Source organism: Rhodosalinus sp. 5P4 (assembly GCF_041365695.1).
Lineage (GTDB): Bacteria > Pseudomonadota > Alphaproteobacteria > Rhodobacterales > Rhodobacteraceae > Rhodosalinus.
In genome coordinates this window covers 303,707-410,922 of sequence record NZ_JBGFSJ010000004.1, presented here as the reverse complement: position 1 = coordinate 410,922, position 107,216 = coordinate 303,707, and the positions used below count along the sequence as shown (strand labels likewise).

Below are 107,216 nucleotides of genomic sequence, written 5' to 3'. Positions count from 1 at the left end.
CCGGGCACCCCGTCGGCGAAGACGAGGTTGCGCGCGCCGCGGCGCAGATCGCAATGGGGATAGGCGGCCATGGCGGCCTTCAGGGCGGCGAGATCCTGCGCCCCGGCGGCGGCGGCTTCCGCCTCGGCGATCGGATCGTCTTCGGGCGCATGGGCGGCGGGCGCCGCCGCCGGGGCCTGTGCGCGGGCGGGCGCCGGGGGCGCCGCCTCGAAACGGTTCACGGGCGTATCCTGGATCGCGTCGGTGGCGCCGAGCTCCACCTGCCATTCCAGCGCCGCGCGCGCCGCGTGCCAATCCATCCCCGAGTCCATGATGCGATAGTAGGCGTCGCGGCCGGGGGGCGCCAGCCCCGCCCGCCCGCTCAGGGGCGCGGCGCGGCGGCGCGCCGCAGCCGGTCGTTGATGGCGCGCCCGAGCCCCGTTTCCGGGACCGGCGCCACCGCGATCGGCTGCCCGCGGGCGTCGAGGGCGTGCAGATGCCCGAAGAGATTGGCCGCCGCCTCGGCCAGATCGCCCGAGGCCGAGAGCGTGAGATCGCCCGCGATCGCCCCGAACCCCAGAAGGACCTCGCCCGGCCGGCGCTCGGTCGCGTCGAGCCTGACTCCCGCGCGGGGCGCGTAGTGGGACGCAAGCTGGCCCGGTGCGCCGGGACGATCGGGCGCCGCGGCCTCCGGCGGGGCCAGGGGGCGCCCGAGCGCGGCTTCCACGGCCTCGGCGGGCACGCCTCCGGGGCGCAGGAGCGCCGGATCCCCGGCGAGGCTCACGATGGTGCTTTCCACGCCGACGGGGCAGGGGCCGCCGTCGATCACCGCCTCGATCCGCCCGCCGAGCCCGGCGAGCACATGCGCCGCCGTGGTCGGGCTGATCCGGCCCGAGGGGTTTGCGCTGGGCGCGGCGAGCGGCCCGCCGAAGGCGTGCAGCGCCGCGCGCGCCACGTCATGCGCAGGCACCCGGAGCGCGACCGTCGGCAGATCCGCGGTGACGAGCGGCGAAAGGCCGTGCCCCGGCCGCAGCGGCAGCACGAGCGTGAGCGGGCCCGGCCAGAACGCGTCGGCGAGCCGGGCGGCGTCCCGGGGCCATTCGGCGAGCTGCCGCGCCGCGGCCGCGCCGGGCAGGTGCACGATCAGCGGGTTGAAGCGGGGCCGCTCCTTCGACGCGAAGATCCGGGCCACGGCGCGGCCCTGGCGGGCGTCGGCGGCAAGCCCGTAGACCGTCTCGGTGGGAAGCGCCACGAGCCCGCCGGCGCGCCAGATCGCGGCGGCGCGCGCCAGGCCGCCCTCGTCCGGGGCAAGCAGCTCGGTGTCGAACTCGGGCATCCGTGACGCGGCGTTCCGGGTTGAGGCGCGCGCCGATTTCCGTAACGTCGCACGCGATGCGGGGATGCGGCGGCGCATACACCCGCGTCGGCCCGCTGCCAAGCCTCATCCATGGAGCGCATCATGCCCTACACCGCCCCGACCCGCGACATCGCCTTCATCCTGGAGCATGTGTCGGGCTTCGGCCGGGTGGCCGCGACGCCGCGCTTCGCCGAGGCGACGCCCGACGTGGTCAGCGCCATGCTGGGCGAGGCGGGGCGGATCTGCGAGGAGGTGGTGCACCCGCTTCAGCGCGCAGGCGACGCGACGCCCGCGCGGCTTGAAAACGGGGTCGTCCGGATGCCCCCGGGCTTCGCCGAGGGGTATCGTGCCATCGCCGAGGGCGGGTTCCTGGCGATCTCCGGGCCGCCGGAACACGGCTGCCTCGGGCTGCCCTTCGTCCTGACCAGCGCGGTGAACGAGATGATGTCGGGCGCGGCGCTCGCCACGCAGCTGACGCCGCTCATGGCGCAGGGCCAGATCGAGGCGCTCGAGCATCATGCCGAGGACTGGATCAAGGCGCTCTTCATCCCGAAACTCGCGAGCGGGGAGTGGACGGCCACGATGAACCTCTCCGAGCCGCAGGCGGGCTCGGACGTGGGCGCGCTGACCACGCGCGCCGAGCCGAGGGGCGACGGCACCTACGCCATCACCGGGCAGAAGATCTACATCACCGGCGGCGACAACGACTTCGCCGCGAACGTGAGTCACCTCGTGCTGGCACGCCTGCCCGACGGCGCGCCCGGCACGAAGGGGATCAGCCTCTTCCTCGTGCCGAAGTTCCTGCCGGATGCCGAGGGGCGCCCGGGTGTCGCGAACGATCTGCGCGTCGTCAGCCTCGAGAAGAAGCTCGGGCTGCATGGCAGCCCCACCTGCGTGATGTCCTACGAGGGCGCCACCGGCTGGCTCGTGGGAGCGCCGCACCAGGGGATGCGCTGCATGTTCACCATGATGAACAACGCCCGCGTGGGCGTCGGGATGCAGGGACTCGGTGCGGGCGAGGGCGCCTTCCAGCACGCGCTCGCCTACGCGATGGACCGCCGCCAGGGCCGGAGCCCGCTGGCCGACGGCACCGGCGCGATCGTCGATCATGCCGACGTGCGGCGCATGCTCGCCACCACGCGCGCCGATCTTTTCGCGGCGCGGGCGATCGGGCTTTCGTGCGCGGTGGCGATCGACATGGCCTCGGCCACCGGCGACGCCGCCTGGGACGCGCGGGCGGCGTTCCTGACCCCCGTCGCCAAGGCGTTCTGCACCGATGTCGGCATCGCCGCCGCCGACACCGGCATCCAGGTCCATGGCGGCATGGGCGTGATCGAGGAAGCGGGCGCGGCGCAGTACTGGCGCGACGTCCGCGTGAGCTCGATCTACGAGGGCACCAACGGCATCCAGGCCATGGACCTCGTCGGCCGCAAGCTCGCCGACGGGGGCGATGCGGCGCAGGCGCTGCTCGACGAGATCGAGGCGGAGGCCGAGCGCGCTCGGGGCCGCGCGCCCGAGATGGCCGAGGCGGTCTGGCAGGCCGCCGAGACGCTGCGCGAGACCACCGAGGCGCTGGTGTCGAACGGCGACCTGAACGACCGGTTCGGCGGCGCGTCGGCCTACCTGCGCGGGGTGGCACGCGTGCTTGGCGGCCATTTCCACCTGAAGGCGGCGCTGGCCGAGGGGCTCTCGGGGCCGCGCACGGCGCTCGCGCGGGTCTACATGGGCCGGTCGCTGCCCGAACATGCGGCCTGCCTCGGCGAGGCGCGCGAGGGCGCGGCCGACCTCTACGCGCTCGCGCCCGGGGACCTTGCCGCGTGATGGATGGCGGCGCGGGCATTCGCACACCCTGGGACACCCCGCCCGCCCCCGGTGAGGCGGTGGAGGTGGCCGAGGGCGTGCTGTGGCTGCGCCTGCCGCTGCCGATGGCGCTCGACCACGTCAATGTCTACGCGCTCGACGACGGCGACGGCTGGACACTCGTCGACACCGGCATGAGCTCGCGAAAGTCGCGCGCCATCTGGGACAGCCTGTTGTCGGGGCCGCTTCGCGGCAAGCCTGTCCGGCGCGTGGTGGTGACCCATCACCATCCCGACCACATGGGGCTTGCCGGCTGGTTCCAGTCCGTGCATGTCGCCGAGCTTCTGACCACGCGCACGGCGTGGCTTTTCGCGCGGATGCTCACCCTTGACGAGCAGGACCGCCCGCCTCCCGAAACGCTCGAATTCTGGCGCCGCGCGGGAATGGACCCCGAGATCCTGGCCGAGCGGGCCGACGAGCGCCCCTTCAACTTCGCCGACATGGTCTGGCCCATGCCGCTGGGATTCACCCGGCTGCAACAGGGCGACACGCTGGAGATGGGCGGCCGGCGCTGGGACGTGCATATCGGCCACGGCCACGCCCCGGAACACGCCACTTTCTGGAGCCGCGACGACGCGCTGGTTCTGGCGGGCGACCAGATCCTGCCCTCGATCAGCTCCAACCTCGGGGTCTACGCCACCGAGCCCGAGGCCGATCCGGTGGCGGACTGGCTGGAGTCCTGCACGCGGCTAGCCGGTCTCGCGCGTGACGACCAGCTCGCGCTGGGCGGCCACAAGCTGCCGTTCACGGGGCTGCCGCTTCGCCTCGCGCAGCTGATCGAGAACCATCGCGGCGCGCTTGCCCGGCTGGAGCGTCACATCGCCACGCCGAAAACCGCCGGAGCGTGCTTCGCGCCGCTTTTCAAGCGCAGCATCGGGCGGGCCGAATACGGTCTCGCGCTGGTCGAGGCGGTGGCCCATCTCAACCACCTCCACCGGGCGGGGCGCGCGACCCGTCACCTGAACCGCGACGGCGCCCTCGAGTTCACCGCGTGCCGTATGGCGGCGGGCCGGGAGGGGGGCGGCGACGGGGTCCCGTCGTGACGCGTGACGGGATGACACGACGCGACGAATTGGCTATGCGGAAGGCGAATCCGCGATGCAGGGAGAGAAGTGTGACATGGCTGAGCAGCACAAGCATGGCGACATGGACGTCAGCGATCACGAGAAGACCTTTGCCGGGTTCATCCGGGCGGCCGTGTGGGTTGGCGGCGTCTCCATCGGTATCCTGATCTTCCTTGCCATTTTCGCCGTCTGATCGTGGCGGCGAGGGCGGGGGCGACATCCATGCGCCGGCGCCGCTTTCTGGCCTGCCTTGTCGCGCCGGCGATCGTCGCGGGCTGCGCGCCGGCTGAACGGGTCTGGGCCCCAGACGAGGCCGTGGCGCGGGCGCGCTACGTTCATGACGGGCCCCCGGCGATCACCCTCTACACGATGATCAACAACCGCAACGGCCAGGGGGCGCATACCAGCCTCATGGTCAATGGATCGCAGCGGGTGATCTTCGATCCGGCGGGCTCGGTCACGCACGAGCTCATTCCCGAACGCAACGACGTGCTTTACGGCATCACGCCCGCCTTCGAGGATGTCTACCGCCGCGCGCACGCGCGCGAGACCTTTCATGTCGTCGTGCAGGAGGTGGAGGTGCCCGCCGCCACCGCCGAAATGGCGCTTCGCCTCGTGCAGGAACGCGGACCCGTCGCGCCGACCCGGTGCACCCGTGTCACCGCCGAGATCATTTCCTCCCTGCCCGGGTTCGAAACGGTGGAGCGCAGCTGGTTCCCGAAACGGCTGATGGAAAGCTTCGGCCGCGTGCCGGGCGTGCGCGAGGAAAAGCTCATCGAGTACGACGACCCGGACAAGGCGAAGGCCATCGCGCGTTACGGCCAGTTGCCGGACCCGAACCGCCCGGCGCATTTCCCGATGCCCACCTCGACGCAGCCCGTCGGTCAGGTCAGGTAGAGCCCCAGATAGAGCGTCGCCGCGCCGCCCAGGATCGCGACGAGCACGTTGCGCGTGACGAGGCCGAGCCCGAGCGTCGCCACCGCGGCGACAAGGCGGGCGGGATCGAGCGCGCCGCCCGTGGCCGCCGGCCAGACGACCATCGGCGCCACGAGGCCGGGCAGCACCGCCACGGCCGTGTAGCGCAGGTGCCGCAGAAGCCAGGCCGGCAACGGGCGGTCGCCCACGAGGCCCAGGAACACGAAGCGCAGCCCGAAGCTGCCTGCCCCGAGGGCGAGAATCACGAGCCAGAGCGTGGCGGGATCGAGCCCCCGATCGGTCATGGCGCGCCCTCCTGTCCCGGCTGCCGGCGGGCGAGCCAAAGCTCCACCTGCGCCCCCGTCACCATGCCGCCAAGCCCTGCCACCATGAGGCCGAGGCTGTAGGGCAGGAAGGCGAAGGCGAGGGCGAGCGCGACCGAGACACCCGCCGCGGCGACATGCGCGAAGGTGCGCAGCATCGGCGCGATCATGGCCAGAAAGGTGATCGGCACCGCGAAATCGAGCGCGAGGCCCTCGGGCAGCCCGCCGCCGGCCACCGCGCCCACCAGCGTCATGGCGTACCACATCGGGCAGATCGGCGTGACGACCCCGAAGAAATAGGCAAGCTTCGCGGTCATGCCCAGATCGGGCTCGCGCTCGAACCGGGCCACGCTCATGGCGTAGGTCTGGTCCACCAGGAAATAGGCGACGAGGGCGCGCTGCCACAGCGATGCCCGGCCCAGATGCGGGGTGAGCGAGGCGGAATACATCGCCATGCGCAGGTTCACCGCGAGCGCCGAGGCCAGCACGATGATCGTCGGCGCCTCCTCCACGAGCAGCTGGAGCGCGGTGAACTGCGCCGCGCCGGCGATCACGACGATGGAGAACGCCATCGTTTCCGTGACGGCGAGCCCGGCCTCGGTGGCGACGATGCCGAAGAGCGCGGCGAAGGGCGACACCACGAGCAGGAAGGGCAAGCCGTCGCGCACCCCTTGCAGATAGGCCCGCTTGGTGGATGATACCCGCATGACGCCGCCTTTCCCTTCTTCGGTGCGTGGCCTTACGCCCGCTCCCGGCAAGATGCAAACCGCGCCCGGGGGGACGGCATGACGCCGCCCGCCGGCGCGATTCTCGCCGGGGGCCAGGGCCGGCGCATGGGCGGGGTGGACAAGCCGCTTCTGCCGCTGGGGGGCAGCACGCTTCTCGGCCACGTCGCCGCGCGGCTCGGTCCCCAGGTCGGGGCGCTGGTCATCTGCGCGGGCGGCGACCCCGCGCGCTTCGCCGCGAGCGGGCTGCCGGTCCTGCCCGATGCGCTGCCGGGCTTCGCCGGACCGCTCGCGGGGCTGCTCGCGGCACTCGATTGGGCCGCCGGGCTGGAGGCCAGGACGGTCGTGACCGCGGCCGCCGATACCCCCTTTCTGCCGCGGGACATGGTCGCGCGGCTCAAGGCGGCCGCCGCGGCGCAGGGCACGGGCGTCGCGCTCGCGGCGAGCGACCTGCCCGGCGGACGGCGGTTGCATCCCACCTGCGCGCTCTGGCCTGTGGCGCTGCGCGAGGGGTTGCGGGAGGCCCTCGCGGCGGGCGAGCGCAAGCTCGGCCGCTGGGCCGAGGCGCAGGGCGCGGCGGAGGCGCTTTTCCCCGCCGCGCCGCGCGATCCCTTCTTCAACGTGAACACGCCCGAGGACCTGAACGCCGCCCGCGCGCTTCTCGGTGCGGGCCGGTGAGGTGGGACACGGTGCTCATGGTGGACTGGTCGGGCGGCGCCGACCGGGGCCCGCGCCCCAAGAAGGACGCGATCTGGGGGTGCGTGGTCAGCCGGGCCGGGGCCGAGCCGCCGGTCTACCTGCGCAGCCGGCCCGTCGCCGAGGCCTGGCTCACCACGCGCATCGCCGCCGAGCGTGCGGCGGGGTGGCGCGTGCTCGCCGGCTTCGACTTTCCCTTCGGATACCCGGCCGGCTTCGCGGCCGCGCTCACCGGCCGCGCCGACGCGCTTGCCGTCTGGGACTGGCTGGAGGCGCGCATCGAGGAGGGCCCCCGCACCAGCAACCGGTTCGACGTGGCCGCAGGGATCAACGCGCGGTTCCCGGGCGTCGGGCCGTTCTGGGGCAACGGGCTGCGCCGGGACATTGCGCACCTGCCTCGCAAGGGGCGCGCGCGGGCCGGTCACGGCATGGAAGAATGGCGCGCGGCGGAACGACGGGCGCGCGGCGCCTTTTCCTGCTGGCAGCTTTCCGGGGCGGGCTCGGTCGGCAGCCAGGCGCTCACCGGGCTGCCGGTGCTTGCGCGGCTGCGCCGCCGCTTCGGGGCCGCAGCCTGGCCGTTCGAGCCGGTGGCGGACGCCGACGTGGCGCTGGTGGAAATCTGGCCCTCGCTCCTGCGCGAGGCCATCGCGGCGCGCCGGGGCGCGGACGAGATCCTCGATGCCGCGCAGGTGCGGCTCATGGCGGCGGCCCTGGCGCGGCTGAAGGGCGAGCGGCTTGCCGCGATGCTCGGGGTCAGCGCGCCGGAAGAAGGCTGGATCCTCGGCCTGGGCTTCGAGCAGGAACTCGCGGCGGCGGTGCGGGCTTGCTGAGCGATGCGCCCGCGCCTAGTTTCCCGTAGCCGGAGAGAGGGTGACGGATGAATATCTCGACCGCGGCACAGGCGGCGGGTCTGCCCGTGAAGACCGTGCGCTATTACGCCGATATCGGGCTCGTGGCTCCGGCCGGGCGCAGCGCGGCGGGCTACCGGGATTACGACGATGCGGCCGTTCGCAAGCTCGCCTTCGTCCGGCGCGCGCGGGAGTTCGGGTTCTCGATCCCGGAATGCCGCGAGTTGCTCGGGCTTTACGAGGATCGCACCCGGTCCAGCGCGGACGTCAAGCGCATCGCCGAGCGGCGCCTGGCCGAGATCGAGGCCAAGCAGCGCGCCTTGCAGGAGTTGCGGAAAGAGCTTTCGTCTCTCGTGCACGCCTGCCACGGGGACGACCGGCCGGACTGCCCCATCCTCGATCATCTCGCCTGATCCGGCGCACCCGTGCCCCGGAGCGGATTTCCGGGCGCGAAGAGTTCCGTGCGTTCAGTCGAAGGTGCCGGCGACGCGGCCCAGAAGCATGAAGGCGCGCGCCGTGCGCGTGTCCGCGAAGGACTGGATCTCGGCGTCGCTGGCGCGTGCCTCGAAGGCGGCGAAACCGTGATCGAAGCGGCGCAGGAAATGATGCGCGGCGTCGCGGAAGATGGGATCCTGCTTCATCCGCGCCGCGCTGATCGCGAGAGACGAGCGGTCGTGGATCCCGCCGAGCGAGGCGATGGTGCGGCCGCGTTCGCCCTTGGCGAAGCGCCGCCAGACCTCGGGTCGGGCCATGTCGGGGGGCAAATCGTCCATGTAGATGCCGTCCTGGCTCAGCAGCGTCAGCACGTCCTGCGCCGCGGTCACGAGCTGCGATGCCTGCCGGTCGGCCAGCGCGCGGCGGAGCGCGGCGAACCCCTCCATGTCCTCGGCCGTTTCCGGGAAGTTGAGCGCGCGGATGAAGTCCTCGGTCGCGAGGGGCGGCGCAAGCGCCTCGGCCGGGGTGCCGAGCGCGAGCGTCGCCTGATCGTCCGCGGCCGGCTCTCCGGCGGGGTCGGCGGCGGCCGCGGCCGCGCCGGCGGAGCGCGAGGAGGTGAAGACGGCGAGGGCCGCGTCGGTGCGCCGCTGCAGGGCCGCGATCTCGTCGAGCTTTTTCGAAACGGACGGCTCCGCCACCGAGTGCCGGCCCTGTTCCTGCGCGAGATAGGCGCGCCGAAGCGCCTCGACGGCCGCCTGCAGTCGCTGGCTTTCCTCGCGCATGACCCGGCTCGCCCGCGCCGCGGTGGCGGCCACCCAGATCATGCCCACGGGCAGGAAGAGCGCGAGCGCGGTCATCGCGAAGCGCAGGCCGGCGGCGTCGCTGTCCCCGCCCGACGTCAGCACGAGGAAGCCGCCGGCGATCGCAAGCCACGCGATGCTTGCCGCCGCGGCCGCGATCTCGAAGCCCGAGGCGCGCGGGATCTGCGGGCGTTGGTAGAGGCCGAGGGAGGTCTGGCTCTCGTCGCGCGTCTCGGCCATGTGCGGGCCCCTCACTCCTCGGGGATCACTCGTATCGGATCTCGAGCACTTCGTAGGACTTCTCGCCCCCCGGCGTGCGCACCTCGACGCTGTCGCCTTCCTCCTTGCCGATGAGGGCGCGCGCGATCGGCGACTTGATGTTGAGAAGCCCCATCTCGACGTTGGCCTCGTGCTCGCCCACGATCCGCCAGGTCTTTTCCTCTGCGGTGTCCTCGTCCACGAGGCGCACGGTCGCGCCGAACTTGATCGGCCCCGAAAGCGTCGAGGGATCGATCACCTCGGCGCGGCCGAGCACGCCTTCGAGTTCCTTGATCCGCCCTTCGATGAAGCTCTGCTTTTCGCGGGCGGAGTGATACTCGGCGTTTTCCGACAGGTCGCCATGCTCGCGGGCCTCGGCGATCGCCTTGATGATCGCCGGGCGCTCGACCGACTTCAGGTGCTTCAGTTCGGCTTCCAGCGCGGTGTGCCCCGCGCGGGTCATCGGTACTTTTTCCATGGGCCTCTACCGGCGTTTCGTGAGCGGGCGCACCGGGAACCGGCGGCATCCGCGCGCGGATCGGGCGCGCCGCGGACGCGGTGCACAGTGGCCCGAGGGGCGGGCGATTTGCAAGGCCGGACGCGGCATGGATCGGGCTCCGCGGCGCCGCACCGCGCATTTTCCGGGGCGCGGCCGTGTTTCGCAGGCGGCGACGTCCGGTTGCGATTGACGCGCCGCGGGAGGGCGGGCTACCTGCGTGCCGGATAGTCTTTCCGACCATAGCACTCAAGCCGGGAGGGTCCGATGGCCGAGGTGACGCGCGAGACGATGGAATACGACGTGGTGATCGTCGGGGCGGGGCCCGCGGGGCTTTCGGCCGCGATCCGTCTCAAGCAGCTCGATCCCGATCTCGAGGTGGTGGTGCTCGAGAAGGGGTCCGAGGTGGGCGCGCACATCCTGTCCGGGGCGGTGCTCGACCCCTCCGGCCTCGACGCGCTGATGCCGGACTGGAAGGAGAAGGGCGCGCCGCTCAACGTGCCGGTGCGCGAGGACAACTTTTACATGCTGGGCGAGGGCGGACAGATCCGCATCCCGAACTGGCCGATGCCCGGGCTGATGAACAATCACGGCAACTACATCGTCTCCATGGGCAACGTGTGCCGCTGGATGGCGGAGCAGGCCGAGGGCCTCGGCGTCGAGATCTTTCCCGGCATGTCCTGCTCGGAACTCGTGTGGGGCGAGAACGGCGAGGTGAAGGGCGTCGTGGCCGGCGAGTTCGGGCTTCAGCCCGACGGAACGCCGGGCCCGTCCTACGAGCCCGGCATGGAACTGCACGGCAAGTACCTCTTCCTCGCAGAGGGCGTGCGCGGATCGCTGTCGAAGCAGGTGATCGGCAAGTTCGATCTTTCGGCGGGCAAGGAGCCGCAGAAATACGGGCTCGGCATGAAGGAGATCTGGGAGGTCGATCCCGAGAAGCACAACGAGGGCGAGGTCACCCATACCATGGGGTGGCCGCTCGGCCGGAACGCCGGCGGCGGAAGCTTCATCTACCACCTGGAGAACAACCAGGTCTATGTGGGCTTCGTCGTTCACCTGAACTACGCCAACCCGCATCTCTTCCCCTACATGGAGTTCCAGCGCTTCAAGCATCATCCGAAGGTGGCCGAGCTTCTGAAGGGCGGAAAGCGCGTGGCCTACGGCGCGCGGGCGATCAGCGAGGGCGGCTATCAGTCCATGCCGAAGATGGTAGCGCCGGGTGTCGCGCTGCTCGGCTGCTCGGTCGGGATGGTCAACGTGCCGCGCATCAAGGGCAACCACAACGCGATGCTGTCGGGCAAGGCGGCCGCCGAGGCGGCCCATGCCGCGCTTCAGGCGGGACGCGCGGGCGACACGCTCGACGCCTACGAGGCCGAGGTGCGGGGCGGTCCGATCGGCGAGGATCTGCGCAAGGTCCGCAACGTCAAACCGCTCTGGTCGAAATACGGGCTGATCGGCGGGCTCGGTCTTGGCGGTCTCGACATGTGGACGAACACGCTCGGCTTCTCGCTCTTCGGCACGGTGCCGCACGGCAAGACCGACGCCGAGGCGACGGAGCCCGCGTCGAAGCATGCACCCATCGATTATCCGAAGCCCGACGGCAGGATCAGCTTCGACCGGCTGACCAACGTGAGCTTCTCGATGACGAACCACGAGGAAAACCAGCCGTCGCACCTGCGCCTCGGCGATCCGGACGTCCCGGTGCAGGTGAACCTCGCCACCTATGGCGGGCCGTCGGCGCGCTACTGCCCGGCGGGCGTCTACGAGTTCGTCAAGGACGATCAGGGCAATGACAAGTTCGTGATCAACTTCCAGAACTGCGTGCACTGCAAGACCTGCGACATCAAGGATCCCAGCCAGAATATCACCTGGGTAACCCCACAGGGCGGCGACGGGCCGAATTATCCCAACATGTAGGCGGCTGGCGCGCATCCGCCGTCCCGGAGGGGTTGCGGCGGCCGCATTGCTTCGCTGCGGTGCGCACCCTAATCTTCCGTCACGAGCATCCCGCCACTCAGGAGGACGACCCGCCCGTGCCCCAGTTCAGAACGACCCTGCTCGCCGCCGCGTTAGCCGTTTCGGCGCCCCTCGCGGAGGCGGCCTCCGTGCCGTCCGGCGCCTATCTCGCGGCGCGGCAGGCGTCCTATGAGGCCGACTACCGCGCCGCGGCACGCTATTACGCGCAGGCGCTGGCGCATGATCCGGGAAACACCGACCTCCTGCGCTCTGCGACGCACGCCAATCTCGGGCTCGGCGACGTGGAGAGGGCGCTGCCGATCGCGCGCCGCCTGGCCGCGTCGGACGCGACGAACGAGATCGCCAACATGGTGCTCTTCGCGGATCGTGGCGCCAACGATCGCTACGGCGAGATCCTGACCATGCTGGAGGAAGGCCAGGGGGTCGGCATGCTGGTGGACTCGCTGGTGCGGGCATGGGCCGAGCTGGGGCAGGGCAACATGTCGGGCGCGCTCGTGGCCTTCGACGCCATGGCCGAGGAAGAGGGGCTGCGCGGTTTCGCGCTTTATCACAAGGCGCTGGCGCTGGCGTCGGTCGGCGATTTCGAGGGCGCGGACAAGGTCTATTCGGGCGAGGCGGGCGGATCCGCGCCGCTGACGCGGCGCGGGGTCATGGCGCATATCGAGGTACTGAGCCAGCTCGACCGCAACGAGGAGGCGCTCGAACTTCTGGACGAGAGCTTCGGCCCGGAGCTCGACCCGGCGCCGCGGGCGATGCGCGAGGCCCTCGCGTCGGGCGAGCGGCTGCCGTTCACGCAGGTCGGAAGCGCCCGCGACGGGCTGGCGGAGGTGTTCTTCACCATCGCCAGCGCGCTGCGCGGAGAGGCCAACGACGACTTCACGCTTCTTTACGCGCGGGTGGCGGAGCATCTGCGGCCCGACCACGTCGACGCCATCCTGATGTCGGCGGACCTGCTGGAGCGGCTGGAGCGCTACGAACTCGCCGTCGAGACGCTGAAGCGCGTGCCGCGCGATCACCCGTCCTACCACGCGGCCGAACTCGGCCGCGCGGAGGCGCTGCGCCTCGACGACAAGCCCGATGCGGCGATCGAGGTACTGGAGCAGCTGGCCGCGACGCATGGCGACCTGCCGGTGGTGCACTTCACGCTCGGCGATCTTTTCCGGGTGCTCGAACGTCACGCGGAAGCGGTCGCGGCCTATGATCGCGCGATCGCGCTTTACGACAATCCCGAAGAGGCGGACTGGTTTCTCTACTACGCGCGCGCCATCTCGCAGGAACGGCAGGATCTCTGGGAGGAGGCGGAGGCCGGGTTCCGCAAGGCGCTCGAGCTCAATCCGGGCCAGCCGCAGGTGCTGAACTATCTCGGGTATTCGCTCGTCGAGAAGCAGACCAACCTCGAGGAAGCGCTGGAGATGATCGAGCAGGCGGTCGAGGCGCGGCCCGACTCGGGCTACATCGTGGACAGCCTGGGCTGGGCGCTCTACCGGCTCGGCCGCTACGAGGAGGCGGTCGGTCACATGGAGCGCGCGGCGGAGCTCATGCCGGTGGACCCGATCGTCAACGACCATCTGGGCGACGTCTACTGGGCCGTCGGCCGCAGGATGGAGGCGCGGTTCCAGTGGCATCGCGCGCTTTCGCTGATAAAGCCCGGCGAGACGGAGGACGTCGATCCCGACCGCATCCGCCGCAAGCTCGAGGTCGGGCTCGACCAGGTGCTGAGCGAAGAGGGCGCGCCGCCCCTCGAAGTCGCCAATGACGGCGGTTGAGGCGCACGCCCCGGCCAAGATCAATCTCGCGCTTCACGTCACCGGCCGCCGGGCCGACGGCTATCACCTGCTCGATTCGCTCGTCGTCTTCGCCGACCTGGGCGACACGCTGCGCGCGGCGCCGGGCGCCACGACCTCGCTTCGCGTGACGGGCCCAATGGCCCGGGGCGTGCCCGACGGGCCGGAGAACCTCGTGTTGCGGGCCGCGGCGCTGATCGGCGTCGGCGCGGAACTCGAACTCGAGAAACACCTGCCGGCGGCCGCGGGGATCGGTGGCGGGTCCTCGGACGCGGCCGCCACGTTGCGGGCGCTGTCGCGACTGTCGGGGTGCGCGGTGCCCGGCGACGCGGCGACGCTTGGCGCCGATGTCCCGGTCTGTCTTGCCGCGCGCCCGGCCCGGATGCGCGGGATCGGCGAAACGGTTGAGCCAGTCGCGGCTCTGCCGGCGCTTGCCGCGGTGCTGGTCAATCCGGGGGTGTCGCTCTCCACGCCCGAGGTTTTCGCGCGCCTCGCGCAGCGAGAGAACCCGCCCTTGCCCACGCCGTTGCCGCGCTGGGCGGACGCGGCGGCGCTGGTGCGATGGCTTTCGGCGCAGCGCAACGACCTGGAGGCGCCCGCGCGCGCCCTCGCGCCGGTCGTCGGAGAGGTGCTCGCCGCGCTTTCGGCGTCCCCGGGCTGCGCGCTCGCGCGGATGTCGGGCTCCGGGGCGACCTGTTTCGGGCTCTTTCCCGACCGTGAGGGCGCAGAGACCGCCGCCGCCGCGCTGGCGCGGCCGGGATGGTGGGTGCGCGCCGTGACGCTCGGCGGATCTCAGTAGCGGCGGCGCACCCGCGTCCGGAGCGCCACGGGCCGGTTCCTCTGCCGCTCGCGCAGGAACACGAAAAGCCCGGCCCCCACGATGAGCGCGATGCCCGTCCAGACCGGCCCCGAGGGCCATTCGGCGAACACGAACCAGCCCCAGAGCACCGCAAGCGGCAGCGCCACGTATTCAAAGGGCGCCACGGTCGCCACGTCCGCGGCCCGGTAGGCCGCCGAGAGCGAATAGCCGATCACCGTCGCGTTCGCGCCGAGCGCGAGGAACAGCCAGAGATCGCGCCCCTGCGGCCAGACCCATTCCCGCAGGAGGAAGACGAGGCTCTCGTTCTCGACCCCTTCGGCGAACCGCCCGTCGCCCGCGACGATGTAGAATCCCGCGGCCACCACGAGAAAGGTGCCCTGGATATAGACCGCCATCGCCGACGCCTTCGCCGTCGCGCCGAGCTTTCGCGTCAGAAGCTGCATCAGCGCGTAGGTCAGCGCGGCGACGACCGGCAGCAGCAGCACCGCCCGCGGAACGTCGAGCGTGCCTTGCCAGGGCCGGAGCATCACCAGCACGCCCGCGAAGCCGGCCACCACCGCGCCGATCCGCCAAGGCCCCACCTTCTCTCCCAGAAGCGGGATGGACAGCAGCGTGATGAAAAGCGGCGCGGCGAAGAAGAGCGCCGTCGCCTCGGCGAGGGGCAGAACGGCCAGCGCGGCGAAATAGGTCATGTTCGCCGTGACCACCAGCAGCCCGCGCGCGAGGTGCAGCCCCGGGCGGTCGGGCCGCAGGATGCGCCAGCCGCCCTCGATCTGCACGAGCGCGAGGCTGAAGGGTATCGCGATGGCCGAGCGCACGAACACCATCTGGTGCAAGGGGTAGCCGCCCGAGAGCAGCTTGATCAGCATGTCGTTGGCCGAGATCGCCAGCATGCCCGCGAGGATGAAGCCGATCCCCCTGGCGGCGTCGTTCATCGGCAAGGGCGCGCTGGGCAAGGTCACGGGCGTGGCTCCTTCCCCTCCAGCGCCTAGCAGCGCGCGCCGCGCGCCGCTAGCCTGTCCGCGACATCGAGCGCACGGGCGCAGGCCCTTGTGCCCGGCACGCTGCGGGCTACTGTGCCGCTGACGAGGGAGGCGGAATGCCGGCAATTCTGGAAATCGAGGATCTGCGAAAGACCTACGGGGGCGGGCTCGAGGCCCTGAAAGGCGTGTCGCTCAGCGTCGAGGAGGGCGAGATCCTCGCGCTGCTGGGGCCCAACGGCGCGGGCAAGACCACGCTCATCTCGGCGCTCTGCGGCATCACCATGCCCACCGGCGGGCGGGCACGCGTCGCCGGGCACGACATCCTAGAGGATTTCCGCGCGGCGCGGGCGCTGATCGGGCTCGTGCCGCAGGAGGTCGCGCTCGAGCCCTTCATGAAGGTGCGCCATACAGTGGAGTTCTCCCGCGGGCTCTTTGGCCTGCCGCGGGACGACGCGCTGGTCGAGCGGGTGCTGCGGAACCTGTCGCTCTGGGACAAGCGCGACGCGCAGACCCGGGAGCTGTCGGGCGGTATGAAGCGGCGCGTGCTGATCGCGAAGGCGCTGGCCCACGAGCCGCGGCTTCTTTTCCTCGACGAGCCGACCGCCGGGGTCGACGTGGAACTGCGCCGGGGGATGTGGGAAACCGTCGACCAGCTCAAGGCGGATGGCGTGACGATGATCCTGACCACCCACTACATCGAGGAGGCGGAAGCCATCGCCGACCGCGTGGGCGTCATAAACGGGGGCGAGTTGCTGCTGGTCGAGGAGACGGGGCGCCTGATGGAGCGGCTGGGGCGCAAGGAACTCCTGATCGAACTGCACGAGCCGGTGGACGCGGTGCCCGAGGCGCTGTCGCGCTACGGCCTCGAACGCGTCGATGACGGGGCGCGGCTGGTCTACAGCTACGACCGCTCGGCCGAGCGCACGGGCATCACCCAGCTTCTGAATGACGTGCAGAAGGCGGGGCTCGTTCTTCGCGATCTGTCCACGCGGCAGTCGAGCCTCGAGGAGATCTTCGTCGATCTCGTCCATGGCAAGGACGGGTCGGAGGCCCGGCCATGAACTGGGGCGCCGTGGCGGCGATCTACCGGTACGAGATGGCGCGGTTCTTCCGCACGCTCCTGCAGAGCTTCATCTCGCCCGTGATCTCCACGTCGCTCTATTTCGTCGTGTTCGGCGCGGCGATCGGCTCGCGCATCCAGGAGGTGGAGGGCGTGAGCTACGGCGCCTTCATCGTGCCGGGCCTCGTCATGCTGACGGTGATGACCCAGGCGATCTCGAACGCGAGCTTCGCGATCTATTTCCCGAAATTCATCGGCACGGTCTACGAGCTGCTCTCGGCGCCGATCAGCTTCCTCGAGATCGTGATCGGCTATGTCGGTGCGGCGGCGACGAAATCGCTCTTCATCGGGGTGATCATCCTCGTCACGGCGAGCTTCTTCGTCGAGGTCCGCGTGAGCCATCCGCTGGCGATGGCCGCGTTCCTTGTGCTGACCTGCGTGAGCTTCTCGCTCATGGGGTTCATCATCGGCATCTGGGCGAAGAATTTCGAGCAGCTCCAGCTCGTGCCGCTGCTGATCGTCACGCCGCTCGTGTTCCTGGGCGGGTCGTTCTATTCGATCTCCATGCTGCCGGCGGCGTGGCAGACCGTGGCGCTCTTCAACCCGGTCGTCTACCTCATCTCGGGGTTCCGCTGGTCGTTCTACGGTCTTGCCGACGTGCCGGTGGGCATCAGCCTTCTGGCCATCGCGGGCTTTCTCGCGCTTTGCCTCGGGGCGATCTGGTGGATCTTCCGGACAGGGTGGCGCATCCGCTCCTGACCCGCGCCGGAGAGGCGCCGCCGCCCGCGCGCAGGGCGCCGCGTTCTTTTCCGCCCCGCCTTGTTTGTCGTGCCCGGCCAATCTACATCCGGCAGCATGGAAATACACCTGCCCTTTCTCTCGCGCCGCCCGACGGTGGCGGTGGTCCGGCTGACCGGCATGATCGGGACGGGCGGGCGTTCCAGCCTCAACGACAACGCGGTGGCGCCGGCGATCGAGCGCGCCTTCTCGCGGGGCAAGCCGGCCGCCGTGGCGCTCGAGATCAACTCGCCGGGGGGGTCTCCCACGCAATCCTCGCTCATCGGGGCGCGCATCCGCCGTCTGGCCGATGAAAAGAAGATACCCGTCTACGCCTTCGTCGAGGACGTGGCGGCCTCGGGGGGCTACTGGATCGCCTGCGCGGCCGACGAGATCTGGGCCGACACCGGCTCTGTCGTGGGCTCCATCGGCGTCATCTCGGCCAGTTTCGGCGCCCACGTCTTCCTTGCGCGGCAGGGGCTGGAGCGGCGGGTGCATACCGCCGGCAACTCCAAGACCCTGCTCGACCCGTTCGAGCCCGAGAAGCCCGAGGATGTCGAGCGGCTGCGCCGCATCCTCGACCAGATGCACGGCGCCTTCATCGGACATGTGAAAAGCCGCCGGGGCGACAGGCTTGCCGACGATCCGGACATCTACACCGGGGAGATCTGGCTGGGCGCGGCGGCGCAGGAAAAGGGTTTGGTGGACGGCATCGGCCATCTCGAACCGAAGATGCAGGAAATCTTCGGCGACAAGGTTCGCTTCCGCCGCTACGGCCTGCGCCGCGGCATCCTTCAGCGGCTTGGCGCACAGGTCCTTTCCGACGGCATCGCGGTGCTGGAAGAGCGCGCAGCCTATGCGCGCCTTGGCCTCTGGCCGTGATCCTCAAGGTCGTCCTTCTCTTTTTGGTGGGCATGGGGGTGCTGGCCATGTTCGGCCGCCTGCGTTTTCCGGGCCAGCGCGCGCTCCGCTCGGCGCGCTGCCCCGACTGCGGGCGCTACCGGATCGGAAAGGGGCCCTGCCCCTGCGGCAGGGAAAGGGGCTGAGGGATGACGGTCTGGCTGCTCGCGGGCCTCGGGCTCGTCATCCTGCTGCTGGCCGGCGATGCTCTGGTGAAAGGCGCGGTCAATCTGTCCCTGCGCCTCGGCGTGCCGGCGCTGATCGTGGGGCTGACCATCGTGGCCTTCGGAACCTCCGCGCCGGAGTTGCTGATCTCGGTCAGCGCGGTGCTGGAGAATGTGCCCGGCCTTGCGCTCGGCAACGTCGTGGGCTCCAACACGGCGAACATTCTGCTGGTGCTCGGGGTGCCGGCCCTGCTTTCGACCATGAGCACGGGCGCGTGCGAGATGCGCAAGAGCTACCTGTTCATGCTGGCGGCCACGGGCCTCTTCATGGTGCTGGCCTTCACCGGGATCTTTACCTGGTGGTCGGGCCTGATCCTGCTCGCCGCGCTCGCGCTGGTTCTTGCGGACGCGTTCCGGGACGCCCGCGCACACAGGTCCGCCACGCTGGACGTGGCCGAAGCGCTGGAAGATGTCGAGGGCGCGGACCCGGACATGCCGTGGTGGAAGATCGGCGTCTTTCTCGCGCTGGGCCTCGCCGGATTGCCGCTCGGCGCGGATATTCTCGTCGACAACGCCTCCGCGCTCGCGCGGATCTACGGGGTGCCCGACACGGTGATCGGGCTGACGCTCGTGGCGCTCGGCACCTCGCTGCCGGAGCTTGCGACCACCGTGATGGCGGCGCTGCGCCAGCAGGCCGACGTGGCGCTCGGCAACGTCATCGGCTCCAACATGTTCAACCTGCTCGCGATCATAGGGATCGCCGCGCTCGTGGGGGACATTCCCGTCGACGCCGAGATCCTGCGCTTCGACATCTGGGTGATGCTGGGCGCGTCCCTGCTGCTGCTTCCGGTCGTGTTCCTCGGCCGGGATCTGACGCGGATCTGGGGTGTCGGCTTGACCGCGGGCTATGTCGCCTATGTGGTCGTGCTGCTGAGCTAGGGAGGCACGCGGCATGTCACGGGCACTGGTCACGGGCGCGGGAAAGCGGCTTGGACGCGCGATGGCGCTTTATCTGGCCGGCCGTGGCTACGACGTCGCGGTGCATTACGCCAGTTCGCGTGAGGACGCGCTGTCCGCCGTCGCCGAGATCGAGGCCCTGGGGCGTCGGGGCGTGGCGCTCCGGGCCGATCTCCTGAACGAGGTGGAGGTCACGCCGCTGGTCGATGCCGCGGCCGAAGCGCTGGGCGGGCCGCTCACCTGCCTCGTGAACAACGCCTCCATCTTCGAGCATGACCGGATCGAGACCGCGACGCGCGAAAGCTGGGACCGGCATTTCGAAAGCAACCTGCGCGCGCCCTTCGTGCTGACCCAGGCGCTCGCGCGGCAGGTGCCCGAGCCGCTGATCGACGCGCGGGGAGAGCCGGTGGCGCAGGGCCTCGTCATCAACATGATCGACCAGCGCGTGCGCAAGCTTACGCCCGAGTTCATGACCTACACGCTGGCCAAGGCCGGGCTGTGGGCGTTCACCCAGACCGCGGCGCAGGGCCTCGCGCCCCGTCTTCGCGTCAACGCGATCGGGCCGGGGCCGACGCTCTGCGGGGCGCGGCAGACCGAAAGCCATTTCGCGCGCCAGCGCGCCGCAACGGTGCTCGGCCGCGGGGCGGATTCCGCGGGCATCACCGCGGCGCTGGGGTATTTCCTCGATGCCGAAGCGGTGACCGGCCAGCTGATCTGCGTGGATGGCGGCCAGCACCTCGCCTGGCAGACGCCGGACGTGCTGGGCGTCGAGTGACCGCCGTGCGGCCGGAAGGCGCGCGAGTTGTGCACCGGTCACAGGATCTTCAAGAAAGATTTACAAATTTGTGTGCGATTTCATCGTCTTGGCGAGGTGGTGAAAAATGTGTAATGAAGTCAAGGTTTTGCAGGAGCGCCTAAAAATTGGGCAAAGCGGCGAAGCTACCCGAACCAAACGAAAATCCTTGTCTGCCCAAAACTTGCCCGCAGCTTTATCCACAGAAACCGTGGATTTGTTTGCCCTTGCCATGACGGTCGCGAGATTGCAGCCGGACCGGGGGAATCGTATCTCTGCGCCATGAGCGACCGCGCCGAAACCGACGCCTCCGGAAACGTGACCGGGCACGCCTGCATCCAGGGCTATCTGAAGACACTCGACAGTTCGCCGGGCGTCTATCGCATGCTCGATGCGGAAAGCCGGGTGCTTTATGTCGGCAAGGCGCGCAACCTCAAGGCGCGGGTGTCGAACTACGCCCGCCCGTCGGGGCACAGCCCCCGCATCGCGCGGATGATCCGCGAAACCGCCTCGATGATGTTCCTGACGACGCGGACCGAGACCGAGGCGCTGCTGCTCGAGCAGAACCTCATCAAGCAGCTCAAGCCGCGCTACAACGTGCTTCTGCGCGACGACAAGAGCTTTCCCAACATCCTCGTGGCCAAGGACCACCCGTTCCCGCAGATCAGGAAGCACAGGGGCGCCAAGACGGAGAAGGGCGCCTATTACGGCCCCTTCGCGAGCGCCGGCGCGGTCAATCGCACGCTGAACCAGCTTCAGAAGGTGTTCCAGCTGCGCAACTGCTCGGATTCGGTGTTCGAAAGCCGGACCCGGCCCTGCCTGCTCTATCAGATCAAGCGCTGCTCGGGACCGTGCGTCGGGCTGATCTCGCAGGAGGATTACGCCGCGAGCGTGCGCGACGCCGAGCGCTTCCTGTCGGGACGATCCACCACGATACAGGAGACGCTCGCGGCCGAGATGGCCGAGGCGGCAGACAAGATGGAATTCGAGCGCGCCGCCGCCCTGCGTGACCGCATCCGCGCACTGACGCAGGTCCAGGGCGTGCAGGGCATCAACCCGCGCGGCGTGGCGGAGGCGGACGTGATCGCGCTGCACATGGAGGGCGGTCAGGCCTGTGTGCAGGTGTTCTTCATCCGCGCCAACCAGAACTGGGGCAACCGCGATTTCTACCCGCGGGTCGGCGCGGACGTCTCCGAGGCCGAGGTGATGGAGGCGTTCCTCGGCCAGTTCTACGACAACAAGGAGCCGCCGCGGCTGCTGCTGCTGTCGCATCCCATCGAGAACGCGGATCTCATGCAGGAGGCGCTTTCGGGCAAGCGCGGCCGAAAGACGGAAATCCTCGTGCCGCAGCGCGGAGAGAAGGCCGAACTCGTGGCCGGGGCGGCGCGCAACGCCCGGGAAAGCCTCGGGCGCCGCATGGCCGAGACCGCGACGCAGGCGAAGCTTCTGAAGGGCCTCGCCGAGGCGCTGGAGCTCGAGCAGCCGCCGCGTCGGATCGAGGTCTACGACAACTCGCACATCATGGGCACGAACGCCGTGGGCGCGATGGTCGTGGCCGGCGCAGAAGGGTTCGAGAAGGGCCAGTACCGCAAGTTCAACATCAGGGGCGAGGACGTGGCGCCGGGCGACGATTTCGCCATGATGAAGGAAGTGCTCACCCGCCGCTTCAAGCGCCTTCTGAAGGAGGATCCCGACCGGCGATCGGGCGCCTGGCCCGACCTTCTGCTGATCGACGGCGGCGCCGGCCAGGTGAGCGCCGTGCAGGGCATTCTCGAAGAGCTGGGCGTGCCCGACATCCCGGTCGTGGGGGTAGCCAAGGGCGTGGACCGCGACGCCGGCAAGGAAGAGTTCCACCGCCCCGGCGCACGTCCCTTCGCGCTGCGCCACAACGATCCGGTGCTCTATTTCGTCCAGCGGCTCAGGGACGAGGCGCACCGCTTCGCCATCGGCAGCCACCGCGCGAAGCGGGCGAAGACGGTGGCGGCCAACCCGCTCGACGAGGTGCCGGGCGTGGGCGCGGCGCGCAAACGTGCCCTGCTGGAGCATTTCGGATCGGCCAAGGCGGTGACGCGGGCGGATCTCGCCGACCTGAAGGCGGTGGAGGGGATTTCGGGCGCGCTCGCCGAGAGGATCTACGCCCATTTCCACGAGGGCAGCTGAGCGCGAATTTTCGATCGAAAATTCGCGCGGCCGGGCCGGCGTTGCTAGGAATTTTCGGTCGAAAATTCCTCTTCAGGCCCAGACGCACTCGGCCGCCGCGCGAATGGCGCGGATGTGTTCTCCGTAAGGTGCGGGGTCTTGCGCCGAGCCGCCCTTGAAAACCGCCGAGCCCGCCACGAGCACGTCGGCGCCGGCCTCCGCGACGCGGGGCGCGGTCGCCGCGTCCACGCCTCCGTCCACCTCGAGGTGGATGGGGCGATCGCCGATCATCCGCCGGAGCGCCGCGATCTTGGGAAGCTGGCTTTCGATGAAGCTCTGCCCGCCGAAGCCCGGGTTCACCGTCATCACGCAAACGAGCTCCACCAGGTCGAGCACTTCCGCCACGGCCTCGGCCGGCGTGCCGGGATTGAGCGCGACGCCCGGCTTCACGCCCGCCGCCCGGATCGCCTGCAACGTGCGGTGCAGGTGCGGTCCCGCCTCGACGTGGGCGGTCAGGATGTCCGCGCCCGCCTCGGCGAAGGCGCCGATCAGCGGATCGACCGGCGCGATCATCAGGTGCACGTCCATCACGGTGGAGATGTGCGGGCGCAGCGCCTTGCACATGGCCGGGCCGAAGGTGATGTTCGGCACGAAATGGCCGTCCATCACGTCCACATGGACCCAGTCTGCGCCCTGCGCCTCGACGGCGCGGCACTCCGCGCCGAAATCGGCGAAATCGGCGGCGAGGATGGAGGGGGCGATCTTCACGGCGGGCATGGGACACTCCTTTGCGGCTGGCGCCGATATAGGGCCGGGCGTGCCCGCTGTCAGCCCGTCTTGAAGGGCGCCATGCCCTCGCGGGCGAGCTGGTCGGCGCGCTCGTTCTCGGGGTGGCCGGCATGGCCCTTCACCCATTCCCACGTCACGTCGTGGCGCGCCTGCGCGGCGTCGAGCCTTTGCCAGAGCTCGGCGTTCTTCACCGGCTTCTTCGACGCGGTCTTCCAGCCGTTGCGTTTCCAGCCGTGGATCCAGCCGGTCACCCCGTTCTTCACATAGGCGCTGTCGGTGACGACCGTGATCGCGGAGGCGCGGCCCAGCGCCTCCAGCGCCGCGATGGCGGCCATCAGTTCCATGCGGTTGTTGGTGGTGGCGGGCTCGCCGCCCTTGAGCTCGCGTTCCTTCAGGACCGACTCGCCCTCGACGGCCTGCAGGAGCGCGCCCCAACCGCCGGGGCCCGGATTGCCCGAACAGGCGCCGTCGGTGAAGGCGTAGAGCTTGGCCATGCGGGGCGGCTTAGCCGCGCCGGGCGGGGGCCACAAGGGCCGCGAAGGTCACCCAGTCGGCCATCGCGCCGTCCAGCCCCTTGTCGCGGCCGCGCCGGCGGGCGACGATCTCGAAGCCGGCCTCGGCCAGTAGTGTCTCGAGTTCGGCTTCGGTGTAGTAGGTGTAAAGCCGCCCCAGCCGGTCGCGGGTGGCGCCGGTGCCCGTCTTGCCCCCGATATGGAAGCGGCCGCGTGGCTTCAGCGCGCGGCGGATCGCGGCGAGATGGCGGGGCATGGCCTCCCGCGGGGCATGCAGCAGGCTGAAATTGGCCCAGATCCCGTCATACGTCGCTGTGCCGCCGATCTCCTCGAAGCTTGCCTGCCAGGCGGTGACGCCGGGCTGCGCGGCGGCAAGGCGCACCATCTCGGCGGAGGCGTCGGTCGCATCCACGGCAAGGCCGGCCTCGGCCATCGCCGCCGCCGCGATCCCCGGCCCGCAGCCGAGATCGAGCACGCGGCCGCCCCTGGGCAGAGCCGCGATGAAGGCCAGCAGATCCGGATCGTCGCGCAGCCCGGCCGTCACCTTCGCGTAACGGCCGGCTTCGGCGTCATAGACGGACACGGTCTCCCGGTCGGAGGTCACGCGAACACCCCCACGGCCAGGCAGATCACGACGATCGCCGTCAGGAGCAGGCGCAGCGGCATCCACCAGCCCGGGGCGAGGCCCTGCCGGGCGAAAAGCCAGTCGAGGCCGAGAAGGCCGACGAACCCCGCGATCAGGCTGATGCCCGCATGGGTCGGACCGCCCCCCGTCATGAAAAAGGCCCAGAGCGCAGGGATGACCGAGAGCGCGTAGCCGGTCGCCGCCACCGCGCCGTCGGCCTTCGTGGCGAAGCCCCAGAGCACCCCGGACATGAAGGACAGGATGATCGCGCCGTAGAACAGCAGCACGTAGGGCCCGACGAAGCGGGGGCCCAGGGCTTCAACGCCCCAGGCCTGAAGCGCGGGGTCGAGCATGGTGAGCGCGCCCCAGACGAAGGGGATCAGCCCCGCGAGGCCGAGGGTAAGGGCAGCTGTGGGAATCCGGGTCATCGCGCCGTGCCCGCCACCTTGTCCTGCATCCGCCCGGCGGCGGGGGCGGATGCGCCAAGGGCGCTCCGGCCAAGGGCATCGCGCCGGAGACGCGCCACCGGAGCGCGCCCGCGGATCGGGGTGTCGGCGAAAGATGCGTGCCCCGCCAAACGTCGGCCGTCGCGCCGGCGGCGATCTTCTGCGGCGATGTCGAAGAGGGTACGGCCCCGGTGCAGCAGCGCCCGCTGCGCCCTGGCGCCGAAATGCTCCTGCATCAGGCCGGTTCCCTCAGCACGCGCGGCACCTTGAAATTGACGTTCTCCTGCGCCGTCTCGACCTGCTCCACCGTCACGTCGTACCGGTCGCGGAAAGCGTCGATGACTTCTTCCACCAGCTCCTCGGGAGCCGAGGCGCCGGCGGTGACGCCGATGCTGGAGATACCGTCGAGCGCGCGCCAGTCGATGTCGCGCGCGCGCTGTACGAGCTGGGCGTAGGGGCAGCCCGCGTTGCGTCCGACCTCGACCAGGCGCTGCGAGTTCGACGAGTTGGGCGCGCCCACCACGAGCATCGCGTCGGCGCGCGGGGCCATCGCCTTCACCGCCTCCTGCCGGTTGGTGGTGGCGTAGCAGATGTCCTCCTTGTGGGGGCCCAAGATGGCGGGGAAGCGGGCCTTCAGCGCGGCCACGATGCCCGCCGTGTCGTCCACCGAAAGGGTCGTCTGGGTGACGAAGGCAAGCCTCTCGGGGTCGCGGACTTCGACCCGCGCCACGTCCTCCACCGTCTCGACGAGGAGGACCTCGCCTTCGGGAAGCTGGCCCATGGTGCCCACCGTCTCGGGGTGGCCGGCGTGGCCGATCATGATCATCTGAAGACCGTTCTCGTGATGCCGCTCGGCCTCGATGTGCACCTTCGAGACCAGCGGGCAGGTCGCGTCCACGAAAAGCATCTCGCGCCGCGCGGCCTCCGCCGGCACGGCTTTCGGAACCCCGTGGGCGGAAAAGATCACCGGCCGGTCGTCGGGGCACTCGTCGAGCTCTTCCACGAAGACCGCGCCCTTGGCGCGCAACCCGTCGACGACGAACCGGTTGTGGACGATCTCATGGCGGACGTAGACGGGCGCGCCCCATCTCTCGAGCGCCAGTTCCACGATCTGGATCGCACGGTCCACGCCCGCGCAGAAGCCGCGCGGCGCGGCGAGGTAGAGGGTGAGGGCGGGTTTGGTCATCGCGGCCTCCGGGATCATGCTCAAGACCTAGACTCCAGCGGGCAGCGCGTCCAGAGACCGGCACCCCGCGCGTTCGTGAATTGACAGCCTTGCAGGGCGACGGCATCCGGAACTGGTGTGCGCATATCCGGACGGAGACCCCCGAATGATGCCCATCGCCCTCATGGCCGCGCTGCTTCTTGCGGGACCGGCCCTCGCGGAAGGGATGCTTCCCTACGAGGAACCGTCGCGGGTCGCGAACGGAGAGGAGATCTACGGAACCCATTGCGCGGCCTGCCACGGCGCGGCGCTGGAGGGCGCGCCCGACTGGCGCGCGCCGGGCGCCGACGGCCTGATGCCCGCGCCCCCGCATGACGCCTCGGGCCACACCTGGCATCATGCCGACGCGCTTCTGGTGGATATCGTCACGCGCGGGACGGAGGCGGTCGTCGGCGGCGACTATCGCTCCGGCATGATCGGCTTCGGCGAGGTGCTGACGAAGGACGAGATCCTGGACGTCCTTGCCTTCATAAAGAGCACGTGGCCCGAAGAGATCGTCGAGATCCACAACGACGTGAACCGCCGCGCCGCCATCTTCAGGGACTGACCGCGCCCGTGGCCCAGGCCAGCGCGGCGTAACGGCCGGTCTTGGCGGCGGTGACGAGGACGAGGAACAGCCAGGGCGGCGTGCGCATGATCCCCGCCACCACGGTGAAGGCGTCGCCGAAGGGCGCCCAGCTCAGAAGCAGAGTCCACACGCCCCAGCGGGCGTACCAGCGCTGGGCGCGGTCCAGGTCGGCCTCGCGGACCGGGAACCAGCGACGGTGCCGGAAATGCTCGATCCAGATGCCCATCACGTAATTGACGACGGCGCCGAGCGTGTTGCCCAGCGAGGCGACCACCACGAGCAGCCAGGGCGGCGAGACGCCTCCCGCCTGCAGGCCCACGAACAGGATCTCGGACTGGAACGGAAGGATGGTCGCCGCCCCGAAGGCGACGACGAAAAGGCTGGCGAGCGCTGAGATCTCGGCCCACATGGCGCGATCGGGCGGGGTGCGTTCAGTCCCCGGTCGCCACGCGGATGTCGCGGTCTGCCGGCTGCTCGCGCGGCGGGCGGCCGATCACGTCCTTGAGATCCTCGAGCTCGATGAAGTTGTCGGCCTGCCGCCGCAGCTCGTCCGCGACCATGGGGGGCTGGCTGCGCAGGGTGGAGACGACCGACACCCGGACGCCTTGCCGCTGAAGGCTTTCGACGAGCGGGCGGAAATCGCCGTCGCCGGAGAAGATCACGATGTGATCGATCCGGGGGGCGAGTTCCATCGCGTCGACGGCCAGCTCGATGTCCATGTTCCCCTTCACCTTGCGGCGGCCCTGCGCGTCCGTGAACTCCTTCGCCGGCTTCGTGACCATGGTGAAGCCGTTGTATTGCAGCCAGTCGACCAGCGGGCGGACCGGCGAATACTCCTCGGTGTCCAGGATCGCGGTGTAATAGAACGCGCGCAGAAGCTTGCCCCGGCGCATGAACTCGTGCCGCAGAAGCTTGAAATCGATGTCGAAGCCGAGCGCCCGCGTGGCCGCGTAGAGGTTCGAGCCGTCGATGAACAGCGCAAGCCGTTCGTCCTTGTAAAACATCCGGGATCCTTCCAATTGTCGTGGCCGGTGGCGCGCGTGCGACGGCGCTGCCGGGGAAAACGTCGTTCCAGCAATAATTCACGAGGATAGCTTATCGGCCCCGAACCTCAAGAGACCCGGAGCAGCGCGCGTGGCGGCATCGGGACCGCGCTGATCGCGCTCGGCGCGAACGTGCCGCGCCCGGGGCGCACGCTGCGCGAGACGCTGGAAGCGGCGCTGTCCGACCTTGCCGCGGGCGGGGCCCCGGTGCGCGCGGTCAGCCGCTTCTACCGGACGCCGTGCTTTCCCGCGGGCGCGGGGCCCGATTACGTCAACGCCGCCGCGGTTCTGGAATGGGACGGCCCGCCGCGCGGGCTGCTGGATCTGCTGCACGCGGTGGAGCGCGCGCACGGGCGCGAGCGCGTCCGGCGGTGGGGGCGGAGGACGCTGGACCTCGATCTTCTCGCGCTGGGCGACGCGGTCCTGCCCGACCGCGCCACGTTCGAGGCCTGGCGCGCCCTGCCGCCCGTGGCACAGTCCGAGGAGGCGCCGGGGGAACTGATTCTTCCACATCCCAGGATGCATGAGCGCGCCTTCGTGCTGGTGCCGCTCGCCGAGGTGGCGCCGGGCTGGGTGCATCCGGTGCTCGGCGCGGACGTGGCGCAGCTTTGCCGCGCCTTGCCGGACGACCTGCGCGGCGAGGTCGTGCCGCTCTGATTCGCCGCTTGCGTTTTTCCTGCGTGGGCGCTAGACATTCGGCTTTGCTCCCGCACCTGATGAATTGGAGTGCCCATGGCCCGCGTGACCGTCGAAGACTGCGTCGACAAGGTTCCCAATCGGTTCGAACTTGTCATGCTCGCCGCGCATCGCGCCCGCGAGATCTCGGCCGGCGCGCCACTCAGCGTCGAACGCGACAACGACAAGAACCCGGTGGTGGCGTTGCGCGAGATCGCCGACGAAACCCAATCCGCAGACGCGCTGCGCGAGCGGCTGATCGAGTCGAACCAGACCCAGATCGAGGTGGACGAGCCCGAAGAGGATTCCATGTCGCTTCTGATGGGCGGCGGCTCGGAAGCCGACAAGCCGGCAGAGGATGAAATGCCCGACGAGACGCTTCTGCGCCAGCTTCTCGAGGCACAGAGACAGGGCTGACACTGGAACTCGAGACCGAAACGCGTATCGGCGGGGCGGAAGACCTCGCCGCGCGCATCAAGAGCTACAACCCCCGCAGCAACGCGGGCCTGATCGGCCAGGCGTTCGAGTATGGTCGTGCCATGCACGAAGGCCAGTTCCGCCATTCCGGAGAGCCTTACTGGAGCCATCCCGTGGCGGTGGCCCATATCCTCGCCGAGCAGCGGCTCGACGACGCCACCATCGTCACCGCGCTTCTCCACGACACGATCGAGGACACGAAATCCACCTACTCCGAGGTCGCGACGCGGTTCGGCGACGAGGTGGCGATGCTCGTGGACGGGGTGACGAAGCTTACCAACCTGCAACTCAGCTCCTCCGAGACGCGGCAGGCGGAAAATTTCCGCAAGCTCTTCATGGCGATGTCCAAGGATCTCCGGGTGATCCTCGTGAAGCTGGCCGATCGCCTGCACAACATGCGCACCATCAAGGCCATGCGCCCCGACAAGCAGGCGCAGAAGGCGCGCGAGACGATGGACATCTACGCGCCCCTCGCCGGGCGCATGGGCATGCAGTGGATGCGCGAGGAGCTCGAGGATCTCGCTTTCCGGGTGCTCAACCCCGAGGGGCGCGCCTCGATCATGCGCCGTTTCATCACGCTTCAGAAGGAAGCGGGCGACGTGATCGAGCGGATCACGGGCGACATGCGCTACGAGCTGAAGGCCGCCGGCATCGAGGCCGAGGTGTTCGGCCGTGCCAAGAAGCCCTACGCGATCTGGCGCAAGATGCAGGAGAAGGAGCTCGCCTTCTCCCGGCTTTCCGATATCTACGGTTTCCGGGTCATCACGCGATCCGAGATGGACTGCTACCGCGCGCTGGGCGCGATCCACCAGCGCTGGCGCGCCGTGCCGGGCCGGTTCAAGGACTATATCAGCCAGCCCAAGTCGAACGGCTACCGCTCCATCCACACCACGGTGTCCGGGCGCGACGGCAAGCGCGTCGAGGTGCAGATCCGCACGCAGACCATGCACGACGTCGCCGAGACGGGCGTGGCCGCGCACTGGTCCTACAAGGACGGGGTGCGCGCCGAGAACCCGTTCGCGGTCGATCCGGCCAAGTGGATCTCGCAACTGACGGAGCAGTTTGACGCCGAGGAAGACCATCACGAGTTCCTCGAGGCGGTGAAGCTCGAGATGTACTCGGACCAGGTGTTCTGCTTCACGCCCAAGGGCGACGTGGTGAAGCTGCCGCGGGGCGCGACGCCCATCGACTTCGCCTTCGCGATCCATACGCGGATCGGCAGTTCCTGCGTCGGCGCCAAGATCGACGGGCTGCGCGTGCCGCTCTGGACGCGTATCAAGAACGGTCAGTCAGTGGAGGTCATCACCGCTGAGGGCCAGACGCCGCAGCCGTCCTGGCTGGAGATCGCGATTACCGGCAAGGCCAAGTCGGCGATCCGACGCGCCCTGCGCGAGCAGGACCGCGAACGCTTCGTGCGCCTCGGCCGCGAACTGGTGCGCGCAGCCTTCGAGAACGTGGGCAAGAAGGCCACGGACAAGGCGCTCGACACCGCCGCCAAGCGGCTGCGCCTGCCCGACCGGCACGAGATCCTGGCACGCATGGGCTCGGCCGAGCTGACCGCGCAGGAGGTGGTGCGGGCGGTCTACCCCGATCTCGCGCCGAAGGACGTCGCCCAGATCGACACTTCGCGCGCCGTGATCGGCCTCGATCCCGGCCAGAATTTCGAGCGCGCGCCGTGCTGCCAGCCGTTGCCGGGCGAGCGGATCGTGGGCATCACCTGGCGCGGGCGGGGGGTGGTGGTCCACGCGATCGATTGCGGGGTCCTCGCCCAGTTCGAGGACCAGCCCGCGCGCTGGATGGACCTGCACTGGCAGGCCGGAAGCCACCCGCCCGTCTACACGGTGACGCTCGACGTCACCATCGGCAACGACGCCGGCGTTCTGGGACGTATTTGCACATTGATCGGAGAGCAGAAGGCCAATATCTCGGATCTCGAATTCGTCGACAGGAAACCCGATTTCTATCGCCTGCTGATCGACGTGGACCTGCGCGACGCCGAGCATCTGCATTCGATCGCCTCGGCGCTGGAAGCCGAGAGCGACGTGGCCGCGGTCGAGCGGTTTCGCGACCTCTCCCGTTCCTCGCAGGAGCCGCGCGCGAGCTGAAGGAACGCCCCCGTGGTCTTCAAGCGCCGCGACAGACGCACCTGGTGGACGGTCATGGCCACCGCGCTTTGGCCCAAGGGGGGCTGGGGGCGTGCTTTCCGTTACGTCAAGTATCGGATGCGACGCCTGCCGGGCACGCCGGAAAGTATCGGGCGGGGCATCTGGGCGGGCGTCTTCGTGACCTTCACGCCGTTTTACGGGCTTCATTTCTTCATCGCCATGGCGATGGCCTGGATGATGCGCGGCAACGTCATCGCCTCGCTGTTCGGAACGTTCTTCGGCAATCCGCTCACCTATGTCCCGATCGGGGTCATCTCCCTGAAGACCGGTCACCTCCTCATGGGGACCACCTTCGACGAGAAGGACGGCCGGTCGCTGCTCGACAAGTTCATGGGGGCGGGGGGCGATCTGCGCGACAATCTCTGGGCCTGGCTCACCGGCGCGCCGCAGGACTGGCGCGGGCTGGCGGTCTTCTACGACGACGTGTTCCTGCCCTACACGATCGGCGGGATCATTCCCGGGATCATCGCCGCCACGGCCATGTATTTCCTGTCCGTGCCCGTGATCCGCGCCTATCAGAAACGCCGTGCCGCCAAGGTCATGGAGCGGCTGGAAAAGAAGTTGCATCGCGCTTCTTCTGCCGGGGCTGACGAACGCTCCGGCACGCAGTAGGCGGACGCGCGACCAAAAGGAGGACCGCATGGCCCAACCCGATCTCAGGCTCGGCGTGAACATCGACCATGTGGCGACGGTGCGGAACGCCCGCGGCGGCGCCTTTCCCGACCCGCTGCGCGCGGCGAGGCTGGCCGAGGAGGCCGGCGCCGACGGCATCACCGCGCATCTGCGCGAAGATCGCCGCCATATCACCGATGCCGATATCGAGGGGCTGATGGGCGCGCTGAGCGTGCCGCTCAACTTCGAGATGGCCGCCACCGACGAGATGCAGGCGATCGCGCTGCGCCACGGGCCGCATGCCGTCTGCATCGTGCCCGAGAAGCGCGAGGAAAGGACGACCGAGGGCGGGCTCGAGGTCGCGCGGGAGGAAAACCGGCTGGCCCATTTCATCGCCCCCCTGCGCGAGGCGGGCTGCCGGGTGTCGATCTTCATCGCCGCCGAGCGCGCGCAGGTCGAGGCCGCGCACCGGATCGGGGCGCAGGTGATCGAGCTGCACACCGGCGCCTATTGCGACGCCCATGCCGAGGGGCGCTTCGCCGACCGCGACGCCGAGCTTGCCCGGCTGGCCGAGATGGCCGCCTTCGCGTATGGCCTGGGGCTCGAGGTGCATGCCGGCCACGGGCTCACCTACGACACGGTGGGTCCCGTCGCCGCGCTTCTCGAGGTCCGGGAACTCAACATCGGGCATTTCCTCATCGGCGAAGCGATCTTTCGCGGGCTCCGGGGCGCGATCGAGGAGATGCGCCGGATCATGGATCACGCCCGCACCGACGCGGCATGACGCCCGCCCCCATCCTTCTGCGCCGCTGGGCGGCGGCGCTTGTCGCGGCGCTGGTGGCCCTCGTGGCGCTGTGGCACCTCGAATCCGCCCGCTTCGGCATCGGGATCGACCGCTTCCACGTGGGCGAGACGCCCGTGACGCGCTACGCCGCTCCGGGCGCGGGGGGTCCCCTCGTCGTCATCGCCCATGGTTTCGCGGGCTCGCGGCAGATGATGCAGGCCTACGCGCTGCCGCTGGCGCGGGCGGGCTATCGCGTCTGGGTCTTCGACTTCGAGGGGCACGGGCGCAACCCGGTGCCGATGTCGGGCGACGTGGACAGCATCGACGGCACCACGCAGCGGCTGGTCGACCAGACGCTGCGCGTCGTGGGCGAAGGCCGCGCGCGCGAAGGCTGGGACGGGGACGTGGCGCTTCTGGGCCATTCCATGGCGACCGACATCATCATCCGCGCCGCGCTTCGCGAACCGGGCCTCGGGCCGGTCGTCGCCATATCGGCGTTCAGCCAGGCGGTGACCCCGGAGGCGCCCGAGCGGCTCCTGATGATTTCCGGCCAGTGGGAGCCCGGCCTGCGCGACTTCGCGCGCGACGCGCTGCGCATGGTCGATCCCGCGGCCCGCGAGGGGGAGACGGCGCGCGCCGGCGACGTCGTCCGCCGCGCGGCCATGGCGCCGCTCGCCGAACATGTCGCCGTGCTCTACAGCAAGGCGGGGCGGGAGGAGGCGCTGGCGTGGCTCGATGCCGCCTACGGGCGCGAGAGCGCCGTCGCCGTGCCCCGCACGGGGCCGTGGCTGCTGGCGCTTCTGGCATCGGTGGTGACGCTGGCCTGGCCGCTTTCCCATCTGCTGCCCGACAGGCGCGTTCCGCGCGCCCCTCTTCCGGCGCGCCGCTTCGCGATCGCGGTGACGGCCCCGGCGCTGCTCGCGCCGCTCATCTCCGTGCCGATAGACGTGAACGCGCTGCCAGTGCTGGTGGCCGACTACCTCGCCGTGCATCTCCTGGTCTTCGGGGGCGTGCAGCTCGCGCTTCTGCGCTGGTTCGGCGTGCCGCTCGGCCGGGTCTCGCCGGTCGCCACACTGGCGCTGCTCGTCTGGGGGCTCGGCGTGTTCGGCTTCGTGCTCGACCGCTACGGCGCGAATTTCTGGCCGACGGCAGAGCGCGGGTGGATCATCCTCGCCCTCGCGGCGGGCGCGGTGCCCTTCATGCTGGCCGACGCGCTGATCACGATGGGCGGGCGCGCGCCGCGAGGGCAGCGGATCGCGGCGCGGCTCGCCTTCTTCCTGTCGCTGGGCCTCGCCGTGGCGCTCGATTTCGAGCGGCTTTTCTTCCTCGCGCTCATCGCCCCGGTGATCGTGCTCTTCTACGTCGTCTACGGGCTGATGGGACGCTGGGCGGCGCGCACCGGCGGCGCCGCGGCGGCCGGCCTCGCCCTGGGCCTCATCCTCGCCTGGGCGCTCGGCGTGAGCTTTCCGCTCTTCGCGGAAGGGGGGGCTGGCGGATGATCCTCGGCGTCGGCACCGATCTTGCCAACATCGAGCGCATCGCGCGCACGCTCGAGCGGTTCGGCGACCGGTTCCGCAACCGCGTCTTCACCGAGGAGGAGCAGCGCAAGTCCGAGCGACGGCGCGACACGGTTGGTACCTACGCGAAGCGCTGGGCGGCGAAGGAGGCGTGCTCCAAGGCGCTGGGCACCGGGCTGCGCATGGGCATCGCCTGGAAGGACATGCATGTGAGCAACCTCCGCACCGGCCAGCCGATCATGCACGTCACCGGCTGGGCGGCGGAGCGCCTCGCGGAGATGACGCCGCAGGGCCATGTCGCGGTCATCCATGTCACGCTGACCGACGATCATCCCTGGGCGCAGGCCTTCGTGGTGATCGAGGCGCTTCCGGAGCCCTGAAGCTGGACACCGGGTGCGGATCTCTGGCCTGTTGATGGCGTCGCCTCCAGGAAAGGAGCTTCTTCCCATGTCCGACACCGTCCGCCGGGTGCGGCGCACGTTCCGCGACCTCGGACTCGCGCTGCTCAATGCGACGCTGATCCTGATCGCGGTCTGCCTGTTTTTCGGGATGCGCCTCGCGACGACGCTCGAGGATGTTCAGAATGGCTTCGCCGCCGCGCTGTCGGAGGCCGCGTCCGAGCTTTCTCCGCTCGGCCGGGGCGCGGAGGCGCTGGCCGCGGAGGTTGCCGCGCTCCGGTCCGATATCGCGAGCCTGAGGGCGGAGGCGGCCGGCCTGACGGGCGACGACGCGCGGCGACTCGAGGCGCGCCTGGAGAAGGCCGAGGCCAGCCTGGCCGAAATGCAGGCGGCCGCGCTCGGCCTCGGCACCGTGGCGGCGGATCTGGCCGCGGATCCGGGCGCGGCGCTCGACCGCGCCGTCGACCGCGCGGTCGCCGCCGCGGCGGCAGAGGCGACGGCCGCCCTCTCCGCGCTGCGCGGCCGCGCGCCGCAGGACGGCTGAGCGCAGGGCGTCTGCCTTGACACCCCCTGCGCCCGCGCCCATGAAGCGCCGGCAACACACAGCCGGAGGCATCCCATGGCGGAGGCGAAAAAAGGCAGCGCGGTCGTCGAGACCGTCAAGACGATCGTCTACGCCCTCCTGATCGCCGGCGTGTTCCGCACGGTCTTCTTTCAGCCCTTCTGGATACCCTCGCCCTCGATGAAGGAAACGCTCCTCGTGGGCGATTTCCTCTTCGTCAACAAGATGTCCTACGGCTATTCCTATGCCTCCTGCCCGTCGATCCGGATCGGGGCCATCGGGCTCGACATCGACGCCGAGGATTTCTGCGGATGGCTTCAGGGCGGCGAGGGCCGCTTCCTCGGAAGCGAGCCGGTGCGCGGCGACGTGGCGGTGTTCCGCCACCCCGGCAACGGGCGCGATTTCATCAAGCGCGTGGTCGGCCTGCCCGGAGACCGCATCCGGATGGTGGACGGGGTGCTGCACATCAACGGCGACCCAGTGGAGCTCGAACCCGCGGGCACCTTCACCGAGATCATGGAGCCCCAGGGCCCGCAGGGCATCCGCCCGCGCTGCGCCAACGCGCCGGTGGGCGACGGCGCGGTGTGCGAGAAGGAGCGCTTCGTCGAGACGCTGCCCAACGGCGAGACGCACACGGTGCTCAACATCGGCCGGCAGGCCGCGGACAAAACGCCCGTCTACACGGTCCCGGAAGGGCACTACTTCATGATGGGCGACAATCGCGACAACTCCTCCGACAGCCGCGTGCCGGGACAGGTGGGCGGCGTGGGCTTCGTGCCGCACGCCAACCTGATCGGCCGCGCCGACCGGATCATGTTCTCGTCGGCGGGGCGGTCGATGCTGTTCTTCTGGACGTGGCGCGGCGACCGGTTCTTCAAGGGGATCGATTGAAGCTTTCGGCGGACATCCGGGCCTTCGAGGCGCGCATCGGACACGCCTTCGCGCGGCCCGCGCTTCTGGCCGAGGCGCTGACCCATGCCTCGCGGTCGGGCCCGACGCGCCCCGACAACCAGCGGCTGGAATTCCTCGGCGACCGGGTGCTGGGCCTCGTGATGGCCGAGGCGTTGCTCGAAGCCGATCACGAGGCTGCCGAAGGGCAGCTCGCCCCGCGCTACAACGCGCTCGTCCGCAAGGAAACCTGCGCCGACGTGGCGCGCGAGGTGGGCCTTGGCGACGTCCTGAGGCTGGGCCGGTCCGAGATGATCTCGGGCGGGCGGCGCAAGCAGGCGCTCTTGGGCGACGCGATGGAGGCGGTGATCGCCGCGGTCTATCTCGACGCCGGCTACGCCGCTGCGCGCGCGCTCGTGCTGCGCCTCTGGGGCCCGCGCGTGGGCGGGGTCGAGGCGGATGCCCGCGACGCCAAGACCGCGCTTCAGGAATGGGCGCAGGCGCGGGCGCTGCCTCCGCCGAGCTATGTCGAGACAGGGCGCACCGGACCGGACCACGCGCCGGTATTCACCATAGAGGCGCGGCTGGCCGATGGCCGCGCGCAGGCGGCGCAAGCCGGCAGCAAGCGACAGGCCGAGCAGGAGGCCGCGCGCCGTCTGCTGGCGGAGGTGACAGGCGAATGACCGAAAACCCCACTCGCGCGGGCTTCGTCGCCCTGATCGGAGAGCCCAATGCGGGCAAGTCCACGCTCACCAACCGGATGGTGGGCGCGAAGGTCTCGATCGTGACCCACAAGGTGCAGACGACGCGGGCGCGCGTCCGCGGCGTGGCGATCGAGGGGCCCGCGCAGATCGTTTTCGTGGACACGCCCGGCCTCTTCCAGCCGCGGCGCCGGCTCGACCGGGCAATGGTCGCGGCCGCGTGGGGCGGGGCGGCGGACGCCGACATCGTCGTGCTGCTCGTCGAGGCGCATCGCGGCGTCACCCCGGGGGTCGAGGAGATCCTCGAGCGCCTGCGCGAGATCGCCGGCGGACGGCCCGTGGCGCTCGCCATCAACAAGATCGACCGGGTGGCGTCGGAGCGGCTTCTCGCGCTCGCCCGCGATCTCAACGACCGGTTCGACTTCGCGCGCACCTTCATGATCTCGGCCGAGAAGGGCCATGGCGTGGAGGATCTGCGCCGCTGGCTCGCCGAGGAACTGCCCGAGGGGCCGTGGCTCTACCCGGAAGACCAGATCGCGGACCTGCCGTTGCGCATCATCGCGGCCGAGACGACGCGCGAGAAGGCGACGCTGCGGCTGCATCAGGAACTGCCCTACCAGCTGACCGTCGAGACGGAGAGCTGGGACGAGCGCAAGGACGGCTCCGCGCGGATCGAGCAGGTGATCTACGTCGCGCGCGACGGGCACAAGGGCATCGTGCTCGGCCACAAGGGCGAAACGATCAAGGCGATCTCGAAGGCGGCGCGGGAAGAGCTCGAGGAATTCCTCGGCCGCAAGGTGCATCTCTTCGTGCAGGTGCGCGTCCGCGAGAACTGGCAGGAAGAGGCCGAGCGCTACGACCAGATGGGTCTCGATTTCCGCGACGGCGGCTAGGAGCGGCCGATCCAGCGCCAGATGAGCCAGCCGGCGGCGCCCAGCATGGCCAGATTGGCTGCGAGCTGGAGGACGGGCCATGGCCCGCCGAGACCCAGAACGACGGCGGCGAGGTTGACGGCAGCACCGGCGATCAGGATCGCCTTGACGACGAAGGGCACGGAACTGGACATGACGAAGCTTCCCTTTCGTTCCGCAAGCTATACGCGCGGCGCGCGGCGGCAAGGGTGCGCCGGGGTTGCGGGGCGATGCGCATGGAACGGCTGACCGCGCGCTTCTGGGTGGAGGCCTACCTGCGGCGTCTGACGCTCGCCGGGGTGCCGGCCTATGTCACGGCGCGCGGTGACCCCCAGGCGGGCGCGGTTCTGGTGAAGCTCGCCACGCTCGACGGGCGTGCGCGGGTCTTCTCGCGCTTCTCCGACCCGATGGCGGGAACGCGGCGCTGGGAGGTTCTGGCCGAGGGGCCGGAGCCGGAGGTGGACGCCGCCGTCGCGCGCCAGCGTGCCGTCGATCCCGATCTCTGGGTGATAGAGGTCGAGGATCGCGCGGGCCGGCACCTGCTGGACGAGCCGGGGCTCGACGGCTGAGGATGGACAGCGCCGCCCCCGCGGGGCAGGGTTGCGGCATGGAATGGCGTGACGAAGGGCTTCTGCTGGCGGTGCGTCCGCACGGCGAAAGCGCGGCGATCATCGAGGTCTTCACCGAGGCGCATGGCCGCCACGCCGGCGTCGTGCGCGGCGGCACCTCGCGCCGCGTCGCGCCGATCCTGCAGCCCGGCGCGCAGCTCGACCTCGCGTGGCGCGCCCGGCTGGAAGAGCATATCGGCAGCTTCACGGTGGAGCCCGTGCGCTCCCGCGCGGCGACCGCGCTTGGCGACAGGCGGGCGCTCGCCGGTCTTTCCGCGGTCACGGCGCTGCTGGCCTTCTGCCTGCCCGAGCGCGCCCCGCACCCCGCTCTCTATCGCCGCAGCGTCGCGTTGATGGACCTTCTGCCCGAGGCGGAGCTCTGGCCGCTCGCCTACCTGCGCTGGGAGCTTGCGCTGCTCGAGGAGATGGGATTCGGCCTCGACCTGTCGGCCTGCGCCGTGACGGGCGCGACCGAGGGGCTCGCCTACGTCTCCCCGCGCACGGGTCGGGCGGTGACGCGCGCGGCGGCCGGAGACTGGGCGGATCGCCTTCTGCCGCTGCCGCCCTGCCTCGTCGGCGCGGGCGAGGCGGAGGAGGACGAGATCGCGCAGGCGCTCGGCACCACGGGGCATTTCCTGCATCACCATCTCGCGCCGCAGCTCGGAGACCGGCCGCTGCCGCAGGCGCGTCAGCGCTACGTCGACCTGCTGGCCCGCGAAAGCGCGCGGGCATGAGCGGCGCGCGCCCCGGCGAGGTGGCGCTCGGCTTCGAGCCCGGCGCGGAACCCGAGGCAGGGCTCTGCTTCATCGGGCGCATCCGGTCCGACTGGCGCGCGGGCGACTGTCCGCGCAACATGCGTCAGGCGCGGGAGAGAGGCGGCGGCAACGCAAGGATCGAACTTGACGCACCTTACCGCGCGGGGCTGCGCGGGCTCGCCGAGGATCAATGGATCTGGCTTCTGGCATGGTTCGGGGCCAAGCGGCGCGACCTCATCGTGCAGGCGCCGGCCCATGCCGACGGGCCGCGCGGCACCTTCGCGCTTCGCTCGCCGGTGCGGCCGAATCCGGTGACGATGCAGCTGGTGCGGATCGTGTCGCTGGACATGGACACGGGCGTGCTGAAGATCGACGCGACCGACGCCTTCGACGGGACACCCGTGCTCGATATCAAGCCGTGGCTGCCCGGTATCGACCGGCCCGAGGGTGCCGGACCACAATGATCCTGCGCGCCGGCGCCGGTTCGCCGTGGCGCCGCGCGCGGCGGCGTGGTTCACTGCAGCCGATGCGTTCCGCCATACCCCTGGCGGGCGCGCGGCTGGAGGGAGGCAGGAGATGGATCGAAACACCTATATCACGCGGGCCGAGGATCAGCTCGACTGGCTCGATGGCCGGATCGACGAGCTGAAGGAGAAGGCCGAGAAGGACCAGGCGGAGGCCCGCGAAGACTACGAGCGCCGGGTCGCCGCCTTGCAGGAACGCGCGGACGAGGCGCGCGCCACGCTCGACCGGATGCGGGCGGCCGGCGATGGCGCGTGGGACGAGCTGAAGGCTGGGTTCGAGAGCGCGTGGAAGGACATCTCCTCGGCCGTGGAGCGCGCCGACGGCAGGTCGGGGTCGTGAAACATGCAAAGGCCGCCGGCCCGGACGGGGCGGCGGCCCTTGCGATGACCCTTGAAGGGGCCGTGCGGGGGCTCAGCCGAGCAGCCGCCGCGCGATGACCTGCGCCTGGATCTCCGCGGCGCCCTCGAAGATGTTGAGGATGCGCGCGTCGCACAGGATGCGGCTGATCCCGTATTCCAGCGCGAAGCCGTTCCCGCCGTGGATCTGGAGCCCGTTGTCGGCCGCGGCCCATGCAACGCGCGCGCCCAGAAGCTTGGCCATGCCGGCCTCGAGGTCGCAGCGCCGCTCCTCGTCCTTCTCGAAGGCCGAGAAATAGGTGAGCTGGCGCGCCACCATGATCTCCACCGCCATCATGGCGAGCTTGCCGGAGACGCGCGGGAAGGCGATGAGCGGCTTGCCGAACTGCTTGCGATCCTGCGCGTAGCGCATCGCCACGTCGAGCGCGGACTGCGCCACGCCAACGGCGCGCGCGGCGGTCTGGATGCGCGCGCTCTCGAAGGTCTGCATGAGCTGCTTGAAGCCCTTGCCCTCCTTGCCGCCGAGCAGGTTCTCTCCCTTCACGCGGAAGCCGTCGAAGCCGAGTTCATACTCCTTCATGCCGCGGTAGCCCAGAACCTCGATCTCGCCGCCGGTCATGCCGTCGGTCGGGAACGGATTCTCGTCGGTGCCGGGCGTCTTCTCGGCCAGGAACATGGACAGGCCGCGGTGGTCTGTGCTCTCGGGATCGGTGCGCGCGAGCAGCGTCATGACATGGGTGCGCGTGGCGTGGGTGATCCACGTCTTGTTGCCCGTGACCAGGTAGTCGCCGTTTTCATCCTTGACCGCCCGGGTGCGCAGCGCGCCGAGGTCCGAGCCCGTGTTGGGTTCGGTGAAGACGGCCGTCGGTAAAACCTCGCCCGAGGCGAGCCCCGGAAGCCATCTTTCCTTCTGCTCGGCGGTGCCGCCGCAGATGATGAGTTCGGCCGCGATTTCCGACCGGGTGCCGAGGGAGCCCACCCCGATATAGCCGCGCGAGAGCTCTTCGGAGACGACGCACATGGAGGCCTTCGACATGCCCAGCCCGCCATATTCCTCGGGGATCGTGAGGCCGAACACGCCCATCTCGGCAAGCTCGCGGATCGTCTCCATGGGGATGAGCTCATCCTTGAGGTGCCAGTCATGCGCGTATGGCTCGATCTTGTCCACGGCGTAGCGGCGGAACTGCTCGCGGATCATCTCGAGCTCTTCGTCGAGACCCGTGGCGCCCACGGTCGCCTCTGCGGCGCGCTCCTGCATGAGCTCCACGAGGCGCGTGCGCGCGGCCTGGGTGTTGCCCTCCCGGGTGAGCGTCAGGACCTCGGGCGCCATCAGCGCGCGCATGTCCTCCTGCGAGAGGCCGATGTCCTGAAGCCGCAGGATCTCGCCCTGGCTCATGGGGATGCCGCCCTGGATCTGCCAGAGGTATTCGCCGAAGGCGATCTGCAGGATCAGCTGCTCGGTCTCGCCGAAGCGGCCTTCGGCGTCCAGCTTCTCGGCCCAGGCCTGCATCTGGCGCAGCGATTCGACGTAAGTCGCCAGCCATGCGAGGCCGTGCGCGGCAGTCTGGTGCAGCTCCACCAGCGTGCCCGACACGCGGCCGTCTTCCGTCACCTCGGCGCGCAGCCGCTCGGTGGCCGTTTTCAGGATCGTCTCGGCCGGGGCCACGGCCGCGGCCGTCAGTCCGAGGAGACCGGGGAGGATAACTTGCGGTGCGGCGGTCAGGTCCTGTCCGTCATGGGCCATGATTCACATCCTTGTCCTGCGTTGCGGTGTCCTAGTGGTTTTGCAGGCGCAGCGCAATAAAAATGCCCGTACCTGCGGCCTTTCGACCGATTGTTGCGCCCCCGTTTCGCTGCGGCGCAGTGTCACGGGGCCGTCCCGGCGGCACGCGCCAGACCCCGCGCCGTGCGTTGATGGGGTTCGAGCTAATCCATCTGCCCACGAAAGCCATACGGCCGGTGCCAGCGGCACAGGACGGGCATGGAAAGCGCCGGACCGATGCCGCGCCCCGAAGGCATGGCGCCCTACCCGCGTGGCGGGGGGACGGCAGCACACGACGAAGGCGCCTTGCCCGGGGGCAGGGCGTCGCGCGGTTCAGCCGAGGGCCGCCGCCTTCACGTCCTCGTCGATGTAGGGAACATACTTCTCGAAATTGTCCGCGAACATCTGCACGAGCTTGCGGGCCTGCACATCGTAGGCGTCCGGATCGTCCCAGGTGCGCCGCGGGTCGAGCAGCACTTCGGCCACGCCGGGAACATCGACCGGCACGTCGAAGCCGAAATTCGGATCCTTGCGGAACTCCGCCTCCGACAGCGACCCGTCGAGCGCCGCCGAAAGCAGCGCGCGGGTCGCCTTGATCGGCATGCGTGATCCGGTGCCATAGGCGCCGCCCGTCCAGCCGGTGTTGACGAGCCAGCAGGTCGCGCCGTGCTTGGCGATCTTCTCGCGCAGGAGGTTGCCGTAGACCTCGGGGCGGCGCGGCATGAAGGGCGCGCCGAAACAGGTGGAGAAGGTGGGTTCCGGCTCGGTCACGCCGCGCTCGGTGCCCGCGACCTTGGAGGTGAAGCCCGACAGGAAGTGATACATCGCCTGCGCGGGCGAGAGTCGCGCGATGGGCGGGAGCACGCCGAAGGCGTCGCAGGTGAGCATGATGACGTTCTTGGGATGCCCGCCAAGCGCCGTGTCCGAGGCGTTGGAAATGTAGTCCAGCGGGTAGGCGCAGCGCATGTTCGCGGTCAGGCTGTCGTCGTCGAAATCGAGTTCGAGCGTTTCGGGATCGAACACCATGTTCTCGATCACGGTGCCGAACTTGCGCGTGGTGGCGTAGATCTCGGGCTCGGCCTCGGGCGACAGGTTGATGGTCTTGGCGTAGCACCCGCCCTCGAAGTTGAAGGTGCCGCGGTCGGACCAGCCATGCTCGTCGTCGCCGATGAGCACACGCTCGGGGTCGGCCGAGAGCGTGGTCTTGCCGGTGCCCGAGAGCCCGAAGAAGACCGCCGTGTCCACCGGGTTGCCCGGCGCGTGATTGGCCGAGCAGTGCATCGGCATGATGCCCTTCTCGGGAAGGATGTAGTTGAGCAGCGTGAAGACGGATTTCTTGTTCTCGCCGGCATATTCCGTGCCGCCGATCAGGATGATCTTCTTCTCGAAATTCATCGCGATCACCGTGTCCGAGCGGCAGCCGTGACGCTCGGGATCGGCGCGGAAGGAGGGCGCGTTGATCACCGTGCAGTCCGCGGTGAACCGGTCGAGCGCCGCGCGCTCGGGCCGGCGCAGCAGGTGGCGGATGAAAAGCCCGTGCCATGCGAGTTCGGTGATCACGCGAACGTCGATGGAGTAGGCCGGGTCGGCGCCGCCGACGAGGTCCTGCACGAAGAGGTCGCGCCCTTCGAGATGCGCCAGCATGTCGGCGTGAAGCGCGTCGAAGCCCTCGGGCGACATCTCGGCGTTGTTGTCCCACCAGATGTGGTCGGCCACGTCCGGCGTGCGGACCACGTGCTTGTCACGGGGCGAACGGCCGGTGAACTTGCCCGTGGTCACCAGAAGCGCGCCGCCCCGGCCGAGCGTACCCTCGCCGCGCTTGAGCGCCTCTTCGACCAGCGCCGGCTCGGTAAGGTTGTAATGGACAGTGCCGGCCTTCGCGATGCCCTGGTCCTCGAGGCGGAAGTTCGGGTTCACCCGTCCGATGGTCATCTTGGCTCGCTCCTTTTCGCCGCGATACCGGCGCCGCAATCTCCGTTACCGGGCCCACGCGCCCGGCCGGGGAGGGCTGCCCGGCACCGCTGGTGTCGCGTCCTTAGCACGCGCCCGCAAGAGGTGAACAGGGAACCCGGTTCAGTTAGCGCAACCACGCGGGTGGTTAGCGCAATCATCGCCGGCGAATGTCGCGGCGTTGTCCACGGAATGCCGCAATTCAGCCGCCGCTAACCAAATTGTGGCGCAATCGCCTCGTAGTCTCGAGCCGAATCGCTGTGTGGGATTGATCGAAACGCGGAGGAAGCTCATGGTCATGGAAAAACTCGAAGAGCACAAGAGCAGCACAAGGACAGCTGGCATGTCGAAGATCGCACTGGTCGATGACGACCGGAACATTCTCACGTCGGTCGCCATGACGCTGGAGGCGGAGGGTTTCGAGGTCGAGACCTACAACGACGGCCAGTCGGCGCTGGAGGCGTTCAACCGCCGGATGCCCGATATGGCGGTCCTCGACATCAAGATGCCGCGCATGGACGGGATGGATCTGCTTCAGCGGCTTCGCCAGAAGTCGTCGATGCCGGTCATCTTCCTGACCTCGAAGGACGACGAGATCGACGAGGTGCTCGGCCTGCGCATGGGCGCGGACGATTACGTAAAGAAACCCTTCTCGCAGCGGCTGCTGGTCGAGCGGATCCGCGCGCTTCTGCGCCGGCAGGACGCGGTGGCCGGCGACGTGCTGGGCACCACCGAAGAGACCAAGGTCATGGTGCGCGGCAACCTCACGATGGACCCGCTGCGCCACGCCGTGACGTGGAAGGGCAACGACGTGTCGCTCACCGTGACCGAGTTCCTGCTGCTGCAGGCGCTCGCCCAGCGGCCCGGCTTCGTCAAGAGCCGCGACCAGCTCATGGACGTGGCCTACGACGATCAGGTCTATGTGGATGACCGCACGATCGACAGCCACATCAAGCGGCTTCGCAAGAAGATGCGCGGGGTGGATACCGAGTTCTCGGCGATCGAGACGCTCTACGGGATCGGCTACCGCTACAACGAAGAATAACGGATGGCTCTGGCGGAGGGCACGGGCTTGGGGCAGGCCCCGAAAAGGCGCGACGCCGATCTCGTCCTGGGCGAGGACTGGGTCGCGCCCGACGGTACGCTCCGCGATACCCCGCGCGAGCGGCGCGGGCTCCTGTCGTTGCGCCGATCTCCGCTGACCAGGAAGATCATCGTCTTCAACCTGATCGCCCTGAACATCCTCGTCGCGGGCATCCTGTATCTCAATTCCTCCCGTGACAGTCTCGCGCTGCAGAGGGCCGCGGGGCTCGTCGGCGAGGTGGAGCTCGTGGCCGATGTGTTCGAGGCGCAGCTCGGCGCGGATGGGCCGACCTCGCTCGGCGGCGAGGAAGGGCTCGCCCCCCCTCGGACGCTGGACGGGCTCGACCTGCGCCGCGGGGTGGAGGTTTTCGTCTTCGATGAGGCCGGGACCCCGATCGCGCACCGCGAGGGGCAAACCGGGTCGGAACCCCTGCGGCTGCTCCGCGAGGAAGCGGCGCGCACCGTTCTCTCGGACACGCTGTCCCGGCTCTGGGACATGCTGGAGGGGGCCGCGAACCTCGTCGGCGACGCGCCGGTAGTCTCGGTCGAGGCCCAGCTTGGCCCGGCGGTGACTGCGGCGCTTTCGGGACGGACGGTCGTGGAGACGGCGACGGGCACGACCGGCGGCAGCGTCATCACCGTTGCGACCCCCGTGATGCTGGACGGGCGCGCCGTGGGCGTCGTCGCCATGGCGAGCGCGGCCGGCGAGATCGACCAGATGGTGCGCGCGGAGCGCGAGCGCGTGTTGCAGATGTTCGTCGTGGCGATCCTCGTCTCCATCGGCCTGAGCCTCGTGCTGGCGTCGACCATCGCCAACCCGCTCCACGAGCTTGCTGCCGCCGCCGAGATCGGCGACCGGCGGGAACATGGGCGCATGGGCGGGCCGGGCCGCGTGCGCATCCCCGACCTCACCGCGCGCCCCGACGAGATCGGCCGCCTGTCCGGCGCGCTTCGGGGCATGGTCAACGCGCTTTACGAACGGATCGACGCCAACGAGCAATTCGCCGCGGACGTGGCGCACGAGATCAAGAACCCGCTCGCGAGCCTGCGTTCGGCGGTGGGAACGCTGCGCGTGGCCAGCCGCGAGGATCACCGCCAGAAGCTCCTGGACGTGATCGACCATGACGTGCGGCGGCTCGACCGGCTGGTGAGCGACATCTCCAACGCGTCGCGGCTGGACAGCGAGCTTGTGAAGGAAGAGGAAGAGGCCTTCGATCTCTGCAAGATGCTCGACAACCTGGGCCAGTACCTCGGCCAGGAGGCGCGCGCCAAGAACATCGACTTCATCCTCGACCTGCCCGACGAGAAGATCATCGTGCACGGGCTCGAGGCGCGGCTCGCGCAGGTCTTCGTGAACCTCATCACCAACGCCATCAGCTTCTGCCAAGAGGGTGACGCGATCCGGATGTGGGCGCGCCGCCGCGACAACCGCGTGCTCGTGGTGGTGGAGGATACCGGCCCCGGCATCCCGGCCGGCGCCGAGAAAATGATCTTCAAGCGCTTCTACTCGGAGCGGCCCGGGGACGATTTCGGCAACAACTCCGGCCTGGGCCTCGCCATCTCCGAGCAGATCGTGGTTGCCCATGGCGGCGTGATCTGGGCCGAGAACATCCGTCCCACGGAGGCCGACCCGACTTCGGAGCCGCTGGGCGCGCGCTTCGTGGTCGGCCTGCCGATCTGAGCCGTGCCCGACGCCGCCCGCCCTTCCCAAATCGCGGGCGAGGCGTCGCCCGACCCCCGTCCGGAGGAAACGGTGCTGCACGCGGCCTGCATCGCCCTTCAGGGCCGCGCTGCCCTGGTCCTCGGGCGTTCGGGGGCGGGAAAGTCGCGGCTCGCGCTGGAATGCCTCGCGCGGGGTGCGCTGCTTGTGGCGGACGATCGCGTCGTGGTGCGCCGCGCCGGCCCGCATATCGTGGCGGACGCGCCCCCCGCGCTGCGCGGCCTGGTGGAGGCGCGGGGCGTCGGCCTTCTGCACGCGCGGGCGGCCGGGCCCACGCTGCTCGGCCTGCTGGTGGATCTCGACCGCACCGAGACCGCGCGGCTGCCGCCCCTGCGCCGGCGGGATCTTCTTGGCGTGTCCCTGCCGGTGGTTCACAATTCCGAGGCGGGCCATTTTCCGGCCGCGATACTGCAATACCTGACCTGCGGTCGCTTCGCGTGAGGCATATGCCCGTAACAGAGGACATGGAAACCACGTCGATCCCGCGGCAGCGCGTGGTGCTGGTGACCGGGCCCGCTGGCGCGGGCCGCACCACCGCGATCAACGCGCTCGAGGATCTGGGCTACGAGGCGATCGACAACCTGCCGCTCGGATTGCTGCCGCGTCTCTTGTCGGGGCCGCCGCCGCGCCGGCCACTCGCCCTTGGCATCGATGCGCGCAACCGCGATTTCTCGGTCGCGGCCATGCTCGAACTGGCGGACTGGCTTGCCGGGCTGGACGGTGTCGCGGGCGACCTGCTTTATCTCGATTGTCGGCCGGACGTGCTGCTGCGCCGCTACTCGGAGACCCGGCGCCGCCATCCGCTCGCCCCCGCGGAGACGCCGCAGGACGGCATCGCGCGCGAGATCGACCTTCTCGCGCCGGTGCGCGCGCGCGCCGACATCCTCATCGACAGTTCCGAACTTACCCCGCACGAACTTCGCGCGGAGATCCGGCATTGGTGCGCCCCGGAGAACGGCGGGACGCTCGCGGTTTCGGTGCAGTCCTTCTCCTACAAGCGGGGGCTCCCGCCCGGGGCGGATCTTCTTTTCGACTGCCGCTTCCTGGTCAATCCGCACTGGCAGCCGGAGTTGCGCCACCGTGACGGAACCGATCCGGAGGTGGCCGCGCATGTGCGCGCCGATGCGCGATACGCGGCCTTCTTCGGCCGCCTCTGGGACCTGCTCGGCCTCCTTCTCCCGGCCTACGGGGAGGAGGGCAAGGCGCATGTCACCGTCGCCTTCGGCTGCACCGGCGGGCGGCACCGATCCGTCGCGGCGGCCGAGGACATGGCCGCTGCCCTTGCAGAGGCCGGCTGGCCGGTGTCAATAAGGCATCGCGAACTGGAGCGGCAGGACGATCCCGCCGCCGGGCCCGCACCGGAGGGAGCGCCAGCGGCGTGAAACACCCCGTGATCGGCATCGTGATCGTCGCCCATGGCGGGCTTGCGCGGGAATACCTCGCCGCCGTCGAGCACGTGGTGGGTGCGCAGAAAGGCATCCGTGCCATTTCCATCGAGGCCGACCATGACCGCGACGCCAAGCAGCGCGAGATCTGCGCCGCGGCCGACGCGGTGGACGAGGGCGGAGGCGTCGTGATCGTGACCGACATGTTCGGCGGCTCGCCCTCCAATCTGTCGCTGCGCGCCAGCGCGCCGGCCGACCGGCGCATTCTCTACGGCGCCAACCTGCCGATGCTGATCAAGCTGTCCAAGTCGCGCCATCTCGGCCTCGCGGAGGCGGTGCGGGACGCGCTCGAGGCGGGGCGGAAGTATATTGACAGCCAGAACATTTCCCTTGACTAGGCCCAGCCATGCCGAGCGATTGCACCACCCGTGTCCTGAAGATCGTCAACGAGAAGGGGCTGCACGCGCGCGCCTCCGCCAAGCTCGTCGAGGTGGTCGAGGGCTTCGACGCGACGGCGGAGATCAGCCGCGACGGGCACATGGCATCGGGGGACTCGATCATGGGGCTTTTGATGTTGGCAGCCTCCAGGGGAACCTCTATTCAGGTTCAGACGTCCGGACCCGATGCCGTCGCGCTGGCGGACGCGCTGGAGGCTCTGGTGGCCGACCGTTTCGGCGAGGACATGTGAACCGGCAGGGCGAGGGAGGTCCGGCAGTTTGGTTGACAGCTCGCAGCACCGTCCCGTGCTGATGCACAACCGTCCCGATGTCGTGCGGGGGCAGGGCGACGGGTCCAACCTGTCCGACCGCCCCTATGACCGGCGGCGGCTGAGCTATGCCAACACCTTCACCAATCCCCTCCAGGTCCGGACCATCCAGGCGATGGAGTTGCTGACGGGCAAGATGAAGCTTCTGCGCCTCATCCGGACATTCGAGGCGATGGGCGTGCCCTGCGGCCAGGCCTTCTGGAAACAGGCGCTCGACACGATGGGGATCGAGCTCGAGACGCCGCCGGAGGAGATCGCGCGCATTCCCCGGGAGGGGCCGCTCGTCATCACCGCGAACCACCCTCACGGGCTGGTGGACGGCATGGTCCTCGCCGAACTGGTGGGGCGCCGCCGCACCGACTACAAGATTCTCACGCGCTCGCTGCTGACCGGCGTGGGCGAGATCGAGCATTTCATGATCCCGGTGCCCTTCGCCCATGAGGAGGGCGCGCTTCAGCAGAACCTGGAGATGCGCAAACGCGCGATGGCGCATCTGAAGGACGGCGGCGCGATCGTGCTCTTCCCGTCGGGTGTCGTTGCGGCGTCCCGAACCCTGTTCGGCCCGGCCGTCGAGGCGGAGTGGAACCCTTTCACCGCGAAGATGATCCAGCGCTCGGGCGCCCGGGTGCTGCCGGTGTATTTCCCCGGACAGAACTCGCGGTGGTACCAGATGGCCAACCGCATCTCGGCGACGCTGCGGCAGGGGCTGCTTCTGCACGAGGTCGTGCACGCGCTGAACCGTCCGCAAGCGCCCAGGGTGGGCGAGGTGATCGAGCGGGACGAAATCCAGCGCTGGGCCGACAATCCGCGCGGCTTCGTGGCATGGCTGCGCGAGCGCACGCTGTCGGTCGGGCACACCGGAAGCGCGCGGCCGCCCGGGGTCGGGTCCGCCCCGCTGACGCGCCCGGGCACGGCGAACAGCCGCTGAGAAGCGATCAGCGCGTGGGCACCGGCGTCTCGCCGCGGTAGTCGTAGAAGCCGCGCTGCGTCTTGCGGCCCAGCCACCCGGCCTCGACGTATTTCGTGAGCAGCGGGCAGGGCCGGTATTTCGTGTCGGCCAGGCCCTCGTGCAGCACGTTCATGATTGCAAGGCAGGTATCGAGCCCGATGAAGTCGGCCAGCTCGAGCGGCCCCATCGGGTGGTTCGCGCCGAGCTTCATGGACTGGTCGATCGATTCGACGCTGCCGACGCCCTCGTAAAGCGTGTAGACGGCCTCGTTGATCATCGGCATGAGAATGCGGTTGACGATGAAGGCGGGGAAATCCTCCGCCGAGGCCGCGGTCTTGCCAAGCCGGTCGACAACCGTCTTGCAGGCCTTGAACGTCTCCTCGTCGGTGGCGATCCCGCGAATGAGCTCGACAAGCTGCATCACCGGAACCGGGTTCATGAAGTGGAAGCCCATGAACTTCTCCGGCCGGTCGGTGCGGCTGGCGAGCCGGGTGATCGAGATCGAGGAGGTGTTCGAGGTCAGGATCGTTTCCGGCTTGAGATGCGCGTGCAGCGTGTCGAAGATCTTCTGCTTGACCTCCTCGCGCTCTGTCGCGGCCTCGATCACGAGGTCCGTCTGGCCGAGTTCGGTGAGTTCGAGGGTGGGCCGGATCCGGGCGAGCGCGGCGGTCTTCTCCTCGTCGGTGATCTTCCCGCGGGAGACCTGACGCGACAGGTTCCTGTCGATCAGCGCGAGCGCGTCGTCCAGCGCCTCCTGGCTGACATCGTTCAGGAGCACGTCGTACCCGGCGAGCGCCATGACATGCGCGATCCCGTTGCCCATCTGCCCGGCGCCCACGATGCCGACGCTCGCGATTTCCATGCTCACCGCTCCTCTGATCCGGTTCGTGCCGCGCGCCGTCCCGCCGCAGGGCTTTCTGTTGTGCGTGACCATAGGGGCAGCGGGGCCGCTTTGCCAAGTCCGCGCGGGATTCGAAAAGTTTCGGCGAATTGGGCGTTTAGCCGATTGTCAACGGTGCGCCGCGACTCTGCCTGCCGGGTGAGAAGAAAAGTGGTGGGTGTGATGACCTACGCAATGCCGGGCCGCGCAGGGCTCGATTACGCTCCGTATCGTTACGGAAGCTCCAAACTCCTGTTTCGCGGGCCCCGCCGGCCGCCGCCGGACGACTACGTCGCCTGCCTCGGCGGCACGGAGACCTTCGGCAAGTTCGTGCTCCGGCCCTTCCCGGACCTTCTGGAAGAGCCGCTCGGCAAGACCTGTCTCAATTTCGGCGTCGTCAACGCGGGCGTCGACGCCTTCGCGAACGACGCCGCGGTGCTGGAGGCGGCGGCGGGCGCGCGGCTCGCCGTGGTGCAGGTGATGGGCGCGCAAAGCCTCAGCAACCGCTTCTACAGCGTGCATCCGCGCCGGAACGACCGTTTCGTGCGCGTATCGGACCTGATGCGGTCGATCTTCCCGGAGGTGGACTTCACGGAGTTCCATTTCACCGGGCACATGCTGTCGACCGTTGCCGCGCGCTGCCCGAAACGGTTTGCCACCCTCCGCGAAGAGATGCGGACGGCATGGCTTGCAAGGATGCGCACGCTAATCGAGCGGATCGGGGCGCCTGTCGTGCTTCTGTGGTTCGCGGAGCATTCGCCTGACACCTTTCCGATCCGGACGGTGGAGGTCCGCGCGCCGGAACCGCTCTTCGTGACGCGCGCGATGGTCGAAGCCCTGCGGCCCGCCGTCGCCACCGTGGTGGAGGTCGCGGCGAGCGAAGCCGCCCGCGCCGACGGCACGGAGGGCATGGTGTTCCGCGACGTGGAGGCCCCGGCGGCGCGGGGGCTGCCCGGGCCGCGCGCCCACGCCGAGGCCGCCGAGGCGCTGGCGCCGGTCCTGCGCGGGCTGCTGGATCGCTGAAACGAAAAGGCCCGCCACTGCGGGCGGGCCTTCGCGTTCCGTCCGGCTCCGCCGGTCAGCCGAGCTTTTCGGTGAGTTCCGGCAGCGCCTCGAACAGGTCCGCGACGAGGCCGTAGTCGGCGACCTGGAAGATCGGCGCTTCCTCGTCCTTGTTGATGGCGACGATGACCTTCGAGTCCTTCATGCCCGCGAGGTGCTGGATCGCCCCCGAGATGCCCACGGCGATGTAGAGCTCGGGCGCGACCACCTTGCCGGTCTGCCCGACCTGCCAGTCGTTCGGGGCAAAGCCCGAGTCCACCGCGGCGCGGCTTGCGCCCACCGCCGCGTTGAGCCTGTCGGCAAGCTTCTCGATGAGGGCGAAATCCTCCTGGCTGCCAACGCCGCGACCGCCGGAGACGACGACGCCGGCCGAGGTCAGTTCGGGGCGGTCGCTTTCCGCCACCTTGTCCTCGACCCATTCCGACAGCGCCGGATCGGCCGCGGCGCCGATGGTCTCGACGGGCGCGGAGTTGCCGGCGCCGGCGGCGTCGAAGGTCGAGGTCCGGACGGACAGGACCTTCTTCGCATCGGAGGACTTCACCGTCTGGATCGCGTTTCCGGCGTAGATCGGGCGCTCGAACGTGTCGCCGTCCACCACCTTCGTGATGTCGGTGATGACCATGACGTCAAGCAGCGCCGCGATGCGGGGCAGGATGTTCTTGGCGTCGGTGGTCGCGGGGGCCACGACGTGGTCGTAGTCCTTCGCCAGCTCCGCCACGAGCGCGGCGACCGGCTCGGCCAGGCGGTGGCCGTAAAGCGCGTCCTCGGCGCAGAGCACCTTGGCGACGCCGTCGATCTTCGCCGCCTCGGCCGCGGCGTCCGCCGCGCTCGCGCCGCAGGCCAGGATCGTCACCTCGCCCAGCTCCTTCGCGGCGGTCGCCGCCTTCGCGGTGGCGTCGAACGCGAGCGCCCCGTCGTTGATCTCGGCAATCAGCAGAACCGCCATCACACCACCCCCGCTTCCTTGAGTTTCGACACGAGCTCGTCGACCGAGCCCACCATCTCGCCGGCCTTGCGCGTCTCGGGCTCGCTGGTCTTGATGACCTCGAGCCGTGGCGCGACGTCCACGCCGTAATCCGCGGCCGTCTTCTCCTCGAGCGGCTTCTTCTTCGCCTTCATGATGTTGGGAAGCGAGGCATAGCGCGGCTCGTTGAGGCGCAGGTCGGTGGAGATGATGGTCGGCAGCTTGACCTTCAGGGTCTGAAGGCCACCGTCCACCTCACGGGTGACGACCGCGTGGTCGCCCTCGATCCCGACCTCGTTGGCGTACATCGCCTGGCTCCAGCCCAGAAGCGCGGCCAGCATCTGCCCGGTGGCGTTCATGTCGTTGTCGATCGCCTGCTTGCCGCAGAGCACGAGGCCCGGCTGCTCTTCCTCCACGACCCTGGCCAGAAGCTTGGCCACGGCGAGCGGCTCGATATCCTGGTGCACGTCGTCCGCGGCGACGATCAGGATGGCGCGGTCGGCGCCCATGGCGAGCGCGGTGCGCAGCGTCTCCTGCGCCTGCTTCACGCCGATCGACACGGCGATCACCTCTTCGGCCTTGCCGGCCTCCTTGAGGCGGATCGCCTCTTCCACCGCGATCTCGTCGAACGGGTTCATGGACATCTTGACGTTGGCGAGATCGACGCCGCTGCCGTCCGCCTTGACGCGGACCTTGACGTTGTAGTCGATCACGCGCTTCACCGGCACGAGTACCTTCATCCGCGTGGTTCTCCCTATCGTTTCGGCGCCGACGACGACGGCGCGGTGCACGTTCCCTGAGGGTGATATATTTTCGTTCTGGCGGGAAACAGGGCAAAATCGTCACGCCGGCGTCGAAGAACGTCGCGTTTTTCATTTCGCGGGACCTCACGCGGTCCGGCGACCGGGTGCGGCGCTGCCGCTCCGCCCCATGGCCGCCGGATGCCCGGGGCCGCGCCGCGGGCGGCGCCGTCACGGCGGCACTGCCGGAACATCCGCTTTTCCGGGCGCGCCGGGCCGGCCGGATCGAGGCGCCGTCCGGACGGCACTTTCCGGGCCCGGAAACCTGCCTTCCGGCGGCGCGCGATCCGGACCGCAGGTGCGGCACTCTGTCACGCCGGCCGAACGGCCCGGGACAGCGTGCGGCCCGAAGCCCGCAACGCGGGGTCATCTTGGCCGCGGTCAGGTCGCGATGGCGTCTCCGGGCCCGGGGAGGGCGGGCGCCCGTCGGCGCTCGCCGTCAGCGGTTCGCCCCGGGAACCCACAGGACGTCGGCGCGCCCGTCGTCGTTGGCGATCCGGGCCGCGACGAAGAACCAGTCCGACAGGCGGTTGAGGTATGTCACCGCCGCGGGGTTCACCTGCTCCATCGTGGCAAGTTCCACCGAAAGCCGCTCTGCCCGGCGCGCGACCGTGCGGCACAGGTGCAGATGCGCCGCGAGCGCGGAGCCCCCCGGCAGCACGAAGCTGCGCAGCGGCTCCAGCTTCTCGTTCATCGCATCGATCTCGGCCTCGAGGCGCTGCGTCTGGGCATCGACCATGCGCAGGCGCGGGTATTCGGCCTCGTGATCGCGGTCCATGTCGGGGCAGCAGAGATCCGCGCCAAGATCGAAAAGGTCGTTCTGGATGCGCGACAGCGCCGCGTCCACCTCGCCCTCGGCGTGAAGCCGGGCCAGCCCGACCACGGCGTTCAACTCGTCCGCGGTGCCATAGGTGTCCACACGCGGCGCGTGCTTGGCCACCCGCGCGCCGTCGCCCAGCGCGGTTTCCCCGGCGTCGCCCGTCTTCGTGTAGATCTTGTTGAGAACGACCATGCGCTCAGCCTCCCGTTCCGCGTAGCCAGATGAAGAGAAGAATCGCCAGAACCGCGACGAACTGCACCCCGACGCGCCAGCGCATCAGCCGGTTCGAGTGCTTGCGGTTGAACTCGCCGCCTTTCGCGAAGCCGCCGACCCCGGTGGCGAGGATCACGACCACCGCGAGAAGCAGCAGCAGGATCACGATGAAAAGCGGATCACTTGCCATGGCGGCGGTCCTTTCACTGGCGTTGCGGGCCACATAGCGGAGTGCCGCGCAAAAGCGAACCTCGAATCAGGGCTTTCCTAGCCCTTCGCAAGCAGCCGATCCAGCGCACGGGTCGGCAGCGCGCGCCGGAGCGCGGCCGCGATGTGGGTGGGGGTCGTCACATGGTAGCGGGGCGCGGGCTTCGGGCTCTCCAGCGCATGGATCAGCTTCCTCGTCACTGCCGAGGGCGGCAGTTCGAAGCGGTCGGGCCCCCGCGCCTGGTAGAGGCGCTTGAGCAGGGTCGCGCGGTACTGCGCCGCCCTCGGCGAGGCTTCCCAGTCCACCCAGCGCTCGAAATGGGGAATCGCGTTCTGGCGGATGCGGGAGGTCACGGGTCCCGGCTCGATCAGCACGACATGGATACCCGTGCCGCGCATCTCGATGCGCAACGTGTCCGTCAGCCCTTCCAGCGCGAACTTGGTGGCGTTGTAGGCGCCGCGCCAGGGCGCGACGACGAGCCCGAGCACCGAGGAGCACTGCACGATCCGGCCGTGCCCCTGCGCCCGCATGGCGGGGATCACCCGCCGCGTCAGCTCGTGCCAGCCGAAGAAGTTCGCCTCGAAGACGGCGCGCAGCGCGTCGGTGGGCAGATCCTCCACCGCGCCGGGCATGGCGTGCGCCCCGTTGTTGAAAAGCGCGTCGAGCCGGCCGCCCGTGGCGTCGAGCACCGCATCCAGTGCGGCGGCGATCGACCCGGTGTCCGTGTAGTCGAGCTGCACGGTCTCGAGCCCTTCCTCGGCGAGGCGCGTGCAATCGCGCTGCTGCCGGCAGGCCGCGAAGACGCGCCAGCCGCGCGCCGCGAGGGCGTGCGCCGCATCGTATCCGATGCCCGACGAGCAGCCGGTGATCAGGATGGTTCGCGCGCTCATGGCCCCGAGGCGTAGGCTGCGCGCGGGGCGCGCGCAAGCGGATCAGGCGTCGGTCTTCTCGAGAAGCGCGGCCGCCATCCAGCCGACCCGCCCCGTCGTCTCCACGCGCAGCTTCACCCAGCCTTCGCCGGGATCGCTCAGAACCTCGACCCGTTCGCCGCGCGACAGCCGCGCGAGCACGCTGTAGGACGTGCCGGGGCCGTTGCGCATGTTGACCGCTGCGCCCGCGACCCTGCGCATGTCTGCTGGCGGTGCGGCCAGCGGCGCCGGCCCGGCAGGCCCCGCCGATGTGACCGGAAGCACCGGGTCGGAAAAGAGCGAGGCGCCCGCGACGGCCCCGGGCGTTTCCGCCCGCGCCGGCGCCGCGGCCTCCTCGGGCGCCGGATCGCGGGCCGCTGCCAGGGTGACGCCGAAGGCGTCGTTCCCAAGCGCGGCGGTTTCCACCGCCCCGTCCCCATCCTGCGCGATCTCGACGGACGCCGCTGGTGGCGAAACGGCACGCGCGACATCCTGGCCGGGCTCTCGCGCCGGGGCCTGAAGCGTGCCTTCGCGCGGCGCGTAGTCGCTCCCGCCGCTCAACTCGTAGAAAGCCCACCCCAGCATGGCGAAGGTGAGCAGCATGAACCGCCGCATGGCGACACCCCCCGAACCCTTGTTACCCCTTACGTCGCGCTTGGCAGCAAATTGACGCAGCAAAAACGTTAACAGATTCCCTAACGTCAACGGAGTCCAAAAAACGGGCTTTCGGCATCGCCGGCGCGGCTACGCTTTGACCGGGCCTCCCGGCGCCGCTATCACCGCCGCATGAACGATCATCCCGAAGATCCCGGCGCGCCCGCGCCCCTGTCGGCGGAGCCCCTGCGGCGCGCGCTGGGCGAGCGTTACCTGACCTACGCGCTCTCGACGATCATGCACCGCGCCCTGCCGGACGCGCGCGACGGGTTGAAGCCCGTGCACCGGCGGATCCTCTACGCCATGCGCGAGCTGCGGCTGGCGCCAGGCGGGGGCTTCCGCAAGTCGGCGAAGATTTCCGGCGACGTGATGGGCAACTACCACCCCCACGGCGACGCGGCGATCTATGACGCGATGGCGCGCCTCGCCCAGCCCTTCGCCATGCGCTATCCGCTCGTGGACGGGCAGGGCAATTTCGGCTCGATCGACGGCGACAACCCCGCCGCCCCGCGCTACACCGAGGCGCGCATGACCGTCTTCGCCGAGGCGCTGCTCGACGGTCTGGGCGAGGACGCGGTCGATTTCCGCGACAACTACGACGGCACGTTGCAGGAACCGGTGGTGCTGCCCGCCGCCTTCCCCAACCTGCTGGCCAACGGCGCCTCCGGCATCGCGGTGGGCATGGCCACCAACATCCCGCCCCACAACCTCTCGGAGCTGATCGACGCCTGCCTTCACCTGATCAAGGCGCCCGACGCGCGGGACGACACCCTGCTGAACCACATTCCCGGCCCCGACTTTCCGACCGGCGGCGTGATCGTGGAGCCCGCGGAGAGCATCGCGCAGGCCTACCGCACCGGCCGCGGCGGGTTCCGTCTGCGCGCCCGGTGGCAGAAGGAGGATCTCGGCCGCGGGCAGTGGCAGATCGTCGTCACCGAGATCCCCTACCAGGTTCCGAAATCGAAACTGATCGAGAAGATCGCGGAGCTTATCCAGACCCGGAAGGTCCCGCCGCTCGCCGATATCCGGGACGAGAGCGCCGAGGACGTGCGCGTTGTGCTCGAGCCGCGCTCGCGCAACGTGGACCCCGAGGTGCTGATGGGCCTGCTGTTCCGCAGCTCGGACCTCGAGACCCGCGTTCCGCTCAACATGAACGTGCTCGTGGACGGCCTGACCCCGAAGGTGTGCTCGCTCAAGGAGGTGCTGCGCGCCTTCCTCGATCACCGCCGCGACGTGCTGGTCCGGCGCTCGCGCCACCGGCTGGCCAGGATCGACCACCGGCTCGAAGTGCTGGAAGGGTTCCTTCTGGCCTTCCTGAACCTCGATCGCGTGATCGAGATCATCCGCTACGACGACGCGCCCAAGGCGGCGATGATGTACGAGGACTGGTCGCGCGCGCATCAGGCGACGCTGACGCGGGCGGCATCGGAGGCGGAGTATCGCTCTCCGCTGGCCGGGGTGGACCGCGCCACGCTCGAGGCGGTGCCCGACCCGGACGCGCCGCCCGATGAAGAGACGCCGAAGCGCTTCCCCGACCGGGAGCTGTCGGACGTACAGGCCGAGGCGATCCTCAACATGCGGCTGCGCAGCCTCCGCCGGCTCGAAGAGATGGAGCTGACGGCAGAGCGCGACCGGCTGATGGAGGAGCGCGCGGCGCTCGAGGACCTGCTCGAGGACGAGGGCGTGCAATGGGCGCGCATCGCCGAGGAGTTGCGCGAGACGAAGAAGCGTTTCGGCCGGGAATGGCCGGGCGGGGCGCGGCGCACCGGCTTCGCCGAGGCGACCGAGGCCGGGGACGTGCCGATCGAGGCGATGATCGAGCGTGAACCGATCACGGTCGTCTGCTCGCAAATGGGCTGGATCCGCGCGCTTTCGGGTCACGTGGACCTCAACCGCGAGCTCAAGTTCAAGGACGGGGACGGCCCGCGCTTCATCTTCCACGCCGAGACGACGGACCGCCTTCTGCTCTTCGGCTCGAACGGGCGGTTCTACACGCTGTCGGCGGCGGGCCTGCCGGGCGGGCGCGGCATGGGAGAGCCCGTGCGCCTGATGGTCGATCTGCCCAACGAGGCCGAAATCGTGTCGCTGATGATCCATCGCCCGGGTGCGCGGCTGCTGGTCGCCTCTTCGGCCGGGGACGGGTTCCTCGTGCCGGAGGACGAGGTGCTCGCCCAGACGCGCGCCGGCAAGCAGGTGCTCAACGTGCGCGGCCCGGCGACGGCGCGGGTCTGTGCGCGGGTCGCGGGAGACGCGGTCGCGGTGGTGGGCGACAATCGCAAGATGCTCGTCTTCGACATCGAGGAGCTGCCCGAGATGACGCGCGGCAAGGGCGTGCGCCTTCAGAAATACAAGGACGGCGGCCTGTCGGACGCGACGACCTTCGCGCGCGAGGCGGGGCTTTCGTGGCACGATCCGGCGGGTCGAACCCGGACCGAGACCGATCTCGCCGAGTGGACCGCGAAGCGTGCCTCGGCCGGTCGCATGGCGCCCCGGGGTTTTCCGCGCGACAATCGCTTCAACTGACCGGTCGCCTCGACGGGCCGGCCGCGCGTCCGCCTTGCGTCGCGCCCACCGGGCCGGAGGGAGCCCGGACGCGTCGCCGCGCCGCGGGGCCTTTTCGCCCGGCCAACGATGTCAGGCGAGCGGCTCCGCCTCGAGCCAGACGCCGCCTTCCGGCCGGAGGGTCAGGATCATGACCGGGCGCGGATCGCGGCCCGCGACCGGCGTGAAGCGGAACCGCGCGAGCAGCGTGGCGAGGATGATCACCGCCTCCTGAATGGCGAAGCTCGCCCCGATGCAGATGCGCGGGCCGTCGCCGAAGGGCAGGTAGCTGAAACGCCGGATCGCCTTGCGATCGGCGAAACGCTCGGGCCGGAAGGCGTCCGGCGCCTCCCAGAGAAGGCGGTGACGGTGGAGCGCGTAGGCCGGGATCATCACCGTGTCGCCCGGGCGGATCTCGCGGCCGCAAAGCCGATCCTCGACCTGCGCGGTGCGCGAGAACACCGCCGCGGGCGGGTAGAGGCGCAGCGCCTCCTCGCAGATCTGGCGGATGTAGGGCAGCCGCTCCACATCCGCGGCGCCGGCGGCGCGCGCACCCAGAACCGCGGCCGCCTCTTCCTGAGCGCGCGCCTGCACGCGCCTGTCGAAGGCGCAGAGATAGAGCGACCATGCAAGGGTCAGCGCCGTCGTCTCGTGGCCCGCCACGATGAAGGTCAGCAGGTTGTCGCGCAGCTCGGCGTCGGACATGCGCCGCCCGGTCTCGGCATCCTCTCCGGCGCGGAGCAGGTCGAGAAGATCGGGCGTCGATGACGGCCCGCGAGCCTCCCGCGCGGCGACGACCCGGTCGGCCATCGCCTTCATGTCGCGCGTCGCCGGGTCGAAGGCCACGCGCCCGGGCCGGGGCACCCAGTCCGGGGCGCCGATCACGTCGAGAAAGGAGATCTTCCCGGATTCGGTGACGTAGGCGTCGATGGCGGCGTGCACGGCCGCGCGGTCGAAGCCCTCGCCATCGGCGAAGGTCACCGTCGAGATCACGTCGAAGGTGGCCGCCACCATCTCGTCGTAGACGTTGACGGCGCGCCGCCCGGCCGCGGCGCCGATCCGGTGGGTGGCGCGCTCCGCCGCCTCGGTCATCACGGGGGCGAGGCTCGTCACGTTGCGGTGCGAGAAGGCCGGCGCCGCCGCGCGGCGCTGCCAGCGCCAGTGCGCGCCTTCCGCGATGAAGAGGCTCTCTCCGATGGCGGGGCGCAGCAGGCTCTTGGTCACGTCCGATTTCGGGTAGTCGTCCAGCCGCTCGACCAGGACGCGGCGCAGCGCGCCCGGGTCCATGACCATGTGCCAGCGCGTGCCGGTCTTGCCCGACACGACGGGCTGCCGCGTGGCGACCTCGGGGATGATCTCCACGATGTTGCGCCGCGCGGCCGCGAGGCTCGCGAAAAGGCCGAGCGGCCGTGTGCCGAGGGCGACGCGGACGGGTAGTTCGCTCGATGTGGAGGTCGGACCGGTCACGCGCATCTCCCCTCGACTGCTCCTGCGATATAGGCGCCGCGCCGCGGCGGGCAAAACGGCCGGACAATTGCATGCCCGGGCGCGCTGGGCTATCCGGGGGCCGTCCCCGTGCCGGAGTGCCCGCATGCCCAGACGTTCCGCCATTCTCGCCCTGCTCGGCCTTGTCGCCGCCTGCGGCACCACGGCCGATCTCGCCGAGCCGCCGGTTCCGCTGGGCGATTTCCGTCTCGGCCACAGCGTGGTCCTGGCGCGCGAGCCGGTGATCGGTCCGGCCTCGCGCGAGGCCACGCGGCAAGAGTGGGAAGCCGCGCTCGACGCCGCCATCGAGGAGCGGTTCGGCCGCTACGAAGGCGACAGCTTCTACCATTTCGGGGTGAGCGTGGACGGCTACGTCCTGGCGCTTCCCGGCGTGCCCATCCTCTTCTCGCCCAATTCGGCGCTGATCGTCAGCGTGACCGTCTGGGACGACGCGACCGGAACGAAGCTGAACGAGGAGCCCTTCCGGGTCACGGTCACCGAGTCTCCGACTGGCGAGTCGCTCCTGCTCGGCTCGGGGCTCAGCAACAGCAAGCAGGAGCAGCTGCGCAACCTGTCGGTGTCCGCGGCCAAGCAGCTCGAGCGGGAGCTTGTGCGCCGGCATCGCGAGGAGGGCTGGTTCGGCGGCCCGGAGCCTTCGGATGCCGCGCCCGGGACCACGTCCGGCGCCGCGGCGCAGGTCGCCGACGGCTAGACGCGCCGGGCCAATCAGGCGCTTGATTTTCCCGGGCGCAGACAATAGACGAGCGCGCGATGCTAACCCGGGTCGGCTCAGACCCCCCAACCGCGAGGCGCCTCAGGAAGATGGCAAAAGAGAAGTTTGAGCGGTCGAAGCCGCACGTGAACATCGGCACGATCGGTCATGTCGACCACGGCAAGACGACGTTGACGGCGGCGATCACGAAGTATTTCGGGGATTTCCGGGCGTATGACCAGATCGACGGCGCGCCCGAGGAGAAGGCGCGGGGGATCACGATCTCGACGGCGCATGTGGAGTACGAGACGGAGAACCGTCACTATGCGCATGTGGATTGCCCGGGCCACGCGGACTACGTGAAGAACATGATCACGGGCGCGGCGCAGATGGACGGCGCGATCCTGGTGGTGAACGCGGCCGACGGCCCGATGCCGCAGACGCGCGAGCACATTCTGCTGGGCCGCCAGGTGGGCATCCCGGCGATGGTGGTGTTCCTGAACAAGGTCGACCAGGTGGACGACGAGGAGCTTCTGGAGCTCGTCGAGATGGAGGTTCGCGAGCTTCTGTCGGCCTACGACTTCCCGGGCGACGACGTTCCGATCATCGCGGGCAGCGCGCTGGCGGCGATGGAGGGGCGCGACCCCGAGATCGGCGAAGAGAAGATCCGCGAGCTGATGGCGGCGGTCGACGACTTCATCCCGACGCCCGAGCGTGCGGTGGACCAGCCGTTCCTGATGCCGATCGAGGACGTGTTCTCGATCTCGGGCCGTGGCACGGTGGTGACGGGGCGCGTGGAGCGCGGCGTGATCAAAGTGGGCGACGAGATCGAGATCGTCGGGATCAAGCCGACGCGGAAGACGACCTGCACGGGCGTGGAGATGTTCCGCAAGCTTCTGGACCGTGGCGAGGCGGGCGACAACATCGGCGCGCTTCTGCGCGGCGTGGACCGCGACGACGTGGAGCGCGGCCAGGTGCTGTGCAAGCCCGGCTCGGTGACGCCGCACACGAAGTTCGAGGCGGAGGCCTACATCCTGACGAAGGACGAGGGCGGCCGTCACACGCCGTTCTTCGCGAACTACCGCCCGCAGTTCTACTTCCGCACGACGGACGTGACCGGGACGGTGAAGTTGCCCGAGGGCACCGAGATGGTGATGCCGGGCGACAATGTGAGCTTCGAGGTGGAACTGATCGCGCCGATCGCCATGGAGGAGCGCCTGCGCTTCGCCATCCGCGAAGGCGGCCGCACCGTGGGCTCCGGCGTCGTCTCCAAGATCATCGAGTAACGCGAACAGGGTCGACGTGGGCCGGGAAAGACGCCCGGTCCCGAGCTCGTGAAACCCCCGTCCTTGCGGCGGGGGTTTCGTCGTTCGAGGGGCCGGATCCGCCGCGCGGCCGATGCGCGCGCGGCGAATGTTGCTGCGAAAGCCGGTCCGATGCTGCGGCCTCAGCTCGCATCGCGCAGCCGAGCCCGGATGAAACGCCGGATCTCGCCCGCGTTGTCCGCGCTCGAAATCTGGCCGAGGATCCGCAGCGTGTCCGAATGGGACAGCACCGAAAGATCGGCGCCGGCGGGGGCGTGACGCTCGATCTGGCGAAGCTGCGCGCTGCTGGGGGCCATCGCCGAGGCCGCGGTCGCGGCGGTTGCGAGGGCGAGGGCGGCGATTGCGAAAATACGGGTCATGGGTCTTTCCTTTCGTCGTTCGGTGTTTGCCCGCTCCGGGGCTTTCAGGGGTTCCGCCGGGGCGTGTCCGCCGCCGACGCCCCGCAATCTGCGCCATCCCGGCGCGCCGGGGAAATCACGCCTCCATCGCTTCCCGGGCACGGGGATTTGGGCTTGACGTGATCCCCCGGGCTCCAGTGTGCGCAACGGTATGCCGGCGCTGCCGGCAGGACCCTGTGCGGCGGGGGCCGGCGCTTTCACGAGCTGGTCACGGGGCCGGGCGGCGCGCGTGAGCCCGGGCGCGATCGCACGGCGTTCAAAGAAACGTGCTGGGCGTTTTGTTTCAGCCGGTTCGCGCCGGCGCGAGCCTCGCGCGGCGCCAGGCTCCGGACGGGGTGAGGGGCATGTCATCGCTGCGCCGCGCCGCCCCCCTCCGGTCGCAAGAGCCGGCCCCCTGCGGCGCCGGGCGCCGGAGCTGACGCGATACGGGCGATTCCCGCTTGCATCGCGGGGGCTGCGCGCATAGAGGATGACCCCGGCCGGAGGGGTATAGCTCAGTTGGTAGAGCGACGGTCTCCAAAACCGTAGGTCGCGGGTTCGAGCCCTGCTGCCCCTGCCATTCCTTCGGGTGGGCACACCGCCCTTGCAGGCCGCCGCCGCACCCCGTATATCCCCCGCGTCCGAGGAAAGAGGTCCGCGCGCCATGGCCAACCCGTTGCAGTTCATCCAGCAGACCCGCGCCGAGATCGCAAAGGTGGTCTGGCCGACGCGCCGCGAGGTGGTCCTGACCACGATCATGGTCTTCATCATGGCGACGCTGACGGCGATCTTCTTCGGGCTCGTGGATCTTGCGATCCGAAGCGGGCTGACGGCGCTTCTGGGCATGTTCAACTGACATGCCGGGCGTGCCGGACATGGCGCGCCCGGCCCTTGCAACTTCGCGCCGCGAGGGGTAGGAGGCACGTCAACCTCCGGAAATTGGCGCGCGGCGATTCGTGTTGCGCGCCGCTTTTGTTTTCCGGAAGGACACGGTCAGAAGGCCGGATCATACTGTGAATTCCCGGCCTTGCCGGGTCGTGACAAGGGCTGAGGCAGCATGGCGAAACGCTGGTATTCGGTGAGCGTTCTTTCCAATTTCGAGAAGAAGATCGCCGAGCAGATCAAGACAGCCGCCACCGAGGCCGGTCTCGAGGACGAGATCGAGGAAGTGCTCGTTCCGACCGAGGAAGTGATCGAGGTGCGGCGCGGCAAGAAGGTGACGGCGGAGCGCCGCTTCATGCCGGGCTACGTGCTCGTCCGCATGGAGATGTCGGACAAGGGGTATCACCTGATCAACTCGATCAACCGCGTCACTGGCTTTCTGGGGCCGCAAGGCCGTCCGATGCCCATGCGCGACGCCGAGGTCAACGCGATCCTGAACCGCGTTCAGGAGGGCGAAGAGGCGCCGCGCACCCTCATCCACTACGAGGTGGGCGAGAAGGTGAAGGTGAACGACGGCCCGTTCGAGGATTTCGACGGCATGGTCGAGGAAGTGGACGAGTCGAACCAGCGCCTGAAGGTGATGGTGTCGATCTTCGGCCGGGAAACCCCGGTCGATCTGGAATTCACTCAGGTCACCAAACAGGGCTGAGTGCGAACCGTGGGAGGTTCGGGCGCCGCGGCGACCCGGCCGGACCACACGACGCGAAAGCCCGGCCGGCGCGCCGGTCCGGGTGTTGGAAAGGAGAGAGGGCCAGATGGCCAAGAAACTCGCAGGCAAGATGAAGCTTCAAGTGCCTGCCGGGCAGGCGAATCCGTCGCCGCCGGTCGGTCCCGCGCTGGGTCAGCGCGGCATCAACATCATGGAGTTCTGCAAGGCGTTCAACGCCAAGACGCAGGACATGGAGCAAGGTGCGCCTTGCCCCACCCTTATCACGTACTATCAGGACAAGTCCTTCACCATCGAGATCAAGACGCCGCCGGCGTCCTACTATCTCAAGAAGGCCGCGAAGGTGAAATCCGGCTCCGCGACCCCGGGTCGCGGCACCGCCGGCACGGTCAGCGCGGCCCAGGTCAAGGAAATCGCCGAGGCCAAGATGAAGGACCTCAACGCGAACACCATCGAGGACGCGATGCAGATCATCCTCGGCAGCGCCCGCTCCATGGGCATCGAGGTGAAGTGATGGCGAAGCTTGGTAAACGCACCCGCGCCGCCCGCGAAGCTCTCGCCGGCAAGGAAGATGTCGCGGTCGAGGAGGCTCTCGCGCTCGTCAAGGCGAACGCTTCGGCCAAGTTCGACGAGACGGTCGAGGTCGCGATGAACCTCGGCGTCGATCCCCGCCACGCCGACCAGATGGTGCGCGGCGTCGTCAGCCTGCCCAACGGCACGGGCAAGGAAACCCGCGTCGCGGTGTTCGCGCGCGGCGCGAAGGCGGACGAGGCCAAGGAGGCCGGCGCCGACATCGTGGGCGCGGAGGATCTGATGGAGACGATCCAGGGTGGCGCGATCGATTTCGACCGCTGCATCGCGACGCCGGACATGATGCCCGTGGTCGGCCGGCTGGGCAAGATCCTCGGCCCGCGCAACCTTATGCCGAACCCGAAGGTGGGCACGGTGACGATGGACGTGGCGCAGGCGGTCAAGGACGCCAAGGGCGGCCAGGTGCAATTCAAGGCCGAGAAGGCCGGTGTGGTTCATGCGGGCATCGGCAAGGCCTCCTTCGACGACGGCCAGCTTGCCGAGAACCTGCGCGCTTTCGTGGACGCGGTGGCCAAGGCGAAGCCGGCGGGTGCCAAGGGCACCTACATCAAGAAGATTTCCCTCAGCTCCACTATGGGGCCGGGGATCTCCGTCGATGTGGGCTCCGCCATGAGCGGGCCGGCGGCCGCAGCCGCGGAATAAGGAATTCGGCGTGCCTTCGGGCGCGCCGGGTGGCGGGGCCGGCCGGGCCCCGTCCTGTCCGAGACGGAGGGCAGGGGAAACCCGTTAAGTCCTTCCCGAGATGGGGAACGAGACGAGATTTCCGGGTGGGCAGACCCCCCCTCGGGCGATCGAGGCCTCGGGACCCTGACACGGACCCGAAGGCCGTCTTCCGGGCGCTTGTCCGGGCGGCGGTGCAACAGAGCCGGAGGGGGGATCCCCTCCAAACTTGGAGTGAAACTGTGGATAGAGCCCAGAAAGAGAAAGTGGTCGAGGAACTCGGCCAGATCTTCGAAAGCTCTGGCGTCGTGGTGGTTGCCCACTACGAGGGTCTCACGGTTGCCGAGATGCAGGATCTTCGTGCCCGCGCCCGCGCGGGTCAGAGTTCCGTGCGCGTCGCCAAGAACAGGCTCGCCAAGATCGCCCTCGAGGGGAAGCCGTGCGCAGGCATTGCGGACCTTCTTACGGGCATGACCGTGCTCACCTACTCCGAAGACCCCGTGGCAGCCGCCAAGGTGGTCGAGGACTTCGCCAAGGGCAACAAGAAGCTCGAGGTCCTTGGCGGGGCGATGGGAGAGACGGTTCTGGACCGGGCCGGTGTGGAGGCCGTGTCGAAAATGCCGTCGCGCGAGGAACTCATCGCGCAGATCGTCGGCTGTATCGGCGCACCCGCTTCCAACATCGCCGGTGCGATCGGCGCGCCTGCTTCCAACATCGCGAGCATCCTTTCGACCATCGAAGAGAAGGCCGAAGCCGCGTAAGGCAACCCGAAAAACCCTTGTCGTGGCGGATGCCCGACGCTGGACACACATTGATACGGAAAGAGTCACGAAATGGCTGATCTGAAAAAACTCGCCGAAGAGATCGTTAACCTCACGCTTCTCGAGGCACAGGAACTCAAGCAAATCCTCAAGGACGAGTACGACATCGAGCCCGCCGCCGGCGGCGCGGTGATGATGGCTCCGGCCGGGGGCGGCGACGCCGGCGGTGCGGCCGAGGAGGAGCAGACCGAGTTCGACGTCATCCTGAAGTCGCCCGGCGCGTCCAAGATCAACGTGATCAAGGAAGTGCGCGCGATCACCGGTCTCGGCCTCAAGGAGGCCAAGGAGCTGGTGGAAGCCGGTGGCAAGGCCGTCAAGGAGCAGGTCTCCAAGGACGAGGCCGAGGAGATCAAGAAGAAGCTCGAAGAGGCCGGCGCCGAGATCGAGCTCAAGTAACAGGACGCCCGCTCCGCATGGGGCGCGCATCTCTGAAGGCTGGGCCCGGGAAACCGGGCCCGGCCGAACCTGTCTCGGCAAGGCCCGGTCCGCGGGCCTTTCCAAGGCGAGGTTCAGGCGATCGGGAGGCCCCGCGGTGGGACGGGGGCCGGGAATGGATCGCGATCACGCCGTCTCGGTTGGGCGCGGGCCTGTGGCCCCGGCAGCGAACGCGCCCGGTGAGAAACGAAAGGTGGCACGGCTCATGGCTCAATCCTTCCTCGGCCAGAAACGACTGCGCAAGTACTATGGCAAGATCCGCGAAGTGCTGGAGATGCCGAACCTCATCGAGGTTCAGAAGAGTTCCTACGACCTGTTCCTGAACTCCGGCGACGGACCGTCGCCACAGGAGGGCGAAGGCCTGATGGGCGTCTTCCAGTCGGTCTTCCCGATCAAGGACTTCAACGAGACCGCGGTGCTGGAATTCGTCAGCTACGATCTCGAGCGGCCGAAATACGACGTGGAGGAATGCCAGCAGCGCGACATGACCTATGCCGCGCCGCTCAAGGTCACGCTGCGCCTGATCGTGTTCGACATGGACGAGGACACCGGCGCGAAGTCGGTGAAGGACATCAAGGAGCAGGACGTGTTCATGGGCGACATGCCGCTCATGACCCATAACGGCACCTTCGTCGTCAACGGCACCGAGCGGGTCATCGTGTCCCAGATGCACCGCAGCCCCGGCGTGTTCTTCGACCACGACAAGGGCAAGACGCATTCCTCCGGCAAGCTTCTCTTCGCCTGCCGCATCATTCCATACCGCGGCTCCTGGCTGGATTTCGAGTTCGACGCCAAGGACATCGTCTACGCCCGCATCGACCGTCGCCGGAAACTGCCGGTGACGACCCTGCTCTATGCCCTCGGCATGGATCAGGAGGCCATCATGAAGGCCTATTACGACACGGTCAGCTACACGCTGCGCAAGGGCGAGGGCTGGGAGACGAAGTTCTTCCCCGAGCGCGTGCGCGGCACGCGGCCCTCGCATGATCTCGTGGATGCCGCGACCGGCGAGGTGATCGCCGAGGCCGGCAAGAAGGTCACGCCGCGGGCGGTCAAGCAGCTCATCGACGAGGGCAAGGTCACCGATCTGCTCGTGCCGTTCGAGCAGATCCTGGGCAAGTTCGTGGCCGAGGACATCATCGACGAGGAAACCGGCGCCATCCACGTCGAGGCGGGCGACGAGCTCACCTGGGAGACGGACAAGGACGGCACCGTCACGGGCGGCACGCTGAAGACGCTTTTGGACGCGGGCATCACCGAGATCCCGGTTCTCGACATCGATGGCGTGAACGTGGGGCCCTACATCCGCAACACCATGGCGATGGACAAGAACATGAACCGCGATACCGCGCTCATGGACATCTATCGCGTCATGCGCCCGGGAGAGCCGCCCACGGTCGAGGCCGCGAGCGCGCTTTTCGACACGCTGTTCTTCGATGCGGAGCGTTACGACCTCTCGGCCGTCGGGCGCGTGAAAATGAACATGCGTCTCGATCTCGAAAAGCCGGACACCCAGCGCACGCTCGACCGCGAAGACATCGTGGCCTGCGTGAAGGCGCTGATGGAACTGCGCGACGGCAAGGGCGAGATCGACGACATCGACCACCTCGGCAACCGCCGGGTGCGCTCGGTCGGCGAGCTGATGGAGAACCAGTACCGCGTCGGTCTTCTGCGCATGGAGCGCGCGATCAAGGAGCGCATGTCCTCGGTCGAGATCGACACGGTCATGCCGCAGGACCTGATCAACGCGAAGCCCGCCGCGGCCGCGGTGCGCGAATTCTTCGGCTCCTCGCAGCTCTCCCAGTTCATGGACCAGACCAACCCGCTTTCCGAGGTGACGCACAAGCGCCGCCTCTCGGCGCTTGGGCCCGGCGGCCTCACGCGTGAGCGCGCGGGCTTCGAGGTGCGCGACGTGCATCCCACGCATTACGGCCGGATGTGCCCGATCGAGACGCCGGAAGGCCCGAACATCGGCCTCATCAACTCGCTGGCGACCTTCGCGCGGGTGAACAAGTACGGCTTCATCGAGACGCCCTACCGCAAGGTGCACGAGGGCCAGGTCTCCGAGGATGTGGTCTACATGTCCGCCACCGAGGAGATGCGCCACACCATCGCGCAGGCCAACGCGAAGCTGGACGAGGGCGGCCGGTTCGTGAACGACCTGGTGTCCACGCGGCAGGCGGGCGACTACACGCTCGCGCCGAACGAGAGCGTGGATCTCATCGACGTGTCGCCCAAGCAGCTCGTCTCGGTCGCGGCCTCGCTGATCCCGTTCCTCGAGAACGACGACGCCAACCGCGCGCTGATGGGCTCGAACATGCAGCGTCAGGCCCTGCCGCTTCTGCAGGCCGAGGCGCCGCTGGTGGGCACCGGAATCGAGGAGATCGTGGCGCGCGACTCGGGCGCCTCGATCATGGCGCGCCGGTCCGGGATCATCGACCAGGTGGACGCGGAGCGGATCGTGGTCCGCGCCACGGACGACCTCGAGCCCGGCGACCCGGGCGTCGACATCTACCGGATGCGCAAGTTCCAGCGTTCGAACCAGAACAGCTGCATCAACCAGCGTCCGCTGGTGAAGGTGGGTGACCGGGTCACGAAGAACGAGGTGATCGCCGACGGCCCGTCCACCGACATGGGCGAACTCGCGCTCGGGAAGAACGTGGTCGTCGCCTTCATGCCGTGGAACGGCTACAACTACGAGGATTCGATCCTGATCTCCGAGCGCATCGCGCGCGACGACGTGTTCACCTCGATCCACATCGAGGAGTTCGAGGTCGCCGCCCGCGACACCAAGCTCGGCCCCGAGGAGATCACCCGCGACATCCCCAACGTGGGCGAGGAGGCGCTGCGCAACCTCGACGAGGCGGGCATCGTCTACATCGGCGCCGACGTGGAACCGGGCGACATCCTCGTGGGCAAGATCACGCCCAAGGGTGAAAGCCCGATGACGCCGGAGGAGAAGCTCCTGCGCGCGATCTTCGGCGAAAAGGCGTCGGACGTGCGCGACACCTCGCTGCGGGTGAAGCCGGGCGACTACGGCACCGTGGTGGAGGTGCGCGTCTTCAACCGTCACGGCGTGGAGAAGGACGAGCGCGCGCTCCAGATCGAGCGCGAGGAGATCGAGAGCCTCGCCCGCGACCGGGACGACGAACTCGCGATCCTCGACCGCAACATCTACGCGCGTCTGAAGTCGATGATCCTCGGCAAGACGGCCGTGAAGGGTCCGAAAGGCGTGAAGGCCAACTCCGAGATCACCGAGGAGCTGCTCGAGGGCCTGTCGCGCGGGCAGTGGTGGCAACTCGCCCTCAAGGACGAGGAGGACGCCAAGATCGTCGAGGCGCTGCATGAGCAGTACGAGGCGCAGAAGCGCCAGCTCGACGCGCGCTTCGAGGACAAGGTCGAGAAGGTCCGCCGCGGCGACGACCTGCCGCCGGGCGTGATGAAGATGGTCAAGGTCTTCGTCGCGGTGAAGCGCAAGCTGCAGCCCGGCGACAAGATGGCCGGCCGCCACGGCAACAAGGGCGTCATCTCGAAGGTGGTCCCGATGGAGGACATGCCGTTCCTCGAGGACGGCACGCCGGTGGATGTCGTGCTCAACCCGCTCGGCGTTCCCAGCCGGATGAACGTGGGCCAGATCCTCGAGACGCACATGGGATGGGCCGCGCGCGGCCTCGGGCTCAGGATCGACGACGCGCTTCAGGACTACCGCCGCACCGGCGACCTGACGCCGGTGCGCGAGGCTCTGCGCCTGGCCTATGGCGACGACGTCTACGAGGAGGGTATCGCCGGGATGGACGAGGAGCGCGTCGTCGAGGCGGCCTCGACCGTCACCCGCGGCGTGCCGATCGCGACGCCCGTCTTCGACGGCGCCAAGGAACCCGACGTGAACGACGCGCTCGTGCGGGCGGGCTTCAGCGAAAGCGGCCAGTCCGTCCTCTTCGACGGGCGCACCGGCGAGCAGTTCGCGCGGCCGGTGACGGTGGGGGTCAAGTACCTGCTCAAGCTGCACCATCTCGTGGACGACAAGATCCACGCGCGCTCGACCGGGCCCTACAGCCTCGTGACCCAGCAGCCGCTGGGCGGCAAGGCGCAGTTCGGCGGCCAGCGGTTCGGCGAGATGGAGGTCTGGGCGCTGGAAGCCTACGGCGCGGCCTACACCCTGCAGGAGATGCTGACGGTGAAGTCCGACGACGTGGCAGGCCGTACGAAGGTCTACGAGTCGATCGTCAAGGGCGAGGATAACTTCGAGGCCGGTGTGCCGGAATCCTTCAACGTGCTGGTGAAGGAAGTCCGGGGCCTCGGGCTCAACATGGAACTCCTGGACGCGGAGGAAGACGAGGAATGACGGCCCGAAGCGCCTTGGAAGGCGCTTGGAAAGGCGCTTCGAAGCGCCTTTCCGCCCGCTCCAACTTCCCCGCAGGATTTGAGGTCACGACATGAACCAGGAACTGACGAACAACCCGTTCAACCCGCTCACCCCGCCCAAGGTCTTCGACGAGATCCGCGTCTCGCTGGCGAGCCCGGAACGGATCCTCTCGTGGTCCTACGGCGAGATCAAGAAGCCCGAGACCATCAACTACCGGACGTTCAAGCCCGAGCGGGACGGCCTGTTCTGCGCGCGCATCTTCGGCCCGATCAAGGATTACGAGTGCCTCTGCGGCAAGTACAAGCGCATGAAGTACCGCGGCGTCGTCTGCGAGAAATGCGGCGTCGAGGTCACCTTGCAGAAGGTCCGGCGCGAGCGCATGGGCCACATCGAACTGGCCGCGCCCGTCGCGCATATCTGGTTCCTGAAGTCGCTGCCCTCGCGCATCGGCCTGATGCTCGACATGACGCTCCGTGACCTGGAGCGGATCCTCTACTTCGAGAACTACGTCGTCACAGAGCCGGGCCTCACCGATCTCTCCTACGGTCAGCTCATGACCGAGGAAGAGTTCATGGACGCGCAGGACCAGTACGGCATGGACGCCTTCACCGCCAATATCGGCGCCGAGGCGATCCGCGAGATGCTGGCCGCGATCGACCTCGAATCCGAGGCCGAGCACCTGCGCGCCGACCTGGCCGAGGCCACGGGCGAGCTCAAGCCCAAGAAGATCATCAAACGTCTCAAGGTCGTCGAGAGCTTCCTCGAGTCGGGCAACCGTCCCGAATGGATGGTGATGACGGTCATCCCGGTCATCCCGCCGGAGCTGCGCCCGCTGGTGCCGCTCGATGGCGGCCGGTTCGCCACGTCGGACCTCAACGATCTCTATCGCCGGGTCATCAACCGCAACAACCGCCTGAAGCGGCTGATCGAGCTGCGCGCGCCCGACATCATCGTGCGCAACGAAAAGCGCATGCTCCAGGAATCCGTGGACGCGCTTTTCGACAACGGCCGCCGCGGCCGTGTCATCACCGGCGCGAACAAGCGGCCGCTGAAGTCGCTCTCGGACATGCTGAAGGGCAAGCAGGGCCGCTTCCGTCAGAACCTGCTGGGCAAGCGGGTCGACTTCTCCGGCCGCTCGGTCATCGTGACCGGCCCGGAGCTCAAGCTGCACCAGTGCGGGCTGCCCAAGAAGATGGCGCTCGAGCTTTTCAAGCCGTTCATCTACTCGCGGCTGGAGGCGAAGGGCCTGAGTTCGACCGTGAAGCAGGCCAAGAAGCTCGTCGAGAAGGCGCGGCCGGAGGTCTGGGACATCCTCGACGAGGTCATCCGGGAACATCCTGTCCTCCTCAACCGTGCGCCGACGCTGCACCGCCTCGGCATCCAGGCTTTCGAGCCCGTGCTGATCGAGGGCAAGGCGATCCAGCTTCACCCGCTGGTCTGCGCGGCCTTCAACGCCGATTTCGACGGCGACCAGATGGCCGTGCACGTGCCGTTGTCGCTCGAGGCGCAACTCGAGGCGCGCGTGCTCATGATGAGCACCAACAACGTGCTGTCGCCTGCGAACGGCGCGCCGATCATCGTGCCCTCGCAGGACATGATCCTGGGCCTCTACTACATCACGCTGGGGCGTGAGGGCATGAAGGGCGAGGGCATGGTCTTCGCCCACCCCGACGAGGTGCAGTTCGCGCTCGATACCGGCTCGGTCCACATGCACGCCAAGATCAAGTGCCGGATCAAGCAGATCGACGAGGAAGGCAGCGAGGTCTGGCAGCTTCACGACACGACCCCTGGTCGCGTCCGCCTCGGCCAGCTGATGCCGCTCAACGCGAAGGCGCCCTTCGAACTCGTGAACCGGCTGCTCCGCAAGAAGGAGGTGCAGCAGGTCATCGACACCGTCTACCGGTACTGCGGCCAGAAGGAGTCGGTCATCTTCTGCGACCAGATCATGACGCTCGGCTTCCGCGAGGCGTTCCGCGCGGGCATCTCCTTCGGCAAGGACGACATGGTCATCCCCGAGCAGAAGTGGTCCATCGTCGAGGACACGCGCGAGCAGGTGAAGGACTTCGAACAGCAGTACATGGACGGCCTGATCACCCAGGGCGAGAAGTACAACAAGGTCGTGGACGCCTGGTCGAAGTGCAACGACCGCGTGACCGAGGCGATGATGTCCGCGATCTCGGCCAACCAGCGAGACGAGAACGGTGCCGAGGTCGAGCCCAACAGCGTCTACATGATGGCGCATTCGGGCGCGCGGGGCTCGGTCACGCAGATGAAGCAGCTCGGCGGCATGCGCGGCCTGATGGCCAAGCCGAACGGCGACATCATCGAGACACCGATCATCTCGAACTTCAAGGAAGGCCTCACCGTGCTGGAGTACTTCAAATCCACCCACGGCGCGCGGAAGGGCCTCAGCGACACCGCGCTCAAGACGGCGAACTCGGGTTACCTGACCCGCCGTCTCGTGGACGTCGCGCAGGACTGCATCGTTCGGATGACGGATTGCGGCACGGATCTGTCGATCCTCGCGGAGCCGGCGGTGAACGACGGCGAGGTAGTCGCCTCGCTCGGCGAGCGCGTCCTCGGCCGGGTGGCCGCGGCGGACATCGTCGTGCCCGGCGGCGAAGAGGTCATCACCCGCGCGGGCGAGCTCATCGACGAGCGGCAGGCGGACCGGATCGACGAAGAGGGCGTGGCCAGCGCCCGCATCCGCAGCCCGCTGACCTGCGAGGCCGAAGAGGGCGTCTGCGCCATGTGCTACGGCCGCGACCTCGCGCGCGGTACGATGGTCAACGCCGGCGAGGCGGTGGGCATCATCGCGGCGCAGTCGATCGGCGAGCCGGGCACGCAGCTGACGATGCGGACCTTCCACATCGGCGGCGTGGCGACCGGCGGCCAGCAGTCCTTCCAGGAGGCGAGCCAGGGCGGCACCATCGCCTTCGAGAACGCCTCCACGCTGGAGAACGCCTCGGGGGAAATCCTCGTGATGGGCCGCAACATGAAGCTGCTGATCCGCGACGAGCAGGGCGAGGAGCGGGCGAGCTTCAAGCTGGGCTACGGCACGAAGCTCTTCGTCGAGGAAGGCCAGAAGGTGGAGCGGGGCGCGAAGCTATTCGAGTGGGATCCCTACACCCTGCCGATCATCGCCGAGAAGGACGGTATCGCCAAGCACCACGACCTCGTGAACGGCATCGCCGTGCGCGAGGAGACGGACGAGGCCACCGGCATGACGCAGAAGATCGTCACCGACTGGCGCGCCGCTCCGAAGGGCAACGACCTCAAGCCCGAGATCATCCTCGTGGACGAGGCCGGCGAGCCCGTGCGCAACGACCAGGGCAACCCGGTCACCTATCCGATGTCGGTGGATGCGATCCTGTCCTGCGAGGACGGCCAGAAGATCCAGGCCGGCGACGTGGTCGCGCGGATCCCCCGCGAGGGCGCGAAGACGAAGGACATCACCGGCGGTCTGCCGCGCGTGGCCGAACTCTTCGAGGCGCGGCGGCCCAAGGATCACGCCATCATCGCCGAGATCGACGGCTATGTCCGGTTCGGGCGCGACTACAAGAACAAGCGCCGGATCACCATCGAGCCCGCGGACGAGAATCTCGAACCCGTGGAATACATGGTTCCCAAGGGCAAGCACGTCCCGGTGCAGGAGGGCGACTTCATCCAGAAGGGCGATTACATCATGGACGGCAATCCCGCGCCGCATGACATCCTCGCCATTCTCGGGGTGGAGGCGCTGGCCAACTACATGGTGGACGAGGTGCAGGACGTTTATCGCCTGCAGGGCGTGAAGATCAACGACAAGCACATCGAGGTGATCGTCCGCCAGATGCTGCAGAAATGGGAGATCCTCGATTCCGGCGAGACCACGCTTCTCAAGGGAGAGCACGTCGACAAGGCCGAGTTCGAGGCCGCGAACGAGAAGGCGATCAGGAAGGGAGGGCGCCCGGCCCAGGGCGAACCGATCCTTCTGGGGATCACCAAGGCGTCGCTGCAGACGCGCAGCTTCATCTCTGCCGCCTCCTTCCAGGAGACGACACGGGTCCTGACCGAGGCATCGGTGCAGGGCAAGCGCGACAAGCTCGTGGGGCTCAAGGAGAACGTCATCGTCGGGCGCCTGATCCCGGCGGGCACCGGCGGGGCCACGCAGCGCGTGCGCAGGGTCGCGCAGGAGCGCGACAACATCGTGATCGAGGCGCGCCGGGAAGAGGCGGAAGCCGCCGCGGCGCTGGCCGCGCCGGCTGAGGACGTCTTCGGCGACGAGACCGGCAGCGACGCGTCGGAGACGCCCGAGAGCCGCGAGGAGTGATTGCGTCCGGCCAAGACCGGGCGCCGCACTGAGGACAGGAAGAAGGCCCCCGCCCCGGCGGGGGCCTTTTTCGTTCTTCCGGATCTTCGACCTTGCCGCAGCCGGTCGCCGCGCGGGCCTTCGCGCTTGCCGGGGGCGTTTCCGGAGGCCTCGGGGCGGCGATGGCGAGGTGGCCGGCCTTCGGCTGCGGGACGACGGCGAGGTCTCGACGCCCCGGCCGCGCGGCGCTACCGCTGGTCCGATGCGTCCGGAAACAGCGGGAGTGCCGCCGGCCATGCCAGTGCTTACCGACAACGCGCGCGGCGCGCTTCTGATGATGGCTTCGATGGCCTCGTTCACCATCAACGACACGTTCGTGAAGGTGGTGGGCGACGAACTGCCGCTCATGCAGATCCTGTTCCTGCGGGGGCTCGCGACGACGACCCTGATCGGCCTGCTGGCCTGGCGCTTGAGGCGGATCGAGCTGCGGCTTTCCGGTCGCGACGGGGCGCTCGTCTTGCTGCGTACCGGCTGCGAGGTGGGGGCGGCCTATTTCTTCCTGACCGCGCTCATCAACATGCCGCTCGCCAACGTCACGGCGATCCTGCAGGTGCTGCCCCTGACCGTCGCCCTCGGGGGGGCGCTGGTCTTCGGGGAGCGTATCGGCTGGCGGCGGCTCACCGCCATTCTCGTGGGCTTCGCTGGCATGCTGCTCATCGTCCGGCCGGGGCCGGAGGGGTTCAACCTTCACGCCGGCTACGCGCTGGTCGCGGTGGCGATGGTCACGGTGCGGGATCTGGCCACGCGGCGGATGTCCTCGGCGGTGCCCTCGCTGACGGTGACCCTTGCCGCCGCCGCCGGCGTGACCCTTTTCGCCGCGCTCGCGGGGCTGGGTCAGGGCTGGACCCCGGTGACAGGGCGGCAGGCCGGCCTGATCGGTGCCTCGGCGGTCTTCATCATGGGGGGCTATCTTTGCAGCGTGCTCGTGATGCGGGTGGGCGAGGTGGCCGTCGTCGCGCCCTTCCGCTACACCGGGCTGCTCTGGGCGCTGGTGCTGGGCTGGGCCGTCTTCGGCGACTGGCCGGCGCCGCTGACGCTGCTCGGCGCGGCGATCATCGCGGCGACGGGCATCTACACGATGCTCCGCGAGGCGCGCCTGGCGCGGCGGGCCCGCCCCGTCGTTCCGCCTAGCCGCTAGCGCCGTGCTCCCCGGCGAAGGCCCGCCGGATGGCATCCGCGTCGAGGGCGAAGCGCGCGCGGAACGTCTCTTCCTCGGCAGCCGAAAGGGGGCGCAGATCCGCGGGCCAGGGCACCCCCGCGCGCGAGTCGTTGAAGCGACCGAGGCCTCGCACGAACATCGCCGGCTCGGGAAAGCAGATCGCCGGCATGAAGCGATGGATGCGGTGGTGGGCGAAGTTCATGATCGTCCGAGTATCGCCGCCGCGCACCGACATGCCGAGCGCCGCGGTGTAATAGGGCCTGAACAGCGCTGCGGCGCGGATGCCCCCGGGGCCGAACGCCGCGTGGTAGCCGCTCGCGAAGTCGATGGCGACCGAGCGGTGCGCCGCGAGCAGGTCCCGGCATTCGGCCGCGGCCGATTTGAACTTCTCCACGAAATCGACGGCGACGGCATCGTCGTCGTCGAAGCGAAACTGCAGACAGGGCCGGTCCGGCTGCCGCCGCGCCGCCTGCAGCAGATCCTTCATCGCCGCGCGGTGGCGCCGGGGCGGCTCGAGCCGGAGCTGCGCCTGCGGCAGGTCCTTCAGCGCCGCGCGCAGGCGCGCGAGATGGGGCGCGGGCAGGCTGTCGCCCGCGACGACCACGAGATCGAAGGCCGGATCGGTCTGGGCGCGCAGCGACGGCAGCGCCACGGTTTCGAAGAGGCGGAAACGCTCTTCCATCCGGTCCGGCGCGTAGAGATAGTCGAGCCGTGCGCGCAGGTTGTCGTGCTCGACCTGGAAGCCGCCGATCGCGGGGTAGGAAAAGCGGCAGAGCCCGATCGCCTGCATGTCGGTATCGCGTCCCTTCGCCGCCCGGGTCCGTTTCAGTGCGCCAGAGTGGCAGCGCCCGGGCGCGGGGACAAGCGGCGGCGGGGTGCTGTTGACAACCCCTGCGACTCCCCGTATACGCCCGGCATCTCGGCACAGGGGTCTTCCCCGCCGCCGGCATCAGGACTCATGTGGCCACGATCCGGGCGCGTTCGCCCCGATCCTCTGGAAACCCACCGCGTCGGCCTCGGCAGAGGAGGCTGAATGCGGTTTTTGCGTTTTGAGCGGGCGAGGCGCGCGCCGGACACGGAACTCGCGCGGGGACGCCCGCGCATTGATGAAGACACGGAGACGGGGAAAAGACCCATATGCCTACGATCCAGCAGCTGATCCGCAAGCCGCGGCAGCCCAAAGTGAAGCGCTCCAAGTCGATGCACCTGGAGCAGTGCCCGCAGAAGCGGGGGGTTTGCACGCGCGTCTACACCACCACGCCGAAGAAGCCGAACTCGGCGATGCGGAAGGTGGCGAAGGTGCGCCTGACGAACGGCTACGAGGTGATCAGCTACATCCCGGGCGAGAGCCACAACCTGCAGGAGCACTCGGTGGTCCTGATCCGTGGTGGCCGTGTCAAGGACCTTCCCGGTGTGCGCTACCACATCCTGCGCGGCGTGCTCGACACGCAAGGCGTCAAGGACCGCAAGCAGCGCCGTTCGAAATACGGCGCGAAGCGCCCGAAGTAAGAGGATTAAAGGATGTCCCGTCGTCACAGAGCGGAAAAGCGCGAAATCCTTCCCGACGCCAAGTATGGCGACCGGGTTCTGACGAAGTTCATGAACAACCTGATGATCGACGGCAAGAAGTCGGTCGCGGAACGGATCGTCTACAACGCGCTGGACCGTGTCGAGAGCAAGGTGAAGCGCGCGCCGGTGGAAATCTTCCACGAGGCGATCGAGAACATCAAGCCGTCGGTCGAGGTCCGCTCGCGCCGCGTGGGCGGTGCGACCTATCAGGTGCCGGTCGAGGTGCGCCCCGAGCGCCGCGAGGCGCTGGCGCTTCGCTGGCTGATCGACGCCTGCCGCAAGCGCAACGAGCACACGATGGAAGAGCGTCTCGCCAGCGAGCTGCTCGACGCCGTGAATTCCCGCGGCACCGCGGTGAAGAAGCGCGAAGACACCCACAAGATGGCGGAGGCCAACAAAGCCTTCAGCCATTACCGCTGGTAACCCCTGTCGCAGAGGCTCCATTCCATGGCACGCGAATACTCCCTCGACCGCTACCGCAACTTCGGCATCATGGCGCACATCGATGCCGGCAAGACCACGACGACGGAGCGGATTCTCTACTACACCGGCAAGTCCCACAAGATCGGCGAGGTGCATGACGGCGCCGCGACGATGGACTGGATGGAGCAGGAGCAGGAGCGCGGGATCACCATCACCTCGGCGGCGACGACCACCTTCTGGTTCCGCACCGAGGACGGCAAGAACCCGACCGGCATCTACGGCGACACGCCCAAGGAAGCGTCGTTCCGCTTCAACATTATCGACACGCCCGGACACGTGGACTTCACCATCGAGGTGGAGCGCTCGCTCGCCGTGCTCGACGGCGCGGTGGCCGTGCTCGACGCCAATGCCGGGGTGGAGCCGCAGACCGAAACGGTCTGGCGCCAGGCCGATCGCTACAAGGTGCCGCGCATCGTGTTCGTCAACAAGATGGACAAGATCGGCGCCGACTTCTTCAACTGCGTGCACATGATCAAGGACCGCACGGGCGCCCTGCCCGCGCCGATCCAGATGCCGATCGGGGCCGAGGACAAGCTCGAGGGCATCGTCGATCTGGTCACCATGAAGGAATGGGTCTGGAAGGGCGAGGACCTCGGCGCCAGCTGGGTCATCCAGGACATCCGCGACGACCTCAAGGACAAGGCCGAGGAGATGCGCGCCGAACTCGTCGAGATCGCCGTGGAGCAGGACGACGACGCGATGGAGAAGTATCTCGAGGGCGAGGAGCCGGATCTTCCGACCCTGCGCAGCCTCATCCGCAAGGGCACGCTCAACATGTCCTTCGTGCCGGTGCTCGCGGGCTCCGCCTTCAAGAACAAGGGCGTCCAGCCGTTGCTCAACGCGGTGATCGACTACCTGCCCGGCCCGCTCGACGTGCCGCCCTACATGGGCTTCGCCCCGGACGACGAGACCGAGACGCGCAACATGGAGCGCCGCCCGGGCGACGACCAGCCCTTCGCCGGGCTCGCGTTCAAGATCATGAACGACCCGTTCGTGGGCTCGCTGACCTTCACCCGCATCTACTCGGGCCTGCTCGAGAAGGGCGGCAGCGTGCTGAACTCCACCAAGGGCCGTCGCGAGCGCATCGGGCGCATGATGATGATGCACTCGAACTCCCGCGAGGAGATCGACTGGGCGGGGTCGGGCGACATCATCGCGCTGGCCGGCCTGAAGGAGACCACGACCGGCGACACGCTCTGCGATGCATCGAAGCCCGTCGTGCTGGAGACGATGACCTTCCCCGATCCGGTGATCGAGATCGCGGTCGAGCCCAAGACCAAGGCCGACCAGGAGAAGATGTCGGCCGGTCTGCAGCGCCTCGCGGCGGAGGACCCGTCCTTCCGCGTGGAGACCGATCTGGAATCGGGCCAGACGATCATGAAGGGCATGGGCGAACTTCACCTCGACATCCTGGTCGACCGGCTGAAGCGCGAGTTCAAGGTCGAGGCCAATATCGGTGCGCCGCAGGTGGCCTACCGCGAGACGATCAGCCAGAAGATCGAGCACACCTACACGCACAAGAAGCAGACCGGTGGCTCGGGTCAGTTCGCCGAGGTGAAGCTGGAGATCACGCCGACCGAGGCCGGCGAGGGCTACAGCTTCGAGTCGCGGATCGTCGGCGGCACGGTGCCGAAGGAATACATCCCCGGCGTCGAGAAGGGCATCCAGTCGGTGATGGACTCCGGTCCGCTCGCGGGCTTCCCGGTGATCGACTTCAAGGTCGCGCTGGTGGACGGCAAGTTCCACGACGTGGATTCGAGCGTTCTCGCCTTCGAGATCGCCTCGCGGATGTGCATGCGCGAGGGCCTGCGCAAGGCCGGTGCGAAACTGCTCGAGCCGATCATGAGGGTCGAGGTGGTGACGCCGGAAGAGTACACCGGCAACATCATCGGCGACCTCACCTCGCGGCGTGGCCAGGTGCAGGGCCAGGCGCCTCGCGGCAATGCCATCGTGATCGACTCCTTCGTGCCGCTGGCAAACATGTTCGGCTACATCAACAACCTGCGCTCGATGTCCTCGGGCCGGGCGCAGTTCACGATGCAGTTCGACCACTACGAGCCGGTGCCGCAGAACATCTCCGACGAGATCCAGTCGAAATACGCTTAACCCAATGATCCGCGGGCGCGCCCCGGTTGCGCCCGCGTCGAAAGGAACAGGAGGCCGAGATGGCAAAAGAGAAGTTTGAGCGGTCGAAGCCGCACGTGAACATCGGCACGATCGGTCATGTCGACCACGGCAAGACGACGTTGACGGCGGCGATCACGAAGTATTTCGGGGATTTCCGGGCGTATGACCAGATCGACGGCGCGCCCGAGGAGAAGGCGCGGGGGATCACGATCTCGACGGCGCATGTGGAGTACGAGACGGAGAACCGTCACTATGCGCATGTGGATTGCCCGGGCCACGCGGACTACGTGAAGAACATGATCACGGGCGCGGCGCAGATGGACGGCGCGATCCTGGTGGTGAACGCGGCCGACGGCCCGATGCCGCAGACGCGCGAGCACATTCTGCTGGGCCGCCAGGTGGGCATCCCGGCGATGGTGGTGTTCCTGAACAAGGTCGACCAGGTGGACGACGAGGAGCTTCTGGAGCTCGTCGAGATGGAGGTTCGCGAGCTTCTGTCGGCCTACGACTTCCCGGGCGACGACGTTCCGATCATCGCGGGCAGCGCGCTGGCGGCGATGGAGGGGCGCGACCCCGAGATCGGCGAAGAGAAGATCCGCGAGCTGATGGCGGCGGTCGACGACTTCATCCCGACGCCCGAGCGTGCGGTGGACCAGCCGTTCCTGATGCCGATCGAGGACGTGTTCTCGATCTCGGGCCGTGGCACGGTGGTGACGGGGCGCGTGGAGCGCGGCGTGATCAACGTGGGCGACGAGATCGAGATCGTCGGGATCAAGCCGACGCGGAAGACGACCTGCACGGGCGTGGAGATGTTCCGCAAGCTTCTGGACCGTGGCGAGGCGGGCGACAACATCGGCGCGCTTCTGCGCGGCGTGGACCGCGACGACGTGGAGCGCGGCCAGGTGCTGTGCAAGCCCGGCTCGGTGACGCCGCACACGAAGTTCGAGGCGGAGGCCTACATCCTGACGAAGGACGAGGGCGGCCGTCACACGCCGTTCTTCGCGAACTACCGCCCGCAGTTCTACTTCCGCACGACGGACGTGACCGGGACGGTGAAGTTGCCCGAGGGCACCGAGATGGTGATGCCGGGCGACAATGTGAGCTTCGAGGTGGAACTGATCGCGCCGATCGCCATGGAGGAGCGCCTGCGCTTCGCCATCCGCGAAGGCGGCCGCACCGTGGGCTCCGGCGTCGTCTCCAAGATCATCGAGTAACGCGAACAGGGTCGACGTGGGCCAGGAAAGATGCCCGGTCCACCTCTCAACCTCGAAAGGCAAGACAAATGGCAGTCACAAGCCAGAATATCCGGATCCGGCTCAAGGCCTTCGACTACCGCGTGCTGGACGCCAGCACGCAGGAGATCGTGAACACGGCCAAGCGCACGGGCGCCGAGGTGCGCGGTCCCATTCCGCTGCCCAACAAGATCGAGAAGTTCACCGTCCTGCGGGGCCCGCACGTCAACAAGAAGTCGCGCGACCAGTTCGAAATCCGCACGCACAAGCGGCTCCTGGACATCGTGGATCCGACGCCTCAGACGGTGGACGCGCTGATGAAGCTCGACCTCGCCGCCGGCGTGGATGTCGAGATCAAGGTGTAAGGGGGGCTGGACGATGCGCTCTGGAGTGATCGCAAGGAAGGTCGGGATGACCCGGCTCTTCATGGAAGACGGGCGGCAGGTGCCGGTCACCGTCCTGCAACTGGACAAGTTGCAGGTGGTGGCGCAGCGCACGCCCGAAACGCACGGGTATTCGGCGGTGCAGCTCGGCGCCGGGATGGCCAAGGCCAAGCGGGTGAGCCAGCCGATGCGCGGCCATTTCGCGAAGGCCAGCGTGGAACCCAAGCGGAAGGTCGCGGAGTTCCGCGTCGCGCCCGAGAACATGATCGGCGTCGGTGAGGAAATCACCGCCGACCATTATTTCGAGGGCCAGTTCGTGGACGTGTCGGGCACCTCGATCGGCAAGGGGTTCGCGGGCGCGATGAAGCGGCACAATTTCGGCGGCCTGCGGGCCAGCCACGGGGTGTCGATCTCGCATCGCTCCCACGGCTCGACCGGCCAGTGCCAGGATCCCGGCCGCGTGTTCAAGGGCAAGAAGATGGCCGGCCACATGGGCGCGGCGCGCGTGACCACGCAGAACCTGCAGGTCGTGCGCACCGACGCGGAGCGCGGTGTCATCATGCTCAAGGGCGCGGTGCCGGGTCCGAAGGGCGGCTGGGTGACGGTGCGCGACGCCGTCAAGAAGGCGATGCCGGAGAACGTTATCCTGCCCGCGGCGCTCAAGTCCGCCGCCGACGAGGCGAAGCGCCAGGCCGAGGAAGCCGCCGCGCAGGCCGCCGCCGAGGAGGAGGAGGCCCGCCGCGCCGCCGAGGAGGCCGCAGCCGCCGAGCAGGAAGCCGCGCTCAAGGAGGCCGAGGCCGACATCGAGGCCGAGAAGAAGGACAGCGACGAATGAAACTCGACGTGATCACGCTGGACGGCGGCACGGCCGGCTCGGTCGATCTGGGCGAGGACGTCTTCGGACTGGAGCCGCGTGCGGACCTTCTGCACCGTGTGGTGCGCTGGCAGCGCAACAAGGCGATGGCCGGCACCCACAAGGTGAAGACGCGCTCCGAGACCAGCTACTCGACCAAGAAGATCTATCGCCAGAAGGGCACCGGCGGTGCCCGTCACGGCGACCGCAACGCGCCGATCTTCCGCAAGGGCGGTATCTACAAGGGGCCGACGCCGCGCAGCCACGCGCATGAACTTCCCAAGAAGGTCCGCAAGCTCGGCCTGAAGCACGCGCTTTCCGCGAAGGCGCGCGAAGGCGCCCTGATCGTCATCGACGAGGCGAAGTCGTCGGGCAAGACGGCAGAGCTTGCACGCGCGGTGAAGAACCTCGGCTGGAAGCGCGCCCTGGTGATCGACGGGCCGCAGGTGGACGAGGGCTTCGAGCGCGCCGCCCGCAACGTCGAAGGGCTCGACGTGCTACCGTCGGTCGGGGCGAACGTCTATGACATCCTCAAGCGCGACACGCTCGTGATCACGCGCGCGGGGGTCGAAGCACTGGAGGCGCGGCTGAAATGAGCGCGAAACCCGAACATTACGACGTGATCCGCAAGCCGGTCATCACCGAGAAGTCCACCATGGCGTCGGAAGCGAACGCCGTGGTCTTCGAGGTGGCCATCGACAGCTCGAAGCCGCAGATCCGGGAAGCGGTCGAGCAGCTTTTCGGCGTGAAGGTGCGGGCCGTGAACACGACCATCACCAAGGGCAAGGCCAAGCGTTTCCGCGGCCGCCCCGGCCGCCGCAGCGATGTCAAGAAGGCGTATGTGACCCTCGAGGAGGGGAACACTATCGACGTCACGACCGGCCTCTGATAATGAGCGCCGACTCAGGCGGGGCCCCGGGACGACCGGGGCCCCGGCTTTTTCACCGGGGACCCGAGGGGCCCTTCACTCCAGGCCCGATACGGGCCGCAAAACCAAAGGCGGGGCGCGAACCCCGCCGCTGACAACGGAAGACAGAAAGCATGGCACTCAAGTCGTACAAGCCGACGACGCCGGGCCAGCGCGGGCTGGTGCTGATCGACCGTTCGGAACTTTGGAAAGGTCGTCCCGTCAAGGCGCTCACCGAGGGTCTGACGAAGAAGGGCGGCCGGAACAACACCGGACGCATCACCGCGCGGCGCCGCGGCGGAGGCGCGAAGCGTCTCTATCGCATCGTCGATTTCAAGCGCACGAAGCACGACGTCACGGCGGTCGTCGTCCGGATCGAATACGATCCCAACCGGACCGCCTTCATCGCGCTCATCCAGTACGAGGACGGCGAACAGGCCTACATCCTCGCGCCCCAGCGCCTCGGCGTCGGCGACAAGATCGTCGCGGGCCGGAAGGTCGACGTGAAGCCCGGCAACGCCATGCCGTTCGCGGGCATGCCGATCGGCACGATCGTGCACAACATCGAGCTCAAGCCGGGCAAGGGCGGGCAGATCGCGCGTGCCGCGGGCACCTACGCACAGTTCGTGGGCCGCGACGGCGGGTATGCCCAGATCCGCCTGTCGTCGGGCGAGCTGCGCCTCGTTCGGCAGGAGTGCATGGCCACCATCGGTGCCGTGTCGAACCCCGATAACTCGAACCAGAACATCGGCAAGGCCGGCCGGACGCGGCACATGGGCAAGCGCCCCTCGGTGCGTGGCGTGGTCATGAACCCGATCGACCACCCGCATGGCGGGGGCGAAGGCCGCACCTCGGGTGGCCGTCACCCCGTCACGCCCTGGGGCAAGCCCACGAAGGGCCGCCGCACCCGGGACACCAACAAGGCGTCGCAGAAGCTCATCCTGCGCTCGCGCCACGCACGCAAGAAGGGCCGTTAAGCCATGGCACGTTCCGTTTGGAAGGGCCCCTTCGTCGACAGCTACGTCCTGAAGAAGGCCGAAGCGTCGCGCGAGTCGGGCCGCAACGAAGTCATCAAGATCTGGTCGCGCCGATCGACCATCCTGCCCCAGTTCGTGGGGCTTACCTTCGGGGTCTACAACGGGCACAAGCACGTGCCGGTGTCGGTCAGCGAGGACATGATCGGCCAGAAGTTCGGCGAGTACTCGCCGACGCGGACCTATTACGGTCACGCGGCCGACAAGAAATCGAAGCGGAAGTAAAGCGATGGGCAAGGAAAAGAACCCCCGCCGCGTGGCCGACAACGAGGCAATGGCGAAACTGCGGATGCTGCGCACCAGCCCGCAGAAGCTGAACCTCGTTGCGGCGATGATCCGCGGCAAGAAGGTCGATCGCGCGTTGAACGATCTCACCTTCTCCAACAAGCGCATCGCGCAGGACGTGAAGAAGTGCCTTCAGTCCGCGATCGCGAACGCCGAGAACAACCACAACCTGGACGTCGACGAGCTTGTCGTCGCCGAGGCCTGGGTGGGCAAGAACCTCGTGCTGAAGCGGGGTCGTCCGCGGGCGCGTGGCCGGTTCGGCAGGATCGTCAAGCCCTTCTCCGAGCTCACCATCAAGGTTCGCCAGATCGAGGAGCAAGTCTAATGGGGAACAAGACGAACCCGATCGGCATGCGCGTCCAGGTCAATCGGACCTGGGACAGCCGCTGGTATGCCGACACCAAGGATTACGGCGACCTGCTTCTCGAGGACATCAAGATCCGCGAGTTCATTCGCGAGGAGGCCAAGCAGGCCGGCGTATCGCGGATCGTGATCGAGCGTCCGCACCGCAAGTGCCGCGTGACGATCCATTCTGCGCGGCCCGGCGTGATCATCGGGAAGAAGGGCGCCGACATCGAGGCGCTGCGCCAGAAGCTCGCCCGCATGACGGACTCGGAACTGCACCTCAACATCGTCGAGGTCCGCAAGCCCGAGCTCGACGCGCAGCTCGTGGGCGAGAGCATCGCCCAGCAGCTCGAGCGCCGGGTCAGCTTCCGCCGCGCGATGAAGCGCGCGGTGCAGAACGCGATGCGCATGGGCGCCCTCGGGATCCGCGTCAACGTCGCCGGCCGCCTCGGCGGGGCCGAGATCGCGCGGACCGAATGGTATCGCGAGGGCCGCGTGCCGCTGCATACCCTGCGTGCGGACATCGATTACGCCAATGTCGAGGCCAGCACGCCCTACGGGATCATCGGGATCAAGGTCTGGATCTTCAAGGGCGAGATCATGGAGCACGACCCCCAGGCTCGCGAGCGCCGTGCCCAGGAGTTGCAGGAAGGTCCTGCGCCCCGTGGCGCCGGTCGCCGCTGAGGAGGACTGAAAGATGCTGCAACCCAAGCGCACGAAATTCCGCAAACAGCACAAGGGCCGCATTCACGGCGAGGCGAAGGGCGGATCCGACCTCAATTTCGGGACCTACGGCCTGAAGGCCGCGCAGCCCGAGCGCATCACCGCGCGCCAGATCGAGGCCGCGCGCCGTGCCATGACGCGCCACATGAAGCGCCAGGGCCGCGTCTGGATCCGGATCTTCCCCGATGTGCCTGTCAGTTCGAAGCCGACCGAGGTCCGCATGGGCAAGGGCAAGGGTTCGGTGGATTACTGGGCGGCCCGCGTGAAGCCCGGACGCATCATGTTCGAGATTGACGGCGTCGGTGAGGATGTGGCAAAGGAAGCGCTCCGACTCGCCGCGATGAAGCTGCCGATCAAGACGCGCATCATTGTCCGCGAGGACTGGTGAGATTTTCCGGACCCCCGGCGCCCGGTCGGGGGTCCGGCGTTTTGTTGGAAAAGCGCGAAGCGGGTCTTCGCGACTTCTGATGGAAGGACGATAGGCGATGGACGCCAAGGAACTGAGAGACAAGACGCCGGACCAGCTGCGCGAGCAACTGGTCGGCCTGAAGAAGGAAGCGTTCAACCTGCGCTTCCAGCAGGCCACCGGCCAGCTCGAGAGCACGGCGCGCATGCGTGTCGTGCGCCGCGACGTGGCTCGGGTGAAGACGATCCTGAACGAAAAGGCCGCGCAAGCGGCCGCCGAGTGAGGAGAGCGAGATGCCCAAGCGTATTCTTCAAGGCACCGTGACCTCCACGGCGAATGCACAAACCGTCACCGTCGCGGTGGAACGGCGCTTCAAGCACCCGGTGCTTCAGAAGACCGTCAAGAAGTCCAAGAAGTACCGTGCTCATGACGAGAACGGCGCCTTCAAGGTTGGCGACGCGGTGCGCATCATCGAGTGCGCGCCCAAGTCCAAGACGAAACGCTGGGAGGTGATCGCCCAGTAGGGACGACCACACCCGGTTTGATCGAAACCCTGGGGAGATAGGGCAGGGCCCTCCCCAAAGGTCGGGAGAAACCACATGATCCAGATGCAGACCAATCTGGATGTCGCTGACAACTCCGGCGCGCGCCGGGTGCAGTGCATCAAGGTCCTCGGCGGGTCGAAGCGCAAATATGCCAGCGTGGGCGACATCATCGTCGTCTCCGTCAAGGAGGCGATCCCGCGCGGCCGCGTCAAGAAGGGCGACGTGCGCAAGGCCGTCGTCGTGCGCACCGCCAAGGAAGTGCGCCGCGAAGACGGGACCGCGATCCGGTTCGACGGCAACGCCGCCGTGATCCTCAACAACAACCTCGAGCCCGTCGGCACCCGTATCTTCGGGCCGGTGGTGCGCGAGCTGCGCGCGAAGAACTTCATGAAGATCATCTCGCTCGCCCCGGAGGTGCTCTGATGGCTGCAAAGCTCAAGAAAGGTGACAAGGTCGTCGTGCTGGCCGGCAAGGACAAGGGCCGCACCGGCACCATCGCGTCCGTGAGCCCCAAGGCCGGCAAGGCCGTGGTGGACGGGATCAACATGGCCGTGCGCCACACCGCCCAATCCGCCCGAAGCCAGGGCGGCCGCGTTCCGAAGGCGCTGCCGATCGACCTGTCGAACCTCGCCATCGTGGACAAGAACGGCAAGGCCACCCGCGTCGGCTTCCGTTTCGAGGACGGCAAGAAGGTTCGCTACGCCAAGACCACGGGAGACGTGATCGATGCTTGACGCCACCACCTACACCCCGCGTCTTCGCGAACTCTACGACGGCACGATCAAGGCGGCGCTGAAGGAAGAGTTCGGCTACAAGAACGACATGCAGATCCCGCGCCTCGACAAGATCGTGCTCAACATCGGGTGCGGAGCGGAGGCCGTCCGCGACAGCAAGAAGGCGAAGTCGGCGCAGGAAGACCTGTCCGCCATCGCCGGTCAGCGCGCGGTCATCACCAAGGCGAAAAAATCGATCGCCGGTTTCCGGGTGCGCGAGGACATGCCGCTCGGCGCCAAGGTGACGCTCCGCGGCGCGCGGATGTACGAATTCCTCGACCGCCTGGTCACCATCGCTCTTCCGCGGGTCCGCGACTTCCGCGGCGTGTCCGGCACGTCCTTCGATGGGCGGGGAAACTACGCGATGGGCCTGAAGGAGCACATCGTCTTCCCCGAAATCGACTACGACAAGGTCGACGAGGTCTGGGGAATGGACATCGTAATCGCCAGCACCGCGAAGACCGACGCGGAAGCCAAGGCGCTGTTGAAGCATTTCAACATGCCCTTCACCAGCTGAGCGCCGGAGGAGACACGACATGGCCAAGAAAGCAATGATCGAGCGCGAGAAGAAGCGCCAGCGGATGGTGGAGCAGTATGCCGCCAAGCGCGCGGCACTCAAGGACGTCGCGAACGACGAGTCGAAGCCGATGGAAGAGCGTTTCAAGGCGCGTCTGAAGCTTGCCAAGCTTCCGCGCAACAGCTCGCCCACGCGGCTGCACAACCGCTGCCAGCTCACCGGCCGGCCGCACGCCTATTACCGGAAGCTCAAGGTGAGCCGGATCGCCCTGCGCGAGCTCGGCTCGACCGGGCAGGCCCCGGGCCTCGTGAAGTCGAGCTGGTGAGGGAGGTCGAGAGATGAACGATCCTATCGGCGATATGCTCACCCGCATCCGCAACGCGCAGATGCGCGGAAAATCCGTGGTCGTCACGCCGGCCTCCAAGCTGCGCGCTTGGGTGCTCGATGTCCTGGCCGCGGAAGGCTACATCCGCGGCTACGAGAAGGGGACCGACGCGCGTGGCCATCCGACGCTGGAAATCGCGCTGAAGTATTTCGACGGCACCCCCGTGATCCGCGAGCTCAAGCGCGTTTCGAAGCCGGGCCGCCGGGTGTACCTGGGCGTAAAGGACCTTCCGGAGGTTCGCCAGGGCCTCGGCGTGTCGATCGTGTCGACCCCGAAGGGCGTGATGTCGGACGCCGCCGCGCGCTCGGCGAATGTGGGCGGCGAAGTTCTCTGCACCGTATTCTGAGGAGAAAGGCATGTCTCGTATCGGAAAACAGCCGGTCGCCGTTCCCTCGGGCGTGACCGCGACGATCAGCGGTCAGACCGTCGAGGTGAAGGGGCCCAAGGGCACCCGCAGCTGGACGGCCACCGACGACGTGACGATCGCGCAGGAGGATGGGCAGATCACCGTCAGCCCGCGTGGTCAGTCCAAGCGCGCGCGCCAGCAATGGGGCATGAGCCGCACCAACATCGCGAACCTCGTGAAGGGTGTGAGCGACGGCTTCAAGAAGGAGCTCGAGATCCGGGGCGTCGGCTACCGCGCTCAGGCGCAGGGCGACACCCTGAAGCTCAATCTCGGCCTCAGCCACGATGTCGATTTCCCGGTGCCGGAGGGCGTCACGGTCACGACGCCGAAGCCGACCGAGATCGTGATCGAGGGCTTCAATGAACAGCTCGTCGGCCAGGTCGCGGCGAACATCCGCGACTGGCGGCGGCCCGAGCCCTACAAGGGCAAGGGGATCCGCTACAAGGGCGAGTATATCTTCCAGAAGGAAGGCAAGAAGAAGTAAGGACGCGCAGAAATGGCTAACAGCAAACGGCAACTGTTCCAGAAGCGCCGCCTGCGCGTCCGGAACAAGGTCAAGAAGATGAACTCGGGGCGCCCGCGCCTCTCGGTGCATCGCTCGAACAAGAACATCCACGTCCAGCTCATCGACGACGTGGCGGGGCGCACGCTCGCCTCCGCCTCGTCGCTCGAGGCGACGCTCGGCGTGGTGGGCAAGAACAACACGGAGGCTGCCGCGAAGATCGGCGCCGCGATCGCCGAGCGTGCCAAGGCGGCCGGTGTGGACCAGTGCTACTTCGACCGTGGCGGTTTCCTGTTTCACGGTGGCATCAAGGCTCTGGCGGACGCGGCCCGCGAGGGCGGCCTGAAGTTCTGAGGAGACGGATATGGCTAGAGAACCCCATGGCGGCCGCGGCCGCCGCGAGCGCGACGAAGCGCCGGAATTCGCCGATCGTCTCGTGGCGATCAACCGGGTGTCCAAGACGGTGAAGGGCGGCAAGCGTTTCGGCTTCGCGGCACTCGTCGTGGTGGGCGACCAGAAAGGCCGCGTGGGCTTCGGCAAGGGCAAGGCCAAGGAGGTCCCCGAAGCCATCCGCAAGGCCACGGAGCAGGCGAAGCGTCGGCTCATCCGCGTGCCGCTGCGCGAGGGCCGGACGCTGCATCACGACCAGGAAGGCCGTTGGGGCGCGGGCAAGATCGTCACGCGCACCGCGCCGCAGGGCACGGGCATCATCGCGGGCGGGCCCGTCCGCGCGGTGTTCGAGATGCTCGGCGTTCAGGACGTGGTCGCGAAGTCGAACGGCTCGCAGAACCCCTACAACATGATCCGCGCCACCCTGGACGCGCTGCAAAAGCAGCAGAGCCCGCGCCTCGTGGCCCAGCGTCGCGGCAAGAAGGTGGCCGACATCCTCCACAAGGAGGATCAGCCGAAGGCCGAGGCCGGCGAGACCGCCGAGGCGTAAGGAGAGTATCGCATGGCCAAGACCATTGTCGTGAAGCAGGTGGGCTCGCCCATCCGCCGTCCCGCCAGCCAGCGTCAGACGCTGGTCGGCCTCGGACTGAACAAGATGCACCGGACACGGGAACTCGAAGACACGCCCTCCGTGCGCGGCATGATCGCCAAGATCCCGCATCTCGTGGAGATCGTGGAAGAGCGCGGCTGAGGCCGGGTTCGGACAAGGCCCGTCCCGGGCCTTGTCCAGGCGTTTTCCAAAACGCCTGCTCGCGCCGAAACAGGCCGGGCCCTCTGAAACAGCTGATGCCGTGTCCCTCCCGCCGCGCTTCGGGGAGGTGTTCCGGCCAAGGAGAAGCGACATGAAACTGAACGAACTGCGCGATAATCCCGGCGCTCTGCACAACAAGAAGCGCGTCGGGCGCGGCCCGGGCTCGGGCAAGGGCAAGACCGCCGGCCGCGGCATCAAGGGCCAGAAATCCCGCTCCGGCGTGGCCGTCAAGGGCTTCGAGGGCGGGCAGATGCCGATCTACCAGCGCCTGCCGAAGCGTGGCTTCACCGCGCCCAACCGCAAGCGCTTCGCCGTGGTCAACCTGGGCGCGATCCAGCAATTCGTCGATGCGGGCAAGATCGACGCCGGACAGCCGGTGACCGAGGACGCGCTCGTCGCGTCCGGCCTCGTACGGCGCAAGCTCGACGGCGTCCGCGTGCTGGCCAAGGGTGACCTGACCGCCAGGCTCGAGCTTCAGGTGACGGGTGCCTCGCGCTCCGCGGTCGCCGCCGTGGAAGGCGCGGGCGGGTCGGTCACGCTGCAGGCACCCGCCGCGACCGAATAACGGGTTGTGGCGCCTCGCGGCGCCCATTACATAACCCGAAGTTTTCCGTACCGCCGCCCGAGCTGGAAAACGCTTTGGGCGGCGGTGCCCTGACATGGGGATCCGCATGGTTTCCGCCGCCGAACAGATGGCCGCCAATACCAGCTGGGGCGCCCTGGCCAAGGCCACCGAACTCCGCCAGCGCATCTTTTTCACGCTCGGTCTGCTGATCGTCTATCGTCTCGGCACCTATATCCCGGTGCCGGGCATCGACGGGCAGGCGCTGCGCGACTTCATGGAGCAGGCCTCCACCGGCATCGGCGGCATGCTGTCGATGTTCACCGGCGGCGCGCTCGGGCGCATGGGGATCTTCGCACTCGGGATCATGCCCTACATCTCGGCCTCGATCATCGTTCAGCTGCTGGCCTCGATGGTGCCGAAGCTCGAGCAGCTCAAGAAAGAGGGCGAGCAGGGCCGCAAGAAGATCAACCAGTACACCCGCTACGGCACGGTGTTCCTGGCCACCCTGCAGGCCTACGGCCTGGCCGTCAGCCTCGAGGCGGGGGATCTGGTCACCGACCCGGGATGGTTCTTCCGGGCCGCCTGCGTCATCACGCTGGTGGGCGGCACCATGTTCCTGATGTGGCTGGGCGAGCAGATCACCGCGCGCGGCGTGGGCAACGGCATCTCGCTCATCATCTTCGTGGGCATCATCGCCGAGGTTCCGGCGGCGCTGGCGCAGTTCTTCGCCTCGGGCCGGTCGGGCGCGATCAGCCCCGCCGTGATCGTGGGCGTGATCCTCATGGTGGTGGCGACCATCACCTTCGTGGTCTTCATGGAGCGCGCTTTGCGCAAGATCGCGATCCAGTATCCGCGCCGCCAGGTCGGCATGAAGATGACCGAGGCGCAGACCAGCCACCTTCCGGTGAAGGTCAACCCGTCGGGCGTGATCCCCGCGATCTTCGCGAGTTCGCTGCTTCTGCTGCCGACGACGATCAGCACCTTCTCGGGCCAGCAATCCGGGCCGGTGATGTCGACGATCATGGCCTATTTCGGCCCCGGACAGCCGCTCTACCTCGCCTTTTTCGGCGCGATGATCATCTTCTTCGCGTATTTCTACACCTTCAACGTCTCGTTCAAGCCGGACGACGTGGCCGACAACCTCAAGAACCAAGGCGGCTTCGTGCCCGGTATCCGGCCCGGAAAGAAGACGTCCGAATATCTCGAATACGTCGTCAATCGCGTGCTTGTGGTCGGCTCGGGCTACCTCGCCCTGGTGTGTCTCCTGCCCGAGGTCATTCGCGGGCAGCTGGCCATACCCTTCTACTTCGGCGGCACGTCGGTGCTCATCGTGGTGTCGGTGTCCATGGACACCGTCCAGCAGATTCAGAGCCACCTGCTCGCGCACCAGTACGAGGGGCTGATCCAGAAGTCGCAGCTGCGGGGACGCGGCAAGAAGAAACCCGGAAAGAAGGCGCCAGCGAGACGATGAACATCATACTTCTCGGACCACCCGGAGCAGGCAAGGGCACACAGGCGCGCCATCTCGTGGAGACCCGCGGCATGGTGCAGCTCTCGACCGGTGACATGCTCCGCGAGGCGCGCAGTTCCGGGACGGAGATGGGGCGCCGGGTCGCAGAGGTGATGGACCGCGGCGAACTGGTCACCGACGAGATCGTGATCGGGCTCATCCGGGAAAAGCTGGAGGGGACCGAGGCGCCGGGGTTCATCTTCGACGGGTTCCCGCGCACCCTCGCGCAGGCCGACGCGCTCGGGGATTTGCTCGAGGAGACGGGGCAAGGCCTCGACGCGGTCATCGAGATGCAGGTGGACGACGAGGCGCTGATCGAGCGCATCACGGCGCGCTCCACCTGTGCCTCCTGCGGCGAAGTCTACAACGACATCAGCAAGCCGATCCCGGAGGACGGAAAATGCGCCGTCTGCGGCGGAACGGAGTTCAAGCGGCGCGCCGACGACAACGAGGACAGCCTGCGCCAGCGACTGATGGAATACTACAAGAAGACCTCGCCGCTCATCGGCTACTACTATGCCAAGGACCTCCTGCACCGCATCGACGGTCTGGGCGACATCGCCGAGGTCCAGGCCGAGATCGCCGATGTCCTGGGCCGCGCCGGGGCGGGGGTTGACCCTCGGTCCGAAGTCTCTTAACCGAACGCTCTCGACCGAGAATCATTTTGCATGCCGGGTGTCGTCCCGGCTGTTTGCAACGATCACCTCTTCGCGTCGGCCCGTCGGCAAAAGCCGCGGGCCGAGTGCTGTGAAAAAAGGTTCTGGAGTTACGGAACCGCAACGAAAGGACGGACACGTGGCACGTATCGCCGGCGTCAATATCCCCACCCACAAACGGGTCCCGATCGCTCTCACCTACATCCACGGTATCGGCCCGAGCGCCGCCAAGTCGATCTGCGAAGCGACCAGCATCGACGAGAGCCGGCGCGTGAACGAGCTTTCCGATTCGGAACTGGTGGCGATCCGCGAGCACATCGACACCAACTTCACCGTGGAAGGCGATCTGCGCCGCGAGGTGCAGATGAACATCAAGCGGCTGATGGATCTCGGCTGCTACCGCGGCCTGCGGCATCGCCGCAACCTGCCCGTGCGCGGTCAGCGCACCCACACCAACGCGCGCACCCGCAAGGGGCCCGCGAAGCCGATCGCCGGCAAGAAGAAGTAAGGGAGGGCAGGACAGATGGCACGCGATACCCGCCGCACAGGCAAGCGCAAGGTCTCCAAGAACATCGCCACCGGCGTGGCGCATGTGAACTCTTCTTTCAACAACACCAAGATCCTGATCTCGGACGTGCAGGGCAACGCGATCGCGTGGTCCTCGGCCGGCACGATGGGTTTCAAGGGCTCGCGCAAGTCCACGCCCTATGCCGCACAGATGGCTGCCGAAGATGCGGGCCGCAAGGCGCAGGAGCACGGCATGCGCACCCTCGAGGTGGAAGTGCAGGGCCCCGGCTCCGGCCGTGAATCGGCGCTGCGCGCGCTGGCCGCGATCGGCTTCAACATCACGTCCATCCGCGACGTGACGCCCATCGCGCACAACGGCTGCCGCCCGCCGAAGCGCCGCCGCGTCTGAGGGATCGCCGCTTTTTCGCGGGGCCGCGCGCATCAGTCGTGCGGCCTCGCCACGTCATTTTAACCTCGGGCGTTCGGGCCTTCGGACATGGGGCCCGGACAGGAATTGAGGAGAACCGCATGATCCACAAGAACTGGGCCGAGCTGATCAAACCCCCCCAGCTGGAGATCAAGCCAGGCAACGATCCCGCCCGGCAGGCCGTGGTGGTCGCAGAGCCGCTGGAGCGTGGCTTCGGCCTCACGCTCGGAAACGCACTGCGCCGGGTTCTGATGTCGTCGCTTCAGGGCGCGGCGATCACCTCCGTGCAGATCGACAACGTCCTGCACGAGTTTTCCTCGGTCGCGGGCGTGCGCGAGGACGTGACCGACATCGTTCTCAACCTGAAGGGCGTCGCGCTGCGCATGGAGGTCGAGGGGCCGAAGCGGCTGACGATCGAGGCCAAGGGCCCCGGCGTCGTCACCGCAGGCGACATCGTGGACAGCGCCGGGATCGAGGTGCTCAACAAGGATCACGTGATCTGCCACCTCGACAGCGGTGGCGGCGTCTACATGGAACTGACCGTCAACACCGGAAAGGGCTACGTGCCGGCGGACCGGAACAAGCCCGAGGACGCGCCGATCGGCCTCATTCCGATCGACGCGATCTACTCGCCGGTCAAGAAGGTCGCCTATGACGTGCAGCCCACGCGCGAAGGGCAGGTGCTGGACTACGACAAGCTGACGCTGAAGCTGGAAACGGACGGCTCGGTCACCCCCGAGGACGCCGTGGCCTACGCCGCGCGCATCATCCAGGACCAGCTGTCGATCTTCGTCAACTTCGACGAGCCCGAATCCGCCGGCCGCGAATCCGACGAGGAGGGGCTGGAGTTCAACCCGCTCCTGCTCAAGAAGGTCGACGAACTCGAGCTGTCCGTGCGCTCCGCCAACTGCCTCAAGAACGACAACATCGTCTATATCGGCGACCTGATCCAGAAGACCGAGGCCGAGATGCTGCGCACGCCGAACTTCGGCCGCAAGTCGCTCAACGAGATCAAGGAAGTGCTCTCGGGCATGGGCCTGCATCTCGGGATGGACGTCGACGACTGGCCGCCCGACAACATCGAGGAACTCGCCAAGAAGTTCGAGGAGTCGTTCTGAGGTCCGCAGGCGCCCGCCGCCCGCCGGCCCGGACAAGGGCAATCCCGCCCCAAGGTGAGGGCCCCGTACGCATGGGGCCCCGGACAAAGCACAAAGCGAAAGGACCGAACCGATGCGTCACGCGAGAGGCTACCGCCGCCTGAACCGCACCCACGAGCACCGCAAGGCGCTCTGGGCGAACATGGCGGGCTCGCTCATCGAGCATGAACAGATCAAGACCACGCTGCCCAAGGCCAAGGAGCTGAAGCGCGTGGCCGACAAGCTCATCACGCTGGCCAAGCGCGGCGACCTTCATGCCCGCCGCCAGGCCGCCGCACGGCTGAAGCAGGAGGCGCTCGTCGCCAAGCTCTTCGACGTGCTCGGCCCCCGCTACCAGGAGCGGCAGGGCGGGTATGTCCGCGTTCTGAAGGCGGGCTTCCGCTACGGCGACATGGCGCCGATGGCGATCGTCGAACTCGTCGACCGCGATCCCGACGCCAAGGGCGCGGCCGACCGCGCCCGCCTCGCCGCCGAAGAGGCCGTCGAGGACTGAGCCCGGACGATGCCGCGGCCTCGCCGGGTGGCGGGGCCGCTTGCATCGGGCCGGAAGCGCGCGCATATCGAGGGCGTGACGCCCCGACCGACCATATCCACAGCATTTTCCGCCCCGGCGCGCCCCGTTCCGGCTCGTAATCGGGATGCAGGCCGGGTCTCGGGCCGTCCCGCGCGGTGTCGCGCCGCCGCGCGGAAACCCGGGCGCCCGGCATCGCGCCGGTGCTTCGGGGCCTGACCGGCATGGGTGACCTCTTCGACAGTTCTCCCGGGTCCGACGCCGGGACGGGGGAAAACACGGCCGGTGGGACTGGTGCGGGCCGGCCCCTTGCCGACCGGATGCGGCCCGCCCGCCTTTCGGAGGTGATCGGGCAGGACCAGATCCTTGGCCCCGAGGCGCCGCTCGGCGCGATGCTGAAGGCGGCAAGCCTGTCGTCCCTGGTCCTCTGGGGGCCGCCCGGCGTCGGCAAGACCACCATCGCCCGGCTTCTGGCCTCCGAGACCGATCTGGAATTCGTGCAGATCAGCGCGATCTTCACCGGGGTGGCGGAGCTCAGGAAGGTTTTCGAGGCCGCGAAGGCGCGCGGGCGCCGCACGCTTCTGTTCGTCGACGAGATCCACCGCTTCAACAAGGCGCAGCAGGACAGCTTTCTGCCGCACATGGAGGACGGCACCATCCTGCTGGTCGGCGCGACGACCGAGAATCCGAGCTTCGAGCTCAACGCCGCGCTTCTGTCGCGCGCGCAGGTTCTGGTGCTAGAACGGCTTTCGCTCGCCGACCTGGAGCGCCTCGCGCAACGCGCGGAGACGGTGCTCGGCCGCGCGCTGCCGCTCGACGGGCCCGCACGCGAGGCGCTGCTCGAGATGGCCGACGGCGACGGGCGCGCCGCCCTCAACCTCATCGAACAGGTGATGGCGTGGAAGGTCGAGGGCAAGCTCGACGCGCAGGCGCTCGCCGACCGGCTCGCCCGGCGGGCCGCGCAATACGACAAGTCGGGCGAGGCGCATTACAACCTGATCTCGGCGCTGCACAAGTCGGTACGCGGGTCAGATCCCGACGCAGCGCTCTACTGGCTCGCGCGGATGCTCGAGGGCGGCGAGGACCCGCGCTACCTCGCGCGGCGGATCACGCGGATGGCCGTGGAGGACATCGGCCTCGCCGATCCGCAGGCCCAGGCGGTCTGCCTGCAGGGGTGGGAGACCTACGAGCGCCTCGGCAGCCCCGAGGGCGAGCTGGCGCTTGCGCAGGCCGTGCTCTATCTCGCCCTCGCGCCCAAGTCGAATGCGGCCTACAGCGCCTACAAGGCCGCGCGGCGCGCCGCGAAGTCCACCGGCTCGGCGCCCCCGCCCAAGCACATCCTGAACGCGCCCACGAAGCTCATGCGCGAGCAGGGCTACGGGGCGGGCTACGCCTACGACCACGATGCCGAGGATGCCTTTTCGGGCCAGGACTACTTCCCCGACGAGATGGAGCGGGAGGCGTTCTACGCCCCCGTGGAGCGCGGCTTCGAACGCGAGCTCGGCAAGCGGCTCGACTGGTTCGAGCGGCTGCGTGCCAGGCGCGCGGGCGAGGCGTGAGCGCGCGCGAGGCCGCCCGCCGCGGGCGCTTGACAAGGGCGGGACGCCGCGCGACAGACCGCCCATGATGCTGACGCTGATGCAGGTCGCGCTTGGCGGCGCGGTGGGGGCCGCGGCGCGGTATCTTACCGTCCTCGCTGCGATGCGGTTGTTCGGCACGGGCTTTCCCTGGGGCACGCTCGCGGTGAATGTCCTGGGGTCGTTTTTCATGGGGGTCCTCGTCATCGTGCTCGCCAACCTCCCGGCCACCCGCATCGCGCCCTTCGTCGTGACGGGCGTGCTTGGCGGCTTCACGACCTTCTCGGCATTTTCGCTCGACGCGCTGACGCTCTGGGAACGGGGCGAGACGGGCACGGCGCTGGCCTATGTCGCGGGGTCGGTCACGCTGTCGCTCGGCGCGATCGTCGCCGGGGCATGGGCCGCGCGGGGGGTGCTCGCGTGAGCGGCGTTCAGCATATCACCGTCGCGCCCGGCGATGCCGACCAGCGCGTCGACCGGTGGCTTCGCCGGCATTTCCCGCAGGTCACGCAGGGCCGCATCGAGAAGATGTGCCGCAAGGGCGAACTGCGTGTCGACGGCGGCCGTGTGAAGGCGGCCACCCGCCTCGCCGCCGGGCAGAGCGTGCGGGTCCCGCCGCTGCCCGACCCCGGTGCGCCGCCACCCGCGCCCGCGCCCGAGATATCCCAGGCGGACGCGCGCATGATCCGCGAGGCGGTGATCTGGCGCGACTCGCATATCCTCGCGCTCAACAAGCCGCCGGGCCTTGCGGTGCAGGGCGGCAGCGGGCAGCGCCGCCACGTCGACGCGCTGGCCGAGGCGCTGCGCTTCGACGCGGACGAGGCACCGCGCCTCGTCCACCGGCTGGACCGGGACACCTCGGGGGTGCTGCTGATGGCGCGCAGCCGCGCGGTGGCCGCGGGACTGACCGCGGCGTTCCGTGCCCGCGAGGCGCGCAAGATCTACTGGGCGGCGGTGGCGGGCGTGCCGCAGCCGCGCATGGGCACGATTTCCTACGGGCTCGTGAAGGCGCCGGGGCACGGCGCGAAGGGTGAGGGCGAGAAGATGCGCTGCGTGCATCCCGGCGACATCGACGCCACGCCCGGCGCGAAGCGCGCCACGACGGATTACGCCGTGATCGAGGCGCTCGGCAAACGCGCGGCCTGGGTGGCGCTCGTCCCTGTCACGGGGCGGACGCACCAGCTTCGGGCGCACATGGCGGAACTCGGCCACCCGATCGTGGGTGACGGCAAGTATGGCGGCGGCGGGCAGGAGAACCTGGGCGACGGCTGGGGCGCGCAGCTCGGCGGCGAGGTCAGCCGCAAGCTGCACCTGCACGCGCGCTCCATCGCGCTCACCCATCCGGTGACGGGCGCGCGTCTCTCCATCACGGCGCCGCTTCCCGAACACATGCGCCGCACCTGGTCGATGCTGGGCTGGTCCGAAGCGGACGCGCCCCCCGACCCCTTCGAGGAGACGGCATGACCGCCCCGCTTCGCCTCGTGGTCTTCGACGTGGACGGCACGCTGGTGGACAGCCAGGCGGGCATCCTCGCCGCGATGGACGCGGCCTTCGGCCGGGCGGCGCTGCCCGTCCCGCCGCGTGAGGAGGTGCTGGGCATCGTCGGGCTGTCGCTGGAGGTGGCGATGGCGCGGCTCGTGCCCGACCTTTCGGCGCAGGATCATGCGCGCCTCGCGGGCTGGTACCGCGAGGCCTATGCGGGTCAGCGCGCGCGAGAGGACGTGGCGATGACCTCGCCGCTTTACCCGGGCGCGCGCGAGGCTCTTCAGGCGCTGCACGGCGAGCCCGCCACGCTTCTCGGGGTGGCGACGGGGAAGTCGGCGCGCGGGCTCGACGTGCTCTTCGGGGCCCATCGCCTCGCGCCCTTCTTCGTCACGCGGCAGGTGGCCGATCACCACCCCTCGAAGCCGCATCCGTCGATGCTGCGCGCCGCGCTCGACGAAACGGGTGTCGCGCCGCGCGACGCGGTCATGGTGGGCGACACGGAATACGACATGGAGATGGCGCGCGCCGCGGGCGTGCGGGCGATCGGCGTGGGCTGGGGCTACCACGCCCCGGTGCGTCTTCGTGCCGCGGATCACGTGGTGGGCCGTTTCTCCGAGCTGCCCCGCGCCATTTCCGCGCTTTGGGAGGCGGCATGACGGGTTGGGCGGCGAAGCGATTCTGGACGCGGGCCGAGGCGGTCGCGACCGACGCGGGCTACGAGGTGACGCTGGATGGCCGGCCCGTGCGGACGCCGGCCAAGGCGCCGCTCGTGCTGCCCAACGCGGCGCTGGCCGAGGCGATGGCCGAGGAGTGGGAGGCGCAGTCCGACGTCATAAATCCGCGCGCGATGCCCGTGACGCGCGCCGCCAATTCCGCGATAGACCGGGTGGTGCCGCACCGCGCCGAGGTCGTCGCGATGCTTTGCGAGTATGGCGCCACCGATCTTCTGTGTTATCGCGCCGACACGCCCGAGGAACTGGCGAGACGGCAGGCCGAGGGCTGGGATCCGATGCTCGACTGGGCGCGCGCCCGCCTCGGCGCGCCGCTTTCCGCCGCGACCGGCGTGATGCACGTCGCCCAACCCGAAGCGAGCCTCGCCGCGCTGCGCGGCGAGGTGAAGCGCCACGACGCGTTCGAGCTGGTGGCGCTGCATGATCTGGTTACGATCTCCGGATCGCTGGTCCTCGGCCTTGCCGCCTCGGCCAGAGAGGTGACGCCGGAACGGGTCTGGGCGCTCTCGCGCATCGACGAAACCTGGCAGCAGGAACGATGGGGCGAGGATGCCGAAGCCGCCGCGGCGGCGGACGCCAGGCGCGCCCAGCTTCTGGAAGCGCATCGTTTTCTCGAGCTTGCCCGCGCCGGTTGAGCCGGTGCCCCGAAAAGAGGCGGACCGGATGCCGACTTCGGCGTCCATCGTTCAGAAGTTCTGACGTTTGCCTTGACCTTCGTTGATGAATCCGACCAAACTCGTTGCCATTGAAAGGGGGGCAGCCTCTTTCAGCAAAGGAAACCCGGCCGTTGTGAGCCGGACGACCCGCACAACAGGGCGGACTTATCAGAAGAGGTAAATATGCAGAAATCCGTATTTCTCGGCGCGCTGACCGTTGCCGGCCTTGCAGCCGGGGCTTCGGCCGCCGCCACGCTGGACGACGTCAAGGCGCGCGGCACGCTGAACTGCGGTGTGACCACGGGCCTCGCGGGGTTTGCCGCGCCGGACGCGAACGGCGAGTGGGAAGGCTTCGACGTGGCCGTGTGCCGCGCTGTTGCGGCCGCCGTGCTCGGCGATCCGACCGCGGTCGAATTCGTGCCGACGACCGGCAAGACCCGCTTCACCGCGCTCGCCTCTGGCGAGATCGACATGCTGGCGCGCAATACCACCTGGACCTTCACGCGCGACGTGGATCTCAAGTTCGAGTTCGCCGGCATCAACTACTATGACGGTCAGGGCTTCATCGTTCCGCGGGCGCTTGGCGTTTCCTCTGCCATGGAACTCGACGGGGCGACGGTCTGCATCCAGACCGGCACCACGACCGAGCTCAATCTTGCCGACTTCTTCCGCAAGAACAACATGAACTACGAGCCGGTGCCGATCGAGACCAACGCCGAGGCGCTTCAGCAGTACAATGCCGGCGCCTGCGACGCCTACACGACCGATGCGTCGGGCCTGGCCGCGTCGCGCGCAACCTTCGAGAATCCGGGCGATCACGTCATCCTGCCCGAGATCATCTCGAAAGAGCCGCTCGGCCCGCTCGTGCGCCACGGCGACAACCAGTGGGGCGAGATCGTGCGCTGGACGCTCAACGCGCTCATCGCCGCGGAAGAGTACGGCGTGACCTCGGCCAACATCGAGGAGTTGTCGAACGGAACCGACAGCCCCGAGATCAACCGCATGCTCGGCACCGAGGGCAACCTCGGCGAGATGTTCGGGCTCGACGCGGACTGGGCCAAGCGCGCCATCATGGCCGAGGGCAATTACGGCGAGATCTTCGCGAAGAACATCGGCGAAAACACCCCGATCGGCCTCGCGCGAGGGCTGAACGCGCAGTGGACCGAGGGCGGACTGCTTTACGCCCCCCCGTTCCGCTAAGTCGAACCTGAAGGACGCGGGGGCAAACCCCGCGTCCTTCCCCTCTTGACGCCACGTTTCGAAAAACTTGCCGGATCGCAGGAGCGGGCGAACCCCGCCGACGGGTCGAGTCCGGCGCAGCAGGGAAATCCGGATGGCCACAGTGACCGACCCGCCGCGGGAGTCGTTCCGTCTGTCGATGCTGCTGAACGACACGCGGTATCGTTCCTACACGTTCCAGTTCATCGCGCTGCTGCTTCTGATCGCGTTCATGTCCTGGCTGGGCATGAACCTCGTTCGGAACCTCGCCCTTCTCGGCCAGGACATCTCCTTCGAGTTCCTGGGCCAGCCTGCGGGCTACGACATCAACCAGCGCCCGATTCCCTATGAAAACCAGGACAGCCACATGCGCGCCTCGTTCGTCGGGGTGCTCAACACGCTGATCGTGGCCTTCCTCGGATGCCTTACCGCGACGCTTATCGGCGTGACCGCCGGCGTGGCGCGGCTGTCGAAGAACTGGCTCGTGGCGCAGCTGATGTCGATCTACGTCGAGATCTTCCGCAACGTGCCGGTGCTGATCTGGATCCTGATCATCTTCTTCGTGATGACGGCGGCGCTGCCGGCGCCGAGTGCCTACAGGGGCGAGGATCCGCAGGCATCCATGCTGTTCGATGCCTTCGCCTTCACGAACCGCGGCATTTACGTGCCCAAGCCGATCCTGGAACCGGGATCGACGGCCGTGCTGGCCGTCTTGCTCGCCTCGATCGCCGGCGTGTTCTACTACCGCCGCTACGCGACGAAGCTGCTTTACGATACCGGGAAGCTTCTGCCGATGTTGTGGCCGTCGCTGGCGATCCTCGTTCTGCCGACGCTCCTGGCCTATTTCCTGCTCGGCCGGCCGATCACGCTGGAGAATCCCGAGCTTCGCGGCTTCAACTTCCAGGGCGGGATCCAGGTCCGCGGATCCCTGATCGCGCTGTGGCTCGCGCTCGCCGTCTACACCGGCGCCTTCATCGCCGAGAACGTGCGCGCCGGCATCCAGGCGGTCAGCGGCGGCCAGACCGAGGCCGCTGCGGCGCTCGGCCTGCGCCCGAAGCGCATCATGGGGCTCGTGGTGCTGCCGCAGGCGCTTCGCATCATCATCCCGCCGCTCATTTCGCAGTATCTCAACCTCACCAAGAACAGTTCGCTCGCCATCGCGGTGGGCTACATGGACATCACCGGCACGCTGGGCGGCATCACGCTGAACCAGACCGGGCGGGCGATCGAGTCGATCCTTCTGCTGATGCTGTTCTACCTCCTCATCTCGCTCGGCATCTCGGCGGTGATGAACGTCTACAACAACGCCGTGAAGCTGAAGGAGCGCTGAGATGTCGGACACGCACGCTCAGACCGCGCAGCTCGCCTTCGTCCGCAAGGAGCCGATCCCGGCCGCGCCGCCCCCCATCGCCGAGGCTGGGCTGGTGAAATGGGTGCGGGAGAACCTGTTCTCCTCGATCCCGAACAGCATCGTCACGCTGCTGTCGCTCTACGTCATCTACTGGCTGCTGTCGGCGACGATCCCGTGGATGTTCAACGGCGTCTGGACCGCATCGAGCCTGAGGGAGTGCCGCGAGATCCTCGCCGGGGAATCCGGGGCCTGCTGGGCGGTGCTGCGCGAGCGCTGGCCGCAACTCATCTATGGCTTCACCTACCCGTCGAGCGAGTACTGGCGTCCGAACCTCGCGCTGCTGCTGCTCTTCGGGGCGCTGGCGCCCGTGCTCTTCCCGAAGGCGCCCCGCCAGTTGCTGGTCCTGACCGCGATCTATCCTTTCCTCAGCTATTGGCTCATCTGGGGTGGCTCGGTCTGGGTGCCGGTCACCGCGGCGGCGGGCCTCTTCGTCGGATACCTCGTGTTCCAGCGTTTCGTGACCGCAAGTTTCGCGGCCGGGTTCTTCGGCGCAATCGCCGCGGCGGTGGCGTTCTGGCTGATCGTCGGCAACTTCGTGACGCCGGTGCTTGCGAGCACGCTCGGCATCGAGCTACTGGCCGTGCCGTCGCGCGACATGGGCGGGTTCATGCTGAACCTCATCCTGGGCACGGTCTGCGTGTCGCTCTCGGTTCCCATCGGGATCGCGCTCGCGCTCGGGCGGCAATCCTCAATGCCGATCATCAAGTGGATCTGCGTGGTGTTCATCGAGTTCATCCGCGGTGTGCCGCTCATCACGCTTCTGTTCGTGGCGAACGTGGTTCTGGCCTATTTCCTGCCGCCCAACACGACGTTCGACCTGATCCTGCGCGTGATCATCATGATCACCATGTTCGCCTCGGCCTACATCGCCGAGGTGATCCGCGGCGGCCTCGCCGCGCTGCCCAAGGGGCAGTACGAGGCCGCCGACGCGCTCGGGCTCGACTATCCGCAAGCCATGCGCCTCATCATCCTGCCGCAGGCGCTGAAGATCTCGATCCCGGGAATCGTCAACGTCGCGGTCGGACTTTTCAAGGACACCACGCTCGTCTCGGTGATCTCGATGTTCGACCTCGTGGGGATGATCCGCGGCCCGATCCTCGCCTCGACCGACTGGAACGGCGTCTACTGGGAGCTTTTCGGCTTCGCCGCGGCGCTGTTCTTCGTCGTCTGCTTCGGCATCTCGAAATACTCGCAGTGGCTGGAGCGTCAGCTGCAGACCGACCGTCGATAAGGGACCAGACCCGATGACCGATCTTTCCCAGCCCCATCCCGAAAACCTGTCCGGCGTCGACGCCTCGCAGTTGGCGGTGTCGGACGAGATCGCTGTCGAGATCAGCAAGATGAACAAGTGGTTCGGCCAGTTCCACGTGCTGCGCGACATCGACCTCACCGTCTATCGCGGCGAACGCATCGTCGTCTGCGGGCCCTCCGGCTCCGGCAAGTCCACGCTGATCCGCTGCATCAACGCGCTGGAGGAGCATCAGGCCGGGCGCATCGTCGTGGACGGGACGGAACTGTCCTCGAACGTGAAGAACATCGACAAGATCCGGTCCGAGGTCGGGATGGTGTTCCAGCACTTCAACCTGTTCCCGCATCTCACGATCCTCGAGAACTGCACCCTCGCGCCGATCTGGGTGCGCAAGATCCCGAAGCGCGAGGCCGAGGAAACGGCGATGCACTTCCTCACCAAGGTGAAGATCCCCGAACAGGCCGACAAGTATCCCGGCCAGCTTTCGGGCGGGCAGCAGCAGCGCGTGGCGATCGCGCGCTCGCTCTGCATGCGGCCGCGGATCATGCTCTTCGACGAGCCGACCTCCGCGCTCGATCCCGAGATGATCAAGGAGGTGCTCGACACCATGATCGAGCTCGCCGAGGAGGGGATGACGATGCTTTGCGTCACCCACGAGATGGGCTTCGCGCGCCAGGTGGCCAACCGCGTGATCTTCATGGACGAAGGCCAGATCGTGGAGCAGAACGAGCCCGAAGAATTCTTCCTGAACCCCCAGAACGAGCGGACCAAGCTCTTCCTGAGCCAGATCCTCGGCCACTGAAAGCCCGCCGCGGGACTATTCCAGGTCCCGCGGAACCACGAAATCGACCGCGCCCGCGGTTCCGAAGGCGGCATTTTCCCAGTCGTCCGTGTCGAGGTCGGCCACCAGCGTGGCCGCCGTCGGATAATCGCCGAAGCGCGGGTGGTCGGGCGGCAGGGCAACGATGCGACGGGCGAACTCGGCCATGCCGGGATTGTGCCCGATGATCGCGACGACACGGCGATGCGCGGTTCGCAGCGTCTCCAGAATGTCCCGCGCCTCGGCATGATAAAGCGCGGGAACATACGTCACCGGCGCGTCCAGCCCGAGCCGTGCAAAGGTCTCCCGGGTGCGAACGGCGTCGGAACAAAGCACCTCGTCGGGGAGATAGCCCCGTTCCCGCAGCCAGCGACCGATGAGCGGCGCTGACCGGCGCCCGCGGTCGTTGAGCGGCCGGGCGTGATCGGCGAGCGCGGCATCGCCCCAGCTCGACTTGGCGTGACGGATCAGGATCAGGCGGCGGGTCATCGGGCGGGGCCTTTCACGTCATGACCGCGGGGGCGGAGGCGCGGCCGGCTCACGCCCGACGCGCTGCGCGGGCCGGATCAGCGTGCCCGCGCCGTGCTGCGTGTAAAGTTCCAGCAGGCAGGCATTGGGCGCCCGACCGTCGAGGATCACCACCCCGCGAACCCCCCCGTCTATTGCGGCGAGCGCCGTCTCGGTCTTGGGGATCATGCCGCCGGCGATGACCCCGGTCTGGATCATGCCACGGATCGCCTCCGCGGAAAGTTCGCTCAGCACCTCGCCCTCGGCATCCTTCACGCCCTCGATGTCGGTCAGCAGCAGCAGGCGGTCGGCCTCCAGCGCCGCCGCGATGGCGCCGGCCGCCGTGTCGCCGTTGACGTTGAAGGTCTCGCCGCCGCGCCCCGCGCCGAGCGGCGCGATCACCGGTATGATCCCCTTGTCGAAGAGATCGCGCAGGAAAGAGGCGTTCACCTGGGCCGGGGTGCCGACGAAACCGAGGCTCGCGTCGGCCTGGTCGCAGACCATCAGCGACGCGTCCTTGCCCGAAAGCCCCACGGCCTTTCCGCCCTGGCTGCATATCGCCTGGACGATGCGCTTGTTCACGAGCCCGGAGAGCACCATCTCGACCACCTCGACGGTGGGCTTGTCGGTCACGCGCTTGCCGGCGACGAATTCCGAGACGATGCCCAGCTTCTCGAGCATCGCGTTGATCATCGGCCCGCCGCCATGGACGACGACCGGGTTGACGCCGACCATGCGCATCAGAACGACATCGCGCGCGAAGCTTTCCATCGCCTCGTCATCGCCCATGGCATTCCCGCCAAGCTTGATGACGACCACCGCACCGTCGTACCGCTGAAGCATCGGCAGCGCCTGGTTCAGCGTGCGCGCGGTGGCGATCCAGTCGCTGGTCATTTCCCTTTGCGTCATGGGCGGACCTCCTCCCGCCGCGTTATCCTCGCGCCCGCCGCCGGGCGCAAGGCCCCTAGGCCAGTCCCGCCACGACCGCGCGGAGCGTCGCGAGCCCCTCGCCGGTCTCGGAGGATGTGAGCAGGATCTCGGGAAACGCCGCCGGGTGCCGGGCCAGCGATTGGCGCACCTGCGCCAGAACGCGTTCGCGGTCCTTCGGCTTGATCTTGTCGGCCTTGGTGAGCACGGCCTCGAACGTGACCGCCGCGCCGTCGAGAAGGCTCATGATCTCCTCGTCCACGGGTTTCACGCCATGGCGGGCGTCGATCAGCACGAAGGCGCGGCGCAGGCTCGCCCGACCGGCGAGATACGTCTTGAGCAGGCTCTGCCAGCGCGCGACGATCTTGACCGGCGCCTCGGCGTAGCCGTAGCCCGGAAGATCCACGAGGTAGTGGCCGTCGCCGAGGGTGAAGTAGTTGATCTCTTGCGTGCGGCCGGGCGTGTTGGAGGCCCGCGCCAGCCCCTTGCGGTTCGTGAGCGCGTTGATGAGCGACGATTTTCCCACGTTCGAGCGACCGGCGAAACAGATCTCCACCCGGTCGTCCGGCGGCAGCCCATCCATCGCGACGACACCTTTCAGGAACTCGATCGGCCCCGCGAAGAGCTTGCGGCCGCGTTCCGCCGCGTCGGGCTCGGGCGCGTCGGCGAGGGGGAAGGGCAGGGCGGTCAAAGCGGCGCCACGCGGTCGCTCGGCCCGACGGCGCCGCCCCTGAGAACCTCGGCGCGGACGCTGAAATCGCGGTGGCCCCAGCTGTCCAGCGCGCCCAGCGTGTCGGCGTCGCGCCGGCCGGTCTCCG

Annotated in this window: 124 protein-coding genes and 1 tRNA gene (2 of these 125 running past the window's edge); 93 read left to right on the top strand and 32 right to left on the bottom strand. The window is 68.5% G+C overall.

Translation table 11 applies throughout. The annotated features are described in order from the left end of the window. Both AB6A69_RS09970 and AB6A69_RS09965 read right to left on the bottom strand, forming a co-directional pair. On the bottom strand, window positions 1-311 hold the beginning of the coding sequence (locus tag AB6A69_RS09970) for a uracil-DNA glycosylase (protein ID WP_371060632.1). Its footprint begins 469 nt before the window's first position; 311 of the gene's 780 nt are visible here — the first part of the coding sequence; it begins with the start codon at window positions 309-311; the stop codon falls past the left edge of the window. Window positions 312-361: 50 nt separating this feature from the next. After that, window positions 362-1,315 (bottom strand): L-threonylcarbamoyladenylate synthase, encoded by a 954-nt coding sequence (locus AB6A69_RS09965; RefSeq protein WP_371060631.1) that lies wholly within the window; start codon window positions 1,313-1,315, stop codon window positions 362-364. A gap of 123 nt (window positions 1,316-1,438) precedes the next feature. Between AB6A69_RS09965 and AB6A69_RS09960 the strand changes: the two genes are divergently transcribed. The 4 genes from AB6A69_RS09960 (at window position 1,439) to AB6A69_RS09945 (ending at window position 5,157) form a co-directional block, all read left to right on the top strand. Further along, complete coding sequence (locus AB6A69_RS09960) at window positions 1,439-3,157, top strand: acyl-CoA dehydrogenase (RefSeq protein WP_371060630.1); 1,719 nt, start codon at window positions 1,439-1,441, stop codon at window positions 3,155-3,157. After that, window positions 3,157-4,239 carry an MBL fold metallo-hydrolase gene (locus AB6A69_RS09955; protein WP_371060712.1) on the top strand — a complete coding sequence of 361 codons (1,083 nt, stop codon included), beginning with the start codon at window positions 3,157-3,159 and terminating at the stop codon, window positions 4,237-4,239. Before AB6A69_RS09960 ends, AB6A69_RS09955 begins: the two co-directional genes overlap by 1 nt. A 76-nt stretch (window positions 4,240-4,315) precedes the next feature. After that, complete coding sequence (locus AB6A69_RS09950) at window positions 4,316-4,453, top strand: aa3-type cytochrome c oxidase subunit IV (protein WP_371039083.1); 138 nt, start codon at window positions 4,316-4,318, stop codon at window positions 4,451-4,453. A 29-nt stretch (window positions 4,454-4,482) separates the two neighbouring features. Then, the gene (locus AB6A69_RS09945) at window positions 4,483-5,157 is read left to right on the top strand and encodes a hypothetical protein (protein ID WP_371060629.1); all 675 of its coding nucleotides are present in this window, start codon (window positions 4,483-4,485) and stop codon (window positions 5,155-5,157) included. On the opposite strand, the gene AB6A69_RS09940 is transcribed toward AB6A69_RS09945, so the two are convergent. Beyond that, entirely contained in the window at window positions 5,145-5,480 is a 336-nt protein-coding gene (locus AB6A69_RS09940; RefSeq protein WP_371060628.1) for an AzlD domain-containing protein, read from the bottom strand. The genes AB6A69_RS09945 and AB6A69_RS09940 overlap by 13 nt on opposite strands. After that, entirely contained in the window at window positions 5,477-6,205 is a 729-nt protein-coding gene (locus AB6A69_RS09935) for an AzlC family ABC transporter permease (RefSeq protein ID WP_371039080.1), read from the bottom strand. Before AB6A69_RS09935 ends, AB6A69_RS09940 begins: the two co-directional genes overlap by 4 nt. Before the next feature lie 78 nt (window positions 6,206-6,283). Here AB6A69_RS09935 and mobA point away from each other — a divergent pair, with 78 nt between their 5' ends. The 3 genes from mobA to cueR are packed head-to-tail and all read left to right on the top strand — an operon-like array spanning window position 6,284 to window position 8,180. Then, window positions 6,284-6,901, top strand: a complete 618-nt coding sequence (gene mobA / locus AB6A69_RS09930) for a molybdenum cofactor guanylyltransferase MobA (RefSeq protein ID WP_371060627.1) — start codon at window positions 6,284-6,286, stop codon at window positions 6,899-6,901. After that, window positions 6,898-7,749 carry a molybdopterin guanine dinucleotide synthesis gene (locus AB6A69_RS09925; protein ID WP_371060626.1) on the top strand — a complete coding sequence of 284 codons (852 nt, stop codon included), beginning with the start codon at window positions 6,898-6,900 and terminating at the stop codon, window positions 7,747-7,749. Before mobA ends, AB6A69_RS09925 begins: the two co-directional genes overlap by 4 nt. Before the next feature lie 47 nt (window positions 7,750-7,796). Then, on the top strand, window positions 7,797-8,180 hold the full coding sequence (cueR, locus tag AB6A69_RS09920; RefSeq protein ID WP_371039077.1) for a Cu(I)-responsive transcriptional regulator: 384 nt from the start codon (window positions 7,797-7,799) through the stop codon (window positions 8,178-8,180). A 54-nt stretch (window positions 8,181-8,234) separates the two neighbouring features. Here the strand turns inward: cueR and AB6A69_RS09915 are convergent, their stop codons facing one another. Then, window positions 8,235-9,242, bottom strand: a complete 1,008-nt coding sequence (locus tag AB6A69_RS09915) for a hypothetical protein (RefSeq protein WP_371060625.1) — start codon at window positions 9,240-9,242, stop codon at window positions 8,235-8,237. A gap of 25 nt (window positions 9,243-9,267) precedes the next feature. Next, a complete protein-coding gene (gene greA / locus AB6A69_RS09910) occupies window positions 9,268-9,738 on the bottom strand; it encodes a transcription elongation factor GreA (RefSeq protein ID WP_371060624.1) in 471 nt (156 codons plus the stop codon). Between the two features lie 285 nt (window positions 9,739-10,023). Here greA and AB6A69_RS09905 point away from each other — a divergent pair, with 285 nt between their 5' ends. The 3 genes from AB6A69_RS09905 (at window position 10,024) to AB6A69_RS09895 (ending at window position 14,316) form a co-directional block, all read left to right on the top strand. Further along, window positions 10,024-11,673, top strand: a complete 1,650-nt coding sequence (locus AB6A69_RS09905; protein WP_371060623.1) for a 4Fe-4S dicluster domain-containing protein — start codon at window positions 10,024-10,026, stop codon at window positions 11,671-11,673. 116 nt (window positions 11,674-11,789) lie between these two features. Continuing rightward, window positions 11,790-13,499 (top strand): tetratricopeptide repeat protein, encoded by a 1,710-nt coding sequence (locus tag AB6A69_RS09900; protein ID WP_371056175.1) that lies wholly within the window; start codon window positions 11,790-11,792, stop codon window positions 13,497-13,499. After that, on the top strand, window positions 13,486-14,316 hold the full coding sequence (locus tag AB6A69_RS09895) for a 4-(cytidine 5'-diphospho)-2-C-methyl-D-erythritol kinase (protein ID WP_371060622.1): 831 nt from the start codon (window positions 13,486-13,488) through the stop codon (window positions 14,314-14,316). Before AB6A69_RS09900 ends, AB6A69_RS09895 begins: the two co-directional genes overlap by 14 nt. Here AB6A69_RS09895 and AB6A69_RS09890 read toward each other — a convergent pair. Further along, a complete protein-coding gene (locus AB6A69_RS09890) occupies window positions 14,310-15,272 on the bottom strand; it encodes a DMT family transporter (protein ID WP_371056215.1) in 963 nt (320 codons plus the stop codon). The two genes, AB6A69_RS09895 and AB6A69_RS09890, sit on opposite strands and share 7 nt — an antisense overlap. Before the next feature lie 164 nt (window positions 15,273-15,436). Here AB6A69_RS09890 and AB6A69_RS09885 point away from each other — a divergent pair, with 164 nt between their 5' ends. From AB6A69_RS09885 to uvrC, 6 genes are all read left to right on the top strand, one after another. Then, complete coding sequence (locus tag AB6A69_RS09885; protein ID WP_371039071.1) at window positions 15,437-16,381, top strand: ABC transporter ATP-binding protein; 945 nt, start codon at window positions 15,437-15,439, stop codon at window positions 16,379-16,381. Beyond that, entirely contained in the window at window positions 16,378-17,139 is a 762-nt protein-coding gene (locus tag AB6A69_RS09880) for an ABC transporter permease (protein WP_371039070.1), read from the top strand. The genes AB6A69_RS09885 and AB6A69_RS09880 overlap by 4 nt, the downstream gene beginning before the upstream one ends. Before the next feature lie 96 nt (window positions 17,140-17,235). Continuing rightward, a complete protein-coding gene (locus AB6A69_RS09875) occupies window positions 17,236-18,039 on the top strand; it encodes a S49 family peptidase (RefSeq protein WP_371060621.1) in 804 nt (267 codons plus the stop codon). 167 nt (window positions 18,040-18,206) lie between these two features. Then, complete coding sequence (locus AB6A69_RS09870; RefSeq protein WP_371060620.1) at window positions 18,207-19,160, top strand: calcium/sodium antiporter; 954 nt, start codon at window positions 18,207-18,209, stop codon at window positions 19,158-19,160. Window positions 19,161-19,173: 13 nt separating this feature from the next. Beyond that, complete coding sequence (locus AB6A69_RS09865) at window positions 19,174-19,953, top strand: SDR family oxidoreductase (protein WP_371060619.1); 780 nt, start codon at window positions 19,174-19,176, stop codon at window positions 19,951-19,953. A 300-nt stretch (window positions 19,954-20,253) separates the two neighbouring features. Continuing rightward, the gene (gene uvrC, locus AB6A69_RS09860) at window positions 20,254-22,131 is read left to right on the top strand and encodes an excinuclease ABC subunit UvrC (RefSeq protein WP_371060618.1); all 1,878 of its coding nucleotides are present in this window, start codon (window positions 20,254-20,256) and stop codon (window positions 22,129-22,131) included. A 72-nt stretch (window positions 22,132-22,203) separates the two neighbouring features. Here the strand turns inward: uvrC and rpe are convergent, their stop codons facing one another. Genes rpe through ispH form a run of 6 tightly spaced genes read right to left on the bottom strand, consistent with a single transcriptional unit; the run spans window position 22,204 to window position 25,668 of the window. Further along, the gene (rpe, locus tag AB6A69_RS09855; protein ID WP_371060617.1) at window positions 22,204-22,887 is read right to left on the bottom strand and encodes a ribulose-phosphate 3-epimerase; all 684 of its coding nucleotides are present in this window, start codon (window positions 22,885-22,887) and stop codon (window positions 22,204-22,206) included. 50 nt (window positions 22,888-22,937) lie between these two features. After that, window positions 22,938-23,393 carry a ribonuclease HI gene (gene rnhA, locus AB6A69_RS09850; protein ID WP_371039064.1) on the bottom strand — a complete coding sequence of 152 codons (456 nt, stop codon included), beginning with the start codon at window positions 23,391-23,393 and terminating at the stop codon, window positions 22,938-22,940. A 10-nt stretch (window positions 23,394-23,403) separates the two neighbouring features. Continuing rightward, a complete protein-coding gene (locus tag AB6A69_RS09845; protein WP_371060616.1) occupies window positions 23,404-24,015 on the bottom strand; it encodes a class I SAM-dependent methyltransferase in 612 nt (203 codons plus the stop codon). Continuing rightward, window positions 24,012-24,464 (bottom strand): DUF3429 domain-containing protein, encoded by a 453-nt coding sequence (locus tag AB6A69_RS09840; protein WP_371060615.1) that lies wholly within the window; start codon window positions 24,462-24,464, stop codon window positions 24,012-24,014. The genes AB6A69_RS09845 and AB6A69_RS09840 overlap by 4 nt, the downstream gene beginning before the upstream one ends. Further along, a complete protein-coding gene (locus tag AB6A69_RS09835) occupies window positions 24,461-24,718 on the bottom strand; it encodes a hypothetical protein (RefSeq protein ID WP_371060614.1) in 258 nt (85 codons plus the stop codon). Before AB6A69_RS09835 ends, AB6A69_RS09840 begins: the two co-directional genes overlap by 4 nt. Continuing rightward, window positions 24,718-25,668 carry a 4-hydroxy-3-methylbut-2-enyl diphosphate reductase gene (ispH, locus tag AB6A69_RS09830; protein ID WP_371039060.1) on the bottom strand — a complete coding sequence of 317 codons (951 nt, stop codon included), beginning with the start codon at window positions 25,666-25,668 and terminating at the stop codon, window positions 24,718-24,720. The genes AB6A69_RS09835 and ispH overlap by 1 nt, the downstream gene beginning before the upstream one ends. Window positions 25,669-25,813: 145 nt before the next feature. On the opposite strand from ispH, the gene AB6A69_RS09825 reads away from it, so the two are divergent. Continuing rightward, window positions 25,814-26,254: a cytochrome c gene (locus tag AB6A69_RS09825; protein WP_371060613.1), complete on the top strand. Its 441-nt coding sequence runs from the start codon at window positions 25,814-25,816 to the stop codon at window positions 26,252-26,254. Here AB6A69_RS09825 and AB6A69_RS09820 read toward each other — a convergent pair. Together AB6A69_RS09820 and AB6A69_RS09815 are read right to left on the bottom strand one after the other, a co-directional pair. Beyond that, a complete protein-coding gene (locus AB6A69_RS09820; RefSeq protein WP_371060612.1) occupies window positions 26,244-26,684 on the bottom strand; it encodes a YqaA family protein in 441 nt (146 codons plus the stop codon). The genes AB6A69_RS09825 and AB6A69_RS09820 overlap by 11 nt on opposite strands. A gap of 22 nt (window positions 26,685-26,706) precedes the next feature. Next, window positions 26,707-27,279 carry an NYN domain-containing protein gene (locus AB6A69_RS09815; protein WP_371039057.1) on the bottom strand — a complete coding sequence of 191 codons (573 nt, stop codon included), beginning with the start codon at window positions 27,277-27,279 and terminating at the stop codon, window positions 26,707-26,709. Between the two features lie 93 nt (window positions 27,280-27,372). On the opposite strand from AB6A69_RS09815, the gene folK reads away from it, so the two are divergent. The 11 genes from folK (at window position 27,373) to era (ending at window position 36,990) form a co-directional block, all read left to right on the top strand. After that, window positions 27,373-27,975: a 2-amino-4-hydroxy-6-hydroxymethyldihydropteridine diphosphokinase gene (folK, locus tag AB6A69_RS09810; protein ID WP_371060711.1), complete on the top strand. Its 603-nt coding sequence runs from the start codon at window positions 27,373-27,375 to the stop codon at window positions 27,973-27,975. A 75-nt stretch (window positions 27,976-28,050) separates the two neighbouring features. Next, window positions 28,051-28,410 (top strand): DNA-directed RNA polymerase subunit omega, encoded by a 360-nt coding sequence (gene rpoZ, locus AB6A69_RS09805; protein ID WP_371039056.1) that lies wholly within the window; start codon window positions 28,051-28,053, stop codon window positions 28,408-28,410. 26 nt (window positions 28,411-28,436) lie between these two features. Continuing rightward, a complete protein-coding gene (locus AB6A69_RS09800) occupies window positions 28,437-30,575 on the top strand; it encodes a bifunctional (p)ppGpp synthetase/guanosine-3',5'-bis(diphosphate) 3'-pyrophosphohydrolase (RefSeq protein ID WP_371060710.1) in 2,139 nt (712 codons plus the stop codon). A gap of 12 nt (window positions 30,576-30,587) precedes the next feature. After that, window positions 30,588-31,247, top strand: a complete 660-nt coding sequence (locus AB6A69_RS09795) for a DUF2062 domain-containing protein (RefSeq protein WP_371060611.1) — start codon at window positions 30,588-30,590, stop codon at window positions 31,245-31,247. 28 nt (window positions 31,248-31,275) lie between these two features. Next, entirely contained in the window at window positions 31,276-32,031 is a 756-nt protein-coding gene (locus AB6A69_RS09790; RefSeq protein ID WP_371060610.1) for a pyridoxine 5'-phosphate synthase, read from the top strand. Continuing rightward, window positions 32,028-33,530 carry an alpha/beta hydrolase gene (locus AB6A69_RS09785; protein WP_371060609.1) on the top strand — a complete coding sequence of 501 codons (1,503 nt, stop codon included), beginning with the start codon at window positions 32,028-32,030 and terminating at the stop codon, window positions 33,528-33,530. Before AB6A69_RS09790 ends, AB6A69_RS09785 begins: the two co-directional genes overlap by 4 nt. Beyond that, complete coding sequence (acpS, locus tag AB6A69_RS09780) at window positions 33,527-33,928, top strand: holo-ACP synthase (protein WP_371039052.1); 402 nt, start codon at window positions 33,527-33,529, stop codon at window positions 33,926-33,928. The genes AB6A69_RS09785 and acpS overlap by 4 nt, the downstream gene beginning before the upstream one ends. Window positions 33,929-33,995: 67 nt before the next feature. Further along, window positions 33,996-34,490 carry a hypothetical protein gene (locus tag AB6A69_RS09775; RefSeq protein WP_371060608.1) on the top strand — a complete coding sequence of 165 codons (495 nt, stop codon included), beginning with the start codon at window positions 33,996-33,998 and terminating at the stop codon, window positions 34,488-34,490. A 75-nt stretch (window positions 34,491-34,565) separates the two neighbouring features. Continuing rightward, window positions 34,566-35,399 carry a signal peptidase I gene (gene lepB, locus AB6A69_RS09770; protein WP_371060607.1) on the top strand — a complete coding sequence of 278 codons (834 nt, stop codon included), beginning with the start codon at window positions 34,566-34,568 and terminating at the stop codon, window positions 35,397-35,399. Next, the gene (gene rnc, locus AB6A69_RS09765) at window positions 35,396-36,079 is read left to right on the top strand and encodes a ribonuclease III (RefSeq protein WP_371039049.1); all 684 of its coding nucleotides are present in this window, start codon (window positions 35,396-35,398) and stop codon (window positions 36,077-36,079) included. The genes lepB and rnc overlap by 4 nt, the downstream gene beginning before the upstream one ends. Continuing rightward, entirely contained in the window at window positions 36,076-36,990 is a 915-nt protein-coding gene (gene era, locus AB6A69_RS09760) for a GTPase Era (protein WP_371039048.1), read from the top strand. The genes rnc and era overlap by 4 nt, the downstream gene beginning before the upstream one ends. Here the strand turns inward: era and AB6A69_RS09755 are convergent. After that, the gene (locus AB6A69_RS09755) at window positions 36,987-37,163 is read right to left on the bottom strand and encodes a hypothetical protein (protein WP_371060606.1); all 177 of its coding nucleotides are present in this window, start codon (window positions 37,161-37,163) and stop codon (window positions 36,987-36,989) included. The two genes, era and AB6A69_RS09755, sit on opposite strands and share 4 nt — an antisense overlap. An 81-nt stretch (window positions 37,164-37,244) precedes the next feature. Here AB6A69_RS09755 and AB6A69_RS09750 point away from each other — a divergent pair, with 81 nt between their 5' ends. The 4 genes from AB6A69_RS09750 (at window position 37,245) to AB6A69_RS09735 (ending at window position 39,235) form a co-directional block, all read left to right on the top strand. Continuing rightward, complete coding sequence (locus AB6A69_RS09750; protein ID WP_371056157.1) at window positions 37,245-37,577, top strand: DUF1491 family protein; 333 nt, start codon at window positions 37,245-37,247, stop codon at window positions 37,575-37,577. A gap of 38 nt (window positions 37,578-37,615) precedes the next feature. Beyond that, a complete protein-coding gene (recO, locus tag AB6A69_RS09745) occupies window positions 37,616-38,350 on the top strand; it encodes a DNA repair protein RecO (protein WP_371056156.1) in 735 nt (244 codons plus the stop codon). Continuing rightward, a complete protein-coding gene (locus AB6A69_RS09740; protein ID WP_371039045.1) occupies window positions 38,347-38,835 on the top strand; it encodes an SAM-dependent methyltransferase in 489 nt (162 codons plus the stop codon). The genes recO and AB6A69_RS09740 overlap by 4 nt, the downstream gene beginning before the upstream one ends. A gap of 112 nt (window positions 38,836-38,947) precedes the next feature. Then, window positions 38,948-39,235 carry a hypothetical protein gene (locus AB6A69_RS09735; RefSeq protein ID WP_371039044.1) on the top strand — a complete coding sequence of 96 codons (288 nt, stop codon included), beginning with the start codon at window positions 38,948-38,950 and terminating at the stop codon, window positions 39,233-39,235. Window positions 39,236-39,307: 72 nt separating this feature from the next. On the opposite strand, the gene AB6A69_RS09730 is transcribed toward AB6A69_RS09735, so the two are convergent. Both AB6A69_RS09730 and AB6A69_RS09725 read right to left on the bottom strand, forming a co-directional pair. Continuing rightward, window positions 39,308-40,996 carry an acyl-CoA dehydrogenase family protein gene (locus tag AB6A69_RS09730; protein WP_371060605.1) on the bottom strand — a complete coding sequence of 563 codons (1,689 nt, stop codon included), beginning with the start codon at window positions 40,994-40,996 and terminating at the stop codon, window positions 39,308-39,310. Between the two features lie 351 nt (window positions 40,997-41,347). After that, the gene (locus AB6A69_RS09725; protein ID WP_371060604.1) at window positions 41,348-42,946 is read right to left on the bottom strand and encodes a phosphoenolpyruvate carboxykinase; all 1,599 of its coding nucleotides are present in this window, start codon (window positions 42,944-42,946) and stop codon (window positions 41,348-41,350) included. Window positions 42,947-43,307: 361 nt separating this feature from the next. Here AB6A69_RS09725 and AB6A69_RS09720 point away from each other — a divergent pair, with 361 nt between their 5' ends. The 7 genes from AB6A69_RS09720 (at window position 43,308) to AB6A69_RS09690 (ending at window position 48,846) form a co-directional block, all read left to right on the top strand. Then, window positions 43,308-44,009 (top strand): response regulator transcription factor, encoded by a 702-nt coding sequence (locus AB6A69_RS09720; RefSeq protein WP_371039041.1) that lies wholly within the window; start codon window positions 43,308-43,310, stop codon window positions 44,007-44,009. Between the two features lie 3 nt (window positions 44,010-44,012). Further along, window positions 44,013-45,728 (top strand): sensor N-terminal transmembrane domain-containing protein, encoded by a 1,716-nt coding sequence (locus AB6A69_RS09715; RefSeq protein ID WP_371060603.1) that lies wholly within the window; start codon window positions 44,013-44,015, stop codon window positions 45,726-45,728. Between the two features lie 72 nt (window positions 45,729-45,800). After that, window positions 45,801-46,208: an HPr kinase/phosphorylase gene (locus tag AB6A69_RS09710; RefSeq protein ID WP_371060602.1), complete on the top strand. Its 408-nt coding sequence runs from the start codon at window positions 45,801-45,803 to the stop codon at window positions 46,206-46,208. A 23-nt stretch (window positions 46,209-46,231) separates the two neighbouring features. Then, window positions 46,232-47,149, top strand: a complete 918-nt coding sequence (gene rapZ / locus AB6A69_RS09705; RefSeq protein ID WP_371060601.1) for an RNase adapter RapZ — start codon at window positions 46,232-46,234, stop codon at window positions 47,147-47,149. A gap of 8 nt (window positions 47,150-47,157) precedes the next feature. Next, entirely contained in the window at window positions 47,158-47,550 is a 393-nt protein-coding gene (locus AB6A69_RS09700; protein ID WP_371039127.1) for a PTS sugar transporter subunit IIA, read from the top strand. Between the two features lie 8 nt (window positions 47,551-47,558). Further along, window positions 47,559-47,840: an HPr family phosphocarrier protein gene (locus tag AB6A69_RS09695; RefSeq protein ID WP_371039037.1), complete on the top strand. Its 282-nt coding sequence runs from the start codon at window positions 47,559-47,561 to the stop codon at window positions 47,838-47,840. Between the two features lie 61 nt (window positions 47,841-47,901). Continuing rightward, window positions 47,902-48,846: a lysophospholipid acyltransferase family protein gene (locus tag AB6A69_RS09690; RefSeq protein ID WP_371060709.1), complete on the top strand. Its 945-nt coding sequence runs from the start codon at window positions 47,902-47,904 to the stop codon at window positions 48,844-48,846. Window positions 48,847-48,853: 7 nt separating this feature from the next. Here the strand turns inward: AB6A69_RS09690 and AB6A69_RS09685 are convergent, their stop codons facing one another. Next, a complete protein-coding gene (locus tag AB6A69_RS09685; protein ID WP_371039036.1) occupies window positions 48,854-49,729 on the bottom strand; it encodes a 3-hydroxybutyryl-CoA dehydrogenase in 876 nt (291 codons plus the stop codon). Window positions 49,730-49,930: 201 nt separating this feature from the next. Between AB6A69_RS09685 and AB6A69_RS09680 the strand changes: the two genes are divergently transcribed. Further along, window positions 49,931-50,770: a DUF6473 family protein gene (locus AB6A69_RS09680; RefSeq protein WP_371060600.1), complete on the top strand. Its 840-nt coding sequence runs from the start codon at window positions 49,931-49,933 to the stop codon at window positions 50,768-50,770. Between the two features lie 55 nt (window positions 50,771-50,825). Here the strand turns inward: AB6A69_RS09680 and AB6A69_RS09675 are convergent, their stop codons facing one another. The 6 genes from AB6A69_RS09675 to AB6A69_RS09650 all read right to left on the bottom strand — a co-directional run bounded on the left by AB6A69_RS09675 (window position 50,826) and on the right by AB6A69_RS09650 (window position 55,325). Then, window positions 50,826-51,755 carry an electron transfer flavoprotein subunit alpha/FixB family protein gene (locus AB6A69_RS09675; protein WP_371056149.1) on the bottom strand — a complete coding sequence of 310 codons (930 nt, stop codon included), beginning with the start codon at window positions 51,753-51,755 and terminating at the stop codon, window positions 50,826-50,828. After that, window positions 51,755-52,513: an electron transfer flavoprotein subunit beta/FixA family protein gene (locus tag AB6A69_RS09670; RefSeq protein ID WP_371060599.1), complete on the bottom strand. Its 759-nt coding sequence runs from the start codon at window positions 52,511-52,513 to the stop codon at window positions 51,755-51,757. The genes AB6A69_RS09675 and AB6A69_RS09670 overlap by 1 nt, the downstream gene beginning before the upstream one ends. A 499-nt stretch (window positions 52,514-53,012) precedes the next feature. Beyond that, the gene (locus tag AB6A69_RS09665) at window positions 53,013-53,585 is read right to left on the bottom strand and encodes a cob(I)yrinic acid a,c-diamide adenosyltransferase (protein WP_371039032.1); all 573 of its coding nucleotides are present in this window, start codon (window positions 53,583-53,585) and stop codon (window positions 53,013-53,015) included. A gap of 4 nt (window positions 53,586-53,589) precedes the next feature. Beyond that, a complete protein-coding gene (locus AB6A69_RS09660) occupies window positions 53,590-53,796 on the bottom strand; it encodes a twin transmembrane helix small protein (protein ID WP_371039031.1) in 207 nt (68 codons plus the stop codon). A gap of 77 nt (window positions 53,797-53,873) precedes the next feature. Next, window positions 53,874-54,704 carry an SDR family oxidoreductase gene (locus AB6A69_RS09655; RefSeq protein ID WP_371060598.1) on the bottom strand — a complete coding sequence of 277 codons (831 nt, stop codon included), beginning with the start codon at window positions 54,702-54,704 and terminating at the stop codon, window positions 53,874-53,876. 42 nt (window positions 54,705-54,746) lie between these two features. After that, on the bottom strand, window positions 54,747-55,325 hold the full coding sequence (locus AB6A69_RS09650) for an SH3 domain-containing protein (RefSeq protein WP_371060597.1): 579 nt from the start codon (window positions 55,323-55,325) through the stop codon (window positions 54,747-54,749). Between the two features lie 183 nt (window positions 55,326-55,508). Between AB6A69_RS09650 and AB6A69_RS09645 the strand changes: the two genes are divergently transcribed. Then, entirely contained in the window at window positions 55,509-57,899 is a 2,391-nt protein-coding gene (locus AB6A69_RS09645; protein ID WP_371060596.1) for a DNA topoisomerase IV subunit A, read from the top strand. A 111-nt stretch (window positions 57,900-58,010) separates the two neighbouring features. Here AB6A69_RS09645 and AB6A69_RS09640 read toward each other — a convergent pair whose 3' ends face one another. Further along, window positions 58,011-59,384, bottom strand: a complete 1,374-nt coding sequence (locus AB6A69_RS09640; RefSeq protein ID WP_371060595.1) for a cytochrome P450 — start codon at window positions 59,382-59,384, stop codon at window positions 58,011-58,013. Window positions 59,385-59,508: 124 nt separating this feature from the next. On the opposite strand from AB6A69_RS09640, the gene AB6A69_RS09635 reads away from it, so the two are divergent. Next, window positions 59,509-60,114: a hypothetical protein gene (locus tag AB6A69_RS09635; RefSeq protein ID WP_371039026.1), complete on the top strand. Its 606-nt coding sequence runs from the start codon at window positions 59,509-59,511 to the stop codon at window positions 60,112-60,114. 110 nt (window positions 60,115-60,224) lie between these two features. Continuing rightward, entirely contained in the window at window positions 60,225-61,400 is a 1,176-nt protein-coding gene (gene tuf, locus AB6A69_RS09630; protein WP_371060594.1) for an elongation factor Tu, read from the top strand. Window positions 61,401-61,561: 161 nt separating this feature from the next. Here the strand turns inward: tuf (AB6A69_RS09630) and AB6A69_RS09625 are convergent, their stop codons facing one another. After that, window positions 61,562-61,798, bottom strand: a complete 237-nt coding sequence (locus AB6A69_RS09625) for a hypothetical protein (protein ID WP_371039390.1) — start codon at window positions 61,796-61,798, stop codon at window positions 61,562-61,564. A gap of 522 nt (window positions 61,799-62,320) precedes the next feature. On the opposite strand from AB6A69_RS09625, the gene AB6A69_RS09620 reads away from it, so the two are divergent. The 10 genes from AB6A69_RS09620 to AB6A69_RS09575 all read left to right on the top strand — a co-directional run bounded on the left by AB6A69_RS09620 (window position 62,321) and on the right by AB6A69_RS09575 (window position 75,787). Beyond that, window positions 62,321-62,396, top strand: a tRNA-Trp gene (locus AB6A69_RS09620). Window positions 62,397-62,480: 84 nt separating this feature from the next. After that, complete coding sequence (gene secE, locus AB6A69_RS09615) at window positions 62,481-62,672, top strand: preprotein translocase subunit SecE (protein WP_371039389.1); 192 nt, start codon at window positions 62,481-62,483, stop codon at window positions 62,670-62,672. Between the two features lie 201 nt (window positions 62,673-62,873). Next, on the top strand, window positions 62,874-63,407 hold the full coding sequence (nusG, locus tag AB6A69_RS09610; RefSeq protein ID WP_371060593.1) for a transcription termination/antitermination protein NusG: 534 nt from the start codon (window positions 62,874-62,876) through the stop codon (window positions 63,405-63,407). 106 nt (window positions 63,408-63,513) lie between these two features. After that, window positions 63,514-63,939 (top strand): 50S ribosomal protein L11, encoded by a 426-nt coding sequence (rplK, locus tag AB6A69_RS09605; RefSeq protein WP_371056814.1) that lies wholly within the window; start codon window positions 63,514-63,516, stop codon window positions 63,937-63,939. Beyond that, a complete protein-coding gene (gene rplA / locus AB6A69_RS09600; RefSeq protein ID WP_371039386.1) occupies window positions 63,939-64,658 on the top strand; it encodes a 50S ribosomal protein L1 in 720 nt (239 codons plus the stop codon). Before rplK ends, rplA begins: the two co-directional genes overlap by 1 nt. Before the next feature lie 260 nt (window positions 64,659-64,918). Further along, window positions 64,919-65,437: a 50S ribosomal protein L10 gene (rplJ, locus tag AB6A69_RS09595; RefSeq protein WP_371039385.1), complete on the top strand. Its 519-nt coding sequence runs from the start codon at window positions 64,919-64,921 to the stop codon at window positions 65,435-65,437. Between the two features lie 72 nt (window positions 65,438-65,509). Continuing rightward, complete coding sequence (gene rplL, locus AB6A69_RS09590; protein ID WP_371039384.1) at window positions 65,510-65,893, top strand: 50S ribosomal protein L7/L12; 384 nt, start codon at window positions 65,510-65,512, stop codon at window positions 65,891-65,893. Window positions 65,894-66,137: 244 nt separating this feature from the next. After that, window positions 66,138-70,277: a DNA-directed RNA polymerase subunit beta gene (gene rpoB, locus AB6A69_RS09585; protein WP_371056813.1), complete on the top strand. Its 4,140-nt coding sequence runs from the start codon at window positions 66,138-66,140 to the stop codon at window positions 70,275-70,277. A gap of 91 nt (window positions 70,278-70,368) precedes the next feature. Then, window positions 70,369-74,610 carry a DNA-directed RNA polymerase subunit beta' gene (gene rpoC, locus AB6A69_RS09580; RefSeq protein ID WP_371060592.1) on the top strand — a complete coding sequence of 1,414 codons (4,242 nt, stop codon included), beginning with the start codon at window positions 70,369-70,371 and terminating at the stop codon, window positions 74,608-74,610. A gap of 274 nt (window positions 74,611-74,884) precedes the next feature. Next, complete coding sequence (locus AB6A69_RS09575; RefSeq protein WP_371060591.1) at window positions 74,885-75,787, top strand: DMT family transporter; 903 nt, start codon at window positions 74,885-74,887, stop codon at window positions 75,785-75,787. Here AB6A69_RS09575 and AB6A69_RS09570 read toward each other — a convergent pair. Beyond that, window positions 75,777-76,598 (bottom strand): glycosyltransferase, encoded by an 822-nt coding sequence (locus AB6A69_RS09570; protein ID WP_371060590.1) that lies wholly within the window; start codon window positions 76,596-76,598, stop codon window positions 75,777-75,779. The two genes, AB6A69_RS09575 and AB6A69_RS09570, sit on opposite strands and share 11 nt — an antisense overlap. A 347-nt stretch (window positions 76,599-76,945) precedes the next feature. Between AB6A69_RS09570 and rpsL the strand changes: the two genes are divergently transcribed. From rpsL to AB6A69_RS09370, 40 genes are all read left to right on the top strand, one after another. Next, on the top strand, window positions 76,946-77,317 hold the full coding sequence (rpsL, locus tag AB6A69_RS09565; protein ID WP_005980675.1) for a 30S ribosomal protein S12: 372 nt from the start codon (window positions 76,946-76,948) through the stop codon (window positions 77,315-77,317). Between the two features lie 12 nt (window positions 77,318-77,329). Next, entirely contained in the window at window positions 77,330-77,800 is a 471-nt protein-coding gene (gene rpsG / locus AB6A69_RS09560; RefSeq protein WP_371060589.1) for a 30S ribosomal protein S7, read from the top strand. A 24-nt stretch (window positions 77,801-77,824) separates the two neighbouring features. Next, a complete protein-coding gene (gene fusA / locus AB6A69_RS09555; RefSeq protein ID WP_371056809.1) occupies window positions 77,825-79,966 on the top strand; it encodes an elongation factor G in 2,142 nt (713 codons plus the stop codon). Between the two features lie 59 nt (window positions 79,967-80,025). Beyond that, complete coding sequence (gene tuf / locus AB6A69_RS09550; protein ID WP_371060588.1) at window positions 80,026-81,201, top strand: elongation factor Tu; 1,176 nt, start codon at window positions 80,026-80,028, stop codon at window positions 81,199-81,201. 68 nt (window positions 81,202-81,269) lie between these two features. Continuing rightward, the gene (gene rpsJ / locus AB6A69_RS09545; RefSeq protein ID WP_371037634.1) at window positions 81,270-81,584 is read left to right on the top strand and encodes a 30S ribosomal protein S10; all 315 of its coding nucleotides are present in this window, start codon (window positions 81,270-81,272) and stop codon (window positions 81,582-81,584) included. A gap of 13 nt (window positions 81,585-81,597) precedes the next feature. Beyond that, complete coding sequence (gene rplC, locus AB6A69_RS09540; RefSeq protein ID WP_371060587.1) at window positions 81,598-82,437, top strand: 50S ribosomal protein L3; 840 nt, start codon at window positions 81,598-81,600, stop codon at window positions 82,435-82,437. Further along, window positions 82,434-83,051 carry a 50S ribosomal protein L4 gene (gene rplD / locus AB6A69_RS09535; protein WP_371060586.1) on the top strand — a complete coding sequence of 206 codons (618 nt, stop codon included), beginning with the start codon at window positions 82,434-82,436 and terminating at the stop codon, window positions 83,049-83,051. The genes rplC and rplD overlap by 4 nt, the downstream gene beginning before the upstream one ends. Next, entirely contained in the window at window positions 83,048-83,344 is a 297-nt protein-coding gene (locus tag AB6A69_RS09530) for a 50S ribosomal protein L23 (RefSeq protein ID WP_371037631.1), read from the top strand. Before rplD ends, AB6A69_RS09530 begins: the two co-directional genes overlap by 4 nt. A gap of 152 nt (window positions 83,345-83,496) precedes the next feature. Beyond that, on the top strand, window positions 83,497-84,339 hold the full coding sequence (gene rplB, locus AB6A69_RS09525) for a 50S ribosomal protein L2 (RefSeq protein ID WP_371037630.1): 843 nt from the start codon (window positions 83,497-83,499) through the stop codon (window positions 84,337-84,339). A 3-nt stretch (window positions 84,340-84,342) separates the two neighbouring features. After that, window positions 84,343-84,621, top strand: a complete 279-nt coding sequence (gene rpsS, locus AB6A69_RS09520) for a 30S ribosomal protein S19 (protein ID WP_371037628.1) — start codon at window positions 84,343-84,345, stop codon at window positions 84,619-84,621. A gap of 4 nt (window positions 84,622-84,625) precedes the next feature. Beyond that, the gene (rplV, locus tag AB6A69_RS09515) at window positions 84,626-85,006 is read left to right on the top strand and encodes a 50S ribosomal protein L22 (protein ID WP_371037627.1); all 381 of its coding nucleotides are present in this window, start codon (window positions 84,626-84,628) and stop codon (window positions 85,004-85,006) included. Further along, a complete protein-coding gene (gene rpsC / locus AB6A69_RS09510) occupies window positions 85,006-85,710 on the top strand; it encodes a 30S ribosomal protein S3 (RefSeq protein WP_371037626.1) in 705 nt (234 codons plus the stop codon). The genes rplV and rpsC overlap by 1 nt, the downstream gene beginning before the upstream one ends. 13 nt (window positions 85,711-85,723) lie before the next feature. Further along, complete coding sequence (gene rplP, locus AB6A69_RS09505; RefSeq protein ID WP_371037625.1) at window positions 85,724-86,137, top strand: 50S ribosomal protein L16; 414 nt, start codon at window positions 85,724-85,726, stop codon at window positions 86,135-86,137. 97 nt (window positions 86,138-86,234) lie between these two features. Next, window positions 86,235-86,438, top strand: coding sequence for a 50S ribosomal protein L29 (rpmC, locus tag AB6A69_RS09500; RefSeq protein ID WP_371037624.1), 204 nt, complete (start codon window positions 86,235-86,237; stop codon window positions 86,436-86,438). Between the two features lie 10 nt (window positions 86,439-86,448). Next, entirely contained in the window at window positions 86,449-86,679 is a 231-nt protein-coding gene (gene rpsQ / locus AB6A69_RS09495) for a 30S ribosomal protein S17 (RefSeq protein ID WP_371037623.1), read from the top strand. 75 nt (window positions 86,680-86,754) lie between these two features. Beyond that, on the top strand, window positions 86,755-87,123 hold the full coding sequence (gene rplN, locus AB6A69_RS09490; RefSeq protein ID WP_371037622.1) for a 50S ribosomal protein L14: 369 nt from the start codon (window positions 86,755-86,757) through the stop codon (window positions 87,121-87,123). Further along, complete coding sequence (rplX, locus tag AB6A69_RS09485) at window positions 87,123-87,434, top strand: 50S ribosomal protein L24 (RefSeq protein WP_371060585.1); 312 nt, start codon at window positions 87,123-87,125, stop codon at window positions 87,432-87,434. The genes rplN and rplX overlap by 1 nt, the downstream gene beginning before the upstream one ends. After that, complete coding sequence (gene rplE / locus AB6A69_RS09480) at window positions 87,427-87,990, top strand: 50S ribosomal protein L5 (RefSeq protein ID WP_371060584.1); 564 nt, start codon at window positions 87,427-87,429, stop codon at window positions 87,988-87,990. The genes rplX and rplE overlap by 8 nt, the downstream gene beginning before the upstream one ends. A 19-nt stretch (window positions 87,991-88,009) precedes the next feature. Then, window positions 88,010-88,315 carry a 30S ribosomal protein S14 gene (rpsN, locus tag AB6A69_RS09475; protein WP_371060583.1) on the top strand — a complete coding sequence of 102 codons (306 nt, stop codon included), beginning with the start codon at window positions 88,010-88,012 and terminating at the stop codon, window positions 88,313-88,315. A gap of 13 nt (window positions 88,316-88,328) precedes the next feature. Next, window positions 88,329-88,721 (top strand): 30S ribosomal protein S8, encoded by a 393-nt coding sequence (gene rpsH / locus AB6A69_RS09470; protein ID WP_371056485.1) that lies wholly within the window; start codon window positions 88,329-88,331, stop codon window positions 88,719-88,721. A gap of 10 nt (window positions 88,722-88,731) precedes the next feature. Then, a complete protein-coding gene (rplF, locus tag AB6A69_RS09465; protein WP_371056484.1) occupies window positions 88,732-89,265 on the top strand; it encodes a 50S ribosomal protein L6 in 534 nt (177 codons plus the stop codon). 12 nt (window positions 89,266-89,277) lie between these two features. Further along, window positions 89,278-89,637, top strand: coding sequence for a 50S ribosomal protein L18 (rplR, locus tag AB6A69_RS09460; RefSeq protein ID WP_371056483.1), 360 nt, complete (start codon window positions 89,278-89,280; stop codon window positions 89,635-89,637). A 10-nt stretch (window positions 89,638-89,647) separates the two neighbouring features. Beyond that, window positions 89,648-90,223 carry a 30S ribosomal protein S5 gene (gene rpsE, locus AB6A69_RS09455; protein WP_371037615.1) on the top strand — a complete coding sequence of 192 codons (576 nt, stop codon included), beginning with the start codon at window positions 89,648-89,650 and terminating at the stop codon, window positions 90,221-90,223. A gap of 12 nt (window positions 90,224-90,235) precedes the next feature. Then, complete coding sequence (rpmD, locus tag AB6A69_RS09450) at window positions 90,236-90,424, top strand: 50S ribosomal protein L30 (RefSeq protein ID WP_371037614.1); 189 nt, start codon at window positions 90,236-90,238, stop codon at window positions 90,422-90,424. A gap of 151 nt (window positions 90,425-90,575) precedes the next feature. Further along, window positions 90,576-91,049: a 50S ribosomal protein L15 gene (gene rplO / locus AB6A69_RS09445; RefSeq protein ID WP_371037613.1), complete on the top strand. Its 474-nt coding sequence runs from the start codon at window positions 90,576-90,578 to the stop codon at window positions 91,047-91,049. Window positions 91,050-91,155: 106 nt separating this feature from the next. Beyond that, a complete protein-coding gene (gene secY, locus AB6A69_RS09440; RefSeq protein ID WP_371056482.1) occupies window positions 91,156-92,520 on the top strand; it encodes a preprotein translocase subunit SecY in 1,365 nt (454 codons plus the stop codon). After that, the gene (locus tag AB6A69_RS09435) at window positions 92,517-93,197 is read left to right on the top strand and encodes an adenylate kinase (protein ID WP_371056481.1); all 681 of its coding nucleotides are present in this window, start codon (window positions 92,517-92,519) and stop codon (window positions 93,195-93,197) included. Before secY ends, AB6A69_RS09435 begins: the two co-directional genes overlap by 4 nt. Window positions 93,198-93,354: 157 nt before the next feature. Next, window positions 93,355-93,723 carry a 30S ribosomal protein S13 gene (rpsM, locus tag AB6A69_RS09430; protein WP_371037610.1) on the top strand — a complete coding sequence of 123 codons (369 nt, stop codon included), beginning with the start codon at window positions 93,355-93,357 and terminating at the stop codon, window positions 93,721-93,723. 15 nt (window positions 93,724-93,738) lie between these two features. Further along, a complete protein-coding gene (rpsK, locus tag AB6A69_RS09425) occupies window positions 93,739-94,131 on the top strand; it encodes a 30S ribosomal protein S11 (protein WP_371037609.1) in 393 nt (130 codons plus the stop codon). Window positions 94,132-94,250: 119 nt separating this feature from the next. Further along, window positions 94,251-95,267, top strand: a complete 1,017-nt coding sequence (locus AB6A69_RS09420; RefSeq protein WP_371060582.1) for a DNA-directed RNA polymerase subunit alpha — start codon at window positions 94,251-94,253, stop codon at window positions 95,265-95,267. A 112-nt stretch (window positions 95,268-95,379) separates the two neighbouring features. Beyond that, window positions 95,380-95,799: a 50S ribosomal protein L17 gene (gene rplQ / locus AB6A69_RS09415; RefSeq protein ID WP_371060581.1), complete on the top strand. Its 420-nt coding sequence runs from the start codon at window positions 95,380-95,382 to the stop codon at window positions 95,797-95,799. Between the two features lie 242 nt (window positions 95,800-96,041). Further along, window positions 96,042-97,376: a replication-associated recombination protein A gene (locus tag AB6A69_RS09410; protein ID WP_371060580.1), complete on the top strand. Its 1,335-nt coding sequence runs from the start codon at window positions 96,042-96,044 to the stop codon at window positions 97,374-97,376. A 64-nt stretch (window positions 97,377-97,440) separates the two neighbouring features. Beyond that, the gene (gene crcB, locus AB6A69_RS09405; RefSeq protein WP_371060579.1) at window positions 97,441-97,818 is read left to right on the top strand and encodes a fluoride efflux transporter CrcB; all 378 of its coding nucleotides are present in this window, start codon (window positions 97,441-97,443) and stop codon (window positions 97,816-97,818) included. Then, on the top strand, window positions 97,815-98,858 hold the full coding sequence (locus AB6A69_RS09400) for an RluA family pseudouridine synthase (protein ID WP_371060578.1): 1,044 nt from the start codon (window positions 97,815-97,817) through the stop codon (window positions 98,856-98,858). The genes crcB and AB6A69_RS09400 overlap by 4 nt, the downstream gene beginning before the upstream one ends. Further along, window positions 98,855-99,535 (top strand): HAD-IA family hydrolase, encoded by a 681-nt coding sequence (locus tag AB6A69_RS09395; protein ID WP_371060577.1) that lies wholly within the window; start codon window positions 98,855-98,857, stop codon window positions 99,533-99,535. Before AB6A69_RS09400 ends, AB6A69_RS09395 begins: the two co-directional genes overlap by 4 nt. Next, window positions 99,532-100,245, top strand: a complete 714-nt coding sequence (locus AB6A69_RS09390; protein ID WP_371060576.1) for an ATP12 family chaperone protein — start codon at window positions 99,532-99,534, stop codon at window positions 100,243-100,245. The genes AB6A69_RS09395 and AB6A69_RS09390 overlap by 4 nt, the downstream gene beginning before the upstream one ends. A gap of 204 nt (window positions 100,246-100,449) precedes the next feature. Further along, window positions 100,450-101,466, top strand: coding sequence for an amino acid ABC transporter substrate-binding protein (locus AB6A69_RS09385; RefSeq protein ID WP_371056474.1), 1,017 nt, complete (start codon window positions 100,450-100,452; stop codon window positions 101,464-101,466). A gap of 133 nt (window positions 101,467-101,599) precedes the next feature. After that, window positions 101,600-102,814, top strand: a complete 1,215-nt coding sequence (locus tag AB6A69_RS09380) for an amino acid ABC transporter permease (RefSeq protein ID WP_371060575.1) — start codon at window positions 101,600-101,602, stop codon at window positions 102,812-102,814. Between the two features lies 1 nt (window position 102,815). After that, on the top strand, window positions 102,816-104,126 hold the full coding sequence (locus tag AB6A69_RS09375) for an amino acid ABC transporter permease (RefSeq protein WP_371060574.1): 1,311 nt from the start codon (window positions 102,816-102,818) through the stop codon (window positions 104,124-104,126). Window positions 104,127-104,139: 13 nt separating this feature from the next. Then, window positions 104,140-104,946, top strand: coding sequence for an amino acid ABC transporter ATP-binding protein (locus tag AB6A69_RS09370; protein WP_371037598.1), 807 nt, complete (start codon window positions 104,140-104,142; stop codon window positions 104,944-104,946). A 15-nt stretch (window positions 104,947-104,961) separates the two neighbouring features. Here the strand turns inward: AB6A69_RS09370 and AB6A69_RS09365 are convergent, their stop codons facing one another. The 4 genes in view from AB6A69_RS09365 to AB6A69_RS09350 are tightly spaced (at most 55 nt apart) and all read right to left on the bottom strand, a layout consistent with a single transcriptional unit that may run on beyond the window. Continuing rightward, window positions 104,962-105,453, bottom strand: a complete 492-nt coding sequence (locus tag AB6A69_RS09365; protein WP_371056470.1) for a histidine phosphatase family protein — start codon at window positions 105,451-105,453, stop codon at window positions 104,962-104,964. 18 nt (window positions 105,454-105,471) lie between these two features. Continuing rightward, window positions 105,472-106,380: an acetylglutamate kinase gene (gene argB / locus AB6A69_RS09360; protein ID WP_371060573.1), complete on the bottom strand. Its 909-nt coding sequence runs from the start codon at window positions 106,378-106,380 to the stop codon at window positions 105,472-105,474. A 55-nt stretch (window positions 106,381-106,435) separates the two neighbouring features. Continuing rightward, on the bottom strand, window positions 106,436-107,089 hold the full coding sequence (yihA, locus tag AB6A69_RS09355; RefSeq protein ID WP_371060572.1) for a ribosome biogenesis GTP-binding protein YihA/YsxC: 654 nt from the start codon (window positions 107,087-107,089) through the stop codon (window positions 106,436-106,438). Beyond that, window positions 107,086-107,216 carry the 3' portion of an MOSC domain-containing protein gene (locus AB6A69_RS09350; RefSeq protein WP_371060571.1) on the bottom strand. 613 nt of this gene lie beyond the right edge of the window, so 131 of the gene's 744 nt are visible here — the last part of the coding sequence; its start codon lies beyond the right edge, outside the window; it ends in the stop codon at window positions 107,086-107,088. The genes yihA and AB6A69_RS09350 overlap by 4 nt, the downstream gene beginning before the upstream one ends.

Excerpts from the sequence above, each read along its gene's own strand:
- AB6A69_RS09965 (WP_371060631.1), bottom strand. The coding sequence starts at position 1,315 with ATGCCCGAGTTCGACACCGAGCTGCTTGCCCCGGACGAGGGCGGCCTG.
- AB6A69_RS09960 (WP_371060630.1), top strand. The coding sequence starts at position 1,439 with ATGCCCTACACCGCCCCGACCCGCGACATCGCCTTCATCCTGGAGCAT.
- AB6A69_RS09955 (WP_371060712.1), top strand. The coding sequence starts at position 3,157 with ATGGATGGCGGCGCGGGCATTCGCACACCCTGGGACACCCCGCCCGCC.
- AB6A69_RS09950 (WP_371039083.1), top strand. The coding sequence starts at position 4,316 with ATGGCTGAGCAGCACAAGCATGGCGACATGGACGTCAGCGATCACGAG.
- AB6A69_RS09945 (WP_371060629.1), top strand. The coding sequence starts at position 4,483 with ATGCGCCGGCGCCGCTTTCTGGCCTGCCTTGTCGCGCCGGCGATCGTC.
- AB6A69_RS09940 (WP_371060628.1), bottom strand. The coding sequence starts at position 5,480 with ATGACCGATCGGGGGCTCGATCCCGCCACGCTCTGGCTCGTGATTCTC.
- AB6A69_RS09935 (WP_371039080.1), bottom strand. The coding sequence starts at position 6,205 with ATGCGGGTATCATCCACCAAGCGGGCCTATCTGCAAGGGGTGCGCGAC.
- mobA (WP_371060627.1), top strand. The coding sequence starts at position 6,284 with ATGACGCCGCCCGCCGGCGCGATTCTCGCCGGGGGCCAGGGCCGGCGC.
- cueR (WP_371039077.1), top strand. The coding sequence starts at position 7,797 with ATGAATATCTCGACCGCGGCACAGGCGGCGGGTCTGCCCGTGAAGACC.
- AB6A69_RS09915 (WP_371060625.1), bottom strand. The coding sequence starts at position 9,242 with ATGGCCGAGACGCGCGACGAGAGCCAGACCTCCCTCGGCCTCTACCAA.
- greA (WP_371060624.1), bottom strand. The coding sequence starts at position 9,738 with ATGGAAAAAGTACCGATGACCCGCGCGGGGCACACCGCGCTGGAAGCC.
- AB6A69_RS09905 (WP_371060623.1), top strand. The coding sequence starts at position 10,024 with ATGGCCGAGGTGACGCGCGAGACGATGGAATACGACGTGGTGATCGTC.
- AB6A69_RS09895 (WP_371060622.1), top strand. The coding sequence starts at position 13,486 with ATGACGGCGGTTGAGGCGCACGCCCCGGCCAAGATCAATCTCGCGCTT.
- AB6A69_RS09890 (WP_371056215.1), bottom strand. The coding sequence starts at position 15,272 with ATGAACGACGCCGCCAGGGGGATCGGCTTCATCCTCGCGGGCATGCTG.
- AB6A69_RS09885 (WP_371039071.1), top strand. The coding sequence starts at position 15,437 with ATGCCGGCAATTCTGGAAATCGAGGATCTGCGAAAGACCTACGGGGGC.
- AB6A69_RS09880 (WP_371039070.1), top strand. The coding sequence starts at position 16,378 with ATGAACTGGGGCGCCGTGGCGGCGATCTACCGGTACGAGATGGCGCGG.
- AB6A69_RS09875 (WP_371060621.1), top strand. The coding sequence starts at position 17,236 with ATGGAAATACACCTGCCCTTTCTCTCGCGCCGCCCGACGGTGGCGGTG.
- AB6A69_RS09870 (WP_371060620.1), top strand. The coding sequence starts at position 18,207 with ATGACGGTCTGGCTGCTCGCGGGCCTCGGGCTCGTCATCCTGCTGCTG.
- AB6A69_RS09865 (WP_371060619.1), top strand. The coding sequence starts at position 19,174 with ATGTCACGGGCACTGGTCACGGGCGCGGGAAAGCGGCTTGGACGCGCG.
- uvrC (WP_371060618.1), top strand. The coding sequence starts at position 20,254 with ATGAGCGACCGCGCCGAAACCGACGCCTCCGGAAACGTGACCGGGCAC.
- rpe (WP_371060617.1), bottom strand. The coding sequence starts at position 22,887 with ATGCCCGCCGTGAAGATCGCCCCCTCCATCCTCGCCGCCGATTTCGCC.
- rnhA (WP_371039064.1), bottom strand. The coding sequence starts at position 23,393 with ATGGCCAAGCTCTACGCCTTCACCGACGGCGCCTGTTCGGGCAATCCG.
- AB6A69_RS09840 (WP_371060615.1), bottom strand. The coding sequence starts at position 24,464 with ATGACCCGGATTCCCACAGCTGCCCTTACCCTCGGCCTCGCGGGGCTG.
- AB6A69_RS09835 (WP_371060614.1), bottom strand. The coding sequence starts at position 24,718 with ATGCAGGAGCATTTCGGCGCCAGGGCGCAGCGGGCGCTGCTGCACCGG.
- ispH (WP_371039060.1), bottom strand. The coding sequence starts at position 25,668 with ATGACCAAACCCGCCCTCACCCTCTACCTCGCCGCGCCGCGCGGCTTC.
- AB6A69_RS09825 (WP_371060613.1), top strand. The coding sequence starts at position 25,814 with ATGATGCCCATCGCCCTCATGGCCGCGCTGCTTCTTGCGGGACCGGCC.
- AB6A69_RS09820 (WP_371060612.1), bottom strand. The coding sequence starts at position 26,684 with ATGTGGGCCGAGATCTCAGCGCTCGCCAGCCTTTTCGTCGTCGCCTTC.
- AB6A69_RS09815 (WP_371039057.1), bottom strand. The coding sequence starts at position 27,279 with ATGTTTTACAAGGACGAACGGCTTGCGCTGTTCATCGACGGCTCGAAC.
- rpoZ (WP_371039056.1), top strand. The coding sequence starts at position 28,051 with ATGGCCCGCGTGACCGTCGAAGACTGCGTCGACAAGGTTCCCAATCGG.
- AB6A69_RS09790 (WP_371060610.1), top strand. The coding sequence starts at position 31,276 with ATGGCCCAACCCGATCTCAGGCTCGGCGTGAACATCGACCATGTGGCG.
- AB6A69_RS09785 (WP_371060609.1), top strand. The coding sequence starts at position 32,028 with ATGACGCCCGCCCCCATCCTTCTGCGCCGCTGGGCGGCGGCGCTTGTC.
- acpS (WP_371039052.1), top strand. The coding sequence starts at position 33,527 with ATGATCCTCGGCGTCGGCACCGATCTTGCCAACATCGAGCGCATCGCG.
- AB6A69_RS09775 (WP_371060608.1), top strand. The coding sequence starts at position 33,996 with ATGTCCGACACCGTCCGCCGGGTGCGGCGCACGTTCCGCGACCTCGGA.
- lepB (WP_371060607.1), top strand. The coding sequence starts at position 34,566 with ATGGCGGAGGCGAAAAAAGGCAGCGCGGTCGTCGAGACCGTCAAGACG.
- era (WP_371039048.1), top strand. The coding sequence starts at position 36,076 with ATGACCGAAAACCCCACTCGCGCGGGCTTCGTCGCCCTGATCGGAGAG.
- AB6A69_RS09755 (WP_371060606.1), bottom strand. The coding sequence starts at position 37,163 with ATGTCCAGTTCCGTGCCCTTCGTCGTCAAGGCGATCCTGATCGCCGGT.
- AB6A69_RS09750 (WP_371056157.1), top strand. The coding sequence starts at position 37,245 with ATGGAACGGCTGACCGCGCGCTTCTGGGTGGAGGCCTACCTGCGGCGT.
- recO (WP_371056156.1), top strand. The coding sequence starts at position 37,616 with ATGGAATGGCGTGACGAAGGGCTTCTGCTGGCGGTGCGTCCGCACGGC.
- AB6A69_RS09740 (WP_371039045.1), top strand. The coding sequence starts at position 38,347 with ATGAGCGGCGCGCGCCCCGGCGAGGTGGCGCTCGGCTTCGAGCCCGGC.
- AB6A69_RS09735 (WP_371039044.1), top strand. The coding sequence starts at position 38,948 with ATGGATCGAAACACCTATATCACGCGGGCCGAGGATCAGCTCGACTGG.
- AB6A69_RS09730 (WP_371060605.1), bottom strand. The coding sequence starts at position 40,996 with ATGGCCCATGACGGACAGGACCTGACCGCCGCACCGCAAGTTATCCTC.
- AB6A69_RS09725 (WP_371060604.1), bottom strand. The coding sequence starts at position 42,946 with ATGACCATCGGACGGGTGAACCCGAACTTCCGCCTCGAGGACCAGGGC.
- AB6A69_RS09720 (WP_371039041.1), top strand. The coding sequence starts at position 43,308 with ATGTCGAAGATCGCACTGGTCGATGACGACCGGAACATTCTCACGTCG.
- AB6A69_RS09715 (WP_371060603.1), top strand. The coding sequence starts at position 44,013 with ATGGCTCTGGCGGAGGGCACGGGCTTGGGGCAGGCCCCGAAAAGGCGC.
- rapZ (WP_371060601.1), top strand. The coding sequence starts at position 46,232 with ATGGAAACCACGTCGATCCCGCGGCAGCGCGTGGTGCTGGTGACCGGG.
- AB6A69_RS09695 (WP_371039037.1), top strand. The coding sequence starts at position 47,559 with ATGCCGAGCGATTGCACCACCCGTGTCCTGAAGATCGTCAACGAGAAG.
- AB6A69_RS09690 (WP_371060709.1), top strand. The coding sequence starts at position 47,902 with ATGCACAACCGTCCCGATGTCGTGCGGGGGCAGGGCGACGGGTCCAAC.
- AB6A69_RS09685 (WP_371039036.1), bottom strand. The coding sequence starts at position 49,729 with ATGGAAATCGCGAGCGTCGGCATCGTGGGCGCCGGGCAGATGGGCAAC.
- AB6A69_RS09680 (WP_371060600.1), top strand. The coding sequence starts at position 49,931 with ATGACCTACGCAATGCCGGGCCGCGCAGGGCTCGATTACGCTCCGTAT.
- AB6A69_RS09675 (WP_371056149.1), bottom strand. The coding sequence starts at position 51,755 with ATGGCGGTTCTGCTGATTGCCGAGATCAACGACGGGGCGCTCGCGTTC.
- AB6A69_RS09670 (WP_371060599.1), bottom strand. The coding sequence starts at position 52,513 with ATGAAGGTACTCGTGCCGGTGAAGCGCGTGATCGACTACAACGTCAAG.
- AB6A69_RS09665 (WP_371039032.1), bottom strand. The coding sequence starts at position 53,585 with ATGGTCGTTCTCAACAAGATCTACACGAAGACGGGCGACGCCGGGGAA.
- AB6A69_RS09660 (WP_371039031.1), bottom strand. The coding sequence starts at position 53,796 with ATGGCAAGTGATCCGCTTTTCATCGTGATCCTGCTGCTGCTTCTCGCG.
- AB6A69_RS09655 (WP_371060598.1), bottom strand. The coding sequence starts at position 54,704 with ATGAGCGCGCGAACCATCCTGATCACCGGCTGCTCGTCGGGCATCGGA.
- AB6A69_RS09650 (WP_371060597.1), bottom strand. The coding sequence starts at position 55,325 with ATGCTGCTCACCTTCGCCATGCTGGGGTGGGCTTTCTACGAGTTGAGC.
- AB6A69_RS09645 (WP_371060596.1), top strand. The coding sequence starts at position 55,509 with ATGAACGATCATCCCGAAGATCCCGGCGCGCCCGCGCCCCTGTCGGCG.
- AB6A69_RS09635 (WP_371039026.1), top strand. The coding sequence starts at position 59,509 with ATGCCCAGACGTTCCGCCATTCTCGCCCTGCTCGGCCTTGTCGCCGCC.
- tuf (WP_371060594.1), top strand. The coding sequence starts at position 60,225 with ATGGCAAAAGAGAAGTTTGAGCGGTCGAAGCCGCACGTGAACATCGGC.
- AB6A69_RS09625 (WP_371039390.1), bottom strand. The coding sequence starts at position 61,798 with ATGACCCGTATTTTCGCAATCGCCGCCCTCGCCCTCGCAACCGCCGCG.
- secE (WP_371039389.1), top strand. The coding sequence starts at position 62,481 with ATGGCCAACCCGTTGCAGTTCATCCAGCAGACCCGCGCCGAGATCGCA.
- nusG (WP_371060593.1), top strand. The coding sequence starts at position 62,874 with ATGGCGAAACGCTGGTATTCGGTGAGCGTTCTTTCCAATTTCGAGAAG.
- rplK (WP_371056814.1), top strand. The coding sequence starts at position 63,514 with ATGGCCAAGAAACTCGCAGGCAAGATGAAGCTTCAAGTGCCTGCCGGG.
- rplA (WP_371039386.1), top strand. The coding sequence starts at position 63,939 with ATGGCGAAGCTTGGTAAACGCACCCGCGCCGCCCGCGAAGCTCTCGCC.
- rplL (WP_371039384.1), top strand. The coding sequence starts at position 65,510 with ATGGCTGATCTGAAAAAACTCGCCGAAGAGATCGTTAACCTCACGCTT.
- rpoB (WP_371056813.1), top strand. The coding sequence starts at position 66,138 with ATGGCTCAATCCTTCCTCGGCCAGAAACGACTGCGCAAGTACTATGGC.
- rpoC (WP_371060592.1), top strand. The coding sequence starts at position 70,369 with ATGAACCAGGAACTGACGAACAACCCGTTCAACCCGCTCACCCCGCCC.
- AB6A69_RS09575 (WP_371060591.1), top strand. The coding sequence starts at position 74,885 with ATGCCAGTGCTTACCGACAACGCGCGCGGCGCGCTTCTGATGATGGCT.
- AB6A69_RS09570 (WP_371060590.1), bottom strand. The coding sequence starts at position 76,598 with ATGCAGGCGATCGGGCTCTGCCGCTTTTCCTACCCCGCGATCGGCGGC.
- rpsL (WP_005980675.1), top strand. The coding sequence starts at position 76,946 with ATGCCTACGATCCAGCAGCTGATCCGCAAGCCGCGGCAGCCCAAAGTG.
- rpsG (WP_371060589.1), top strand. The coding sequence starts at position 77,330 with ATGTCCCGTCGTCACAGAGCGGAAAAGCGCGAAATCCTTCCCGACGCC.
- fusA (WP_371056809.1), top strand. The coding sequence starts at position 77,825 with ATGGCACGCGAATACTCCCTCGACCGCTACCGCAACTTCGGCATCATG.
- tuf (WP_371060588.1), top strand. The coding sequence starts at position 80,026 with ATGGCAAAAGAGAAGTTTGAGCGGTCGAAGCCGCACGTGAACATCGGC.
- rpsJ (WP_371037634.1), top strand. The coding sequence starts at position 81,270 with ATGGCAGTCACAAGCCAGAATATCCGGATCCGGCTCAAGGCCTTCGAC.
- rplC (WP_371060587.1), top strand. The coding sequence starts at position 81,598 with ATGCGCTCTGGAGTGATCGCAAGGAAGGTCGGGATGACCCGGCTCTTC.
- rplD (WP_371060586.1), top strand. The coding sequence starts at position 82,434 with ATGAAACTCGACGTGATCACGCTGGACGGCGGCACGGCCGGCTCGGTC.
- AB6A69_RS09530 (WP_371037631.1), top strand. The coding sequence starts at position 83,048 with ATGAGCGCGAAACCCGAACATTACGACGTGATCCGCAAGCCGGTCATC.
- rplB (WP_371037630.1), top strand. The coding sequence starts at position 83,497 with ATGGCACTCAAGTCGTACAAGCCGACGACGCCGGGCCAGCGCGGGCTG.
- rpsS (WP_371037628.1), top strand. The coding sequence starts at position 84,343 with ATGGCACGTTCCGTTTGGAAGGGCCCCTTCGTCGACAGCTACGTCCTG.
- rplV (WP_371037627.1), top strand. The coding sequence starts at position 84,626 with ATGGGCAAGGAAAAGAACCCCCGCCGCGTGGCCGACAACGAGGCAATG.
- rpsC (WP_371037626.1), top strand. The coding sequence starts at position 85,006 with ATGGGGAACAAGACGAACCCGATCGGCATGCGCGTCCAGGTCAATCGG.
- rplP (WP_371037625.1), top strand. The coding sequence starts at position 85,724 with ATGCTGCAACCCAAGCGCACGAAATTCCGCAAACAGCACAAGGGCCGC.
- rpmC (WP_371037624.1), top strand. The coding sequence starts at position 86,235 with ATGGACGCCAAGGAACTGAGAGACAAGACGCCGGACCAGCTGCGCGAG.
- rpsQ (WP_371037623.1), top strand. The coding sequence starts at position 86,449 with ATGCCCAAGCGTATTCTTCAAGGCACCGTGACCTCCACGGCGAATGCA.
- rplN (WP_371037622.1), top strand. The coding sequence starts at position 86,755 with ATGATCCAGATGCAGACCAATCTGGATGTCGCTGACAACTCCGGCGCG.
- rplX (WP_371060585.1), top strand. The coding sequence starts at position 87,123 with ATGGCTGCAAAGCTCAAGAAAGGTGACAAGGTCGTCGTGCTGGCCGGC.
- rplE (WP_371060584.1), top strand. The coding sequence starts at position 87,427 with ATGCTTGACGCCACCACCTACACCCCGCGTCTTCGCGAACTCTACGAC.
- rpsN (WP_371060583.1), top strand. The coding sequence starts at position 88,010 with ATGGCCAAGAAAGCAATGATCGAGCGCGAGAAGAAGCGCCAGCGGATG.
- rpsH (WP_371056485.1), top strand. The coding sequence starts at position 88,329 with ATGAACGATCCTATCGGCGATATGCTCACCCGCATCCGCAACGCGCAG.
- rplF (WP_371056484.1), top strand. The coding sequence starts at position 88,732 with ATGTCTCGTATCGGAAAACAGCCGGTCGCCGTTCCCTCGGGCGTGACC.
- rplR (WP_371056483.1), top strand. The coding sequence starts at position 89,278 with ATGGCTAACAGCAAACGGCAACTGTTCCAGAAGCGCCGCCTGCGCGTC.
- rpsE (WP_371037615.1), top strand. The coding sequence starts at position 89,648 with ATGGCTAGAGAACCCCATGGCGGCCGCGGCCGCCGCGAGCGCGACGAA.
- rpmD (WP_371037614.1), top strand. The coding sequence starts at position 90,236 with ATGGCCAAGACCATTGTCGTGAAGCAGGTGGGCTCGCCCATCCGCCGT.
- rplO (WP_371037613.1), top strand. The coding sequence starts at position 90,576 with ATGAAACTGAACGAACTGCGCGATAATCCCGGCGCTCTGCACAACAAG.
- secY (WP_371056482.1), top strand. The coding sequence starts at position 91,156 with ATGGTTTCCGCCGCCGAACAGATGGCCGCCAATACCAGCTGGGGCGCC.
- AB6A69_RS09435 (WP_371056481.1), top strand. The coding sequence starts at position 92,517 with ATGAACATCATACTTCTCGGACCACCCGGAGCAGGCAAGGGCACACAG.
- rpsK (WP_371037609.1), top strand. The coding sequence starts at position 93,739 with ATGGCACGCGATACCCGCCGCACAGGCAAGCGCAAGGTCTCCAAGAAC.
- AB6A69_RS09420 (WP_371060582.1), top strand. The coding sequence starts at position 94,251 with ATGATCCACAAGAACTGGGCCGAGCTGATCAAACCCCCCCAGCTGGAG.
- rplQ (WP_371060581.1), top strand. The coding sequence starts at position 95,380 with ATGCGTCACGCGAGAGGCTACCGCCGCCTGAACCGCACCCACGAGCAC.
- AB6A69_RS09410 (WP_371060580.1), top strand. The coding sequence starts at position 96,042 with ATGGGTGACCTCTTCGACAGTTCTCCCGGGTCCGACGCCGGGACGGGG.
- crcB (WP_371060579.1), top strand. The coding sequence starts at position 97,441 with ATGATGCTGACGCTGATGCAGGTCGCGCTTGGCGGCGCGGTGGGGGCC.
- AB6A69_RS09395 (WP_371060577.1), top strand. The coding sequence starts at position 98,855 with ATGACCGCCCCGCTTCGCCTCGTGGTCTTCGACGTGGACGGCACGCTG.
- AB6A69_RS09390 (WP_371060576.1), top strand. The coding sequence starts at position 99,532 with ATGACGGGTTGGGCGGCGAAGCGATTCTGGACGCGGGCCGAGGCGGTC.
- AB6A69_RS09385 (WP_371056474.1), top strand. The coding sequence starts at position 100,450 with ATGCAGAAATCCGTATTTCTCGGCGCGCTGACCGTTGCCGGCCTTGCA.
- AB6A69_RS09380 (WP_371060575.1), top strand. The coding sequence starts at position 101,600 with ATGGCCACAGTGACCGACCCGCCGCGGGAGTCGTTCCGTCTGTCGATG.
- AB6A69_RS09375 (WP_371060574.1), top strand. The coding sequence starts at position 102,816 with ATGTCGGACACGCACGCTCAGACCGCGCAGCTCGCCTTCGTCCGCAAG.
- AB6A69_RS09370 (WP_371037598.1), top strand. The coding sequence starts at position 104,140 with ATGACCGATCTTTCCCAGCCCCATCCCGAAAACCTGTCCGGCGTCGAC.
- AB6A69_RS09365 (WP_371056470.1), bottom strand. The coding sequence starts at position 105,453 with ATGACCCGCCGCCTGATCCTGATCCGTCACGCCAAGTCGAGCTGGGGC.
- argB (WP_371060573.1), bottom strand. The coding sequence starts at position 106,380 with ATGACGCAAAGGGAAATGACCAGCGACTGGATCGCCACCGCGCGCACG.